This window comes from Dickeya sp. MK7 (assembly GCF_000406305.1).
In the GTDB taxonomy this organism is placed as follows: domain Bacteria; phylum Pseudomonadota; class Gammaproteobacteria; order Enterobacterales; family Enterobacteriaceae; genus Dickeya; species Dickeya fangzhongdai.
In genome coordinates this window covers 2,401,033-2,516,375 of the sequence record NZ_CM001984.1, presented here as the reverse complement: position 1 = coordinate 2,516,375, position 115,343 = coordinate 2,401,033, and the positions used below count along the sequence as shown (strand labels likewise).

Genomic DNA, 115,343 nt, shown 5'->3' with positions numbered 1-115,343 from the left:
ATGAATCGGTAACCGATAAGTCTGTGCTGGTGAAGATCGGCTGGTGACGCCGGCGTACCGAACGCTTTAAGATATGCCGCTGAAGCGTACAGCCCTTCCCGAAAAGGCTTCATCAGCTGGCGCGCAACAACGCCGCCCTCAAGAATGTCGCCAAACCGAATCCCCAGATCGAATCTTTCATCAATGATATTGATGGTCCCGTCGTAAACGGAAATCTCAAGTTGGATCCCCGGATAACGCTGGCAAAACTCCGCCATCGCGGGTTTGAGTATAAGCAGGTAAGCGAAGCGGGAGAGGGTAATCCTGATCAGACCTGATGGTTCCTGATTTTGATCTTTTATGCTTTCCAGTGCTTTTTCCAACGAGTCCACGGCGACAGCGGTCTGCTCTAACAACTGCTGTCCGGCATCCGTCAGTTCAATACGCCGCGTTGTGCGGACAAACAGGGGATGACCAATGTGCTGTTCAAGGAGTTTGAGCGCCTTACTGACCGAGGGAGGGGTGATCTCCAGTTTTCTTGCGGCAGCCGAGATACTGCCCTCGCGCGCAATGCTCTGGAAGATGCGTATTTGGTTGTATATCACGTTATTCATCACGTCATCCTGATGCAATGGGCTACTGATTATTAACCACAGGCTAAATATCCTTGAATCAATGATGGCCTAATCTTATCAAAATCGCGAGCTTATACTTCTCCTCGGTTACTCCCCTGTTTGTTAAGTTCAGGAGCCTGAAATGAGAATGTTGTGTCTGGATATACCTGCCACCGGAGCCACTCTGGAAAATTATGCCCCTCATCTGACTTCGGAGGCTTTACATGCCTGGGGTTTGTATAAATCCGGCGTTATCAGGGATATCTATTTCCGTCAGGATCGCCCTGGCGTAGCAATTTTTCTGGAGTGCGATTCGGTAGACGAAGCCAGAACGGTCATGGCGGATTTCCCGCTTGCAAAAGCCGGTCTGCTTGCCTTTGAGTGCATCCCTCTTGGCTCATTTACTAACTGGGAAACGCTTTTTTCCAGCGAGTACAAAAATCAGTCAGAGGAAGCGATGAAATGAAATCAGACCTGAAGCCCGTATTGTGCGTCGTCACCAGCCATCCGATAAAAGGTGCGTCCGGTGTTGCTACCGGATTCTACATGGCCGAACTCACGCACCCCATGAAAGTTCTGGAAGACGCAGGGATCAAAACGATTATTGCCAGCATACGCGGAGGCCAGCCGCCGGTGGACGGCTTCGAGCTTAGCGATCCCGCGAACGCCTGGTTCTGGAACGAAACCGATTTTCAGCATCGATTGGCCAACACACCGCCCTTATCTGAACTGAATGGCGCAGACTATTCCGCCGTCTTCTTTGCCGGTGGGCACGGAACCATGTGGGACTACCGCGATAGTCAAGATGCGCAGCGGATTATCCGGGAAGTTTACGAAAGCGGTGGGATCGTCTCTGCCGTATGTCACGGCCCGGCTGCGCTTGTCGATGCAAAACTCAGTAACGGTGAATCCCTTGTGAAAGGTAAGAATGTTGCGGCCTTCACCAATAAAGAAGAGCACGAAGTACAGGGAACGGCAATCGTGCCTTTTCTGTTAGAAACCGCCCTCAGGGAGCATGGCGCACTTCACCATGAGGCGCCTAATTGGTCAGTAAATATTATTACTGATGGGCGCTTAATTACCGGTCAAAACCCGGCCTCAGCGCACGGCGTTGGCGTGGCTCTGGTGGACGCGCTGCTATAGCGATTGGCTGATTTCTCCACTTATCAGGACACTGATACCGGATTGCCGCGGTTCTCACTGCTTCAATTTTGCCTTACGTTCAACAACCCTCAATCTTTGTGGCCGGATGCAGCAGCATGCCGCCGGCCGTTTTTTCCGGAGAAAGAAATGAAACATTTACCGAAAATAGCGCTGGGAACCTGGTCCTGGGGGGCGGGATTCGCAGGTGGAGACACCGTATTCGGTAACAGTCTCTCTGATAAACAGATGGAAGACGTGTTCAGTACCGCTATGGATAAGGGGCTTAACCTTTGGGACACCGCCGCCGTTTATGGGATGGGCAGCTCCGAAACGGCTCTGGGGACGCTGGTTCGCCGGTATCCGCGTAACGACATCATTTTATCCACTAAATTTACGCCGCAAATTGCTGATGAGAAAGCCGCCCAGCCCGTGACCGCCATGCTTGAGGAAAGCCTTGAGCGTCTTGGCGTTCAGGCGATTGATATCTACTGGATCCATAATCCTTCTGATGTAGAGAAATGGGTGCCGGGTCTTATTCCACTTTTACAAAGTGGCAGGGTTAAGCACGTTGGGGTGTCCAATCACAGTCTGGAGCAGATCAAGCGGGCAAATGAAATCCTTAAGCCGGCAGGTTTTTCAGTAAGCGCGGTTCAGAATCACTACAGTCTGTTGTATCGGTCATCAGAAGATGCCGGGATCCTCGACTATTGCCATAAGAATAACATCATATTTTTTGCCTACATGGTGCTGGAACAAGGGGCGCTGAGCGGTCGTTACAGCCCGGAAAACCCTATGCCTCCCGGCAGCGGGCGAGCTGAAACCTATAACAACGTTTTACCGCAGTTGGAAAATCTAACCGAGGCGATGAAGGCTATTGGTGCAGCCAGAAACGCCAGCGTCGCGCAGGTCGCCATCGCATGGGCAGTGGCGAAAGGCACGCTGCCTATTATCGGAGCCACAAAAGTACATCATGTGCTGGACGCTGCCGGCGCAGCGGAAATCCAACTCAGCGCCGACGAAACTGAAATGCTGGAACGCCTGGCTGAAGAAACGGGCGTTGATACCCGCGGCGCATGGGAAAAACCGATGATTTAGCACGTTTATCATGGAATAAGCGGCTGAGATTAAGCCATTGATTCGTGGCTTAGCGCTGACAACACGGACAGTTAAAGGGAAGAACCGTTATGACATCAGGATTTTCCGTCGGGCGTCGCAACGTGCTACGGGCTGGATTCAACGTTCTGGCGGGTATAGCCATGTCCAGCCTGTTCTCTCGTTTTACTACGGCTGCGGTCATCCACCTCCACGAGCGGAGAGCGAAAACGATGAAAGTCATTTGCCTTGAAGAACATACTCTGGATAAACCGCTGGGCATGGCATCCTTGCCCGTAGCGCTTGCTCAGGCACCGTTTCTTTCTGACTGGGGACGGACCGTGTCTGATGGCAATAATCCGGATCGACGCCGTCCGCAAATCGAAAAAAACGGCCTGATTAATGTTAAGGGCGCAGACATTGGCGACGGGCGTTTAAACGATATGGACAATGCCGGTATTACCATGCAGGTTTTGTCGATCGGAGGATTTCCTCATCTTGCCCCGGCCGCTGACGTCATCAATCTGAGCCGCGCGGCTAACGACCGCCTCGCCGAGGCGGTGAGCCGTAATCCCGGCCGGTTCGCAGCTTTCGCGACGCTTCCCTGGGCGCAGCCCGATGCGGCCGAAGAGGAGCTTGGGAGGGCGGTCAATCAGTTGGGGTTCAAAGGCGCGCTGTTAAACGGCAGGCCATCAGAAAATTTTCTCGACCATCCGGACTTCGAAAGCCTTTTGTCCCGTTTTAACGAGCTCAAAGTGCCGCTCTATCTGCATCCGGGGCTGCCGGTTCACACCGTGCAGCAGGCTTATTACAGTGGCTTCAGCGATGAGGTTTCCGCCAGGCTGTCAATGTTTGGCTGGGGATGGCATCACGAAGCGGGGATTCATTTGCTGCGATTAATCCTGTCCGGCGCATTCGACCGATACCCTGATTTGCAGGTGATCAGCGGTCACTGGGGAGAGATGTTGCCGTTCTGGTTACAACGTCTTGACGATAGTATTCCGCAGGCTGCTTCAGGTTTGCATCGCTCCATGACGCAGACCTTTCAGGAGCAGGTTTACGTTACGCCCAGCGGTATGCTGACTTTGCCCCATTTCCGGTTTATTTATGAATTTATGGGGGCTAAGCGAATTCTTTTCTCTGTCGATTATCCCTACCAGACTCTGGATGGCGTGATGGAGTTTATCCAACGCTTGCCCATCGCTGAAGAAGAAAAAGAAGCGATAGCCTTCCGCAATGCGGAGCAGTTACTCGGCTTAATATCTTAACGAGAGACTAACTCCGGCATCACAAGGGAAGGTCAATCTGGCTTTTGCTTATTATTAGTTTTTAGCTAAAAGTCCTTAAGCTATTAGTACCCTAAAAAACAGAATCTGACCTGCCTATACTGTACATCTGTGATACAACGCACTGTTAACGAGCTAAAAATGCAAAACATATTGATTATTTCAGGACATCCTAATCTTAAGGAGTCCGTAGGTAATGTGGTAATTCTGGACGAGGTGGCTCAGGCTCTGCCTGACGTTGAAATCCGTTGTCTGGATACGCTGTATCCGGATTACAACATCGACGTTGCAGCGGAGCAGGAAGCGCTGCTGAAAGCCGACGTAATTGTCTGGCAGTTTCCTTTTTCCTGGTATTCGCTGCCAGGAATTATGAAATTATGGCTCGATCGGGTTTTTGTTCACGGATTTGCTCATGGGTCAACGGCAAAACTCGGTGGTAAAAAACTCATTCTCTCTTTCACTACCGGGGCACCTCAAGCGCTTTATTCCTCTGAAGGATTCTTTGGTCATACCATTGAAGATTATCTGACTCAGTTTGAGACTACCGCGGTGCTGTGTAATCTGGATATGCAGGAACCGGTTTATACCTGCGGCATTAGTTATGCGGATCGCGACGAAGCCAAAATAGCGCAACAGCAAACGATGGCAAAAGAACACGCCTCACGTCTGATTGCTATCTTGAAAGCGTTATCACCCGAATAGATGAAGGAGCAACGGATGAAATGGATTCAATTCTGTAGAGCAGCAAAAATTGCCATTATTTTTATGTTTCTGTTTCCGGTCAGTAAAGCCACCAGCAACGATAAGACTAATATTAAAACACTCGTTATCGTTTCCCATCCTTATCCGGAACGCTCTGTTATGACCAAGGGTTTGCAGGCGGCAGCGGAGCGCGTTGAAGGCGTGACGGTTCGTAATCTCGAAACGATCTATGGTTTTGACACGCGCAAAATTAATGCTGAAGAAGAGCGGCGGATAATGCGGGAACATGCACGCATTGTTTTTATATTTCCGACCCACTGGTTCAATATTACCCCCATGATGAAAGCCTGGATGAATGACACATGGGGCAATGTTGGGCCGGGATTATGGCAAGGTAAAGAGATGCTCATCGTCAGCACGGCGGCTGGCGGAGACTCTACTTATGGCGAAGCCGGCAGAATCGGCGTCACGCTTGCTGATGTATTTTTGCCAATGAAAGCAAGCGCTTTACACGCCGGTATGACTTATCTTGCACCGCTTGTCTTTCTGCACGCCAGCAGCAGCCGGCTTGCAGAATATCAGCGACAACTTATTGAACGTCTTAAAATGTAGATTGATAGATTCTCATCCGATAACCCGTTATTAAACAAAGGCAAACTGTGAAAAATATCATAGCCATTGCACTATTCCTGCTGAGCAGTAGCCCTGTTTTTGCTCAGAGTGCAGCATCTGTGGATAAACCCATTATGAATATCTTCGAACTCGACATCAAAACGGGGAAAAACCATCTATATAACGAAATTGCCAGAAGCAATATTACCGCTTCCATAGAAAATGAACGCGGCACATTAGCGATGTACGCTTTACGGCGTAAAGATAATCCTCATCATGCGTATATGATTGAAATTTATTCGGGCCATGATGCTTACAACAAACATTTAGATTCAAATCAGTATAAGGATTTTATTAAACGAGCGCCCGAACTGATTGATCAGAAGCGCAAAACGGAAGTCACGCCACAGTTTCTAAGCGATAAGAAAATCGTACAGAACGAAAAGACGATAAATAACCTGGTTATTGTCGATGTGAAACCTGAGTATCAGCAAGCGTTCAGAAATATTGTGCTACCTGAAATGGCCGAATCTTTGAGGGTTGAGGAGGGCGTACTGGCTATGTACGCCGCGACCGATGCTAATAAGGAAAGCCGCTGGTACTTCTATGAAATTTACGCCAGTGAAACTGAATATCAACGGCACCGAGAAACGCCGCACTTCAGGGCTTATATAACGCAAACGACAGAAATGACGACCAGGAAAGCGTCTATTCCGGTTGTGCCGGACTTTCTCAGGAATAAGGGTGATATGAAGGCGAGTGATGAACAACATTAAATATCATCTCTGAAACATCATCTACTTAATTGATAAATGAGGTTTTGCTATGAAAAAGGCTATTGCCGCCGCCGCGATGTCACTCGTTCTGGCAGAGTTTGCATCTGCTGAAGAAAAACAAGGTGAAGCTATGTTGAAAGTTAATCCATCAATCCTGTCAGTTGCCGATATTCAGTCGGTTTCCCCCGCACTGGCCCGCTTCGGGAGTGAAGTGATAACGAATGACCTCTGGAAACGAGGCGAGCTATCCCAGCGCGACCGTAGCATTGTAACGGTGGCTATTCTTATTGCCAGAAACCAGCCCGCAGAGCTCAAACATTATGTCGGGGTCGCCCTCGATAGCGGGGTTACGACGGTTGAAATATCAGAAATAGTTACCCACCTGGCTTTTTATTCCGGCTGGCCAAATGCGATGTCCGCCATTGCGGTCATCAAAGGCGTTTTTCACGATCGCGGAATTGGGGCAGAACAGTTAGCCGAAGCCTCTCCGGTGCTTTTGCCGCTTAATCAGGAGGCGGAGAAACAGCGTTCAGAAACGGTAGAAAAAAACGTCGGGCCTATTTCTCCCGGGCTGGTGAAATTTACGGCCGACCCTCTCTTTCTTGACTTGTGGCAGAGGCCCGCGCTGAAGCCCCGCGATCGAAGCCTCGTGACGGTCAGCGCGCTGATTGCATCGGGACAGAGTGCGCAAATTAGTTACCACCTTAACCGGGCGATGGACAATGGGCTGACCGCTGAAGAGGCTGGTGAGCTTGTGACTCATGCCGCGTTCTATGCCGGCTGGCCAAATGCTTTTTCAGCAGCCCCGGTTGTAGGCGAGGTTTTGCGCGCCCGCGTAACGAAAGCAGGGTAAGAAGGGCGGTAGATAAGAATACAACGTTCAATAATATAAAAACGATTTTATCATGGCCGGTGCTGTGTAATACCAGTGAGCATAATGTCCTTATACCGTTATGGTACTCACCTATGTGTTCAGTTTGGGCTGGGCTTCCATAAGATCATCTGAGCATTCTGAAAAGAAAAACCCACGCAATTACGTGGGTTTTATCAGGTATGTTGTTTCTTATGAGATTCGGCGAAATCTCATTAGACAACAGAAATTATTTTAGACGTTGAACAAGAAGTTCATAATATCGCCATCCTTAACGATATATTCTTTCCCTTCTGAACGCATTTTGCCGGCCTCTTTGGCGCCTTGTTCACCTTTGTACGTGATGAAATCGTCAAAGGCGATGGTCTGGGCGCGGATAAAACCTTTCTCGAAGTCGGTGTGGATTTTACCGGCCGCCTGCGGGGCAGTGGCGCCGACCGGGATGGTCCAGGCGCGGACTTCTTTCACCCCGGCGGTGAAGTAAGTTTGCAGGTTAAGCAACTCATAACCGGCGCGGATCACGCGGTTCAGCCCCGGCTCTTCCAGACCTAACTCGGCCATGAATTCGTCGCGCTCGGCGTCGTCCAGCTCGGCGATGTCCGATTCCACGGCAGCACAGACGGGAACAACCACAGAACCTTCTTTGGCGGCGATTTCACGCACCTGATCCAGATACGGGTTGTTCTCGAAGCCGTCTTCGTTGACGTTGGCGATGTACATGGTTGGCTTCAACGTCAGGAAGCTCAGGTAACGAATGGCTGCTTTCTCTTCCGTACTCAGGTCCAATGCGCGCAGCATGCCGGCTTTTTCCAGCTGCGGCAGGCATTTTTCCAGCGCCGCTTGTTCAATTTTGGCGTCTTTATCGCCGCCTTTAGCTTTCTTTTGTACACGGTGCAGCGCACGCTCACAGGTGTCCAGATCCGACAGCGCCAGCTCGGTGTTGATGGTATCGATATCGTCAGCCGGATTGACCTTGCCCGAAACGTGGATGATGTTGTCGTTTTCAAAACAGCGCACCACGTGGCCGATGGCTTCGGTTTCGCGGATGTTGGTCAGGAACTGGTTGCCCAAACCTTCGCCTTTGGACGCGCCTTTTACCAGACCGGCGATATCCACAAATTCCATGGTGGTGGGGACGGTACGCTGTGGTTTGACAATCTCGGCCAACTGGTCGAGGCGCAGGTCCGGCATCGGCACTACGCCGGTGTTAGGCTCGATAGTACAAAACGGAAAGTTGGCCGCTTCGATGCCGGCTTTGGTCAGCGCGTTGAACAGAGTGGATTTACCCACGTTAGGCAGCCCAACGATACCGCATTTGAATCCCATGTTTATGTCACCTTAAAAATCACTAATCATCAGACTTTCGTTGCAAAAAGCCTGTCAGAATGGAAAAAGTCAGTCTTGACGCCAATTATACACATAATGCGGCATGAACTCGATCCGCCCGATCGCCCATTACGACGCTTTGAACGCGTGCAGACGGTTCATGGCTTTGATCATGTCTTCCTTCATCAGGATATCGGTGCAGCGCAATGATTCGTCAATCGCCTGATCGATCAGCGCCTGTTCGCTGGTGGGCGGCTTACCCAGCACAAATCCCACCACCTTATTTTTATCGCCCGGATGGCCGATGCCGATGCGCAACCGATGAAAATTGGGGTTGTTGCCGAGTTTGCTGACGATATCCTTCAGCCCATTGTGGCCGCCGTGACCGCCGCCGAGCTTCAGTTTGGCGACGCCGGGCGGCAGATCCAGTTCATCATGCGCCACCAGAATTTCATCCGGCGCGATACGGTAAAAGGTCGCCATCGCCGCCACCGCTTTGCCGCTCAGGTTCATGAACGTGGTGGGCACCAGCAGGCGCACATCCTTGCCTGCCAGCGTCAGGCGCGCGGTATAGCCGAAAAACTTGCTCTCTTCTTTCAGCGACTGCCGGTAGGCTTCCGCCAGACGGTCAACGTACCAGGCACCGGCGTTATGGCGGGTGGCGGCGTATTCGGCGCCGGGGTTGGCCAGACCTACAATCAATTTGATGCCACTCACAGTTTAATACCACTCATAATTCGATACGACTCACGCGATACGTTTCCGGATTGGGTGCCGCCGGAGGCAACGCAACTCACCGGGATAATTGGCAAAGTCGTTAGTTTAACTCAGGGGAAGTTGATCACCAACATGTGATCCTTCACGCAACCCCATTGTGAAGTGCTGTTTATACTGTGAACAGATCAGAAAGACACGCAGCAATATTCTGATTATTTCCACTGGATATTTCTGGAGGTGAAATATGAAACGTAGAAATGCTGTGATGGTAGGCAACGCATTTATGGGATTAGGTATGTTGCTTATGATTGCCGGAATAGCCTATTCGATTGCCAATCAGCTGCCTGAATTGAATTTGCCGGGTTCGCTCTATTATATAGAACTGCTGGCTATTTTTGCCGGTGCTATTCTGTGGCTGGCCGGCGCGCGTATTGGCGGGCGGGAAAACGTGACGGATCGTTATTGGTGGCTGAAGCACTTTGATAAGCGCTGCCGCCGCGAACGGCATCTATAAATAGTTCTGCATATTAATGGGTTATCCTTTTCCATTCTGACGCATAACGTTGACCGGATAAAGCGGAACGGCAGATAAGAGCAAGGATAATATTATGTGCTCACATGGCTATTTAGGCGCGATAGACAACTTCCTTATTTAGCAAAAAGTTGATTTTAACCTGATAGTGGCTGAATGCGGTGGCGGACATCCGCAACGTTAATGCTTAAAAATCAGCATATAACCCCATGATGTTAATGGGACGAATTATATTTACTCAAATATTCATTGTACGTGAGCATATATCGATAAAGGCACGCAGCTTGGGTTGATTTCTGCCCGCTTTGGAAAAGTAGAGAAAAAGACCATCATTGCCTGGAGAACTGTCAAGCAGCGCAGGCTCCAGCGTTCCCATTGCCAGTTCGCGCGAAGTATGAAACGTAGAAGAATAAATGAGTCCAACCCCTTTAACGGCAAGGCTACGCATAAGCTCGCCATCGTTGACAGTAATAGGGCCAGCCGGATCAATTCGTACTGTTTCATTGTTCTCAATAAACTCCCAACGGTAAATATCGCCTTTTTCCGGGCGACGAAACCGGATGCATTCATGATGAACAAGATCGCTGGTAACGTTGGGCTTTCCCTTTGCTTTGAAATAGGCGGGTGATCCAAAAACGGCCCATTGGAAAGGTTTGGAAAGCCTAATCGCAATCATATCCTGCTCAATGTATGAACCGATCAAAATACCGGCATCATAACCTTCAGAAATAAAATTGTTGTGACGATTACTGACGGTAATGTCCAGGTTTACATTTGGCCACGCCTGACGAAATGCGGGCAGTAGAGGCTCGATGACATGCGGTAAGGCCAGGCGTTCCACAATCAACCGCAATGTGCCGGCAGGCGCTCTGGACGACTGAATGGTATCTTCAAGGCTGGTTGCAATTGCACGCGCGGCAGGTTCAATCTTCAAAAGCAGGTTTTTTCCTGCTTCTGTCAATGCCATTTTGCGGGTTGTTCTATGAAAGAGCAGTACGCCGAGACGGTGTTCCAGTTTCTGTAGCGCCAGACTGATGGCCCCCGGTGTTTTGCCAAGATCAAGAGCCGCCTTCCGGATACTGAGCCTTTTCGAGATGGCTAGAAATTCCTGCAATCCATCAAAGTTATTGTCCTGGCTCATCTTGCATTCTCATCTGTTTTAGCTCGTCCGCATATTGACATTCTGCGGTAATAATCCTCATCAACACAAGATTATTAGCCTGTTTTTTTAAACAATCTGTCCCGTTTTAGCTGTCTACTTCTGGTTATTGAACTTGGATACAGTGAGGACAACTCCAACAACCTGAAGGAAATCATATGTCACTTGCAAAGTATTTCGTTCGTCTCATCGTCGCAATTACCGCATTCACGGCTTCTACCGTTGCGGAGGCAGCTCAGGACACTCAAAAGCAAGAAAAAATACTCATCGTCGTTTCCAGTCTGGATAAGAAAACCGAGAATCTCGTCGGCGGGTTTTGGTTTCCAGAACTGACTCATCCGGTTAAGGTGTTTGATAAAGCGGGCCTTGATTTTGATATCGCCAGTCCCAGAGGCGGTTTGGCGCCTTTCGATGGTTTTGATTTGAAAGATCAGGCCAGTCTGGATTTCTGGACCAATCCTCGTCACCGAAACAAGCTGGGTCAAACGATTAAACTATCGGATATCGACCCATCAAAATATTCTGCGATTCTGCTTGTCGGCGGTCATGGCCCGATGTGGGATTTTGTAAATAACGCCGAACTTAGTCGCATTGTGCGGGCTATGTATGAAAATAACGACATTATTAGTGCCGTTTGTCATGGCCCCGCAGGGCTCATAAACGTGAAACTCAGCAACGGTGAAAACTTAATTAAAGGCCGTCGTCTCACGGGGTTCACCGCTGAGGAAGAGGTTTCGCGTCAGTACGACAAGATCGTTCCATTTGAACTGGAAAGCGCTTTGGAAAAGGGCGGCGCCAGGTTTGAACAGGCCCCCATATTTGAGAACAAAGTCGTGGTGGATGGCCGCCTGATCACCGGACAAAATCCAGCTTCGGCAACGGCGCTGGGAGAAGTAGTGGTCAAAGCGTTACAAGCCAGGACACGGTAAAAAACGACCGCATAGCCGATAGTTCCACGCGGCTAAGAATCGGCTGCTGGTTCGGTGTCTCGGTCAAAACCCGGAAATATTTTTCGCTGCCAGTAAAAACGCCATCGGATAATGATTATCCGATGGCGTAGTTATTTGCAGCGAAAATATCGATTAGTGCTCAAACATCGCAGAAATGGATTCTTCGTTGCTGATACGGCGGATGGCTTCCGCCAGCATGCCTGACAAGGTCAGCGTGCGTACGTTAGGCAGCGATTTGATATTTTCTGACAGCGGAATGGTATCGCAGACAATCACTTCATCAATAACAGAGTTCTTGATGTTCTCGTAAGCGTTGCCAGAGAAAATCGGATGGGTGGCGTAAGCGAAGACGCGTTTGGCGCCACGCTCTTTCAGGGCTTCCGCCGCTTTGCACAAGGTGCCGCCGGTGTCGATCATGTCGTCGACCAGCACGCAGTCGCGGCCGGCTACGTCACCGATGATGTGCATCACCTGAGAGACGTTGGCGCGCGGGCGGCGCTTGTCGATGATCGCCATATCGGTGTCGTTCAGCAGTTTGGCGATAGCGCGGGCGCGAACCACGCCGCCGATATCCGGAGAAACGACGATCGGGTTGTCCAGATTCTGTTGCAACATGTCTTCCAACAGGATCGGGCTGCCGAACACGTTGTCCACCGGCACGTCGAAGAACCCCTGAATCTGCTCGGCGTGGAGATCCACCGTCAGGACACGGTCAACGCCGACGCTGGAGAGGAAGTCAGCCACAACTTTGGCGGTAATCGGCACACGGGCGGAACGCACACGGCGATCCTGACGGGCATAGCCGAAGTAGGGGATAACAGCGGTAATACGTCCTGCGGAAGCGCGGCGCAGGGCATCAACCATAACGACCAGCTCCATCAGATTGTCATTGGTGGGAGCACAGGTCGACTGGATGATGAAAATATCACCACCGCGTACATTTTCGTTGATTTGTACGCTGACTTCGCCGTCGCTAAAACGACCAACAGCAGCGTCGCCCAGACTGGTGTACAAACGGTTGGCAATACGTTGTGCTAGTTCCGGTGTGGCGTTACCAGCAAAAAGCTTCATATCAGGCACGAGAAGAACCTCAAGCTTGCGTCCAGAGAAATATCCGCCTGCGGAAGGCCGTGTGTCGTACCGCAAGCAGGATATACATACGGGTGTATGGAAAAGATCGCTAGAACATCACGGTCGGCGGTGGTGTTTTAGCAATCCTTAGATTGCCCGGAAAGCCGCCGTTGCAGCGGGGAAACGTTAACACCACGCGCAACAAAGCCATGCAATAATCCTTCCGGGGCCCGGTTTAGCACCTGACGAGCGGCGGACTCGGTGTCGAATTCGGCAAACACGCAAGCGCCGGTGCCGGTCAGGCGCGACGGTGCGTATTCTAACAGCCATAAAAGTCGCTCTTCAACCTCACGAAAACGTTTTCTTGCGACGGCTTCACAATCGTTGCTGAAAGTTTGTGTCAGTAATTGTGACAGCGGGCGTACCGGCGTATCTCGCGTCAAATCCGGATCGGCAAAGATGAGCGGGGTCGGAATGCTGACGCCGGGATGAACCACCAGATACCATTTTTCCGGCGGCGACACGGGGGTCAGCTGTTCTCCCACGCCTTCGGCGAACGCGGCGTGCCCATGCACGAACACCGGCACATCCGCTCCCAGCTTCAGGCCCAGTGCGGCCAGCGTGTCGACCGGTATCTGGCAGCGCCACAACTGGTTCAGCGCCACTAATACGGTAGCGGCGTTTGACGAACCGCCGCCCAGACCGCCGCCCATCGGCAGACGTTTGTCGACGGCGATGTCGGCGCCGGCAAACGGTAACCCCGCCTGTTGACAATAGGTCTGCAACTGGCGAGCGGCGCGAACCACCAGATTTTGTTCATCGGGGACGCCGGGCAACGGCGTCGACAACACAATGTGCTGATCCTGACGCGGGGTGATGGTCAGGGTGTCGCCGTAATCCAGAAACTGAAACAGCGTCTGCAGATTATGGTATCCGTCCGGGCGGCGGCCGGTGATGTACAAAAACAGATTCAGCTTGGCCGGGGAAGGCCAGCGATTGCATGCGGTCGCCATGATTTATTGCGTCGTCCAGTTGTCCATTTTCAGTTTGATGCGCTGCTCGCCCTGCGTCAGTTCCAGGCTTTGCGGCAACGGCAGCGGACTATCGGTATAGGACTGATAGGACACGCTCCAGTGCTGGTCGCCCTGCTGATAGTTTACGCTGCGCAGCAGGGCGCGCTCATCCAGTGCGAAATCCTGCGCGTCGCCCGGCAGGCCGAGCATCCACTGGCGCAAATTATCGAGCGGAATAGCCATGCCGGTTAGCTGCTGAACCATGTATTGCGCGTCTTTACCCACATAGCGCTTGCCCTGACCGTCGGTAATTTGAACGCTGTTCGCGCCGGCCTGCAGTTCCAGTTCGGTACTGCCCAGCGGGCTGGTCAGCAGCAGACGGTAACGCTGCGGCGAAAATTGCTGCCAGAAGAAACGGGCATACAGCTTTTTCCTATCGGAAATATAGGCGAATGAGCCGCGGGTCTGATAGTTGGTCAGATTTTGCACTTTTTGCTCATGCTCGCGCCACTCGGGAGAGGTCGGTTTTTTACCCGGCAAGGTGGGCTGCGTCAGGGTACAGGCAGTCAGTAACACACTCGCCAAAGGCAGTAACCGTAAGGCGCGAACGGGATTATTGGGCATGTCGAAAAGGTCCTGTTACAAGCATCATGGGTTCACAACAAGGCGTCACGCTAGCGGGGTTGGCTGGCAGCGTCAATGCCTGTGATGCTGCCCGGCGCGCTGGCGACAACGTGAACGCGGTTGCCCTGGGTCACTTTTCTTGCCCGCAGGCTTCAAGTAGAATGCCCCTCAGATGAAACCCATACTAACACCGGGATTACTCTGTAAACCATGACCCTGCTTGCGCTTGGCATCAATCATAAAACAGCACCAGTCTCTCTGCGGGAGCGCGTAGCGTTCTCTCCGGACAGACAGGGGCAGGCGCTGCACAGTCTGTTACAGCAACCGTTAGTTCAGGGCGGCGTGTTGCTTTCCACCTGCAACCGTACCGAACTCTATCTCAGCGTGGACGAGCAGGAAAACCGGCACGAGCAACTGATTGCCTGGCTGTGTGATTATCACCGGCTCAATCCTGAGGAAATCCGCAAAAATCTCTACTGGCATGAAGGCAACGCTGCTGTCAGTCATCTGATGCGCGTCGCCAGCGGGCTGGATTCGCTGGTGCTGGGTGAACCCCAGATTCTGGGGCAGGTCAAGAAAGCGTTTGCCGATTCTCAGCGCGAACGTTCGCTGTCCGGCGATCTGGAGCGCATGTTCCAGAAATCGTTTACCGTCGCCAAACGGGTGCGTACCGAAACCGATATCGGCGCCAGCGCGGTGTCGGTAGCGTTTGCCGCCTGTACGCTGGCGCGGCAGATCTTCGAATCTTTGGCCGACGTCAATGTGCTGCTGGTGGGCGCAGGCGAAACCATCGAGCTGGTGTCCCGCCATCTGCGCGAACACCGCGTGAAGCGGATGGTGATTGCCAACCGGACGCGCGAGCGCGCTCAGGCGCTGGCGGAAGAAGTGGGCGCCGACGTGATTACGCTGGCGGAACTGGATGCGTATTTGCCGCAGGCGGACATTGTCATCAGTTCCACCGCCAGTACGCTGCCCATCATCGGCAAAGGGATGATGGAGCGTACGATGAAAACCCGCCGTAATCAGCCGATGCTGATGGTGGATATCGCCGTTCCGCGCGACATCGAACCTGAAGTAGGGCGGCTGCCGAACATTTATCTGTATAGCGTCGACGACCTGCAGGCCATCATTCAGCACAATCTGGCGCAGCGCAAAGCGGCGGCCATTCAGGCTGAGTCCATCGTGCAGCAGGAGTGCTCGGAGTTCATGGCCTGGCTGCGCGCGCAGGCGGCGGTGGACACCATCCGCGATTATCGCTCTCAGGCGGATCGCCTGCGCGAGGACATGACCGCCAAAGCGCTGGCGGCGATACAGAATGGCGGCGATGTAGATGCCATCGTACAGGAACTGGCGCACCGGCTGACCAACCGCCTGATTCATGCTCCCACCCGGTCATTGCAACAGGCCGCCCGCGACGGCGATCTGGAGCGTTTGCAGATTTTGCGTGACAGCCTCGGTCTGAACTAGCATTCTTCTTCCCCCATAATGATTCAACACAGGATTGAACCGCCCGCATGAAGTCTTCTATTGTTGCCAAACTGGAAGCGTTACAAGAGCGCCATGAAGAAGTGCAGGCGTTGCTGGGAGAACCCAGCGTGATTGCCGATATGGACCGTTTCCGGGCGTTGTCCCGCGAGTACGCGCAACTTACCGACATTACCCGTTGCTTTCAGCGCTGGCAGCAGACGCAGGACGATCTTGCCACGGCCGAACTGATGCTGGATGACCCCGAAATGCGCGATTTGGCGCAAGACGAACTGAAAGCGGCCAAAGCGGCCAGCGAAGAACTGGAACAGCAACTGCAGGTGTTGCTGCTGCCGAAGGATCCGGATGATGAACGCGGTTGTTTCCTCGAAATCCGCGCCGGCACCGGTGGCGATGAAGCCGCGCTGTTTGCCGGCGATCTGTTCCGTATGTACAGCCGTTATGCCGAATCCCGTCGCTGGAAGATTGAAATCATGAGCGCAAACGACGGCGAACACGGCGGCTATAAAGAGATGATTGCCAAGGTGGTGGGCGACGGCGCCTACGGCCAGTTGAAATTCGAGTCCGGCGGTCACCGGGTGCAACGCGTGCCGGCCACCGAGTCGCAGGGGCGTATCCATACCTCCGCCTGTACCGTCGCGGTCATGCCGGAAGTGCCGGAAGCGGAACTGCCGGATATCAACCCTTCCGATCTAAAAATCGATACCTTCCGCTCCTCCGGCGCGGGTGGGCAGCACGTCAACACTACCGATTCCGCTATCCGTATCACCCATTTGCCGACCGGCATTGTGGTGGAGTGTCAGGATGAGCGTTCACAGCACAAGAACAAAGCCAAAGCGTTGTCGGTGCTGGCGGCCCGCATTCGCGCCGCGGAAATGAAAAAACGTCAGCAGGAAGAAGCCTCAACCCGGCGTAACTTGTTGGGCAGCGGCGACCGTTCCGATCGTATCCGCACCTATAACTTTCCGCAGGGAAGGGTGACCGATCACCGCATCAACCTGACGCTCTACCGGCTGGACGAAGCGATGGAAGGCAAACTGGATATGTTGATTCAGCCTATCGTGCAGGAATATCAGGCGGATCAACTGGCGGCGCTGGCCGAGCAGGATCAATGAATTATCAGCACTGGCTGAAACAGGCGGCGGCCCGGCTGCAGGGCAGTGACAGCCCGAAACGAGACGCCGAGATCCTACTGGAACATGTGACCGGTAAACGCCGTACGTTTCTGCTGGCTTTTGGTGAAACCGCTTTAACCGACGAAGAGATCCCGGTGCTTGAAGCCTTGCTGGCGCGTCGCGCCACCGGCGAGCCGATTGCCTATCTGGTCGGGCAGCGGGAGTTTTGGTCGCTGCCGCTGGCCGTATCGCCCGCGACGCTGATCCCGCGGCCGGATACCGAGTGTCTGGTCGAGCAGGCGCTGGCGCATTTACCCACCGGCGCCTCATCGGTGCTGGATTTGGGCACCGGCACCGGGGCGATTGCGCTGGCGATTGCGCATGAGCGACCGGATTGTCAGGTGGTGGGGATTGATCGCCAGCCCGACGCGGTAGCGTTGGCCAGTCATAATGCCAGCCAGTTGGGGATCGCCAACGCCCGGTTTTTGCCGGGAGACTGGTTTTCGCCGCTGGATGGACAACGTTTCGCTCTGATTGTCAGCAATCCACCGTACATCGACGAGCATGACCCGCACTTGTCGCGCGGCGATGTGCGCTTCGAGCCTGCCAGCGCGCTGGTGGCGGGAGAGGCGGGGCTGGCCGATTTACGGCAGATTATCCGGCAGGCGGGGGCATTTTTGCTGGATAACGGCTGGTTGCTGCTGGAACATGGCTGGCAGCAGGGCGATGCGGTACGGGCATTACTGACGCAGTACGGTTTTGTGCAGGTGAAAACCTGCCGCGATTATGGCGATAATGAGCGGGTGACGCTGGGGCAATGGCCCGCTGGGGCGACCTGCGTGTGTTGAGTGCGACCTCAGCCTGTGTCATCGGGGCTTGAGCAGGATCACATTGGTAATGATTAGCCATGATTATCGCTTGTCGTTCCGGACAGACCTGCTGACGAGCGCCAGGTTTGGCATTATTATCTGATCCGCTGGCTTCCGCACCCGCAAGGCATGCATGGGCCGATAGAGAAGTTTGCTTTTTCAGACGTGCAGCTGACGTTATCTTTGCTTGATGGAATAACTATGAGTTCTATTGCTGATTTTGAATTTAACCAGTCACCCTTAAGTGAAGGCGTGATTCTGGTTTCCCAGTCAATACGCCGTGATTTTTCCGCGCAGGAAGTGAGACAAAATCTGCAGCAACTCGTTGAAGAAGCGCGGGCGGCCATCTCCGCCGATCTGGATCAGGATCAACAGCTGGAGCAGCTCATTGAGCTCTTCTTCCATACCTGGGGCTTTGGCGGCGCCAGCGGCGTTTACCATTTGTCCGACGTCCTGTGGCTGGACAACGTGCTGGCGACCCGACAGGGGATGCCGGTGTCGTTGGGAATCATCTTCCTGCATATTGCCAATCAGCTGGGGCTGCCGCTGATGCCGGTAATTTTCCCTACCCAACTGATTCTACGCGCCGACTGGCTCGACGATGAAATGTGGCTGATTAATCCGCTGAACGGCGACACGCTGAGCGAACACGTGCTGGAAGTGTGGCTAAAAGGCAACATTGGTCTTTCCGCCAGGCTGATGGATAGCGATCTGGATGAGGCGGAAAACGTGATGATTGTCCGCAAGCTGCTGGATACGCTCAAGGTCGCGTTGATGGAAGAGAAACAGATGGAGCTGGCGTTGCGCGCCAGTGAAGCCGTGTTGCAGTTCGATCCGGAAGATCCGTATGAAATCCGTGACCGCGGCCTGATTTACGCACAGCTGGAGTGCGACCATATCGCCTTGTCAGACCTGAGCTATTTCGTGGAACAATGCCCGGAAGATCCGGTTAGCGAAATGATCAAGGTGCAGATCCACTCCATCGAGCAGAAGCAGATTGTGCTGCACTAGTTCGGGAAAGCGCCTGAACCCCGATCATCTGATTTATCCGACAATAAGGTAAGTTTATGAACAATAAAGTGGTTAACATCGGAGATATCCCGGTTGCCAACTCTCTGCCGTTTGTACTGTTTGGTGGCATGAATGTGCTCGAATCCCGCGATCTGGCGATGCGGATTTGCGAACACTATGTCGCGGTAACGCAGAAACTGGGCATCCCCTATGTCTTCAAGGCGTCTTTTGATAAGGCGAACCGCTCCTCCATCCACTCTTACCGTGGTCCGGGTCTGGAAGAAGGGATGAAGATTTTCCAGGAACTGAAGCAAACTTTTGGCGTGAAAATCATTACCGACGTGCATGAACCGCAGCAGGCACAACCGGTATCCGAGGTGGTGGATGTGATTCAGTTGCCGGCGTTCCTCGCTCGCCAGACCGATCTGGTGGAAGCGATGGCGAAAACCGGCGCGGTCATCAACATCAAAAAACCGCAGTTCATCAGCCCGGGGCAGGTAGGCAATATCGTGGATAAATTCCGCGAGGGCGGCAACGAGCAGGTAATTCTGTGCGATCGCGGCAGCAACTTTGGTTACGATAACCTGGTGGTGGATATGCTGGGCTTTAATGTTATGAAGCAGGTTTCCCACGGCGCGCCGGTGATTTTCGATGTGACCCACGCGCTGCAATGTCGCGATCCGTTCGGCGCCGCGTCTGGCGGACGCCGTGCCCAGGTGGCTGAACTGGCGCGTGCCGGTATGGCGGTCGGGATTGCGGGGCTGTTTATTGAAGCCCATCCGGAGCCGAATAGCGCCATGTGTGACGGTCCTTCCGCTTTGCCGCTGGATAAATTGGAACCGTTCCTGCAGCAGATGAAAGCGATCGATGATCTGGTCAAAAGCTTCCCGGAACTGGATACCAGCAACTGAGCCGTCTGCAAGATACAAAAAAACCGCCAACTGGCGGTTTTTTTATGCATCGCGTAATAGCTATGTGCACAAATGGTTATTTGTACAAATCGGCGCCGATGGTGTAGTGGTCGCCTTTTTCCTGCCACTCTTTGGTGATGTGGTAGAACTTGGCGCCTTTTTTCGCTGCCTGTTTGGCAACCTCTTCGGAGATATCGGTCGGGCTATTGAAACTACCGCGCAGAGTAATGGAATCAAACGGCGCCATCTGTGCTGCAGTCGCGTTGTTCAGTTCCTGAATTTTTGTGCCATCGGGCATGGTGACGGTATAACGTGAGCCACCTGATGACGACTGGGTCTGGAAGAAATTGCCGACCTTGTTACTCAGGCTGGAAGACGTCGCCACGCCGGGGATTTCCACTTTGGAAGCCGCTACGCCGCCAGCGGCAATCGCGGCTTTACCGGCTTCAGAGTCTGCCGGAATGGCATCCGGGCTTTGCACCTGACGTTTCGGCGCATCTTTCTTGTAGACGAAAGCGGTGATGGACTGGGTTGCGCCGCTGGAGTTGATATCGACCTGACGCACGATATAGAAGGAATAAGCGTTTTTCTGTTTGGCTGCTTTGCCGATGGATTCATTGACTTCCGGCTGGTTGCCGAAATAGCCGGTGACCGTGACGGTGTCATAGGGTTCCAGACGTACCGCTTCATCTTTCGGCAGTTCTTTCACGCCGCTGAATTCACGGTAACTCGTGTCTTTGGTCGCTTCCGGCGCGTCCTTGTGGTACAGATCCACAGTGACAGCCCAACGTCCGCCGTTCACTTCCGAGGTGCTTTGAATATAAAAAGCCGCCGCGCCGCGCTCATCCGCCTTTTTAGAGGCATCGGCCGCCGCTTCGTAAATGGCATCGTAACGACCTAGAAAGGTAATACGCTCAAAGGGTTTTAGTGATTCTGCTTTCTCTGGCGTAAGTTCCTGCGCAGCCTGCGCCGAAAACGCTACTATTGATAAAAGAGTGGATGCAACAACGCTAGTTTTCAGCTTCATAAAAAATCCTTTCGCCTGACGCATACGGTAAATACGTACCAAGCCATCTTCTGTGGTAGCCGCTGATTATGGCACGGAACCTGACGTTATGCCTCTGCATTTTAAGCCAAATCCCGCAAAACCACCGAGTGATAATGGAAGAAGAGAAAAATGGAAATAATCACTATTAATAACCGAATTCCTTTTATAAACGATATTTATCGGAATTAATGCGCTTAACAAAGCGTTAACAGGGTCTTTTTGTGAGATGGCTCGAAACATTGACGTGGTAATAATGGTAGAAAAATCTGTTTTAGCTGTGATTTTTGACCACAAATAAGCATCGTAACCTGCCAAAATTCTGCTTTTAGAACCAAATGGTTTTAGCGGTGGATCATTAATTCCATTTTAAGTAGGTTATAAAGGGACTTATCGCTATCGCCGAGGGTGCTGGCAACGGCGACAAGTTAGTTTTTAGGTGATTGACACAACCATATAAAACCTTCGTGACAACGAAAAGGGATTCACAATGCGTATTGGTGTACCAAAAGAGAGGTTGGCCAATGAAGCCCGTGTCGCAGCCACGCCAAAAACGGTGGAGCAACTGCTGAAACTGGGCTTTGAGGTCGCCATTGAGCGTGGGGCTGGAAAACTCGCCAGTTTTGAGGATGAGGCTTACGAGCAAGCCGGCGCGACGATTCTGGATACAGCGGCTGTCTGGCAGAGCGATATCCTGCTCAAGGTTAATGCCCCGCTGGATGAGGAAGTGGAATTGACCCGTGCCGGCAGCACGATTATCAGCTTCATCTGGCCGGCACAGAACCCGGCATTGCTGGAAACGCTGGCGGCGCGCCAGGTGACGGTGCTGGCGATGGATTCCGTGCCCCGTATTTCGCGCGCCCAGTCCATGGATGCGCTGAGTTCGATGGCGAATATTGCCGGCTATCGCGCTATTGTTGAAGCCGCGCATGAGTTCGGCCGTTTCTTCACCGGTCAGATCACGGCCGCAGGTAAAGTGCCGCCGGCTAAGGTGCTGATTATCGGCGCCGGTGTGGCTGGCCTGGCTGCAATTGGCGCGGCAGGCAGCCTGGGCGCCATTGTGCGTGCGTTCGATACCCGCCCCGAAGTGAAAGAGCAGGTTAAAAGTATGGGCGCCGAGTTCCTGGAACTGGAATTCGAAGAAGAAGCCGGCAGCGGCGACGGCTACGCCAAGGTGATGTCCGAAGCCTTTATCAAAGCTGAAATGGCGTTGTTCGCGGCGCAGGCGCAAGAGGTGGATATTATTGTCACCACCGCGCTGATCCCAGGCAAACCGGCCCCACGCCTGATCACCAAAGAAATGGTGCAGGGTATGAAGCCCGGCAGCGTGATTGTCGACCTGGCGGCCCAGACCGGCGGCAACTGCGAACTGACCGTCGCGGATCGGGTCACGGTAACGGAAAATGGTGTGAAAATCATCGGTTATACCGATTTGCCGAGCCGTTTGTCGACGCAATCTTCACAGCTGTACGGCACCAATCTGGTGAATCTGCTGAAGCTTCTGTGCAAAGAGAAAAACGGCGAGATCGATATCGATTTCGACGACAACGTCATCCGTGGCGTGACGGTCATCAAGTCTGGCGAAATCACCTGGCCGGCACCGCCGATTCAGGTTTCCGCTCAGCCGCAGCAGGCCAAACCGGCCGCCGCCGCCGTCGCGCAGCAGGACGCTAAGCCCGCGTCGCCCTGGAAAAAATTCATTTTCATCGCAATCGCTATTGTGCTGTTTGGCTGGCTGGCGAATGTGGCGCCGAAAGAGTTCCTGTCGCACTTCACCGTATTTGCGCTGTCCTGCGTGGTGGGGTACTACGTGGTCTGGAACGTCAGCCACGCGCTGCATACGCCGTTGATGTCGGTCACCAATGCCATTTCCGGCATCATTGTGGTGGGCGCGTTGTTGCAGATCGGGCATGGTGGATGGGTGTCCTTTTTCTCCTTCATCGCCGTGCTGATCGCCAGCATCAATATTTTCGGCGGGTTTACCGTCACTCAGCGCATGCTGAAAATGTTCCGCAAGAATTAAGGGGTAACGGATGTCTGGAGGACTAGTGACGGCAGCGTATATCGTTGCTGCAATTTTGTTTATTTTCAGCCTGGCTGGCTTATCCAAACACGAGACGTCCCGTCAGGGGAACATTTTCGGCATCAGCGGGATGACCATTGCGCTGCTGGCGACCATTCTGGGGCCGAACGCCGGCAACGTGGGATGGATTATCGCGGCGATGGTGATTGGTGGCGCTATCGGCGTGCATCTGGCCCGCAAGGTGGAAATGACCGAAATGCCGGAACTGGTGGCGATTCTGCACAGTTTTGTCGGTTTTGCGGCGGTGCTGGTCGGTTTTAACAGCTTTATCGGCGAAGGCGATATTGCTGACCCGATCATGGAAAATATCCACCTGACCGAAGTGTTTCTGGGGATTTTCATCGGTGCGGTGACCTTTACCGGCTCGATCGTCGCGTTTGGCAAACTGCGCGGTCTGATCTCATCCAAACCGCTGATGCTGCCTAATCGTCATAAGCTGAATCTGCTGGCGCTGGTATTGTCATTCCTACTGTTGCTGGTGTTTGTTAAAACCGGAAGCGTAGCCATGCAGGTGTTTGCGCTGTTGCTGATGACGCTGATTGCGCTGGCGTTTGGCTGGCATCTGGTGGCGTCTATCGGCGGCGCGGACATGCCGGTGGTGGTTTCCATGCTGAACTCCTATTCCGGTTGGGCCGCGGCGGCGGCGGGCTTCATGCTGAGCAACGATCTGCTGATCGTTACCGGCGCGCTGGTGGGTTCTTCCGGCGCCATCCTGTCCTACATCATGTGCAAGGCGATGAACCGATCGTTCATTAGCGTGATTGCCGGCGGTTTCGGTACCGACGGTTCTTCTACTGGCAGTGATGAAGCGGTTGGCGAGCATCGTGAAACCACGGCGGAAGAGGTGGCGGAACTGCTGAAAAACTCCACTTCGGTGATCATTACGCCGGGATACGGCATGGCGGTGGCGCAGGCGCAGTATCCGGTGCATGACATTACCGCCAAACTGCGGGCACGCGGCGTTAATGTGCGCTTCGGTATTCACCCGGTCGCCGGGCGTTTGCCGGGACATATGAACGTTCTGCTGGCGGAAGCCAAGGTGCCTTACGACATCGTGCTGGAAATGGATGAAATCAATGATGATTTCGCCGAGACCGACACCGTGCTGGTGATTGGCGCCAACGACACCGTCAATCCGGCGGCGCAGGAAGATCCGCATAGCCCGATTGCCGGTATGCCGGTGCTGGAAGTGTGGAAGGCGCAAAACGTGATTGTGTTCAAGCGTTCGATGAATACCGGCTATGCCGGTGTGCAGAACCCGCTGTTCTTTAAAGAAAATACCCAGATGCTGTTTGGCGATGCCAAGGAAAGCGTCGAGGCGATTCTGAAAGCGCTGTAAGCCCGATCCCGCCAGAAGGCGGTCGGTTGCAGGAACACAACGGGGGCCGTCTGGCCCCCGTTGTCATTTGGTGGTATACGCGACGGACGTCAGGCGTTTTCATCTGGATTGTCGGCTTCTCCCTGCTGGGTTACCGGCGAGACGAAATCGTCCGGTTTGATAGCCAGCAGGTCGCACTTCAGGTGGTCAATGACATGTTCCACCGTGTTGCCGATAAACGCAGCGGACAAACCGGTGCGCCCCAGCGAGCCCAGTACCACCACGCCAGCCTGCAAATGCTCTGCCAGATCGGGAATGACCTCTTCCGGCAGTCCCTTCTCCACATGGGTTACACGTTCGTCCAGGTTGAATTTCTGTCGCAGCGATTTCATCGCCAGCAGGTGCTGACCACGAATGGCGCCGTTGTAAACACCGGGGTCGAAATCCGGCAATTCGATGGCGATATTGATGGGCGTGACCGGGTAGGCGCCCACCAGATGAACTTCGGTCTGATTGACCTGACGAGCCAGATCCAACGCTTCCGACACCAGTTTGATATTGAGCGGATCGTGATACGGGTCTTCGCTGGCCAGATTGACCGCCACCAGCGCACGGCCGTCTTCCGGCCACGGCTGATCTTTCACCATCCACACCGGGCAGGGGCATTTACGCAACAGCTGCCAGTCGGTTGGGGTGAAAATCACCGCTTCCAGCCGGTCGTGCTGATGAGCCATTTTGAGCAATAAGTCGTGTTTCCCGGCAATCACCTCCTGAATAATGGCTTCATAAGGTTTGTTATGCCAGACCACCTTGATATCAATAGCGATTCCCGCATCAAGATAGTATTTACACTGTTCCGCAATCCATTCGGTTCGTTGGGCGATAACCCCTTGTCTCATCTCGGTTCTTTCATCCGGAGAGAGCAGGGTGGTCATTTCGTAGGAAAAGTCGTAGATAGGCAAAAACGCCTTGATACGGCCACCAAGTCGCTGGACCAGATAAACGGCCCGTCGCAACGCGGGCTGGTCATCCTGATTGGGGTCAATAGCTACCAGTAAGTTCTGATACTTCGCCATAGCTCCTCCTGTTGGCTGTCACTCTGCAGCCTGCCCGTTAAGAGTAACGCAAGGAAATCGCTTTGAACAACTGGTGATGAAGACCGGATCGACAATTCAGAGCAATCATTGATCCGGTCAGGGGAAGGCGGTGTTACGCTTTGCTACGTGAAGTACCGGCCAGCTCGGCCAGCGTCTCGATATTTTCGATAGTGATGTATTTGCCTTTTACCGCCAGCATGCCGCTTTTCTGGAAACGGCCGAGCAGGCGACTGATGGTTTCCACCGTCAGGCCAAGATAGTTGCCGATATCGCCACGGGTCATGGTCAGGCGAAATTCGCGGGGCGAGAAGCCGCGCTGAGCGAAACGGCGGGACAGGTTGTAGATGAACGCCGCCAGACGCTCTTCGGCGTTTTTCTTTGACAACAGCAGGATCATGTCCTGATCGCCACGGATTTCGCCGCTCATCAGCCGCATCATCTGCTGACGCAGATTGGGCATCTTACCGGACAGATCGTCCAGCGTTTCAAACGGGATCTCGCACACCATGGAGGTTTCCAGCGCCTGAGCGAAGCTGGGATGCTGGGCGTTGCCGATGGCGTCAAACCCGACCAGATCGCCCGCCAGATGGAAACCGGTGATCTGTTCATCACCCTGCTCGGTGATGGTGTAGCTTTTGATGGTGCCTGAGCGGATGGCGTACAGCGATTTCAGTTCATCACCGGCCTTGAACAACGCTTGCCCTTTCTGGATGGGTTTCTTCCTTTCGATGATGTTGTCGAGCTGGTCAAGTTCATGCTCGTTCAGCGTGAAAGGAATACACAGTTGGCTGATGCTGCAGTCCTGACAATGGATTGCACAACCGCCAGACTGAATGCGTCGGATTATTCGCTTTTCAGGAATCATAGACTTTACTCAGGCGATAATTGATATCGGTCAATTTTAACAGCTTTTATTGGGTCTGATAAGATCCGCTATCTCTGGAACTGACCAATAAATAGTGAGCTTATTAATATTTTTACCATCACATTCGGATTTTTTACCCTGGCGACACGCCATCCACGGTAAGTTAATGGTCGGTATTGAATAAATTTTGCTGCGGCAAATACCCTTCGTGAGTTAATAACCATTGTTTGCGATGAATGCCGCCGGCATAACCGGTGAGCGCGCCTTGCGCACCGATAACCCGATGGCAGGGAACCACGATGCTGATCGGGTTGGCGCCATTAGCCAGACCGACGGCGCGGGCGGCGCCCGGTTGGCCGAGTCTGGCGGCCAGCTCGCCGTAAGTGGTTGTACTACCGCAGGATATAGTGCGAAGCGCCTGCCATACCTGGCGCTGAAAATCCGTCCCGGCGGCGGCTACCGGCAGCGTTTCTATGCTATGCAGGTCGCCGGCGAAATAGGCGCGCAGAGTATCGGTTAATCCACCAGGATTATTACAGGCTTTTAACACGAACGGATCGTGGCGATAACGCTTATTCAGAGATTGATATAATTTTTCTTCATATTCACGCCATTCCACTGCCCTAAGGTGATAATTTTCATCGGCAATCAATAATAATTCCCCGATGGGCGTAGATAGCGTGTCAAATAAAAATGTCTGCATGGATATCGTGTTGTGAAACGTCGGTCAATTAAGATGACGCTATAACCTGATTTAAGCGTGGTCAGCATTGTCGCTTTAATAGCGCCGTCTGTCACATAAAAACTGCATGATTTTTTCAGGAAAACGCGGCGGCGGCGGGGGGGAAAAGGCTGCCGCCTCCGGCTGTCGGCTGGTTTAGGAAGAGGCGAGTTTTTGCAGAGTAGTCAACTGGTTGACGGCATCCTGCATGGCATCCATGCCCCTGGCGAGATCCTTCAGATTGCTCAGGTTGGCGGTCATATTGGCCCGGTCCCTGTCTGTTTCAGCGCTCATGTCGGCGATTTGATTCGCCGCCGAGATGCTTTTATCCGCCATCTGTGCTGTCGTCGTTACCGTCTGTTGTGCAATGGCGCGGATATGCGCGATGGTTTCGACGGCTTCGTTGATGCTGTGAGTGGTGGCGTCCACCTGCTCTTTGGATGAGCTGGCCAGTTTGCGCACTTCGTCGGCGACCACGGCGAATCCCCGGCCCGCCTCGCCGGCGCGCGCGGCTTCCACCGCCGCATTCAGCGCCAGCAGATTGGTTTTATCCGCAATGGCGTTAATGCCGCTGGTGATATGACTGATGCCTTTTGAAATACGCTCCAGATCGTTGAGGCCGGTTTCAAGCCGGGACTGTGCTTCCTGTGTCTTCGAAGCGGAGTCGCTAATCGCGCGAATACTGGTTTGGGCCACATCCAGCGTCTCGCTTTGCCGTAACGTCGCCTGCTCCAGTTGCGGCATGGCCGTTAACAATGGCGCCAGCGCCTGCTCGTAATCGACTACTTGCTTGACCACGGTAGACTGAATGTCGTGCAGGGCTTCCCAGCGTCGCAACGCGCGCTGGGCGTAGTGGCCGGCGTACGCGGCGTATTCGACCGGGAAATGCGTCATCGCTTTAACGTCACGACTGAAAAATGCCAGCGCCGATAGCGTCTGGTTAATCGGCACGCCCAGAATTTCACCAAAACTGGAAAAACCCGCCGCGGGGATCTGATCAAAAAAATGGGCCTGTTCCAGATTGGTGTTGCCGGCCCGGCGTAATACGCAGTCGTTGAGCAGGACAAGATCCGGCTTGCCGTATTGCGACATGAACTGTTGCCAGTCCCGCTCTGTCGTGGCGATAAAATCCGTTGACTGCATAAGATACAGACGGTCGCCAAACTCCAGATCGCAGAAAAACGCAATGCGGTCTTCTTTAATCGATGCGACAGAGCGGACGAAGTATTCGTCATTAACTTTAACCGCAAAGGTTTTTCCTGTCAGATGCTGGCCGACCTGGTCGGGCGGACAACGTAAACATGAGGCGATCGCCTCAATGATTGGCTGCTCATGACCGTTGGCGTCAAAGACGGATTTAACCGTGCGGGCGACGGGGTCGGCCTCCGCCACCAGCCAGCTTTGTTTCGTCGGGGTAAAGTTCTGGCTCTTGAACGGCGCAAAGGACTTACCGGGCGCCATCTGGCAGAACACGATCACCGCTTTTCCCTGCAACACCGCGTTATCCGCACCGATGTAGGTTCCGCTGAAATCCAGCCGCCCGCCCGCCGCGCCGCCAATAGTCAGGCAGGGGAAACGGCGACAGGCATACCAGGCTTGCATCAGAAACCCTTCCGACGCGGCCAGGCCATCGCAATAAATCAGCGCAAACGTGTTATCCGAGGAGAGCGGCATACTGACGTCCAGGCGCTCCAGTTCCCGCCTGATGGCATCGTTCCTGACGCGGGCATTGGGTTTGTCATGCATGTGCAGATCCACCAGATGCACCTCATGTTTGGCGATCAGCGACTGGGGCATCCACAGCCAACTGCCATACGGACCATCCATGTCACAGTAAGTGGAGTGATGTCGCTGACTGCATAATGCGCCGGTGGACGAGAGGGTGATGACGGTGCGATGAGGGGCGGAAAAACGTTGCCAGGCGCGATTAACCTCCGAGAAATTGGCTTCAGGCGGCACAAATACCAGCAGTAACCCCGGTTTTGACGGTAACCCGAGGGTCGACAGCGAAGTGGGCAAAGCATCACAGCGATAGGCCCCGCGTGCAGGGCGGTTCCTTTTTAAACCCGGAATTGTGATATGGCTCAGGAAAGATGACATGATATTCCCACTCCCTATATTTAAATTAATTTAATGGGAAACCCAAATCATCCTACGAAATGCCGTCAGGTCAGTGGGTGATCCCGATCACCCACTACCACCAGAACAAGCAAGAAACTCATTTCCGTGTACGGGATCACATCGACCAGTAGTGGCTTGTTATCGGCCGATATATCGGCGGCAGAACATTCATAACTTATCGGAACAGTTTATATATTCTAATGATTTTCGTGTTCTCCACGCTTCAGTGCAAACATCAGGCGTCAGGAAATGGTGTGGAAGTCAGCGATGCAGCCGTCTGTCTTCGGCCGCATCAACTGACAAAATGTTAGTGGATAACGCCGCAGGCGATACGCATACCGCCGCCGCCCAGCTCTTTCGGCGTATCCGCGTAGTTATCGCCGCCGGTGTGAATCATCAGCGCGTGTTCTTTCACCTCCGACAGCGACTTCAACCGCGGCGCCAGTAATTCATAACTGGCGGTGCCGTCGGCATTAACCACCAGCCCTGGCAGGTCGCCAATATGTCCTTTGTCGTTGTAAGGGCCAAGGTGTCGACCGGTTTTTTGTGGATCCAGATGGCCGCCGGCCGCCAATGCCGGCACCTTGTTGCCGTTCTGCTCGCCCGGCGCACAGCTGGCGTTGGCATGCACGTGGAAGCCGTGGATGCCAGGCGGCAATCCTTTCAGATTGGGGCTGAACAGCAGACCGTATTCTGTTTCGGTGATGGTGATATCGCCAAGCGTGTTGCCGTCTCCGGTTGGCAACGCTTCTTTTAGCGTTACCGTGGTGCTGGCGGCGCCGGCTATCGCGCTGACGAACAGGCTGGACAGAATCAATGCTTTCAGTTTCATGATGTTCCCTTCTTTGCCATTGTCATGGGTTTTCAGCGTGTTGGTTCACTGCGCCGCGCAACCGGCGGCCATGCAGAGGACTGAGTGGTGTCGGGTCACCCAACAAAACTATAGTTGCCGTGGTACGGCGCGCCAGTCTTTATGGTGACGTTGTCACTTTTTGCTTCGCGATTTGCCCGCAGCGGCGCGGCAAAAGGCGTGTATAGACGGCTCTGGGTTTCGGTTTCGTCGCTGACGTGCATGTCGGGTTGAACAGGGTAAGAAAGGGGAAGCGTCGGGAAAAAGCCGAACGGCGGATTACCGATCGTCGCGCCGAATCGGCGATAGCGTTTCGGAACAACCGAATTGCGGTAAAAATTGACGCTATCACACTGATAAAAAAACAATTCGATATATAGTGTTATCAGGGGATGGTTCATATCAAAAAATCAGGCGTATAAGGAGAGAAGAAAATGAGTAAGGGCGTGATAACGAAAGGACTGTGCGGTTTGTTACTGGCTATGCCGCTCTATGGTTTTGCCGACAACAGCAATCCGGATCTGATCGCCGGCTATACCTCGCAACAACTGGCCGATGCACTACCGACGGTTGTCGATGGTTTGAAACGGCAGAGGGTGGAGGTGGATGCGAAAGAGCATTCGGTACAGGCGGAATATGTGGATACCGCAACCAAGCGTAAGGCGCTGGTCACCATTTATACGCCGCCGTTGGCAAACGGGCAGGCGGTGGCTGGCGACAGTGAACTGGATGCCGTGGTCGCCAGTTCCGAAAAAGAGATGCTGCGCCAACGCATCCGGCCGGAAAAAAAGGATCTGGTTGCTGATGGCTCACCCAAATTCCGTTGCCTGTTGACCATTCTGAATGACCAGGTGGTGCATTCGCTGTGCTCTGCCGTGGTTAAAGGCCGTATCGTTGAAATCCAGCCGGTGACGCTGGTGGACAACAAATTGTTTGAGCCGGCGCAGCAGCGTCAGGCCAGCGTGGCGCTGGCGATTGGGAAAAATCTACTGGCGGCAAAATAACCACATTTTTGCCCGACTGCTCAGCCCTTGCCTTCCGGCAGGGGCTTGTTTTGTTGAGAATCACGGTGCTGATGATGACAACCAATCATTTTTGATTGAAATAAAGCATTGTTTTGCACGAAATGTGATTTCTGTCACCCAATTTTGCTAAAAAAACACCATTTTATTCCGATAAGTAAAAATATCTGTCGCCTTTATCACGGCGCCTTCCACCCAGTCGGAGAAGCAAGGATGAGTGTGTTTGGGAATTATGTGCGAAATCTAAAGATCTCTCACAAGATGTATGGCGGATTTGGCCTTGTGCTGCTGCTGGTTATTTTGGCGTCGGCCTTCAGCTCGGTCCGTTTTTTCATGATTCAGGATTTGTATGTCAAAAGTTCGATCATGAATGAAATGGGAAACTTTATTGATCTTACCCGAATTGCTCGTATTAAATTCACGTATACGCTCAATAATGACAACCTCAACAACCTGAATAAATACCTTGAACAGGCTCGTCAGCTAAATGAAAAAGCCAACGCGCTGCGTTGGGATGCGACTTATCAGAGCGATTTTAGCAATGTGGCGCAGGACTTTACGGAATACGCCAAAAATATCGATCGTGTCAAAAACAGTGTTGACGGCATGAACGATGTCACCAAAGAGATCGCCGCGCTTGACCAGAAAGAAGCCCTGAGCGATGCGCTTTACACCAGTTTAAGCGATACCACTCTGTTGCGTCAGTACCATCAAACCACCGTGCTCTACGCACAGCTGGTGGATAAAGTGCATCTGTTGCAAAAGGAAGGCAGCGAAGCGGCGTTTAAATCGATGCAGGGGGGGTATGATCAGGCGAAAAAATCCTTCGACACCCTGAATGGATTGCTCCCTGCGGAGGCTAAAAATAGCGTCGGCGAACTCGGTAACCGAATTGAACGCTATAACCAGAGTGGAGTGAAATACAACGACAAGGTTAATCAGTTGAGAACGACTGATTCCGCGCTCAGGGCGACCGGCGATAAACTGATTAGCGATATCGATGGCATTCTCAAAAAAATCGGCGTTCGTAACAACGATATTATCAATAACTCGGTGTTCCAGACGGTCATTTCCGGCATCGCCGCTGTAGTGCTGGGGCTATTCATTGCCTGGTCGGTTACCCGCCAGATTACCCGACCGGTGATCGCCAACCTGAAACTGGCGGAGAAGATCGCCGGCGGCGATCTGTCGGCCAGTGTGGTGGTGGAACGTCATGATGAGCTGGGGCAACTGACGCTGGCGATGATGTCGATGACTGAAAAATTGCGTCAGCTGATCGCCGATATCCGGCACAGCGTCTACAGCGTGGCGAAAGCCTCTTCGGATATCGCCGCCGGCAACAATGACCTGTCGTCGCGTACTGAACAGCAGTCGTCGGCGATCGTTGAAACCGCCGCCAGCATGGAGCAGTTGACCGCCACGGTGAAAAACAACGCCGACAATGCCCGGCATGCCAGCCAGATTTCCGAGCAGGCTTCCGGTAACGCCAATCGGGGCGGCGAGATCATCCACAAGGTGATCCAGACCATGGATGATATTTCCGGTAGTTCGAAAAAGATTTCCGATATTACCACCGTCATCAACAGCATTGCGTTCCAGACCAATATCCTGGCGCTGAACGCCGCGGTGGAAGCGGCGCGCGCAGGGGAACAGGGGCGCGGTTTTGCGGTGGTGGCCGGCGAGGTACGTAATCTGGCGCAGCGCAGTTCCCAGGCGGCCAAAGAGATTGAAGGGCTGATTTCAGAATCGGTGACCCGGGTGAATACCGGGACGGTGCTGGTGTCGGACGCAGGGAGCGCGATGGATGACATTATGGCATCCGTCAAACGGGTACATGACATCATGGGCGAAATCGCTTCGGCGTCGGATGAACAGAGCCGCGGCATCGCGCAAATAGGCGCGGCGGTATCGGAAATGGATACCACCATTCAGCAGAACGCCTCAATGGTGCATGAATCGTCTGCGGCGTCGAATTCGTTGGAAGATGAGGCGGCGAAGTTGTCGCGGCTGGTGTCGGTATTCCGCCTGTCGCCACAGGATGAGCCGGCGCTCGCCGCTCGCCCGCGCATGGCGGACAGCAGAGCGCAGATAGCGGATCGCAGCGCTCGTCCCGCCGCGTTGCCCGCCGGTCGTTCAGACAGTTCGTCAGCGGATAACTGGACGACTTTCTGAGCCGACGTATTCGGTATGACAGAGAAAAACGGCAGGCCCTGGTGGCCTGCCGTTGTGTTTTGGGATGGGCTGAACAATACGTCAGTTAAACCAGCGCAGCAGACGATCCAGAATCAGCGCCGGCAGCGTGAAATCCGGGTCGGCGAACGTGACGCCCTGCGCGCCAAGATGCGAAAACAACGGCAATGTCAGCGCCGGCAGCACGCACAGCAGCAGACCATTCAGGCTGCTGGCGATCACCGCGCCGCGCACGCCGCCGGTGGCGTTGCCGAAAATGGCGGCGGCGCCGCCGGTGATAAAACTGGCCATGATGCCGGGCACGATAATCGGCAGCCCAATCAGCGGGAACAGCAGAATGCACACCAGCTCCACCGAGAAACTGATCAGAAAGCCGATCAGTGTGGCGTTGGGCGCTTTGGTAAACAGCACCATCACATCGACCGCCGGAATGGCGCCGGGAGCGAACACATTGGCGAAGCCCTTGAACGCCGGCACGATTTCAGCCGTGAACAGGTTCACGCCGGCCTTGGCCAGATAAAGACCGCAGGCGAAGGTGGCGGACTGTTCCAGAATGAAAATCACCACGTTTTTATCCGCAGCGCCCGCGCCGTACACCATCACCATCGCGTCCCTGATTTGCGGCCGGGTGGCGAACAGGCAGGAAAGCAGCAACAGCACCAGCATGGTCAACAGCGTGGCCACATTCGGTTCGCGGAGAAAGTCGAAGCGTTGACTGAGCGTCAGATGTTCGGTGTCGCTGTTTTTGTTGCCGAACCATTTTCCCATATACGACCCCAACACATAGGACGAGATGGCGGCATGGGAAATGGCGTATTCGTTGGAGCCGATGATGGTGCGGCTGAATCGGCTGAGAATATAGGGCGACGCGGCCATGTAAACGCCGATCAACAGCGAGGACACCACAATGATGGTGGTATTGCTGTAATTGAGCTGAATCAGTACCGCGGTAAAGGCAAAGGCCATGAACAGCACCAGATGTAGCGACAGGTAGATGTATTTCAACCGGGTAAATCGGGCCAACAGAATATTCAGCACCATGGCGAACAACAGGATCAGCGCGGCGGTCGCGCCAATTTTGTCAATGGTCGCCGCCATGATGGCCTCATTGCTGGGCACCACGCCGACAATATCGAAGGCGTGAGAAAACAGCGAACTGAAGGCGGTCAGCACTTTCATCAGAATGCTGCCGCCAATTTTTATCATGGTAAAACCGATAAAAGACAGAAAGGTGCCGGTAATCAGGCGGGAAAGCGGGGCGCGCTGAAACAGCAACCCGAGAAACGCCACGATGGCGATAATCACCGCCGGGGTTTTGACCAGACTAAGCAAAATATCCATATTTCTTCATCCATAAAGTTAACGGTTATTCTGTAAAGCGTGAAAACGGGCCGTATTCACGCGGAACGGGTGATTTTTGCATTTTTCAAAACGGCGTTCCACTTCAATTTGATGATGTCTGATTTTGCCCGGCGCAGGCGTATAGCGGTGGTATGAATGCGGTACGGCTGGGGAAAAGAGACGGCGAACCGGGCGGCCCGCCGCAGGGTGACTTAACGCAGATTCTGCGGGAAATTGTCCGGCAGGTCGCTGGCCGGGCAATTGATAACGTTGTTATCGTCTTCGCCGCAGTCGCGCACAAAGGTAATGGTGGCGAATTCGTCAATCACTTCAGTCGGGTAGGCCGGTCCTGCCGCACGATAAGACTCCATCAGCGGAATGTGATCGTTCTGGAAGCAGACGGTTTTTTCCGGGTTATTGATGACCCAACGGGGGAAGAAAATGGTGCCGTGGAAAATCCGATCGCCCAGATTGATGATCAGGCTCACGTCGGTGCCGGTCGGTTCCGTCCAGGACACTTTGTAAACGTCGCGGGCGACGCGGGCGATAAACACCAGTTGGTCCTTCACCCAGCGATTGCCCACGATGCCGCTGTGAATGCGGTAATCCAGCGTGTGATCGTTTTTCACGTAGATCTCGTAATTCCAGCCGTTGTCGTAGGTGTAGACCAGATGTTTTCCCACAAAACCGCTGAGATCCTGTTTGTCGAAGCTACTCATACTGTTTTCCTTCTGTTGACTTAGAGCCTGTCCCAATAGGCTATTTTACTTGCCATTTTGGCCCTGGGCAGTGCTCGAACTCCTCACGTACTCCGTGTACGCTCCGGGTTCTCCGCGGCTTCCCGTGTCCAAACTGGCTACGCCAATTGCGCCTATTGGGATAGGCTGTTAACGGAAGTATAAAAGCAGATTAAATTGATGAATAACGCTGTTTTTAGCGCAAATTAATTCGATAATTAGATGAATTGAGGCGATGGCTGAACGATACACTCGGTACACAAAGGCGGGCTGAAGCATGATGTTGACGAAAACCACACTGGAACAATGGACGCTGTTGCAGGCGGTGGTGGAGCTGGGCGGTTTTGCCCCGGCGGCGCAGGCGTTCAACCGCAGTCAATCTTCGGTCAGTTACCAATTGTCGTTGATGCAGGAGCGGCTGGGGGTGTCGCTGCTGGCGCCATCCGGGCGCAGAACGGTGCTGACGGCGCAGGGGCAACAATTGCTGGCGCAGGTGATTCCGTTGCTAAACGCCTTTCAGGCGCTGGAGTCGCGGGCGGAAGTGCTACGGCGTGGCGGACGCGCAAGAATCGATCTGGTGGTGGACAGTATTTTTCCTAAATCCATGCTGTTTAGCGCGCTGCGCACCTTTCAGTCTCGCCACCCGCATACGCAGGTGCATCTGATGGAGGTGCTGCGTAGTGAAAGCCGGGCGCAACTGGCGGATTATCAGGCGGATATCTGGCTGATTTCCCGACCGTGGGAGGGCATCAACCGGGGGCGGCTACTGATGGAAATGGCGTTTGTGGCCGTCGCCCGGGCTGAACATCCGTTGCACCGGCTAGCCGCGCCGTTATCGTTTCAGGATCTCGCAGCGTATCCGCTGATTGAAATCATCGACCGGCAACAGCAAAAAGACAGTTTGCGTAAGCCGGCCAGCGCCGAAAACTGGACGTTCACCACGGTCGAAGCCGCGATAGAAGCCGTCATGCATGGCGTCGGTTATGGCTGGATGCCGGAGGCGCGCATCGCGCCCTGGCTGGCTTCCGGCGAACTGAAACCGTTGTCGCTGCCGCAGGGCGGGCGGCGTTTCACACCGTTGTATCTGGTGGTGGAGGAAGAAAAACAGCCCTGCGACGCAGAGGTCGCCACTCTGGTAACGTTGCTGACGGCCGCGGCAGCGCCAGTCTGAAAAGTGACGTTGTCACTCTGACTTACCGGCGGTTTACACCAAGTGGCCGTCAGGCGAAATAACGTGCTTTGAACGGCATCAACGCCGCGCCAATCACCGACGGGTCGTGCTGGATCCGGCTTAGCAACAGCTGGGGATAGTGGGCGGCGAGGCCGTAACGCGGCGGCTGTTGGATCGGCGGTACGTCGAGCAGCATCTCGCCCAGCGCCGTCGGCAATTCGCCGCCAAACACGATAGCGGCCGGGTCAATCACCGCCCGCAACGCGTCAATCGCCCGGTTCAGGTACGGCCTGACTTCCGCCACCCACTCGTCCACGCCCGGCCATTGCGGGTCGAACTGCTGGCGCAGGGCGCTGACCCGCTGGATATCGATCCCGCGCGCATTGAGCCGCTTGAGCAGTTCGCCCAGCGCCGGGCGGGAGGTAAATTCCTGTTCGGTATAAATACGGCTGATCTCCCCGGCATTGCCGAACGCGCCGGAAAAAGGCTGCCCATTGAGGATGAGGCCGGCGCCAAACCCGTAATTGAACGACAGGTAGCCAAAGGTGGGGTATTGCAGCCCCGCGCCTAGCACGGATTCGCCGATGGCGCCGGTGGTGGCGTTGTTCTCCGTCCAGACATCCAGATCGAAAAGGGTTTCCAGCTCGCTTTTAAGATCCACCAGTGACCAGTCGCGTAGCGGTTCCGGTGCATTGAACAGCCGTTTCTCTTCCATCAGATAACCGGCGATGGCGAACCCGATGCCGACGACGGCCGACGCCGGAATGGCATAGCGTTGCAGCGCCTTGCGCACCCGGTCTTTCAGCGCAAACATCGCCCGCGTGCGGTCATCCAGCGCGATATCCAGCGTTTCTTCATGCACGACCTGGCAACTGAAATCGCACAGGCAGAACGCCAGCATATCGGTATTTACCGAAATGCCGATGCTGTAGCGCGCGGCGGGCGTCAGCTCCAGCGACGGGCTGGGTTTGCCGCGTCCGTGCACGACGCTTTCGCCCAGCCTCAGCAGTCCGCGTTCCAGCAGGCTGTCGATGATGCGGTGTACCGACGGTTGGGTGAGGTTGGTCTGTGGGGACACCGCCGAACGCATGATGTGCCGATGGCGGCGGACAATGTCCAGCACCATACGTTCGTTCACGGTAATGCTTTCGTCAGCGTGAAGTATTGACCGCATCAGATGCTGGTTCCAGGGCGAGTATTCATGGTGTGCCGATCCTTTTTATATCGCTAAATCGTGCGGTTAAATCAGCGCCAACGAGGCGTCGCCGCTAATGCATATCGTGTGAATTATTAAACATAACGAATGATAATTTCACCATGCATGATATACAACCCCAAAATAAGCGTATCGAAAACGAATCTGCAGGATGTTTTTATATATTTATCTTGATATCAATAAATTAAGTCTTCTTCTTTTGACTACATCTTTGCAACATATCTGTCATTATTATTATGCATACTGCATTATAAGTTGAATTAACGACGTTTTCACCTTGCTGAACATGATGCCTTGCGACTCACGGGAGACTATGTAATGAGTAGACTGGAAGTGGAGCGCGCCAGTGTGGCCTACGGTGATGTTGCTGTCCTCAAAGGGGTGTCGTTTGACGTTAACGAAGGAGAGTTCGTCACGCTGCTGGGGCCGTCCGGATGCGGCAAAACCACGCTGCTGCGCGCCATTGCCGGTTTTGTCCCGCTGGACGGCGGGCATATCCGCATTGGCGGCCGGGAAATGAACGGCCTGGAGCCGGAAAAACGCAATACGGCGATGTGCTTTCAGTCTTATGCGCTGTTTCCCCACCTGACGGTATCGGAAAACATCGCCTTTGGATTACAGCAGCGCAAAATACCGCGGGAAGCGTTGAGCCACCGGGTCGTTGAAACTGCGCTGACCGTGGCGATGGCCGGGCATCTGGATAAATTGCCCACCCAGCTATCAGGCGGTCAGCAGCAGCGAGTGGCGCTGGCGCGTTCAATGGCGGTGCGCCCGGATGTGATGCTGTTCGACGAGCCTTTGTCCAATCTGGATGCCCGGCTGCGCGAGCAACTGCGGTTGCAGATCCGCGCCTTGCAGCGTAAGCACGGTTTTACCGCGGTTTATGTGACTCACGACCAGGCGGAGGCGCTGGCGATGTCCGATAGGGTAATCGTGATGCACGGCGGCAGCGTGATTCAGTCTGGAACCCCGCAGGAGATTTATCACCGGCCGGTCAACCGCTTTGTGGCCGATTTTATCGGCACCGCCAACATTATGGTGGGGACGGTCACCGCGCGGGACGGGGACGCCGGGCAGTATCGGGTCGCCACCGCGCTGGGCGAATTCACGGTGGCGTCGGACGAGCCGCCGGCTCAGCAGCGGGTCTATCTCTGCTGGCGGCCGGAAAACGCCTGCCTGCTGTCGTTGCCCGCGCTGGGGCAGAATATCTTTTCGCTGCGGGTTAAACGCCAGACCTTTCTCGGCAATCTGACGGATGTTGAAGGCTATCATCAGGATACCGACAACGTTCATTACCGTATCCAACTGTTGGGTTATCAGCCGCTGCTGGAGGGCGAAACCTACTATTTTTCGCTGGCGCCCGGCGCGTTGCGGTTTTTACGCGAGGCGGTGGCGGCATGAGATCGTCGTTGATGGCTTACCTGATGCTGCTGCCGGGGCTGGGGATCATCATGCTGGCGATGGGCGCGGTGCTGGGGATGGCGTTTTCCCAGTCGCTGGGGTTCTTCAATTTTGCCGGTGACAGCGGGTTATCGCTGCGTTTCTGGCAAACCATGCTGATCGACGAACAACTGTGGCGCTCTTTTTTCTACTCGGCGCGCATTGCGCTGCTCAGCGCGCTGCTGTCGGTGGCGCTGGCCTACCCGCTGGCGATTTGGCTGCGCAAGCCGTTTCCGGGGGCCGTCACCCTGCGTGCGTTGCTGAAAGCGCCGCTGCTGGTGCCGGGGCTGACCGCGGCGTTTCTGTTCGTCAATTTCATCTCTTATCAGGGGTTTCTCAATGTCGCCATGCTACGGCTGGGGCTGACGGAGCGGCCGATTCGGATGCAAAACGACGCCAGCGGCATCGGTGTGGTTCTGTTGCAGGTCTGGAAACAGATGCCGTTTGCGTTGCTGCTGCTGAGCGGTTCGGTACAGGCCATCGGCGACGCGGTGCTGGACGCCGCCCGTAATCTCGGCGCCGGCGCCTGGGTCCGTTTTCGCCGCATTGTGCTGCCGCTGACGCTGCGGGCGTTGCAGACGGCGATGATGCTGATCTTTATCGGCGCCGCCGGCGATTTTTCCTTTCAGTCGGTGGCGGGGCCGGTCAATCTCAATTCCATATCGCAACTGATGCTGCGCGTGCAGCAGTCGGGCGCTGAGGGTTGGAATCAGGCGGCGGTGGTGGCGGTGATGCTGATGCTGTTGTCGCTGGCGGGCGCCGGGTTGTTGGCGGTGGCGGCGCGCGTGGTTGTGAACGGGATGAGGAGATAGCCGATGCAACAGGCTGTGATTGACCGACTCAACCGCCTGCTGGTAGCGGTGATCCTGCTGCTGGGGACCGTCTGGCTGATTCTGCCGTTTGCTATGGCGGTGCTGTGGTCATTGGTGGATCCGTCGCACCCGTGGGCGTACCCGGATGTCTTCCCGCCGGTATTGTCGCTGCTGCGCTGGCGTGAATTATGGCACAACACATCGCTGCCCGACGCGCTGTTGCACAGCTATCTGCTGGCGCCGATGGTGACGCTGACCTGCCTGCTGCTGGCGATGCCGACCGCCTACGCGTTTGGTCGGCTGTCGTTCCCCGGCAAAGGGCTGGCGCAGGCGCTGACGCTGCTGCCGATTGTGTTGCCGGGGTTCGTGGTGGCGATCTTCTTCTCCTCATTGCTGACGCGGCTGGGCGTGTACTCGCGCTTCATGGGGATCTTTCTCGGTCACACGGTGCTGTTTCTGCCGTACGCCATCCGCATTCTGAGCGTCTCTTTCAGTCAGGTCCGGCAGGATCTGGTGGATGCGGCGCGCAACCTGGGGGCCTCCCGACGGGAAATCTTCCGGGTGGCTTACTGGCCGGCGCTTCAGTCCGGGACGATGGCGGCGATGATCATGGTGTTCATTCTGTCCATCGAAGAGTTTTCCGTTTCCTACATTGTGGGCGCGCCCGACTTTATCACCGTGCCGACCATTCTGTATTCGTACCTGGGTTATAACTTCATTCGGCCCAACGCGGCGGTGGTGTCGCTGATTCTGGTGGTACCCAACGTGGTGTTGATGCTGCTGATGGAGCGCTGTCTCAAAAATGTTCCGGCGTCTGCGTTCGTCAACAAAGGATAGCGACGATGCCGCTTAACCATTCAGGGGAATCTTGCATGCTTACTCGACTCAAGCTGTCAAACCTACGAAAGCTGATGGCGCTGCCGGCACTGCTGTTGCCGTTGTATCCGGCGCAGGCGGCGGAGCTGAACGCGATGTCCTGGCAGGATGTGGAGGCGCAGGCGCGTCAGGAAGGTCAGCTTACCTGGTTCAACTGGTACTATCAGGACCGGTTGCGCGAAGAGGTGAAAGCGTTCGAGAAACAGTATGGCATTCGGGTCACCATTCCGGATGGCGAGGCGATGGCCAGCATCAATAAACTGCTGGCGGAACAGCACCGTGAGCAAGGCGATATCGACGTAATCTCGGTGGGCGGCAGCCAGTTCGGGTTGTTAAACGGACCCAAACTGTTCTGGGGGCCGCTCAGATCCCGGTTGCCGGCCGGCGACAAGCTGACCTACCAGATCGAAGGGGTCGATACCCAGGGCTACGCGGTGGCGTTCTGGGGCAATCAGACCGCGATCGCCTACAATTCGGCCCGCATCGACGCGGCCGCGCTGCCGCACTCACTGCCTCAGTTCGAACAGTTTCTGGTGAAAAACCCCGGTGAGTTCGCCTTTAACGTGGAAAATGGCGGCTCCGGTCCGGCGTTTATCGAATCCGTCACCCGGGCGTTGGTCACCGACGTGAACTACCGCGACGGCAATGCCGCGCCGGAGGTGTTGCAACGGCTTGCGCCGTCCTGGCGCTGGTTCAACCGTTACAAGAGCAGCATGGTGATCAGCGCGTCCAATGCCGACAGCATTACCCGACTGAATGCCGGCGAATTTAAACTCGCCGCGTCATGGGAGGATTTGGTGCTTTCGCTACAGCGCAAAGGCGAAGTGTCGCCGGACATCAAGTTCTACCTGCCTGATTTTGGCATGCCGGGCGGCGGCAATGTGGTGGGGATTCCGGCCAACGCCAAACACAAGGCGGCGGCGTTACTGTTTATCCACTGGCTGACGCAGCCGGACACGCAACAGCGCTTTCATACGCAGTTCGGCACTGCGTTGTTGACGCCGACAGGCGACGGCGCGCAGGCGGCGGATGCGCTGGATCGGTCGCGCAGTTTTGCCTGGGCGGCCAAGCCGTTGGGCGACGAAATCAAAAAGCAGTTTATCCAAAACGTGATGCTGAAATGACATCGCGCGGCCTTGTTATGACGTTTGAACCGTTGACGTTTAGCCAACTGATGTTTAACCAACTGATGTTTAACCAACTGAGGCTTGAACAACGATGTTTGGACAACTGACGTTTGAAAACCGTTTTCTGTATCCGACGCGGGCAAGGCCGAACGTATTTTTAATTCAACATATTTGCTTACTCAACACCGATGCATTGAAACACCAGGGAAACCATTATGTCTGATGCGATAACTGATCACCTCCGTCGTCACCGCGTGGTGAATGACGCGCTAATCGCCCACCGCGGCGCCTCGGCGCTGGCGCCGGAGAATACGCTGGCAGCCATGCGTAAGGCGGCGCAGCTGGGAGCGACGTGGCTGGAGGTGGATGTCAAACTGACGCGGGATAACCAGCCGGTGATCATCCATGATGATCGGGTGGATCGTACCACCAACGGGCGCGGTTGGGTCGCTGGCCTGACGCTGGAGGAAATCCGCCGGCTGGATGCGCGAGCGCAATTCGGCGAAGCGTTCGCCGGGGTGACCATCCCGACGCTGCAGGAGCTGATCGCGTGCGTGCTGGAGCTGGATATGGGATTACAGCTGGAGCTGAAACCGACGGCGGGTGACGACGTTGAAACGGCGGAGGTGGCGCTGGGCGTGCTGAAATCGATGTGGCCCGCCAACCGTGACCGCCTGTTTCTGTCGAGTTTTTCCGTTCGTTCCATCCAGGCGGCGGCGCGACTGATGCCGGATGTGCCGCGAGCGTTTGCCGTGGTGGTGCCGCCCAAACGGCCGGTGGCGTTGTTGCAGGAAACCCACTGCCAGATTTTGCACTGCCTGTCGGCACTGCTGGATGACGAAGCCCAGCACATTCTGGCGGACAGCGGCATCGAATACGCGGTGGCGATCGTCAATGACGCCGCACAGGCCCGGCGCTTCCTCGCTAATGGCGCGCAGACGATCCTGTCTGATATTCCTGATTTGCTGGGTTGATAACTGGAGTGGGTTGATAACCGGAGGATGCCATGTCTGATCTGCAGTTACGCTTTGAGACCGCCAACACGGTCATGGAGGAAGCCGCGTTGCTGGCGAGGCAGTTGTTTGCCCGGCGTGACAGCGTGGTGGTGGAACAGAAATCCGCCAATGATTTTGTGTCGGATGCGGACCGGCAGGTCGAGCAGTTAATCCGCGACCGCCTGCGGGAGGCGTTCCCACAGGACGCTATTTTGGGCGAGGAAATGGGCGGCGAGGCCGGCGATAGCTTTTGGGCCGTCGACCCGATAGACGGCACCACCAACTTTTTGCGCGGTTTGCCGTTGTGGGGCATTTCCATCGGATACGTCGAAAACGGGCTGGCGATGGTCGGCACCATTGCGTTGCCGATGCTGAACCTGACGCTGTCGGCGGCGATCGGCTGCGGCGTATGGCGTAACGGGATGCCGTATCGCCGTCAGGTGCCGTTCAGCGAAGTCCGTCTGGTGGCGCTGGGGGAAAGCAATAAATGGGCGGCGGCGGAAGTGGCGATGCTGGACGGCTACCTGCGCGACGAAGGCTGGGCGGTGGCACGCTATCGCTGCGCTACCGTCGGGCTGGGGTTCGCCGCATTGGGGTTTACTGACGGTTATGTGGAGAAAAACACCAGTATCTGGGATATCGCCGCCGGGGTGGTGATCTGTACGGAAGCCGGGCTGGTGGTGAAATATCGGGGAAACTATGAGGTGGGCGGTATGCATGTGGCGACGGCCACCCCCGATGTGCAACAGATTGTGGAGCCGTTTTTCAGCCTGTGACGCGCCCAAAAAAAAGCACCGCCAGACAGGCGGTGCGGGAAAGGGAAGAATTAAAGCGCGTTACTCATTCCGGGCGTACGACTCATTCCGGACGCATTACTTGTTGATGAACGAGCGCGGTTTCGGCGGCGTAGCGGCCAGCGCAGCCTGAATACGCATTGGGTTGAAGTAGTTGCGCATCAGGCGGATACGGTGGTCGTCGGTGAATTCATACCGTATCGCCCAGTCGTAGCTGTAAGGCACGCGGGTCGATTTGGTGATCCCCTGCTGGCTGCCGTAAGCCATCGCCTGATTGTCGCTGAAGAAGACTTTTTCCACTACTTCGCTACTGAATTCTACCGTCTGGCTCATCAGCGACCAGAAACGGGAGAAGCCTTCGTGACCGTAGAACACGCCGGTATAAGGCACATCCACCGGGCCGGTCATGTCCCATACCAACTGTTCGCTCAGGCAGGTCAGCGCCATCGGCAGATCGCCAGCGGCATAGGCCTGACCGAGTTTCTCCAGCGTCGCCTGATTGTTGGAGAACGTCACCGCCTGACTCTTGGCCTGGAAACGCGGCGGCGGCGGCGGGGTATATTCGAACGTCGGCGCCGCGCGGTAGGCGTTGTCGCCGGGGAATGGATGGGAGACGATCGCCCGGAAATCCTCACGCAGCGCGCCCATCGCCATCACCGCCGGGGTGAGTTTTAACGGGCGGCCGGACAGCGCCAGTTGCAGGTTTTCCAGCAGTTCGCAGTAGCGACGGTTGAAACGCATAATCGCCTTGTGCAACTCGCCTTCCGGATAGTCGCTGACTTTGGCTGCGCTGTGGGTTCTGACCGCTTTGTCCCATTCGATCGTCAACGGGTCACCGGTCGGGCCGCTGGCGATGGTGTCGCCGCGCGCATACAGACGCTCGCAGTAGATTTCGTTGAAGCGATAGTAGTGCGGGACGTCATTGTCTTCGCCCTGCCAGATATTGTGCGGCGAACCCTCGCCCTGATCGCAAATCTGACGCAGGCTGGTGATCGCACTGTCCAGATCGGTCACCGGAACGACAGTGCCGTAGGAGCCGTGGCAGAACTGCTCCGGCTCAATCTGGCGCGTAGGGTCGCCGCAGAACACGGCTTTTTCGCCGAAAGACTCTACCGCCGCTCGCAGGCGCGACTCGATATAGACGTAGTATTCACCGATCGACATGTCGCTGCAGACATGGCTGGCTACCACTTCCGGGCGCACATATTTCGGGTGTTCGATTTGCATCGCCTGATGTATGGCGTGCTGAGAAAACGGGTGCAGCTGAATTTCCAGGTCTTCGATGCCGAACGGCAGCGTGGCCGGGTAATCGGGTAAAAAGTCGGGGCCGCTGATATTCGGCGTGCCGCCCACGGCATTCAGCAGGTTGCCAACCATGACGAAATGCAGCATTTCTTCAATCACGACGGAATGGATCACCTCAGGGACACGCGGATCGATGTCGTCATCCATCGTATAGAGCATGGTCAGATAGGGGGGGATCACCGCGTGTTCCAGCACCATCGCTTTTTGCAACAAGTCCCGAATATCGTCTAATTCGTGAGCCAGATCCTTATGGCTGGTTAGTTTGACATAACCTTTTTCCCTGAACATAGTGTCCAAATCTTGGGGTGCGGCGTGTTCGTTTAAGTTCATGATGTTATTCCGTCTTAGTCAGTTGCGGCAGTGACGAAGTGTGTAGTTAGTCTTATCTATTTATTCGTAGCATGAAACCCGAATATCATCATCTTTTGTAGCGCTTTTTTCGCGTTTAACGTGTGCTGGCACACATTCTGTCCAGTTCGGAAAGAATTGTGTGCGCAGCCCATAGCGTCAGCGCCGCCAGCGTCAGGGTGGGCGGCGCCGTTCCCATGCTGACCATGTTTCCAGCCCCCACCAGATAGAGATTCTTATGAATCCAACTGCGCTGTTGACGATCAACCACCGAATGATGGGGCGAGCTGCCCATACAGTGAGTACCGGCGATATGCCCGGCGCCGACGAACGCCAGCGGCTGTCCCTGACAGGTAAAGTAGCCGGGGTCGGCGGGCGAATAATGGCTGTGATCGCGAATGCCGGCGTGGCGGAAAATCTGCCGCATGACGGTGCCGGCGCGCGCGACGCCGGTGCGGGTGTACAGCGACAGGTCATAGTGGATTACCGGACGGTAATTGCCCAGCGCATCGCGGTAGTCAGGATGAATGGTCACCCGGTTGTTGTATTCCGGCAACTGTTCCACCAGGCAGCGCGCGCTGAATTGCCGTGACAGCCGTTCGCGCATTTGACTGCGTAAGCGGGGACCGCACAACGGCTCCGCCAGCAACTGTTCGACATCGTGATATAAGGCGTTGACCGGCCAGCGCCAGCCGTCGTTGCTCAGCTCGATGCGATAGGCCGCCCGATGGGCGCGGGCCGCGCCGCCCCGCATGGCTTCGATCCCCGAGGTGGTAAGCGGACCGCGCATCGGCCACAACGGCGCATCGGCCCGACCCCAGACCGGCAGCACCGGGTGATCCATCAGATGTCGTCCCACCAGATCATTACCTTTGCAGGCGTCGGACGCCAGCAACAGCACCGCATTGGCAATGGCGTTGCCGGCCAGCACATAACGTCTGGCGCTGACGGTATGCAGGTGATGCAACGCCGTTTCCTGATGCACATAATGGCGAAACTGAACGCCGGTGACGGCATCGGTCGACGGGTCGATTAGCAACTTGTGCGCCACGCTACAGGTGACGACGTCCAGCAAGGCCGGATCGGCGTCTTCCAGCGTTTTCAGTGCGTTGTAGCGAGCCTGCGTCGGGCAGAGCGGCGTGCAGTAGCTATTGCCGGAGCAGCGCAGGCCAAGGTGCGGGCTGCCTGCCGCACCGCGAGGATGATAGCCGCGGCCGTGGTCATAACCGGGGTGCGGCACGCCGTTGCGCGCGGACGGCGTGCCGCGCAGGGTCAGCGGCGTAGCCTGTCCGTCTTCCATGACCGTCATGCCGTTGAGGCGGCGCGCCAGTTGTCGATCGCCCCAGGCGGGGGAAGACCTTGCATCGGATAAACATAATCCGGCGGAAACCGGATCCCCAGATAAGCCTGCTCCTCCACATTGGCCGAGACGCCCAGTTCGTACTCCGCCGCCCGATACCAGGGTTCAAGGTCGTTATAGCGCAACGGCCAGTCCAGCCCGATGCCGTAGCGGCTTTGCAGCTCAAAATCTTCCGGCAGCATGCGCATGGCGCTGCCGAGCCATTGTAGCGAGGTGCCGCCGAGCTGGCGGCAATAGGTGGAACTGAATGGCAACGGGCCGCGTTGTACCAGATAGCCGCGGTCGTCATAACCGTCGGGCATCAGGGGCTGGAGGGCGGTATCGTGCGGCGCCGGCGCGTTGACGTTACGCGGCCCGGATACCTGATGGCTTTTACCCGGGTGTTGCCGATAACGCTGCAGCGTCTGCCGGTATCCGGCGTAATGCAGGTTCTCGCCGTCGCCCGCCTCCAGTATCAGGCAGCGTTTTCCCCCGCGTGTCAGGGTTTTGGCCATCAGCGCACCGGCAATGCCGCCGCCGACGATCACCACGTCGTAATCGGTATGCTCAGCCTGATGAGGGGTAATGACATTCATCCGCGCGTTCTCCACTCAGCAATGGGCGGCTCGGCCCAGGCGCCGAACTCCTGCTGGCGGATCGCCTGTGGGTGGGCGTGGATGGCCTGCCAGATCAGCGCTTCGCGCCAGGCGGCGTCGCTGAGAAAATAGGCGGCGGCGTCCGGCTCTGGACTGATGGGGACCCACTGACCGGTGTACCACAGACGCAGCAGACTGCGGGCGATTGGGCCGAGCGTCAGCGATGTCAGCACCGTGGCTTCCAGCCAGTTGAGCCGTAATGCGTCATCATTCGGTTGCGCCGCAAAGTCGTGCAGCAGTTGTTTGAACGGACCGGCGGCGTTGTGCTGCAGCCAGGTGAAATAGTCGTGGGCCAGCCCGGTTCCGGTCAGTTCAAACTGACTGAAACCGGTAAGCAGGGCGGATAAGGTCATGAAATCGTCAAAGGCGGTGTCGGGTTCACTACTGTTACTCATGATGCGTTACCTGTGCCATGTCGTGAACAGCTGAGAGAAAACCGCGCGTCTGAGTCGGGCGTCAGGCGTCGTGGAGCGGGGATATCAATCGTTTTCCGGCGACGTTGCCGATCAGGCGACATCACCGCAGTCTGGTATGTCAATACGGGTGTTAGTGCGTTTTAGAACACACCCAATGGATAGCTGTAACCCGATATCCCTGGAAGGAAGGGCCAATCCGTTTTCCTTTACAGGAATAACCGAGTGGTCGTCATGATGGTGGAAAAAAGAGCGGGGTAGCCTGCGTTCCTTTTTTTAGCGTCACAGTGTTGTTTTAAACCGGGCGAATCAAAGAAAAAAACATGGCAATAAAAGTATTCGTTACACATTCGGTACCACAGTGCATACCCCGTGTAAAACTATGACGTGAGAGCCGCGTTTTTGCAAGACCAGCCTGATTTCTAACGTGATTTTATCGAAATAGGAGATAAGGAAAGCAGCATAATTATTTGATTGTGTAAACTTTTATGCTGAAAGGGCGGAGCATAACGCTCCGCCGCAGGGGTTAGCTTTCGGCCGGTTTGATTAGACCCAGAATCGCTCCCAGACGTTCGCGCTGTTTGGGTTTGATATCACGCCCGGCCGCATAGCCGGCGTTCTGGATAATCATCTCGTTCAGGCCGATCAGCCAGTCATAAATGTAATAGGCGGTATTGTTGACCGGCGTCGCCGACAGTCTGGTCAACCGGCGGGAGGTGCCGAAGTTGGCGGTCTGCTTTTCCGGTTTGGCAAAGATCTTGTTGCCTTTGTTGACGCGGCTGTCCGGTCGACTGGCTTCGGGCACCTGCTGGAAACCCAACCAGGCGACGAAATCGCCGAGGACGTTGAGCGCGCGCGATACCTGGCGATCCGCCTTGCTTTCCCGGTTAATGCCCAGTTGCCCGGAATCCACCAGCATGGTTTGCAACTCATCTTCAATCTTCAGCCGCACGCTGGCCGTAATCAGTTCCTCCACCAGCATTTCGATGGTAGGGCGGTTAATCCCCAGCAATTCAATGATGGCGATGTTTTCCGGCAGGTTACGCAGGTGGTTGATCCAATACCGGTACAGATTACGGGCGAACTCCGCTTCATAGCTGTGGTTTTCGGTTTGTTCTTCCTCGGTCGGCGCCGGGGCGATGACCGTTTCGTCTTCTTCGCTCGGGTCGGCGTCGTCGCTGAACAGGTCGATATCCATCCCGACGCCAAACGGTTCGTAGCTGGCCAGTGGCACCGCCGTATCCTGCGTTTCCTGATAGGACGCGAAGTTGCGTTGCGTCTGTTCCTGCTGTTGCAGATACAGTCGACGCAGTTCATCGCGGGAGGGCAATAACCGCTCCAGCAGCTCGCCGTGCACGCCGGTTCGGGTTTGCAACGCCTTGAGCATCGACTCGGCGATATGCTGTTTGTGCGCCGGATCATCAGCGCCGGCCGGCTGATACCAACTGCCGAGCAGGTTATCGGACAGCTCGCGCTGCAATTCGCTCAGCTGTTCGTTGATTCGCCCCAGCTTGACTTCACGGCGGACTTCCGCGTCCAGCCAGGCCGCCATCCGGTTGATACCGCGTTTGTCCATCGCCAGCATGGTGCCCCAGGCATCGCCGGGGTTACCCACGTAACGCTGCACCGCTTCATCGTTGTTGTAACCGTGGGTGAAACGCCGGTCATGACGGGTCACCGCCCAGATCAGGCCGGGTTTACGGCGGCTGCGGACCTGCGGGTTTTCGCCCTGGGTATGACGCACCCAAAAATCCAGCGTCCGGCCGACGTGGCGCACGTCCGCTTTGCAGGCGGCGGCGGTACAGACCATCAGCAGATTCATTTCCTGATCGTCGGTATAACGCTCCAGCAGATAGGCGCGTTTGGCGCGCAGCAACGCGCGGGACAACGGGTGAGGCTTAAGGCGCAACAGTCGCTCCGGGTTGTCCTCGTCCGGCTCGAATTCCGGCTCGTCCTGCAGGCTGAATCCCGGAAAATCGAGCAGGTCCACCTGTTCGAACAACGTTTCCTTTGGCGGCGACAGCAGCGGAATTTGCACTTCGGCCGCCAGCATAAGCAGTTCCGCCAGCGACAGCTCCACATTTCTGGCCGCGCGGCCGTTGACGATGGGGCGCACCTGTGCGCTGAGATCGGAAGGGCTATTGAGCCGGTCGAACAGGCTGGCGTTGAAAATACCGCTGTCGGGTTGCAGCGATTCATCCACCAGCAGGCTGATCGGCGCCAGTACCTTCCGGGCGCCGGACAATTGCTCCAGCGTGTGGGCGAAATGACGGTAAAGCGAGGTGTATTCCGACTGTTCGCCCCACAGAATCGAGAACAGACTGGCGCGGTCGTCGATGCTGAGATGCGGCGCCAGTTCCACCGCCAGCGGCCAGAATTTGCGTTCCAGCGGCTTTTGACGCCGGGCGTCGTGGCGCACCAGATAATCCCACAGCGCGACCACGTCATCGCCGTCCAGCCCGGGCACCGCTTCCTGCTGACGGTGCAACGTCAGGGTTTTCAGGTGCTCGGCGATATGTTGCTCGTCGAGCTCCGGCGCCGGGTTTTGGCTCTCTTCCAGTACGAAGGCATAGGCCATAATGCGGGCGATATCGGCCTCGTTGAGCAACTGGACCTGCACCGGGTTCGGGGTGTTCTTGCCTTCAGCCTGCCGGGTAAAGCGAGTGACAAAGGCCGGCTGCTGGTTGTCCGGATTGATGTTCTTCTGGTAATCCAGCGTGACGCCGCCGACGGAGGTTTCAATGCGTCCGTTTTCGCCGCCGGCCAGCGAGGTCAGCAGATAGGTTTTGCCGCCCTGAGCCAACCCGAACATGCCCATGGCGATCTCTTTTAGCGACGAATCGGACAGCCCGCGGGCCTTGTTGCGGCAACGCCGCAGCTTAACGATGAGCCGGTCGGCTTCCATATCCAGGCGCGGAACGTTGCGCCGGGTTTCATCCACCCAGGCGATCGCCTGATCTACGCCTTGCGAAACGGACTGTAACTGACGGCTGAGACGGCTCGACAGCTGTTTGGGCGTTAATGGTTTCATTTCTTGAAGACGCTCCCGCTATCGATCCAGTAATGTGCCATGCCGGAAACCGTGCTGGACAAGGTATTGAGTTTCAGCCTTAGCTGATGCGGCGAAATAGCGAGCCCGGAGCCCAGCACCGCGTCGGCGATCTCGACGCGTTCCGGCGTGAGATTATCGTCGCCCGGCACCACTTTCAGGCGAACGTGCAGTACGCTGTCGCCGGCCACCTTGCGGGCCAGTTCCGGATCGACGATCGACAGCGAATAGAGCGGCGACGCTGGCCAGCGTTCGTTGTCCAACTGGCGGAAGCCGAGGCACAGCGAGCCGCGCACTTCGAAACCGGACTGATCGTCCAGCGTGAAATCGGCGTCATCCAGATCGATATCGTTATAGTAGACGTTATCGGCGGTGAGGGTGTGGCTGCTGTCCAGCATCCCGAGATAGCGCACGGTAGAATAGGGTTCGAAATCGCCGGCCTTGAAGTAGAAACCGGGCAGGCGCAGATCCAACGCCAGCAGGCACAGCATCGCCCCCACCGCGGCGGTGGATTTCGGGTTTTCGATACGTCCGCGCTTGTTAAACGGATACCAGTCGCTGGTGTGATAGCCATCCAGCGACATCATGCGGTTAATCGGCAGCGGCTGCAGGTGGCGGAATAGCGCCTGAATGCCCGGAAAACGGGATGGCCGACCGGTCAGCAATAGCACGTCGCAGGCATACAGCGACACCACTTCCGACATCAGCCGCAGATGCTGGGTAATGCTCATGCGGTTGGCCAGAAATTCGCTGTGCAGCTTGGCAAGACGCAGGATCAACGGCACCTGCAGGATGTCGAACGGGGTTTCCTCGTCCGGCAGTTCACGCTGGATCTCGTTGTTGACGTATTCCAGCACTTTGCGCGTCGGCGTCTGCGGCAGCATTTCACCAAACGTGGTGTCGATTTCCGCGTTCAGATCGAGCGGATCGAACTGTTCATAGGCTTCCAGAATCGCCTGGCCGATAGGAATGAACATCTGCAACGTGACCTGCTGGCGCAGCGTCAGCTGGCCGTCCATGCGGCCTTCGCTGCCGAACAGGCGGGTCATCAGGCTGTCCGGGCTGGTGACGCCGGCTTTTTTCAGCGCGACCTGCAACGCGGGCAGGACATACAGTTGGATCACGTCCAGCAGGATGTCGTCGCCGGCGACTTTAAACCCTTCACGAAACAGCAGGCGGGGGATGATTTTGACGTTGCTGCCGACGCCGTCGTCCAGCCAGTATTGGGTAATCGCCAGATCGGTAGTACCGCCGCCGATATCGATAGACGCGATACGCAGGGTTTTCCCCGGCTGCTCGTCGTCCGCCAGTTCTTTGTCCGGGCGCGCCATGCTGGCGAAGAACGCTTCCGCCCGGCCGCCGAAATTCACCTGCGCTTCGTTGTAGAGGTACACCATCTGTCCGCAGGTGGCTTCATCCCACTCCATCTGAACGTCCGGCACCGGCACGTTGCTGCGGCGCTTGTCATCCGCCGTCAGGAAATCCTCATCGGCCGGGTGCCAGCCCATCGCTTTCCACACCAGCCCGATCGCTTCGATCATGCGGCGGCGGAAGATCTCGCGTTCCGGCTTAGGCATGGCCGAGGGCAGGGTCAGAATAATGTTGCGCAGCTGGCGCGGCGCGTTGGCGTGAATCATCTTCAGGCGTTGGGCGGCGCTGTTCATTTGCATCAGCGCCTGCGCCAGCAGCTCGGAAAGCATGAACGTCATTACCGAACTGCGGCTGTAGTGCGGGTCGAACACCGGCAGGCGCTCGTCCAGCGGCAGGCTGAACAGCGGCTGGCCTTCATCGTTGACCAGCATGGTCAGCGGCATGGCGGTCGCCAGCGGCTCCTGCTGACGCGGGCTGTTGGTCTGGCTGAAACGCCAGCCCGGCACATACGGCTCTTCGTCCCACAGATAGCGGCGCGGGCTGGAAATACCGCTGGAGCCTTCGGTTCCCTGACGCTGCAGTGCCAGACGGCTGGCTTCGCGGCCGACACGGGTAATGGACGGCCAGACAAACGCATCGTCGCGGCCGCTTTCGAAGGAAAAATTCTGCTTGCCGAAACGCGCCTGGGCGAATTCCACCCGGCTGTCGAACAGCTCGTTGTACAAATAATGGGGCTGGCCCAAATCGCGGATCTGTAGCTCGTAGGTCTGCTTGAGGCCGTTGCTCTCGTCGGCGTGATCCTCCACCAGAATCCCGGCGGTGTGGGAATTGCCGACATCCAGAATCAGATCCACATTGATGGCCGGCTCTTTCAGCGTACTGCTGGTGATGCGGATTTCCGGCACATCCAGCAGCGTCGCCATAATATCCAGCAGATTCAGGTAATGCGCCTGATATTCGAATTCACGCAGATTCTGGCGGATATCGCGGGGTTTGCGGCTTTCCACCTGCAGCGCCTGCTGGGAAAACGCTTCGCGCAGCCAGCCGTCCACCCAGGTCTGGTCGAGAAAATCGTCCAGTTCTTCACTGCGATAGGCCAGCGTGAATAACCGCCCGGCGTTGATGTCGTTTTCGCTGGGCGCCAGCGCTTCCAGATCGTGGCTTTCCGGATAAACGCGGGTATCGAAGGCCAGACAGAGGCGGTGGGTGTTGCCGTCATCGTCCGGTTCGCCCAGTTCCAGCACCTGCACCCGCGCCCAGTTGTTCGGGCCGCCCATGAAGGTACGCGGCGGGTTAAAGCGGAAGAACGGCAGCGGCAGCCATACGTTGCTCAGCAGACGCAACGACTGTTCCAGCGTATAACTGGATTCCGGGTTGACCGCCTCCGGCAGCACCTGCATATCGCTCGGCAATGCGTATTTGCCGCTGTGCTCGTTGTACGTCAGCCGCAACAGCGGCCCGTTGGCGCTCTTGCGAACAAAGCGATTGGCGAAGCTTGACCGGGCTGGCGGGAGCTTTAACGCAAAATCGAGAAACTGAATACCGCTATTCTGAATCAGCGTAATGTGTTGTTTGTAATCTGTCAGTGTTGCCAGCATGGTTATTTGCTCTCACGCTTAATCGTCATCGGTAGCACAGTGTCGGCATCGTAGCGGCCTTTACATTCTGCGGCCTCGCTCGATTCCTGTCGGGTACAGACGATTTCCGGCATCGGATAACGGGAACCATCGCTGCAGCGCGCCCGATAGCGGCTGTTGATCACCAGATTGCCGGACTGGTGCAACCCGGCTTCCACCTCGGCCTGACAGGTGACTTTTTCGCCGTAGGTAAAGCGTACCCGGCCTTTGCCGTCTTTGATCTGGTAGCGGAGAACCGGCGGTTTGCCGGTCAGCGGATTTTTCGCCATGAGCGTCGCCTGCCAGTTGCCGTCCAGAAAACGGATGGAGCCGATTTTTACGGCGTCGGCAGGCATCACCAGCGCGCCTTTCGGGGCGGCGCTTACCTCGACATGCGCGGGAGCTTCCGGCGCTTTTTCTTCGGTTTTTTTCTGCTCAACCACTGCCGGCGGCGGCAACAGCGTAGCCACCTCCAGCGGCAGATTCGGCTGTGGAAGCGTATCCGCCGGCGTGGCGCTCAGCGCGCGTTTTTCCGGTTTGATGGTGGTCACCGCCGGCGGGGTGTTGCTTTCGGGGTGAGAAACGCAGCCGCGGATCTGGAACGCCAGCGTCGCCAACAGCGCGGCGCCCGGCGCCAGCAACCAGATACTGGTCCAGACCCGGCGCGGCGACGGGGCGGTTTGCGGCGGCGCGGCCGGTTCGGCAATCACCACGGGTTCCGGTTCGACCGGCAGCGCCGGTTGTTCCGGTTCGGGGTCGTCGACCTGCGTGGTCACTTCCGGCAGCGGTTCAGGAACCGGCTCGGGAATCTCGACCGGTTCAACCGGGCGCAGGCACTCCAGCACGTCAACGCGGGATTTTTTGCCCAGGCTGACAAATCCCCAGAAGGTGATGACCGGTTTATCGTCCACCAGATAGACATGATTGGAACCCGGAAACTGAAAAGCTTTCGCCAACAATACGCCGAAGAGTTTCTGGGCCGGTTTGTTGGATTGACGCGCCCGCTCGCTAATGGCGTCAACGGTGCCGAGATACTGTTCGAGCAAGAGCAACGCCTGCTCGCGCTGCTCGTCGCTGGCTGCCATCCAGGAGGTGATTTTACCGGCGAAGGGCGCATACCAGTCGATGCGATCGCCATCCTCGTTAGGTTGGGGGATGGCCAGACAGTCAGCGATGTGCTGTTGTTTGCGAAGACGCAGTGTCTCCCGTAATTGCAGCGCTGAAGCATAAACGGGCTGGCCGTTCTCTCCCAACGCAAGAAAATCGTCTAAATTTCCACTGCGTAAAAATAATTTTGCCACGCCAAAGAGACCCTTTGTGATAAACCGTCAAGGCAGAAAATCGTGTTCAATATCTGCGATTATAATTCTGATGATCACGAATCAAATACGTAAAGAAGTGACAAATATGACAAATATTTGCGTCATCAGCTCTCTGAAAAAGCAATATCGCATAAGTGCGATGTGACTGAAACTAAAAAACCGGCAGGTCGATTATCTTACAGGTTACCCGGCAGCATACCAGCGGGAAGCCGATGGCGAGCATTCTGTGATGATGTCGGCATTTTTATTTCACACTAACATTTCTGTAAGTACTTACTAAAAGTGAGTTTGAGTCATATGCTGCTGGCACGAGCTTCAACCTGTCTGGCGTTGAGCGTATTCGGGTTGAAGCATGGCACAGGGTTTTCTCATTAACAGGAGTTCGTTATGTTTGCGATTACAGGAGCAACCGGCCAACTGGGCCGTCTGGTGATTGATTCGCTGGTGAAATCGGTACCGGCAGAACAGATCGTTGCGGTAGTACGCGACCCGGCCAAGGCCAGCGCTCTGGCCGCACAGGGGATTCATGTACGACATGGCGATTATGACCGGCCGGATACGCTGGTCAGCGCGCTGAGCGGAGTAGACAAGTTGCTGTTGATTTCATCAAGTGAAGTCGGCAAGCGCGAAACCCAGCACAAAGCGGTGATCGACGCGGCAAAAAAAGCCGGTGTCGGGCTGATTGTCTACACCAGTCTGCTGCACGCGGATACCTCGTCGCTGGGCTTGGCGGTCGAGCATCTGGCGACCGAAGGCGCGCTGCGCGATTCAGGCATTCCTCATGTTATTTTGCGTAACGGCTGGTATACCGAAAACTATGCCGCCAGCATCGCGCCGGCTTTGGCGCACGGCGCGTTTATCGGCGCCGCCGGCGAAGGCCGCATTGCTTCGGCGGCGCGCAGCGACTATGCGCAAGCGGCTGCAATCGTGCTGCAATTGAATGGTCAGGAAGGGAAAGTTTATGAGCTGGCCGGCGATAACAGTTACACGCTGGCGGAATTTACCGCGGAAATTGCGAAGCAGAGCAGCAAACCGGTGCAATATGTCAACCTGTCCCAGGCGGATTTCGCCAACGCGCTGAAAGGCGCGGGATTGCCGGATTTCCTGGCTGATATGTTGGCGGATTCCGACGCCGGCGCGGAAAAAGGCGGGCTGTTTGATGACAAGAACGCGCTGGCGGCATTGCTGGGTCGCCCGACGACGCCTTATGCCGAGGTCATCCGCGGTACGCTGGCGTCGCTGTAATTTGTTTTCACGTTATTAAACGCGATGGCGCGTCTGGCGACAGATGCGCCACTTTTTATTCTGCCAATTTTCCCTTCCGCAATGTTCTATGTGGTTTTTTTTCGTAGCCTGAACGCATGGTAATGAAACGTCGATTTTCCTGACAGAATCTTGTCATTTTATTTCTGTTTTACTAACCTGTCTGTGTTGTCAGCCTATGCTGCATTTCAATCTGATTGACGCGCCACAGGGAGCATTCACTTTCAATAGGACAAAAAGTGAAGAAGTTGGTGTTTAACTGCGGCTTTATAAACAAGCGGTTCTATAAACAAGCGGTTCTATAAACAGATGTCATACTCGCAAGGGATGGTATACCCAGTGCAACTTGCAGTATGTCGGGTATAAAGGCGAATTTCATGGAGGAAATGTTATGGCTTTATATGGAAAGAAAACCGATCTTTCTTCCGCATCGTCCGGCGGCTATACCGGCGTGGCGGATGTCTATCAATTATGGAATTACCACGCCCGTGGAAATGGCAACATCGGCGATAAACCATCCTATTCGCTGGAGCAGGCCCGCGATCAAATAACCCGTGGCAATATTACCTGGAATGGTGAAAAGGTTTTCGGTAAATCCGTTGCGCTGACTTACTCTTTTCTTCAGTCGGTTTCTGATGCCGACATGCCTGATAATTTCAAAGGCTTTGTCAAATTTAATGCCGCGCAGATTCAGCAGGCCAAACTGGCATTGCAATCCTGGGCTGATGTGGCGAACGTCACTTTTAGCGAAATTAAAGACGATCAACACGCCACCATCCGGTTTGGCAACTATACATTGAGCCCGGATGGTAATACCGATAACAACAGTCAGGCGTTCGGTTTCTATCCCGGCAGCTGGAAGTGGGCCGGTTCAGCCTGGTTTAATTATAATCAGGCTGACAATCAACGGCCGGATATCAATGAATTTGGCCGTAATACATTAGCGCATGAAATCGGCCATACGCTGGGGTTATATCATCCGGGCGATTATGACGCTTCCGACGGCAACCCGGGTTATAAAGACGTGACCTACGCGGAGGATACCCGCCAGTTCAGCATTATGAGCTACTGGAATGAAGGGTACACCGGCGGCGATTTTCATGGCTATCATGCCGCCGCGCCGCTAATGGATGATATTGCGGCCATTCAAAAATTGTATGGCGCCAATATGTCGACCCGCACGGGCGATACCGTATACGGGTTTCACTCCAATAGCGGTCGTGATTTTTATACGGCGACAGACAGCAAAACACCGCTGATATTCTCCGTTTGGGATGCCGGCGGCAACGATACGTTTGATTTTTCCGGTTATAGCGCGAATCAGCGCATCAGCCTGATTAGCGGCACTTTCTCGGATGTCGGCGGATTGAAAGGCAACGTTTCCATTGCCGCGGACGCGGTGATTGAAAATGCGATTGGCGGTTCAGGCCATGATGTGATTGTGGGGAATCTGTCTGATAATCGTATTGACGGCGGCGCGGGTAATGATGTGCTTTATGGCGACGGCGGCGCTGATATTTTAACCGGCGGCGCCGGGAAAGACATTTTTGTTTATGCCTGGGAAAAGGATTCGCTATTGTCGTCGCCGGATACCATTACCGATTTCCAGCGTGGAGAAGACAGGATCGATTTATCCGCGTTTAATAAAAATCATGATCTCCGCTTTGTTGATAATTTCTCGGGAAAAGGAAACGAAGTGTTGTTGAATTGGGATAGTCAGTCTCATCAAACCAATATGTGGTTGCAGTTAAGCGGGCACGACACGGCTGATTTTCTGGTCAACATTGTCGGTGCGGCATTACAGCCGTCGGATTTTATTGTTTAACGATAATGGGCGCGTTCCCGTTATTTTTTGATTGATTGAATAACGGCAGGTATTTTCTCGCGTTGGAGACATGCCTGCCGTTATCCACGTATTTAACACGATGGTTTCAATTATTAAACGCGTTCACTGATGACCGAATGATGGGAATATCATGAAACAGCTGATTATTGCGACATTATTGAGTGCACTGAGTGGAGGATGTATGGCGAGCAGTCTGAGATTGCCGTCCGCGGCGGAACTAAGCGGACAGTGGGTATTGAGCGGAGCGGAGCAACACTGTGATATCCGCTTGAACACGGATGTGCTTGACGGCACGACCTGGCGGCTGGCTGGCGACAGCGCGTGCCTGCAAAAATTGCTGCCGGAAGCGCCGGTCGGCTGGCGGCCTACGCCAGACGGTCTGACGCTGACGCAGCAAGACGGCTCGGCAGTGGCGTTTTTCAGCCGCAACCGCGATCACTACGAACATAAGCTGGCTGACGGCAGCGTTCGCACCCTGAAAAAGAAAGCCTGAGGGAGAGTGCCCAGCCGTGAATGCTTCCTCTGAGCGAGATCGTTCGTTGTTCGGCGTGCTGCGCCAGTTCCGCCGCAGTTTCTGGAGCGTCGGGATTTTCAGCGCCGTCATCAATATACTGATGCTGGCGCCTTCGGTATATATGCTGCAGGTATATGACCGGGTGCTGGCGTCCGGCAACGGTATAACCCTGCTGATGCTGACGTTGCTGATGGCGGGACTGTGTGCCTTTATGGGCGCGCTGGAGTGGGTTCGTAGTCTGTTGGTGGTGAGGCTGGGCACCCGTATCGATCTGGCGCTCAATCAGGATGTCTTCAATGCGGCGTTTGCCCGTAATCTGGAGGCTGGCGACGGCCGCGCCGGGCTGGCGCTGACCGATTTGACGCTGCTGCGCCAGTTCATCACCGGCAATGCGCTGTTTGCCTTCTTCGACGTGCCCTGGTTTCCGCTGTTTTTGCTGGTGTTGTTTTTGCTGCATCCCTGGTTGGGGATGCTGGCGCTGGGCGGCACCGTGGTGCTGGTGGCGCTGGCCTGGCTGAACCAGCGTCTGACCAATCAACCGCTGGCGGAAGCCAATCAGCAATCGCAACAGGCGACCCATCTGGCTGACGCCCAGTTGCGCAATGCCGACGTTATTGAAGCGATGGGAATGCTGGGCAACCTGCGTCGGCGCTGGCTGACGCGCCACTACCGGTTTATTTCCCTGCAGAATCTGGCCAGCGAGCGTGCCGCCGCGGTAGGCGGCGCGTCCAAGTACAGCCGCATTGCATTGCAGTCGCTGATGCTGGGGCTGGGGGCGTTGCTGGCGATCGACGGCAAGATCACGCCGGGGATGATGATCGCCGGTTCGATTCTGGTTGGTCGGGTGCTGAGCCCGATCGATCAGTTAATCGCGGTATGGAAACAATGGAGCAGCGCGCGCATTGCCTGGCAGCGCCTGACCCGGCTGATTGTCGCCTATCCGCCGCGCCCGGCGGCAATGGCGCTGCCTGCGCCGGAAGGGCATCTCAGCGTGGAACAGGTTTCGCTGCGTCCGGCACAGGGCAACGCCCGGCTACAGAACATTCATTTCTCGTTGCAGGCTGGCGAAACGCTGGTAATTCTGGGCGCATCCGGATCCGGCAAATCCTCGCTGGCGCGTTTGCTGGTCGGCGCGCAGGCGCCGACGCAAGGCAAAGTGCGTTTGGATGGCGCTGATCTGAATCAGGTGGACAAAAACACGTTTGGGCCGACCATCGGTTATTTGCCGCAGGATGTACAGCTGTTCAAGGGCACGCTGGCGGAGAACATCGCCCGTTTTGGCGAGGCCGATCCGGAAAAAGTCGTGGCGGCCGCAAAGCTGGCCGGGGTGCATGAACTGATTTTGTCGTTGCCCAATGGCTATGACACCGAATTGGGCGATGGCGGCAGCGGTTTGTCCGGCGGTCAGCGGCAGCGTATCGGCCTGGCGCGCGCCATGTACGGCGACCCTTGTCTGCTGATTCTGGATGAACCGAACGCCAGCCTCGACAGTGAAGGCGATCAGGCCTTGATGCAGGCGATTGTCGCGTTGCAGAAACGGGGCGCGACCGTGGTGTTGATTACCCATCGCCCGGCGTTGACGACGCTGGCGCAAAAAATTCTGATCCTCCATGAGGGCCAGCAGCAGCGTATGGGACTGGCGCGGGATGTGTTGACGGAACTGCAACAGCGCAGCGCCGCCAATCAGGCCCGGATGAACCCCACGGCCGCAATGCCGCAATGACAGGGATCTCGTGATGACAGGCATGGATATAACCACTCAGGATGAATTGAACGAAGCGGCAATGCGCGATCGCGCCAGCCGGGATGAAGAGCGGGCGTTACGGCTGGGCTGGTGGCTGGTGCTGGCCGGTTTTGGCGGTTTTCTGCTGTGGGCGTTGCTGGCGCCGCTGGATAAAGGGGTGGCGGTGCAAGGCAATGTCGTGGTGTCCGGCAATCGCAAGGTGATCCAGCACATGCAGGGCGGCATTGTCGACCGGATCCAGGTGAAAGAGGGGGACCGCGTTGCCGCCGGTCAGGTGCTGCTGACGCTGAATGCGGTAGACGCCCGTACCACCAGCGAAGGGCTTGGCTCCCAATATGATCAACTGATCGCCCGCGAAGCCCGCCTGCTGGCGGAACAGCGTAATCAGTCGTCGCTGGTGGCGACGCCCCGGCTGACGCAGGCGCGCCAGCGGCCGGAAATGGCCGTCATCATCGCGTTGCAGGAAGACCTGCTGCATAGCCGTCAGCAGGCGCTAAAGCTGGAAACCGACGGCGTGCGCGCCAGTATTGATGGACTGGAAACGTCGCTCGGCGCGTTGCAAAAGGTGATGAGCAGCAAGCAGTCCGAGCAGGCGGCGTTGAACCAGCAGTTGCAGGGGCTGCGGCCGTTGGCGGCGGATAACTATGTCCCGCGCAATAAAATGCTGGAAACGGAACGGTTGTTTGCGCAGGTCAGCGGTGAAATTGCCCAGACCAGCGGCGAAGTGGGGCGAACCCGGCGTGATATTCAGCAACAGAAATTGCGCATCGCCCAACGCCAGCAGGAATACGACAAAGAGGTCAACAGCGAATTGTCCGACGTGCAGGCCAAACTGAATGAAGTGATCAGCCAGCGCGAGAAGGCGGATTTCAATCTGGCCAATGTGCAGGTGCGCGCGCCGGTTGCCGGCACCGTAGTGGACATGAAGATCTTCACCGAAGGCGGGGTGATCGCTCCCGGGCAGGTCATGATGGAAATCGTTCCCGAAGATCAGCCGCTGCTGGTGGATGGCCGTATTCCGGTAGAAATGGTGGACAAGGTGTGGTCCGGGCTACCGGTGGAGTTGCAGTTCACTGCATTTAGCCAAAGCACCACACCGCGAGTGCCGGGAACGGTGACCTTGCTGTCCGCTGACCGGCTGGTGGACGAAAAAGACGGCACGCCGTACTACAGCCTGCGCATTCAGGTGAGCGAAGAAGGCAAGCGTTCGTTGCATGGGCTGGAAATTAAACCCGGTATGCCGGTGCAGGGGTTTGTCCGCACCGGGGAGCGTTCGTTTATCAATTATCTGTTTAAACCCCTGATGGATCGCATGCATCTGGCGTTGACGGAAGAGTAACGGAAGGAAGCAATGCGAAGGAAAGCGGTATTACTGACGGTGGTGTTATCCCTGTCGGGCGGCAGCGCCCAGGCGATGGGGCTGCTGGATGCGTGGGAACTGGCGCTGCGCAATGACGCGCAACTGCGGGCGGCCGGCTTCGAACGGGACGCCGGGCAGGAGGAAGTGGCGATCGGCCGCGCCGGATTGCTGCCCTCGCTGCAATATAGCTATGGCGCCAATTACAGTCATTCCAAAGTGACGCAACGGGACCGGACGGTGAATAACACGACGAAACGTGATTACGATAACTACGTCTCGACGTTGACGCTGCGCCAGCCGCTGCTGGACTATGCCGCCTGGGCGCGTTACCAGCAGGGCGTCACCCGCAAACTGATGGCCGATCAGCGATTTCGCGATCGCAGTCAGGACCTGATGGTGCGTCTGTATCAGTCCTGGAGCGAAGCATTGCTGGCACAGGAAAAGCTGATGCTGCTGGATGCGCAGCGCCGTGCCTATCAGGAACAACTGGCGCTGAACCGTCGCTTATTGGCGGCGGGGGAAGGAACGCAAACCGACCTGCGGGAAACGGAGGCACGTTACACCGTCACTGAAGCGCAGCGTATCGAGCAGGAAGATACGCTGGATGCCGCCATGACCGACCTGGAAAACATGATTGGTTCGCCGCTGCAAATTCAGGACCTGTCGCCGCTGGCGCTGGACGCGTTGCCGGATAACGTCACCGAAAATCGTTCGCTGTCGCAATGGCGTGAGCTGGCGGTGCGACACAACGCCAAGCTGGCGGTGCAGCGTGAAAACGTTGATTACAGCCGCTATGAAATTGAGCGTAACCGCGCCGGTCATCTGCCGACATTGGATCTGGTGGCATCCACCCGCAACAGCCTGTCGGAGTCCGAATACAACTACAACCAGAAATACGACACCCAGACCGTTGGTCTGCAGGTGCGTGTGCCGCTGTATTCCGGCGGCGCCGTTTCGGCATCGATGCGTCAGGCCGCGGCGGAATACCAGCAAAGTCAGGCGGAACTGGATAACCAGACCCGGCAGACCTTTGCGGAATTGCGTCGTCAGTTCAACCTGTGCACCAACGGAGCCGCCAAAATCCGGGCCTGGCAGATGAGCGTGGCTGCCGCCGCGGAAGCGATCCGCGCTACGCGGCAAAGCGTCGCCGGCGGCGAACGTATCAATCTGGACGTGCTGATGGCGGAACAGGAGTGGTACAACGCCCGCCGCGAGCTGACGGAAGTCAAATATCGCTGGTTACAGGCATGGCTGAATTTGCGCTATACCGCCGGTACGCTAAATGAGCAGGATATGATGCAACTGGCGGCCTGGTTTCAGGCTGCGCATCCAATAAATAAAAACGGAATGAATACGGCTACCGGCAATAAAGCGAATTAACGGTAACCTTTTGCGTTAATTGATTAATGTTTCTACGAAAATTGATGGTTGTTTCCACAAAAAATTGATCGTCGTTTCCACGAAATTTCTTTCGCAGCCTGCTGCGAGGGATTGGTATGTCATTAAATTAGCCGTCGTGATAATGGTCGGCGACGTAATGGCGAAAAAAGGCATTCTGACAGTAATACGTCAGACTTTATGGAAGAAGTTATATGCAACAAAACGAAAAAGCTTCGTTAAATACCTCTGCCGCCGCTGCCAAGGCAGGCAGTTATACCGGCTATGCCGATGTGTATGATTTTTGGTTTTACCATCAGCGTGGCGACGGTCTGACTGTCAATGGCAAACCGTCTTATACCACCGACAAGGCGGTGAGTGAGGGATTAACGCGGCCGCATACCACCTGGAACGGTGATAACGTATTCGGCAAAGCGGCAAATCTGACTTATTCATTCCTTAACTCGTTTAGCTCGACGCCTAACGGTCATACCGGCCCGGTAAAATTTACGCCGGTGCAGATGCAGCAGGCGAAACTGTCATTGCAGTCCTGGGCGGATGCGGCAAACCTGACGTTTACCGAAGTCAGCCCCAATCAAAAGGCCAACATCACATTCGCTAACTATACGCGCAATGCCGACGGCAGCCTGAATACGGATACGCAGGCTTATGCCGCTTATCCGGGCACGCATCCGGTGTCCGGCAGCGCCTGGTTCAACTACAACCAATCGAGTATTCGCAACCCGGATACCGATGAGTATGGACGGCATTCGTTCACGCATGAAATCGGCCATGCGCTGGGGCTGAGCCACCCGGCGGAATACAACGCCGGCGAAGGGGATATCAGTTACAAAAACAGCGCTGCCTATGCGGAAGATTCCCGTCAGTTCAGCATCATGAGCTACTGGGAGGTGGAAAACACCGGCGGCGACTTCAAAGGGCACTACTCGGCGGGTCCGCTGATGGATGATATCGCCGCGATCCAGAAACTGTACGGCGCCAACATGACCACCCGTACCGGCGATACCGTTTATGGCTTTAACTCCAACACCGATCGTGATTTCTATACCGCGACCAGCAGCAGCAAGGCGCTGGTTTTCTCGGTATGGGATGCGGGCGGCAACGATACTTTCGACTTCTCCGGCTACAGCAACAACCAACGCATCAACCTGAATGAAGGGTCGTTCTCGGATGTCGGCGGGCTGAAAGGCAACGTGTCGATCGCGCACGGCGTGACCATTGAGAACGCGATTAGCGGTTCCGGCAACGATATTCTGGTGGGCAACAGCGCCGACAACGTGCTGCAGGGCGGCGCCGGCGACGACGTGCTGTACGGCAGCCTCGGCGCGGATACGCTGACCGGCGGCGCCGGGCGCGACATCTTCGTATACGGCAGCGGTCAGGATTCCACCGTGTCGGCATACGACTGGATTACCGATTTCCAGACCGGTGTGGACAAGATCGATCTGTCGGCGTTCCGCAATCAGGGTCAGTTGAACTTTGTGCAGGATCAGTTCACCGGCAAAGGGCAGGAAGTGATGCTGCAGTGGGATGCGGCCAACAGCATCACCAACCTGTGGCTGCATGAAGCGGGTCACAGCTCGGTGGATTTTCTGGTGCGTATCGTCGGCCAGACTGCACAATCCGATATTATTGTGTAATCAACCACTGAAAATATTAAACAGGGTGGTTTAACTACCCTGTTTAATAAGATTTCCAAGGGAATCTTATTATCATGTCATTCCGGCAGGGCGTTGTTCGCCCTGAATAAAGAGTGACAGTATTTCTTTATGCTATTTCCAGAGGATTTTATGGGAAAAAATCTGTCTTTACGTCAAGATGACGCTCAACACGCATTATCGGCCAATACCAGCAGTGCGTATAATTCTGTTTATGATTTCCTGCATTACCACGACAGGGGTAATGGCCTGACCGTCAATGGCAAAACATCCTATTCCGTTGACCAGGCTGCGGCGCAAATTACCCGGGAGAATGTCAGCTGGAATGGAACCAATGTATTTGGCAAATCAGCCAATCTGACGTTTAAGTTTCTGCAATCAGTCAGTTCCATTCCATCCGGCGATACCGGGTTTGTGAAATTTAATGCCGAACAGATTGAGCAGGCGAAATTGTCGCTGCAATCCTGGTCGGACGTGGCAAATCTGACGTTCACCGAAGTGACGGGAAATAAGTCTGCCAATATCACCTTTGGTAACTATACGCGTGATGCGAATGGCAACCTGGATTATGGCACTCAGGCTTATGCCTATTATCCGGGAAATTATCAGGGCGCAGGCAGCAGCTGGTACAACTATAACCAGTCTAATATCCGTAATCCGGGGTCGGAAGAGTACGGCCGTCAGACATTTACCCACGAGATTGGCCACGCGCTCGGCCTGGCGCATCCGGGTGAATACAACGCCGGCGAAGGGGATCCGTCTTATCACGATGCCGTGTATGCCGAGGATAGCTACCAGTTCAGTATTATGAGTTACTGGGGCGAGAATGAAACCGGCGCTGACTATAACGGTCACTATGGCGGCGCGCCGATGATTGATGATATCGCGGCGATTCAGCGGCTGTATGGCGCCAACATGACCACCCGCACCGGTGACAGCGTGTATGGCTTCAACTCTAATACCGATCGTGATTTCTACACCGCGACCAGCAGCAGTAAGGCGCTGATTTTCTCGGTATGGGATGCGGGCGGCAACGATACTTTCGACTTCTCCGGCTACAGCAACAACCAGCGTATCAACCTGAATGAAGGTTCGTTCTCGGATGTCGGCGGCCTGAAAGGCAACGTGTCGATCGCGCACGGCGTGACCATTGAGAACGCGATTGGCGGCTCCGGCAACGATATTCTGGTGGGCAACAGCGCCGACAACGTGCTGCAGGGCGGCGCGGGCAACGACGTGCTGTACGGCGGTGCCGGTGCGGATACGCTGTACGGCGGCGCCGGGCGTGATACGTTCGTTTACGGCAGCGGTCAGGACTCTACCGTAGCGGCGTATGACTGGATTGCCGATTTCCAGAAAGGTATTGATAAAATCGACCTGTCGGCGTTCCGCAGCGAAGGCCAACTGAGCTTTGTACAGGATCAGTTCACCGGCAAAGGACAGGAAGTGATGCTGCAGTGGGATGCGGCCAACAGCATCACCAACCTGTGGCTGCATGAAGCTGGGCACAGCTCGGTAGACTTCCTGGTACGAATCGTCGGTCAGGCGACACAGTCCGATATTATTGTGTAATGATATTCTGAAAATATTGCTCAGGGCAGTTTATCTGCCCTGTTTCATTAATAATATATTGCGAATTGCCAAAGGTTTATTTGTGAAATGATTTCGCCTTGCGTTTAATTTCAGCTTTAAAAAAGCAATCGTTTCCTTTTCTTTCTATTTCCCGCCATTCAAATAACTTATTTCATTTTAATCAATTAGCACCATATTGAAGCTGTGGGCTAAATCGCCAATAAATAGAAAATTAACCAATGAACCTTTACAAAAACATTACAGTGGCTTATATAAATATTAGCGCCAGTGATGGCGCTGTTTGTTTTCGTTAAATATCATCAAGATTATATGCCGAAAATATGCCATTAAATTGGCAGAGATGTTCTTTATCTAAAATTTAATGGCTATGGAATTTTCTGATTATTTATACCAATGAGGGTTTTATGGAAAAAAATCTGTCTTCACGTGATGATGACGCGTTGCATTCATTATCTGCCAGCAGCAGCTATGACTCTGTTTATGATCTGTTGCATTATCACGGGCGAGGAAATGGATTGACGATTAACGGCAAACCATCCTATTCGATTGAGGATGCGGGCGAACAAATTACCCGTGACAACGTCAGTTGGAATGGTTCGAATGTATTTGGTAAATCCGCCAACCTGACCTTCAAGTTTCTTCAGTCCGCGCGCTCCACACCGGATGGCGATACCGGGTTTGTCAAATTCAATGCCGCACAGGTTGCTCAGGCCAAACTGGCATTACAGTCCTGGTCTGATCTGGCCAACATCACCTTCACGGAAGTGACAGGGAATCAGTCGGCCAACGTCACTTTTGGCAACTATACCCGTGACTCCAGCGGCCGTCTGGATTACGGCACGCAGGCGTATGCCTATCTGCCGGGCAGCGGCAGCGCATCCGGCACCACCTGGTACAACTACAATGTGGACAACATTCGCAGCCCGGACAAAATGGAGTACGGCCGTCAGACGCTGACGCATGAAATCGGCCACGCGCTGGGGCTGAATCATCCGGGCGACTATAACGCCGGCGAAGGGAACCCCAGCTACAGCGATGTGACCTATGCCGAAGATACCCGTCAGTTCAGCATCATGAGCTACTGGAGTGAGAAGAATACCGGTGGGGATTTCAAAGGCCATTATGCCGCCGGCCCGATGCTGGATGATATCGCAGCCATTCAGCGCCTGTACGGCGCCAACATGACCACCCGCACCGGCGATACCGTCTATGGCTTCAACTCCAACACCGATCGTGATTTCTACACCGCGACCAGCAGCAGCAAAGCGCTGATTTTCTCGGTATGGGATGCGGGCGGCAACGATACCTTTGATTTCTCTGGTTACAGCAACAACCAGCGTATCAACCTGAACGAAGGGTCACTGTCTGATGTCGGCGGGCTGAAAGGCAACGTGTCGATCGCGCACGGCGTGACCATTGAGAATGCCATCGGCGGCTCCGGCAACGATGTGCTGATCGGCAACAGCGCTGACAACATTCTGAAGGGCGGCGCCGGCGACGATATCCTGTACGGCGGGGGTGGGGCAGACCGTCTGTATGGCGGCAGCGGTCGTGATACCTTTGTGTATACCGCGGTATCCGACTCCAAAGTGGCGGCGCCGGACTGGATTCTCGATTTCCAGACCGGTGTCGATAAAATCGACCTTTCTGCACTGAACACCGGTAATAACCTGCATTTTGTTAATCAGTTCAGCGGCGGCGGTGGTGAGATCCTGCTCAACTGGGATTCATCAGCCAATGTCAGCAACCTTTATCTGAACCTTGATAACAATACCTCGCCGGAATTCCTGGTGAAAATTGTAGGTCAGGTATCACAGACAGCCGATTTCGTTGTGTAACCGACTGATAACCAAAGGGCGGGTTCTCCGCCCTTTATTTCTCGCTGAGCCTTTCCCCATGTTGTTTTACCTTTTTTATACCAATTTAGTTACAACATACTTATATCTTCAATACTCCCCACTCAACCTGAAATAGTGGTGTGCTTATCGCCAAGCAGGAGAGGAAAGGCGGATTCTACCCATGATGCGAACGTCTTACAGTCTTCTCTTTATCAAACAGGAAGACGTCGGGCGAAACGCGGGGGACAGGCTGGGAATATGCCTGCCCCGCATTGTAAATGACTAGATGGCGATGCGTCGACCGATCTCGATCACCTGATTACCCGGCAGTTGGTAGTATTCCGTGACATGCAGGCAGTTTCGCATCATCCAGGCGAACAGGTAGGATTGCCAGCGCGGCAGGGCGTCCGCACTGTCTTTGGCGACGATCGATTCATGGCCGATATAATAGGTCACGGATTCGTGATCGGCACACGCTTTCAGCGGCGGCGTTTGCTTGAGCAGCTCGGGAATATTGGGCTTCTCCATAAATCCGTAGTAGGCCACGCCTTGCCAGAAACCGGGAAGTTTTTCGGTCAGTACCAGTTTGTCTTCCTCCCTGACGCGCGGCACATCCAGCACCTGAATGGTCAGGGCGATGATCTTGTCATGCAAAGCCTGGTTACGTTTGACATGCCAGCGCATCACCGGCGGCGCGACATTCTGCACTCGGGTTAAAAATACGGCGACGCCCGGTACGCGTGAAATGCCATCAGCCTGCAGCGATGAAAGAAACTCGTCTACCGGCAGCGTTTTTTCCGCCACGGTTTGCGATACGCGCGTCACACCCTGACGCCAGATAAACATCACGCAGAAAATCAGCATCGCCAGCAGCAGCGGAACATAGCCGCCGTCGAACACTTTCAGCATGTTGGCGACGCAGAATCCCACGTCGATCAGGATAAAAATGGCGGTGATGCCGAGACTCAGCATCTTGTTCCAGTGCCAAATCTTACGCATTGCCATATACAGCAACAACGTCGTCATCAGCATCGTAATGGAAACGGCAATGCCATAAGCGGCGGCCAGCCGCTCCGAAGACTGGAAGAAAATTACCAGACTGAGCGTGACCACCATTAATAGCCAGTTGACGGTGCCCAGATAGATTTGCCCATAGCTTTGCTCCGCCGTCTGGGTGATTTTCATTCTGGGCAGCCAGCCAAGCTGAATCGCCTGTCGCGTCATGGAGAACGCGCCGGAGATAATCGCCTGACTGGCAATAATGGTGGCCAGCGTGGCGAGAATAACCATTGGTATTTGCAGCGCGGGGGGACACAGGCGGTAAAGAATATTATTGTTAACATCGGTGCCGGATAAGATAAATGCCGCCTGACCGGCATAATTGAGCAGCAGGCAGGGGAGCGCTATCGCATACCAGGCAATCCAGATGGGCTTACGGCCAAAATGCCCCATATCGGCATACAGCGCTTCCGCCCCGGTGACGCACAGAAACACGCCGCCCAAAATCAGCAGGCCGATATGCCCGTGGGTGGCGAAAAATGTCAGCGCGTGGACGGGGTTCAGCGCCCAGAGTACGGCCGGATAATCAATGATGCTCTTGATGCCCAATAGAGCCAGCGTAGCAAACCACAGCAACATCACCGGTGCGAAAAACCGACTGATTTTGTCCGTGCCCAGCGGCTGAATGGCGAAGATGAGAACCAGCAGGACCATCGTCAGCGGCAGGATGTAATTGGCGGTTTCCGGAAACACCAGTTCCAGCCCTTCCAACGCCGACAACACCGAGATTGCCGGCGTGATCGCGCCGTCGCCATAGATAAAGGCCGCGCCCAGTAGCCCGGCGGCAATAATCCATTTCTGACGTTTGGCCTGGTTATTCTGCAACAGCGACATCAACGCCAGCACGCCGCCTTCGCCTTTGTTGTCGATCCGCATGGCGAACAATGCGTACTTGATGGAAGTAACAATGATCAACGTCCAGAACAATGTGGAAAGCAGGCCCAGTATGGTTTCCGGTCGGGCGGCGTCGCCGGCCAGTTGTATCACGGTATTGAAGGTATAAAGCGGGCTGGTACCGATATCGCCAAATACAATGCCCAGTGCGGAAATAGCCAGCAAACCTGGTGCTTTTTCTTGCTGCGTATGTGTCATATGCACATCCCGGTGAATGGTTAGAATCAGGAAAAATGCCGTGTAATCATAGTGTAGACTGTTATGTTCATCCGGACGTGACGGCGCCGAAATTCTGGATAACATCAGAAAACATAAAGTGACATGAGTGACGCGAGGCGTGATGAAGCCTGGCTTAGGGGCGGGAATGGGTTTTCAGCAACGATAAAAAAGGGATTCCGAGACACATCGGAATCCCTGGCAAATGAGCGGTATGTCATACGCTCACGTGTTACGTGGCGGATAACTTAATGCGGCAACGCCTGTTCCGGGTGAAGGCCGAGCCAGCCCGGCGACGGTTCGCCTTTGACTTCGCCCAGATACAGACCGATCTGCGCTCTGAAGCGTTCGACTGCCGCCCGGTCGCTCATGAAACGCTCAAACGCTTCCGGACTGGCATTCTTGTATTCCCAAATGTGCTTATAACCGGCCGGCGGCGCTATATCGGTGCGAACCGACCACATATACCAGACGTCGGTCTGCGTTTTCGGGTCCAGCAGCCAGCTCAAATACAGCCTGGCGGATTCCGGGTGTTTGGCCTGTTTGAAGATCGCCGCGCGCTGTGCCCAGGCGACAAACGGATCTTGCGCCGGCAGCACAAAGCGGGAATTGGCTTTGGCGTCAGGAACCAGCGCGCCGTCAGTGGAGAAGGTTACCGCGGACTTGCCGCTTTCCACATCGTCCGCCGGTGCCTGGGTGCCACGCACGTAAACCGGCTCTTGCTCGCTGAACTTCGCCACATAATCCCAGCCGTATTTATCCACCACCTGTTTGAACCAGAACAGCACGGCATCGTCGTCGTTCGGGTAGGTGACGACGATTTTCCCTCTCAGGTCCGGGCGCAGGTAATCATTGGCTTCACGCGGCCAGGCTTTCTGATCGACCAGTTTGGTGTTGACCACATTACTGAACGCATCGACGAAAACGCCGGTCCAGGCACCGTCCTGATCCCGGAATGCCGGCCAGATCTTGTCCCAACCCGCGGGTTTATAGTTCAGCAACGCGCCTTCTTTTTTCCAGCGCGGATAATCCTGCAGCGTCTGTAACTGTACAACGTCCGGAATCAGGCTGTCGGTAGCCAGTTGGTTGTCGATGCGGGCGTCATGAAACTTGCTGTAATCCACGATGACATTCAGCGTCATGCCTGGAAAGCGTTTCTCGAACGCCTGCTTGATGCCATCCTGCTGACCCGCGGTATCACCGCCGGCATAGACCGTAACCACGCCGCCTTCTCTCAGCGCGCTCTGGTAAATCTGGTCCAGCGAGCGCTGCTCCGGCGTGGTGGCGGCATACCCTGAAAAGGCGGCCGTGCCTCCCGCGAGAGCCAGCATCAGCCCGGCTGCCTTCATCGCGTTATTCACATTCTTCATACGATAGTCCTTGGTTACGTGTAGGTACTTTTCCCATGCAGGTACTTTGCCCGTGTAGGTACTGCTCCAGTTTCGCCGGTTGGTTATTACCGGCAAAGCCATGCCTGCCGGGGCAGTTGGCCGCCCCGGAGGAACATGTTTCGTTTCAATAGTGGCGGGTGACCGTGACCCGCACAGGTGTACCTTAAGGGCCGATGGCGGACCTGTTGGTGACGATGGCGTGAAAAGCCGCCCGAATCACCGCCGCATCCGGCAAATCATCGATGCCGCTCAGAATACCGCGCATCAACCAGGCATCGGTGAACGATACCGCCGCCTGTGACACCGGGCGGCTGAAACCGAAATGCTCGCCCAATATCGTTTCGTGAGCTTGTAGCCACTCGGCAGCGTGTGGACGCAGAAGAGGGCGGGAAACCGCAGCGACGAACAGTTCATATTCACGAGTCAGCCTTGAGCGCTCGCCGATAGTCCAGAAGACGAAATCGGTCAGGATCCCGGCGGGATCGTCGGCTCCGTGCAGAGAAAGCCAATGCCGGGTGCTGACCGCAAAGTCTTCAATCGCCTGATGCATCACCGCGGCCAGCAGGTCATCCAGCGTTTTAAAGTGGTAGGTGGTGGCGCCTAGCGACATCTGTGCTTCTTCAGCGACTGCCCGGTGTGTACAGGCGTGCAGGCCATCACGCCGAATGATGGTCGCTGCGCTGCGTATCAGCTGTTCTGCTGTGATTTCGCTTTTCGATCTCATGGTTCCTCTCCGGGCGTCAGCGGGAACGCCAGCCCACGATGAAAGCGGGCAATATCGGCGTTCCGTAATCTGGCCTGCATCGTATCCTTGCCGGCAGTAAGAAGAGAATAGCGTGGATTTGACAGTCTTGCTCAAAAAAACAGAATGAACTTTTGGATCAAAAAACCATTTGTTATCTTCTATAAAGAATTTAATTCTGATTTATTTTTATAAAATTTAACTTTACGAACTTAAATATCTATTTTAATACAAATGTACAATTTTAAGTGCTGAATGCGCTGCTATCGACATTCGTCTTGCGAATAAGGGGGGATGGCCGACGCCGTGCGGTTTCTTGAACTGCTGAAATATGGCATACTGCGACATAATTAAACTGTACTGTCCGGTTACCTAAAAATAACGCTGACTGAACCATCCGGACAGGTGCCAGAGGAGGAGTAATGCGAACACTGACCGAGGAAAAACGGCAGGCGATTATTGATGCCGCCACTCAGCTTTTTCAGGAAACCGGATACGAGCGGGCATCCATGAATGAAGTGGCTAAGCGTGTGGGGGGATCGAAAGCAACGCTCTATAACTACTTCACCTCAAAGGAAGAGTTATTTGAGACGATCGTACGCACCTACAGTACGCGCTTTTTGACGGAGGCGGCGGCAGAGCTCAGTACGCCGGAAGCGGAGCTGCTTTCCCTGGAGAATAAGCTGACGCGGTTTGGTGAGAAAATGATGCATGTGCTGACCGGCGGGAATCCGGCGCTGCAAATCTATCGTATTGTGGTTGGCGAGGCCGGCCATTCTGACATTGGCGAGTTATTTCAGGGCTCGGGGACGAAAGAGAGTATGGCCAGGCTGGCTGATCTCATGGCCGATGCCATGCAAAAAGGTGAGCTGACTCAGGCAGATCCCGCGTTAAGGGCCAAACAGTTTACGGCGTTGGTCAAAGCGGAAGCGGATGCGATGCTACTGCAGCGTGAACCGCCCGACTGTTCGCCGGCGCGGATCGGGGAAATGGTGAGAAACGGCGTCGAGCTTTTCCTGCATGGCGCTTCTTTCCGGAAAGACTAATAAGCCACTCGCAGGCCGGCGACTTATTTAGAAAATGAATCCCCGCCGGCTACTGATGTTCCCATCGACCATCGTCGGTTCTCCGACACCTCCGGTGCCACACCATGACGCGCTGAGCGCGCTTTTATCCGCTTCTTTTCAGACAATCAGCGGTTTGACAGTGTTTTTTCTTTATATAAACTAAACCGTACAGTTTAATTATTGAGGAATAGAGCATGAGAATTCTGGCTTTGGCAGGATTTACTGCGGCTGTCTGTATGCTGACCGGCTGTGTCTCCCTGTTCTAGGGAGATGCCATCTTATTCGGTTATGAGTGAGGGAAGAACATGAGAATTGTTGGTCTGGTTTGCATCATCATGGCTGCTATGATCCTGAACGGTTGCCTGTCCATCGGCAGTCATATTTAACGCGACGCCTCTGTGTATGAAACAGGAACCAGACCGGGTAACCGAACTGGCTCCTGTTTCAGGAAACGCCTGCCATCACTGCACTGACGCCTCACTCGGTTGGTTCCTTCTGTTTATTTACATACCGCTTTTCTGTTTCACGATTGGCAGGCTATGTTGCCCTCATGTTGTTGCCACCGCCGGGCGGTTTCCGTCATCTGCGTCGCAACCTGTGCAATAATCTTTTGCCAGGCAGAAAACAGGTGCGCGTTATCGCCGACGGCGCTTTCCGTTAACTGGCTGCGGCAAGACAGTTTCAGGCGTTTATCTCCGTTTTTGACGCTAAGACTCCAGTCGGCGTCTAGCGAGACGAACTGACCGGGCCAGCTGTCAAAGCGTCGAATCTGCATTCGGATCCGCAGCACCGGGATATCGCGCGGCAGGGGCTGCTCCGATGCATTTTGGGCGCCCGACCGCTGGACCAGCAGTGATGACAGTGCCGTGTGAATCTCATCGCTCAGCGGGCTCAACCAGCGATCGTCGTCAAGAATCATGGCGCCATCCTGACCATCGCGAATTACCACCTGCTGCCTGTCCACCTGCGCCGGTACCTCGATCGGTAATAAATCAATCTCGAATAACGCCGGGTGCGGGTATACCACACCGGCGGCAGGGGGAACCAACGTATGGTAGCGAACCTGTGGGGAACGGCAGGCTGGTAGCGTCAGAACCGTGATGACAGCGAGCAGCGGCAGCATCAATCTCATGGATGTTTTCCTTTGGGCGAAGTAGCGCGGTCATCCGCTGCGTCAGGGGTCGGAGCCGGTGTACGCCCACGCAGCAGCGACTCCGGGTTGCGCTCCAGCTGTTCGGTAAATTCCCTCAGGGTGCGTAGCGTCCGGCTCGCTTCCTGCAACGTCTGGGTAAAATGAATCAGCAATGGCGAGTCTTCCGCTATCAGCTCCTGGGCGTTTTCCGTCGTCAGCTGCGTTTGTTTCATCAGGCTGTTCGCCGTCGGTAATGTCTGGCTATTGACCAGCCGCAGCGTTTTGTTCAGTTCAACCAGGGTGTTGTTCAGGTTGTTGCCGATGGACTCCAGCGGCATTTTGTTAACTTTGGCGACGATGCTGCCCAATTGCGCCTGCAATTTATCCAGCCCGCCGCTGACGGTCGGTAATTCGATAGGGCGAGCGTTTGAATTAAAGGGAACGTTGGGGGCATCAGGCACAAAATCGAATGAAATATACAGCTGCCCGGTTAACAGGTTACCGGGAACCGCTTGGGCCCGCAGCCCGTGGGCGACCAGGTCGCGGGTGAATTGGGCGGCTCTGTTGACGGTTTCTGCCGGCGAAGAGGGTGCCGATGACGATGAACCAGACAGTTTATTCAGCAAACTCCCCAGACGTGCGGGGTACACCTCAACATCCACTACCGTCGGGAAACGATAGCCGGTGGGATTATAATCCAGCGTGACGGCCACGACCCGGCCGATGGTAACACTGGAAAATTCTACCGGCGCGCCGACATCCAGACCATGCAAAGCACGTTCAAACCGAAGCCGGAATGGAATTGCCGGTCCGTCCGGCGCCGACAGGGCGGATTCCTGATCCTGCGCCAGTCGATAGCTAACAGGGGGGGTAATCGCCGGCGTTTTATTGCCATCCGGTGTGGCAAACGCGATGCCGCCGGCCAGCACCGCCGCCACGGTCTGTGTTTTCAGGCGAAAGCCGTTGGTGCCGACGGATAAGTCGACGCCGCTGACATTCCAGAAACGGGTGTCAGGCTGCACCAGTCGGTCATAAGGCGCGTCAATGAAAACCTGCAAACTGACGCCACGGCCGTCTTCTTTCAGATGGTAAGAGGCAAGGCGCCCAACCTGTACCCGGCGGTAATAAACCGGTGAGCCGATATCCAGCGATCCCAAATCGTCGGCGTCAATGGCAAAGTGGCTGCCGGGCATGTCATTAATAATGGCAGGAGGGGTTTCCAGACCGGTAAATTCGCGCCGGGCCTCCGAGGAATAGCCTTTGTCCACACCGATATAGGCGCCGGACAACAGGGTATCAATACCGCTGACGCCGCTCATCCCCACGCGTGGCCTGACTACCCAAAACCGTGAGCCGGTACGCGCCAGATTCTCTGCGTTTTTGTTTAGTTGAACCCTGACCAGTACACGGGAACCGTCATCGTTAAGAACGATATCTTTTACTATTCCGACCGTAACGTCTTTGTATTTGACCGTGGTTTTACCAGCTTCAAGCCCTGTCGCACCGCGAAAGGAAAGGGTGATGTCAGGACCGGCGGCCAGCCGAGACTGAACCAGCATGGCGAGGCTGATCGCCAGCGCGATAACCGGGACGAACCAGATCGCGGCATGACGCCAGTTGCGACGAATGGCGGTGATCTCGCCTGGTAACATCTGATTCATTGCTCATCCTCCCAGATCGAACGCGGGTCGAAACTCATGGCGGAGAGCATGGTCAGGATAACCACCAGTCCAAAAAACAGAATGCCGGGGCGGGGTTCCGCTTCCCCCAGCGTATGAAAACGAACCAGGCTGCACACCACCGCAACGACAATCACATCCAGCATGGACCAACGGCCTATCCATTCCGTTATGCGATAGAGCCGGGTGCGCTCGCGTCTTGCCCATACGCTTTTTCGACGCGCGGTGACCAGCAGGATCATCAGGGACAGGAATTTCATGCAAGGAATCACGACGCTGGCAATGAATATTATCAGGGCGATGCCATACGAGCCGTGCTGCCAGAAGTCGATAACGCCAGTCATAATCGTACTTTCGCCGGCGCTGGCGAGCAGACTGGTGTACATCACCGGCAAGGTATTGGCCGGAATATAAAGAATCAGGGCGGCAAGCAGCAAAGCCCACGACAAGGCGGTACTTCCCGGGGAATGTGCATCAAGCCGGGTGTGACAACGTGGGCAACGGGCTGCGCTGTCATTCGGCGCCGGCGCGTCGCAAACCAGACCGCAAACCGGGCAATCGCAGACATTCATCTGACGAGCTGAAGGCGCTTTATGCATGATGCGTCCTTCCGCGATGAACGGCTGAGTCAAGCGACCAAAGCCAATGATTATCCTGACGGGTAATCATCAGAACCAGCATCAATGAGGCAACCAGAAACCACCCTCCGGGCTCGACAGCAACATCCAGCAGGCCGGACAGTTTCACCGCTGCGATCAGAAAACCGGGCAGGCCCACTTCCATCATGTTCCAGGGGCGTAGCCACCGCAGCGTTTTCATGAGAGCAATAAAGCCCGGCGCTCGTCGACCGGCGCTTGCGAACAACAAAATCCAGGTTAACAGCATGATTTGTAATGAAGGGGCAAGAATAAGGAACAACACCGCACACCACGCCAGCAGGAAGGTATCGCCCTGAGCAAGCGACCACATGGATTGCCAGAGCGTCACGTCATGCGTTAGCCCATGAAAACTCACCGTCATGACCGGCCAGGCATTGGCCATCAAAAAGGTGACGGCGCAAGCAAAGGCCAGAGGGAGTAAACGTGCCGGATCCATCGGGGGTGAGCGATAAAGAATGGTCAGACAACGCCCACATTGCGCCACATCTTTGCCGACCAGAGGGCGGAGGCGATACACGCAGCCGCAGTGTGGGCAGGCGATCAAATACGGGTAGCTTTTCATCGCGGCGGACAGACTCAGCAAGATTTAAGAGGTGAAACAGATAACCGGCTTTCGGTTATCTGTGGTCTTTAACATTCACCGGTATAACCGCGAGGAGCCCACGGGAACGCGTCGCGGGCGATTCTGCCGGTCAACGGGAATCGCTTATTTCAGGATGCCGGCCAGCTCTTCCGCGCCTTTATCGAGCCCGACTTCTGCCGCACTCAACGAGCCAATGCTGGCAGAGACATTCATAGCGTTCGGGTATTGTTTGGCGACATAGGCATGGAGCAAGCGATTGGAAGTAGAGTCGTAGATCTCGACAGCGTAACTCACCGATCCGCTGAACATGCCTTCTTTCCCACGGATAGATTGCACGATGTTGTAAGGCCCGCCGGCCAAGTCGAATTTGGTGAATGTCCCGACAACCTGCGTGGTGGTTTCCGCGCCGGTAAGCGTCAATTTCAAACGTAAAACATCTGGCGCAGATGCTGTCGCTGCTCTGAAACGCGGGCGCAGCGCCTCTTCGAACTTTGTTTGCATATAGGCAGCAAGTTGTTGCCTGTCAGCGGTGGACAGGTCGCCAAACTGATTGTCGCTGCCTGAATAAACCACGACAGGCTCAATGATAATGCGGTTGTACTTTTTCCAGTCCACCGGCGCGGCGTACCTGAAGGGGATTCGGTCGGATGCATCACCACTGTTAGGGGTCAGCTGGGCTGATGACCCAATACCGGTGTAGCGTAAGGGTTGCTGGCTACCAGAACAACCGGCCAAAAAGATGGCGAGAGTCACGATGGCTGGCTGGGCGGCCCGGGCGAATGCTTTCATTTGACATATCCTGTAATAAAGAACTTGTTGTTGATGACGTAACACTTCCCTGATGAAGGCGGAAACCTTCTCTACACGGTGTTAGCTCCCCGGTTAGCGATAAGATCGTGCCGAGTTTTTAACTGAACTGTACGGTATAGTTTTGCATTGGCATTCTTGAACTGTCAAGGGAATGTTGCGGGCATGCCGCATGGTATTGGTTGTCAGATCGGCAGGTGAGGGTGTCGGTGGGCAGCACGCTGTGCGGTTAGAAACACACGGCGTGGATAGCCGGCTTGCGGACAAAAACACGAATGTCGCGATTGCGATTTAATGAAAAAAGCGAAGGGGACTAAAAAGAGAGTTACCGGTATAACCGGCAACTCTCATTACTCAAGGGCATCTTGTCATCATGGAGATTAGGGCAGTTGGACTTTTCCGGTGATCAAATAGGCGGATGACGTGCTGTCTGACATCGGCGGAAGCGTATCGCTTAATATATTGCCTTTGATATCGGTAAATTCGATCGGAATATCATTTTTGCCAACGAATTCCAGAATAAAGTGATTGTAATCTGTTTTTGGCGCACTAACCCACTGACTGCCTCGCAGATACTTCATTCCAATAATTGGATATTTGACGTTTCTGAATTGTACTGCCGCCCAATAAGGATTAGAACCTTCTTTAACTCTGTACACCACATTGCCGCTTACCGGCGCTTTTACCAGCTCCCACTGGATATTAATTTTCCCATCCTGCAAGTTACCAATTTTCTCGAACGCATTGAATGACAAGTCCAGTGCGCAATCGCCACCTTCAGGATATAAATCAGTAACATATACAATAGTACTTCCCTTTGGTCCGGTGACTTTGAGATAAGCGCCGGCGAGTGCGGCTTTAACACCTTTATAGTCCAGTTGCGTCCGGTTTAACGCGGTTATCTCCATATTGGCAGGGATCGGATCCAACAATAAAGCGCCGCCGGAATAACCCGAACCCGTGGCGGTCGCATAGCCATAGCAGATATCGCCAAGTTCCCAGGCAGCCTGAGAACTGTGGGACAGAGGTAATAACACTGAAGATATTAATAAAGCCGTTTTGAATTTCATCATATTCACGTCCATATATTATTTGATGTAAGATAGAAGCACGTCCTGCTTCATATTAACATTGTTAAATATTTATATTTCAGTGAATGAGATAAGTCTCAAAATTAATTAATAGAGTAACCATTCATCATGAAAAAATTATTTGTCATGGCGTTGATTAAATATAGCGTCAGGAGGAATAAGTAGGGAAATCACATGATGTAATGCAATGATACTCATCATCTTCAATCAAGAACTGATTGGAAATTAGTGACAGCGGTCGGGAGTGTTCATGCCAGCCTGGCCGGTGAGCCTTAGCATCAGGGCATCATCACCAGTAATGCCCGTACTCATCGTTGCGCATGCACCCGGCACTGCTCTGAACCCGTGTTTTCTCATGAGTCTTCCCCTGTTGTGATGAGTGGTACATAATTGATTGCTTTTCAAACACCAGACACTGCCTTCATATCATCTGTTTTAAACCTGAGAGGGAATTCTTGATGGGTGTCCCACAAACAAAGTCTGAGCTGCTCTCCGCTATTGATAAAAATTTCAATAAATTAATCGGTTACCTTAACGCGATTCCGCCTGAACTCACTTCGGATAAATCGATGGATGGCCATGCAAAAGGCACGGAGATGAGCGTGTGTGATCTTGTTGCGTATTTGCTGGGATGGAACACGCTGGTGGTAAAGTGGATTACCGATGATGCAAGAGGTCAGCCTGTCGACTTCCCGGAAACCGGTTATAAGTGGAATCAACTTGGGCTACTGGCACAGAAATTTTACATGGATTACAAAGAATTAAATTACCCGTCATTAATAAACGATCTCCAGTCGGCAAAAGATGAAATAGTGAAGCTTATTGATGAGCGCACTAATGAAGAACTGTATGGAAAGTCATGGTATGGCAAATGGACAATGGGACGCATGATCTCATTTAACACGTCGTCGCCTTATGCCAATGCTAATGGCAGATTAAGGCAGTGGGCGAAAAATAATCACATTCGCTTAAAGTAAGACCGTGCTGACATGTCGTCAGCCGGAAGGTGGTGTGGAACGATGACACCACGCTCACAAACCAATTAGGAAAAAATTCCTTTTATAATGCCAGTAAGCGTGTTTTATGCGTGGAATGCTATTTTTACTGTGATATGATTGAGCCATTATCCCATTAGGATCATTTTAATTGCCATTTTTTAATCTGGGTAGCCTCGATATCTTTACGTATTTCGGGGTGTTCGTTACGCCTGGCTATTGATCCGGACGATTCCCCTGTCCGTTAAAAATGCGCTATCCGGGGATACGTTCCGGTCACACCAATCAACAGTTATTGGTTAGGGTAAGTTCTAATTATTATCTATAAAATATAATGCATTATTGATTATTTATCATAAGTATAACAAAGAGAACATAATAAAATGGAATGGCTTTATATAGCGAGGATTGTGTCAACTTTTGCTGTTATTGTTTTGCATATCTCTGCTTATACGGTAACCCAGGCCGAGCTTGGGACTTTTTCCTGGTGGGCGGGTAATTTATATGATTCATCAGTTCGTTGGTGTGTTCCTGTTTTTATTATGATTAGCGGGGCGCTATTGCTTTCTCCTAGAAGGATCGAAAACCTATCTGATTTTTACAAAAAAAGGATAGGTAAGATATTGGTTCCATTATTATTTTGGTCTTTTTTCTTTATTTCATGGAGTTTATTTAAAGCCAAATTAAATGGTGAGGGGGAGGGCGACATACTAAAAAGCGTCATGAATGGAAGGCCTTATTATCATATGTGGTTTTTGTACATGATAATAGGGCTCTATATGTTCACTCCGCTGATTAGGGTGTTAGTGGCTAATATGAGTGAAGAACGGCTGTTGTTTTTCGTTTTCCTGATGTTTGTTTTTTGCTCTCTAAGTGACATGTATAACTTTTTAATCGGGAATAGTGACTTCTTGTTTGTTGGTGAATTCATTTATTATGTTCCATATTACATCTGTGGTCATCTGATCGCAAAAAAACATACCAGCAAACATCTTTCATTTTATATCTTTCTGTTTTTAATTTCATTGTCTTTAACTTGTATTGGTTACTATTTACTATCGTCTTTTTCAGGAAAAGAAATAGGTCTTTATTTTTATAGCTATTTAAGTTTTAACGTTATAGCTATGTCTATTTCTGTTATGTGGATTTTGAAATTTACCCGCCTGCGTAAGTCTCATAGCAATAAATTGAGGTTTTTATCTGATGTTAGTCTGGGTATTTATCTAATTCATCCTGTTTTTATTGAGGTTTTTTATTATCTGGCCGCAAGACGATGGATCGATTATTCCATCGTCTCCATACCGTTGATGTCCATGATTGTTTTCGCATGTTGCGTGGTTTCGGTTTTTTTTATAAAAAAAGTCCCTTACTTAAGACGAATTGTGTGATTTTCGGCGCTTCACCGCGAACCGGATCGCAGCAGTGTCAGGGATGCAATCAGGCGGCGGCGAGGAGCCGATAAGGCAAAGTGTTACCTGCAAAGGACAACCACGTGCCGAAATGCATCATTTTGTGCCCCTAAGGTACATGCAACTGTAGAAGTGACAGTGGATAGTAATCTCCTCAGGACTGATGGGTGGCACCTGAGCGCTGAATCCGTGTGGCCACACAGAAATACTGGAACGGGATGACTCATCACAATCCGGAAAGAGATATTCTGTTGGAAGGGAGGATGACAGTAGTCAAAGTAGTGAACTAATGGTTCTTAAGCATCTATCCGATCGGGCTGGGTTAATGTCAACTGTGTGAGCCTTGACTTCGGCTACAACGCAACGGCGTGGAAAGGGTAAGTGTATGATTGATTGTGACTTGAATGAGCTAGTTTCCCGCCAAATTCAATTTAACATAATATACATTATGCGAACTATGGTGAGATCCGGCGGGTTCTGGCGTTCCGGCTGGTCAAATCCATTCAATATAATGTTTTTTCCAGTCTGAGGATCTCCGTCGATTCACTGACTGGCCTGAACCCATGACGCTGATAAAGGACTTTGGCCGGATTATCCCGAAAGACACAAATGCGAAGGCTTTTTAGCCCCTGTTGCTGTGCTTGCCCTTCGATTTGTTCTAATACCCATGTCCCAATGCCTTTCTTTTGCCATTGTGGGTAAAGCTGCAAATCGTTTATCAGGCAAAATGAATCCTGGCTATTAATCTGCTGGCTGACAAACCCGGCGCTCTGTTGGTGAGAACAGATAACCAATACATCGAGTGAATGCAGTAAGGTACTGTAACGTTCTCCATTCCAGATCAGGCCATAACGCCGATAGTAATCCATCATATTTGCTCTGCTTAACTCTTCTATCCATCGGTAATCGGCTTTACTGGCTGTGGACAGCCGCAGATCTTGCATCCTGGTCGTCATGAACATTCTCTTTCGATTGAGATCATCAATAGCTTTTACCTTATGCTCAGCCCTGATTTTTCGCCAGCAGTTTGCTTCAGCGGTCATTTTGGCGCTGAATTTGCGAAAACGGTGATCTGTGCATAGGCTTAATAGAGCACTCAAATCATTTTCATCAAAATAATCAGTCTAATAGCGTTTCCCGCCCGATCCGCATGTCAGTTTGTCTTGTGCCGTACTCTGGATAAATCAATACCTGTCGAGCGCCTATAGGAGACGAAATGCCTGAATTGACTAAAAACTGGGTTATTTTTACCGATCTTGATGGGTCGCTACTGGACCATGACACCTATCGTTGGGATGAGGCTCTCCCGTGGCTGAGGCAACTGCGGTCCCACCGTGTGCCGGTGGTTATCACGACCAGTAAAACCGCGGCAGAAATTATGTCGATTCAGCAGGAACTGGAATTGCACGACATGCCGGCCATCGCGGAAAACGGCGCGCATATCCTGCTGCCGGCATCCTGGCAAACACGGTTGCAGACATCACGACCGCCCACTTCACGTACTTATCCCGATATTTGCCGACAGTTACAGGCTTTACGCGCGCAGTATGGTTTTCTGTTCCGAGGTTTTAGCGACATGGACGATGCCACTGTGGCGGCTGTCACCGGCCTAACGCTGTCGCAAGCTGCTCTGGCTCGCCAACGCACCGCCTCAGAACCCGTGCTGTGGCAAGGGGATGAGGTATCACTGGAAATGTTTAGGGCGTGTCTGGCTCAAAAACACTTGTCGCTGACCGAAGGCGGCCGTTTTTTTCACGTGATGCATGAAGGCATCGGTAAAGGCGTAGCAGTGAACTGGCTGAGGCAACATATTGAATCGACAGCCCATTCGTCGTTGGTCACCCTCGGTTTAGGTGACGGACCGAATGATATTTCGCTGCTGGAGGCAACCGATTATGCCGTCATCATTAAAGGGCGCGTTAGCGAAAAGGTGACGTTGTCACCCAATTTTTGTGGTCAATCCTATCGCACACAGGCAGTCGGACCTGCTGGCTGGAGTGAAGGATTAACCTATTTTATCAGCCGTTATGGGGCTGAACTGCTTGATTGATTAGGGAGGAACACAACATGAGTGAGTTTTATCAGGATGGTATTATCACCAATTTTCATAACCTTACCCGACGCAGCGTAGAGGAACTGGAATACGAGCTGCAGGTGTTTTCTGGTCAAAGCAGCATGGGGCTGATCCTCCCTTCCCTGTTTTCAGAACTGGAAGGTCCGGCGCTGGACAAGATTGTCGATATGCTGGCTCAGGTACCCTATCTGTCTGAAATTGTTATCGGGCTTGATCGGGCGGACCGCGATCAGTTTCTGTTTGCCCGGCAATTCTTTTCCCGACTCCCACAGCGGCACCGCATTTTGTGGAATGACGGCCCCCGTCTGACCCGGCTCAGCCAGGAGCTGGCCGATAAGGAACTGGCGCCGATGGAACAGGGAAAAGGCCGTAATGTCTGGTTTTGCGTCGGTTATACCCTGGCGTCGCGTCGTACTGCGTGCATCGCGCTGCATGATTGTGACATTGTCACCTATGATCGCGCCATGCTGGCCCGCCTGCTCTATCCGATCGCCAATCCCTATTTTCACTACGACTTTTGTAAAGGCTACTACGCTCGGGTAGCCGAAGGAAAATTAAACGGGCGCGTCGGGCGGCTACTGGTATTCCCGCTATTAAAATCACTGCAAAGCGTTTACGGTAATTCTGATTACCTCGAATATATGCGCAGTTTCCGCTACCCGTTATCCGGTGAGTTCGCCATGCGCAGCCATGTACTGCGTAATCTACGCATCCCAAGCGACTGGGGGCTGGAGATCGGCATGTTGTCGGAAATCCATCGGGGAACGGCGACCAGCCGTATCTGCCAGGTGGATATTGCCGACAACTATGACCACAAACATCAGCCGATATCGGAAAACGACCCCAGCTCCGGGTTGCAGCGTATGGCAATGGACATCACTAAAGCGCTGTACCGCAAACTGGCGATTCAGGGCGTCAACATCACGACCGATTCATTCCGGGTGCTGCGCGCCACTTACTACCGCACCGCGCTGGATATGATCGATTCGTTTGAACACGATGCGCGCATGAACGGCCTGCATTTTGACCGGCATACCGAGGAGTCGGCAGTGGAGCTGTTTGCCGATGTCATTACCCTATCCGGCCAGGCATACAGCGAAAGTCCGGGGGATAAACCGTTTGTACCCAGCTGGAACCGGGTTCAGTCGGCATTCCCTGATATTCTGGAGCGGCTGTACGACGCCGTTGAAGCAGATAATCAGGAAATGCACGGCGCATGACTCGTCGTATCGCCCCCAACGGGGCGATACCCTTAGCCCTGGCTGACGACGATAAACGCAATATCGGTGGTGAAAGAGCCATCTTGTCGAATGTCGTAATGGCGTGTGACCTCGGCTGACATCTGTTGCTGCAGAGCACGAATGGCGGTGACAAAATGTTCAGGGGTTCGCATGCGCGTCACCCAGCTCTGGAATTCCAGATGCAGGCGTGAAGTTTGCAGCGAACGTACTGTCAGCCCGGCTTCACTCAGCATCGTCAGCCATTCACCCGGCGTGTAATCGCGCACGTGAGAGGTGTCGCGCAGCATTTCTACGGTTTGTAAATACACATCTAGCACCGGGTGTCCTGGTGAAACCACATCCATGAGGATGGCTTCGCCTCCCGGTTTCAGCACCCTTCTTACTTCCCGCAAGGCTTGACCGACATCCTGCCAGTGATGGGCCGAATAACGGCTGATCACCACGTCAAAGCTGCCGTCGGCAAACGGCAATGATTCCGCCACCGCCTGTTGAGTCCTGATATTGGTCAGGCCTTTTTCCTGTGCGGCGCTGGCTACGACATCCAGCATGCGCGGCGATAAATCGCATGCCACCACGTTGCCGACCAGGCTGGCAACGGTAAAACTGACATGACCGGCGCCGCAGCCCAAGTCCAGCACGCTGGAATGGTTTTTACCCTGCAGACGGCGAGCCAATTCGGCCAAATCTTCTCCCTGCGCATGAACGGCACTGTTCAGATAGGCGCTGGCCTGCTCGCCAAATTGTTGTTCGACGGACTGCTGGTGACTTTTACTGCTTTCCATGTGTGTTCCTACCCGTGTTATCAATACCCAAACCAATAATTGCCTCGACAAAGCAATATAGTGTGAAAAAACCGCGTGTGACAAACCTGTTTTAGCTAAGCTGGAATCCTGCCCGAGGTTATGTTTGCAACATACTGCAAGTGTGAATCCTGCCTGCGAGGCTTCCCGAAAAGATCAATACTGACATAGAGATAGCTTCAGGGTTAAGGTATGCTCATTGTTATGATGGTGTCACAGCGGACGATGAAGCTGGCTCTTTGCGACAACGCAGCACAGAGTCATCAGGTTAGTTCGGGATCACTGCAGTCAGGAATGAAAGAGGAAAAATGCATGATTATTTTTGTTACCGGTGCAACGGCGGGATTTGGTGAAGCGATTACCCGGCGGTTTATCAAGGAAGGTCATCAGGTTATCGCCACGGGCCGCCGTCAGGATCGTCTTGATGCGCTGAAAGCCGAGTTTGGCGCGGCGCTTCTCACGCTGCGTCTCGATGTTCGCGATCGACAGGCTATCGAGCAGGCTATCGCCTCTCTGCCTGCTGAATGGCGCAATATTGATGTGCTGGTCAACAATGCCGGTTTGGCATTAGGGCTGGAGCCGGCTCACAAAGCCAACGTCAGCGACTGGGAAACCATGATCGATACCAACAATAAGGGGCTGGTGTTCATGACCCATGCGTTGTTGCCGGAAATGGTGAAACGCAATGCCGGCCATGTCATTAATATCGGCTCTACTGCAGGCAACTGGCCTTATCTGGGCGGGAACGTCTACGGTGCCAGCAAGGCGTTCGTACGCCAGTTCAGCCTGGGGTTGCGCGCCGACCTGTCCGGCACCCGGGTGCGGGTAACCAATATTGAGCCGGGTCTGGTGGGCGGAACCGAGTTCTCTGCCGTGCGTTTCAAAGGGGATGAGGCCAAGGTCAGCCAGACTTATGATAAATCCAACCCGCTGACGCCGGAAGATGTGACGGAAGCGGTATTCTGGGTAGCGACACTGCCGGCGCACGTCAACATCAACACGCTGGAAATGATGCCGGTGAGCCAAACCTACGGCGGTCTTAAGGTTAATCGCGACGAGTAAATCCCCCGTTCTGGCTTTTCGGCGCGGTAGCGGTTACCGCTTGCCACGCGTACGCCAACAGCGCGGGGCGATTCAGGGATCTATCTTTGCTGTTGAGCACGTGTCAATGTTCAGGATTATGGCCTCGCTGCTACCCTGAGGGCGTTAAGGCGTTTTCCTGAATATTTCGGGTTGGTTATAGTTTGGCTATGGCGGCGGATGCTATAGTCGCCGTAATGATTCTTGGTTATGACAACGATCGTATTTACAGAAATTCCTGTCTGGGTGAAACATGCAGAAAAAAACACGTAATCTACTCCTTCTTCTTACTTCATCGCTGTTTAGTCTGAGTCTCTTGCAGTCTGCACAGGCAGCGCAACATATCATTATTGATAACGGCAACAGTGCGTTATCCAAAGAAGCGGCGCGTCAGAGCAGCGAGGATTGGAACGAAACACGCACCTTGCGTAATAAAGTCAACAAGCATCTCGAAAAACGGGTCGACAAGGCGGACAGAGATTTCGACAAGGCCGATATGGCCGAAGCGCTTGAAGAGAAATGCAAAGCCAGTTCCAACTTCAATGCTTACTGGGAGCCCAATTCATTACGTTGCCTTGATCGTCGCTCTGGCCGCCCGGTAACACCCTGATTTTTCACCTATACTGCCAGCGGATTTATCGGCTCATCGCTGGGCTTAGCAATCCATTGACTCGACAGGAGGATGTGATGAAGAAAGCAATGCTGGCCGGTACGTTGTTACTGCTGCTTACACCGCTAATGGCACAAGCGTCCTGCGAACGCGTTCGTGACGATATCGCCCGCAAGATTATCGCGAACGGTGTCCCTGAATCGGGTTTCGAACTGGATATTGTGCCTAATGATCAGGTCAGTCAGCACGGCGGACAGGTTGTTGGCCATTGCGAACAGGATACGCAAAAAATCGTCTATATTCGCCTGTCGGATGACACCGATGTTCTGACCCAACCTACGGCACCGACCGGCAAATCTCGCTGACCGGTTTCGGAAAACACGTCGTTACTGGCAGCACTGGCAGAAATAGTCAACCGATACAACACGTTGATGCTTAATGCTTAAACAGGCTAACCGATCTCCGGGGGACAACGTTCCCCCTTTTTTTGCCCTTCATTTAGACAAGTGAAAAGCGGGCGGATACGGATAATCAGGCACAGCTATAAAGAATGCCCTGCTCTTTGGGATAACGAACAGGGAATGTGTCTGCCAGATTAGTAAAACGACTGGTTAAATTAGAACGACTGGTTAATAGCAGAAAGGTCAATATAAGCGGACAGGTCCCGCTGTTCGGCACGAGGCAGATACGGTAATTCGCCTAGTTGAGGCGCGGGGATTTTTTCGCGCAGAGCGTGAATGATTTCGGCATAGTTGGCCAGACCTGGGTTGATGCGGTTCGCCACCCAGCCCACCAGCGGTAGCCCATCATTAATAACGGCTTGCGCCGTCAGCAGCGCATGGTTGATACAACCGAGCTTGATCCCAACCACCAGCACGACCGGCAGTTGCTCCTGAACCACCCACTCCGAATAGGTTCGCATGTCGTTCATCAATGTACGCCAGCCGCCGCTGCCTTCGACGACAACCATATCCGACAACTCGCTGAGCTGGTTCAAGCCCTCGGTCATCGCACAGTAATTGATCTCCAGCTCACTGGCGCTGATTTCATCTTCCTGCAACGACACCGGATTAACCTGCTGGTAAGTCAATGGGATCGACGACGCTTCCTGCAACACCAGCGCATCTTTGTTACGCAATCCCTCTTCCGTTTCCGTACAGCTCTTGGCGACAGGTTTATAACCCACTACGGTTTTGCCCGTTTTCGTCAGCGCCTGTAATAACGCCTTCGATACCACCGTTTTCCCCACGGCAGTATCCGTTCCTGTAACAAACATACGCTTTAACATGAAAACACCACTCCGGCAGGCCCCACCTGAAAAATAAACCTCAAAAAAACTTACTGATGAAGTCCAAAGTCTAGGGGATGGGCCGCCGGAGCGGCTTGCGTTAGCGCAATGTTTTGTCGGTCAACGGGAAACCGCGCCTTGATTGCGTCGTTGATTAGCCCTGCATCAGTTTAATCAGCAAAGAGCCGTTATAGAGCGCATCTTTGATTAGCGCCGCGCCGGGTACGGTCCCCTGATTGTAGAAATGGGTGGACGTCACCTGTAGGTGGTGACTATAGGCCGGCAGCGCCTGACGGCGAATGCAGTCGATGATGGCGGGATACAGGATATCGGCGGCCTGATTCAGCGGCGAACCGATCAGAATTTTTTCCGGATTGAACAGATTAACCATGATGGCGGTAATACGCCCCACGTTATTGCCGACATCAACAATGATATCTTTCGCCAGTTGATCGCCCTTCAGCGCGGCGTCGCATAAAGACTCTACCGTTAACGGCGAGCCGTGCAGCAGCGAACTCATTGACCCTTTCAGACGCTGTTGGGCCAGTTCCAGCATGCTTTCTATGCTGGCGACGGTTTCCAGACAACCGTGATTGCCGCAATAGCAACGTTTACCGTAAGGATCGACCTGGGTATGGCCGATTTCCACCAGCGTCCGGCTACCGGCATGCAGGATGCGGCCACCGGTAATGACGCCGGCGCCCACGTTATGGTCGATGACAATCTGAATGACGTTTTGGCAACCGCGTGACGCGCCAAACAGCGCCTCCGCCATAGTCCAGGCGCAGATATCGTGCTGTAAATAAACCGGCACGCCGGTGCGCTTTTCCAGCGCCGGGCCGATCGCCATCTCTTCCACATCGTAAAACGGCATACGATGAATGATGCCGGTGGACGAATCCACCATCCCCGGCGACGTGATGGCGATAGCCGTCAGGCGCTCCAGTTTGCGCTGATGGCGAATAAAAAACTGATCGATTTCAATCAGGATGCGATCAAGCAACGATTGCGGATGTTCTGTAGGTAAATCAACCAGTTCCTCCACGACCAAGTGCCCGCTGAGATCGCGCAGAGCCAGCGTCATGATCTGGTTGCTGATCCGTACCGACAGGTAGTGCCAGGCTTCGGTATCCAAAACCAGACCGATAGCCGGGCGCCCACGGTTGCCCATTTCCTGATACTCCGTTTCCCGTACCAGATGGGCTTCCATCAGTTCGCGCACAATCTTGGTAATGCTGGCAGGAGCAAGCTGGGCCTGTTTTGACAACTCGATGCGGGAGATGGGGCCATTTTCATCGATCAGCCGATAAACGCCACCTGCATTAATCTGTTTAATCTGATCGATGTGTCCCGGCTGACCACTGACAATCACTCTGAAACGGCTCCTGCGATTAGGCGTAATTGGTATTTTTTACGCTGTAAAATAAAAAACTGAGGCTATGGTGGAGCTTTTGTAAATAGCCGTCAAATATTTGATTCGATATGTGATTAACCGCACATATTTTTGACGGTGCTGCCCAGCATAAGTGTGATCAGCGTTTGAGCGGCGGTGTTCAGCGGCCGGTGTTGATGAGTGACCAACCACATTTCGCTAATAGCGTCTTTTTCCTGCAAAGACAGGTAATTGACGCCATCTACCCGGATACGACGGAATGACGCCGGCAGCAGGGACACCCCCAGACCGGAAGATACCAGCCCGATAATGGTCATCGCCTCGCCAACTTCCTGGGTAATGTAAGGGGTAATGCCGTATTTCTTGAGCAATGTCAGCACTTCGTCGTACAGCGCGGTTCCCACTTCCCGGGCGAAAAAAACAAACGGTTCGTTGGCCAACTGCTGAATACTGATGTGACCACCGGGGGCGGCGGCCAGCGGATGTTCTTCATGCACCACCGCGACCATCGGCTCGTGTAGCAACAGCTGATGGCGCAGTGTTTCCGGCAGCGGATTATTACGCATCACGCCTAGATCCAGCTTGCCGTCAAGCAGCGGCTCAATCTGCTGTTTGGTGTTGATCTCCAGCATCTGGATATGTACTTCGGGGTAACTCTGGCGAAACTGCAACAAACTGCGCGAAACCTGTTTGACGAAAGGCGCCGACGAGGTGAAACCGATATTGAGCTCCCCGATTTCCCCGCGCTGGATACGGGCGGCGCGCTCCGCCGCCTGATTAACCTGATTGATGATGGCCCAGGCTTCTTTCAGGAACAGCTCGCCCGCCTGGGTCAGGCGCACGTTGCGATTGTTACGTTCCAGCAGTTGGGCGCCGATTTGCTCTTCCAGCGCCTGTATCTGCTGACTGAGCGGTGGCTGGGAGATATGCAGCTTTTCAGCGGCGCGCCCGAAATGAAGTTCTTCCGCTACGGCAATAAAGTAGCGTAAATGTCTGAGTTCGATATTCATATTTATAAAGTATCATTATTAATGATTAATATATTATACAAAACAATCGAGCCAATTCTATGATGCGCTCACTGATGTTTCTGCCGTATTTTTTCCGGATAAGGATTGATTTTGAGTACCCCGCTGTCTGCACAAGGAATGTCCGTTTCTGTCACCGACGACATTCAACCTCAACGCAACACTCACGCGCCCGTTTATAAAAATCCGTTTATCACCCGAGGTACGCCGACGTTCATTCGCGTCACGTTGGCGCTGTTTTCCGCCGGCCTGGCGACGTTCGCTTTACTGTACTGCGTGCAACCGATACTGCCGGTGCTGTCGCAGGCGTTTGGCGTGTCGCCGGCAACCAGCAGCCTGTCGCTCTCTGTCTCCACCATTACCATGGCGGTCGGGTTATTGTTTACCGGCCCGCTGTCGGACACCATCGGTCGTAAAAATGTGATGGTGGTGTCCCTGTTGCTGGCCTCGGTCTGTACCCTGATTGGTTCGATGATGACGAACTGGACGGGACTACTGGCCATGCGGGCGCTGGTTGGCTTATCGCTCAGCGGTGTGGCGGCGGTGGCGATGACGTACCTGAGCGAAGAAATTCACCCCAGCGTGGTGGCGTTCTCAATGGGGTTATACATCAGCGGCAACTCTATTGGCGGCATGAGCGGGCGCCTGCTGACCGGGGTTATTACCGATTTTTTCAACTGGCGTGTCTCTATCGCCTGCATCGGCGTGGTCGCCCTGCTGGCCTCGCTGACGTTCTGGCGGATCTTGCCTGATTCCCGCCATTTTCGCGCGGGTTCGCTGCGGCCCAAAACACTGTGGATCAATGTCCGCCTGCACTGGCGTGACGCGGGTTTGCCGTTGTTGTTCGCCGAGGGTTTCCTGCTGATGGGGACCTTTGTCACCCTGTTCAACTACATTGGCTATCGGTTGCTGGGCGCCCCCTATAACCTGAGTCAGACTGTCGTAGGATTGTTGTCGGTGGTCTACCTGACCGGTAGCTACGCTTCCCCGCGCGCCGGGGCGATGATCGCCCGTTTTGGCCGGGGACCGGTGCTGGTCGGCAGTGTGGCCCTGATGCTGTCCGGCCTGCTGCTGACCCTGTTTAGCTCGCTGCTGATAATGTTCGCCGGGATGATGCTGTTCGCGGCGGGGTTCTTTGCCGCCCACTCGGTCGCCAGCAGTTGGATTGGCGTGCGGGCGCTGCGCGCCAGAGGCCAGGCATCATCCCAGTATCTGTTCTGCTATTATCTGGGGTCGAGCCTGGCTGGTACCTCCGGCGGTTTCTTCTGGTACCACTACGGCTGGACCGGTCTGGTACTGTTTCTGTCATGCCTGCTGGTACTGGCGCTGTGGATCGGGTTGAAACTGAAGTCCCTGAAAAACACGGTGTAATTCACCAGTAATGGTATCATTTGCGACTCACCGAGCCAGAACGCGCCGGCCGGTGAGTCTCCCCACCGTCTCTCTCCGCTTTTTTCGCTGCTAAAACGATAGTAATGCTGGTTGCTAAACTGAGCGTTTAGATTAGAATGCATAAGTATGTTGTAACTAAATGGATGTTGTATGGCCGCTTACGACCTGATCGAGCGTATGAATCATTGCTTCACTACCCTTGAAGCGCAATTGTCCGAAATGCATCAGTTGTTTCGGACCTTTCGCTTTGCCGGCGGGCACATTTTTACCCTTCCGCCGGTAGAGAAAGGCACCGAGCACGACCCGGTCACGCAGATTCACGTCACACCAGTAACAGGCGATGACGCATGCGACGCCGGCTTACAGCATTTTCGCCATCTATTTATTCACCACCACGCGGAAACCGTCAGCAGCAAAGCGGCGATTCGCCTGCCCGGCGTACTGTGTTTTCGGGTTGATCAGCAGGAATACCTGCAGGCGTATCAGTTAATTACCGATATCAACGCGCGGAAAAAAGAACTCGAACAGATCATTACGGTGGAATCCGGGCTGGAACCGGAGCAACGTTTCGATTTTGTTCATACCCACTTAAAAGGACTGATCACGCTCAGCGCCTACCGCACTATTACCCTGCTGGTCGACCCGACGTCGGTGCGATTTGGCTGGGCCAATAAGAACATCATCAAAAATATCACCCGCGATGAGTTGCTGGAAAAACTGGAGAAAAGCCTGCGCGCCGGGCGCAGCCAGGCACCGTACAGCAAGGAACAGTGGGCGTCCCTGCTGGAGCAGGAAATCCGTGATGTAAAACGCCTGCCGGAGCAGGCGTCGCTGAAAATAAAACGACCGGTGAAAGTGCAGCCTATCGCCAGAGTCTGGTATCAGGAACAGCAGAAGCAGGTGCAGTATCCCTGCCCTTCGCCGTTGCTGGTGTTATGCCGCCAGGACGCGGTACCCGTGATGGGCGAACTGAACGACTACGACGCAGACAACATTCAGCACCGGCACCGTCCCAAAGCCAAGCCATTACGGCTATTGATCCCCCGGCTGCATCTGTACACCGATGACGGCATGTGAGCGTTAAGACTTCATACTGCCAACCATGTCTTCCGGACGTACCCACTGGGTGAACTGCTCTTCGGTCAGGTAGCCCAGCTTCAACGCCGACGCTTTCAGCGTCAGCCCTTCTTTATGGGCTTTTTTGGCGATTTCCGCCGCTTTGTCATAACCGATGTGCGGATTGAGCGCCGTCACCAGCATCAGCGACTCATTCAACAGCTGGTTGATGCGCTCGCGATTAGGCTCAATCCCGACGGCGCAATGCTCGTTGAAACTTTTCATGCCGTCAGCCAGCAGCCGTACCGACTGCAGGAAGTTGTGGATCACCATCGGACGGAACACGTTCAATTCGAAATTACCGGACGCGCCGCCCATGTTTACCGCCACATCGTTTCCCATCACCTGGCAACACAGCATGGTCATGGCTTCACACTGCGTAGGATTGACCTTGCCCGGCATGATGGAACTGCCCGGTTCATTTTCCGGAATAGCGATTTCGCCGATACCGCAACGCGGCCCGGACGCCAGCCAGCGAACATCGTTGGCAATTTTCATCAACGATGCCGCCAGCCCTTTCAAGGCGCCGTGCCCGTGAACCAGTGCGTCGCAGGTGGCTAACGCTTCAAACTTGTTCGGCGCGGTGACAAACGGGTGACCGGTCAGCGACGCCAGTTCCGCCGCCACCCGCACCGCGTATTCCGGGTGCGTATTTAATCCGGTACCGACCGCGGTGCCGCCCAACGCCAGTTCGCACAGGTGCGGAATACTGTTTTCGATGTGACGCAAATTATGCGCCAGCATCGCCACCCAGCCGGAAATCTCCTGCCCCAGCGTCAGCGGCGTCGCGTCCTGCAAATGGGTTCGGCCGATTTTGACGATATCGACGAATTGCGCGGCTTTATCCGCCAGCGTTTGCTGCAACACATTCAGCTCAGGGATCAGGTGTTCCCGCACCACGGTGACCGCCGCCACATGCATCGCGGTGGGGAAAACATCGTTAGAACTCTGGCTTTTATTGACATCGTCATTCGGATGCACCAGTCGTTCGTTGCCCCGCACACCGCCCAACACTTCGCTGGCCCGATTCGCCAGCACTTCGTTCATATTCATATTGGTCTGGGTACCGGAGCCGGTCTGCCAGATAGCCAGCGGGAATTCGCCGGCGTGCAGCCCGTTCAGTACCTCGTCCGCGGCCTGAAGAATGGCGTCGCCCTTATCGGCAGGCAACAGCCCCAGATCCATATTAACGCGGGCGGCCGCCCGCTTGGTTTGCGCCAGCGCCACGATCAGCGCTCTCGGCATTTTCTCTTCCGAAATACGGAAATGCTCCAGCGAGCGCTGGGTCTGAGCTCCCCAAAGGTGCGCTGCCGGTACGGCAATCGGCCCCATGGAGTCTTTTTCGATTCGAGTGTCTGACATGGTTTTCTCCTTTGCAAAACAAGTCACTTTCAGATGAGTGCGAATTTTTACCCTTCTGGAATCATGGCATATAAAGCATTAACATGGCGTGCATTAAGACGGTGCAGTCCTTTCCAGCGGAGTTTCCACCGTCGCCGTTATGGAAATTAACAATCTGTTTAATGACAGGAAAATATTATGCAAAAAATGCGCAACAGTGTGCAGAATTACGCTTGGGGCAGTAAACACGCGTTAACTGAACTGTATGGGATTGAAAACCCGGGTAACCTTCCAATGGCGGAACTGTGGATGGGCGCACATCCGAAAAGCAGTTCTCTGCTGCTTGACGAGCAAGGGCAAACGCACAATCTGCGGGAGTTGATCAATAGCGATCAGACCGGTTTTCTGGGTGATGCGGTAGCCCAGCGCTTTGGCGAATTGCCGTTCCTGTTCAAGGTATTGTGCGCCGAACAGCCGCTGTCGATTCAGGTACACCCGAATAAATCCGCCGCCGAGGCGGGATTCGCCCGGGAAAATGCCGCCGGCATCGCGCTGGATTCTCCCCAACGCAATTACAAGGACGCCAACCACAAACCGGAACTGGTCTTCGCCCTTACCTCCTACCTGGCGATGAACGGCTTTCGCGAACTGACCGAGATTGCCGGTCTTTTGCAGCCGCTGGCCGGCGCCCATCCGGCGATCGCCGCGTTTTTACAGCGCCCGGACAGCCAGACGCTGACAACGCTGTTCTCCAGCCTGTTGAGCATGAACGGCGAACAGAAAGCGTCGGCTATCGCAGAACTGAAACACGTACTGGATAGTCAACACGGCGAACCCTGGGATACCATCCGATTTATTGCGCAGTTTTACCCTGATGACGGCGGTCTGTTCTCTCCGCTATTGCTGAATGTCGTCACGCTGAAACCCGGCGAAGCCATGTTCCTGTATGCCGAAACCCCGCATGCCTACCTGCAGGGCGTGGCGCTGGAAGTGATGGCCAATTCGGACAACGTCCTGCGCGCCGGCCTGACGCCCAAATATATTGATATTCCCGAGCTGCTCGCCAACGTCCGTTTCGAATCGAAACCTGCCGCTTCTCTGCTCACCTCGCCGATAAAAACGGCCAATGAACTGAGTTTCCCCATTCCGGTCGATGACTTTGCCTTTTCACTGCATTATCTTACGGATGCGCCGCAAACGCTCAGCCAACAGAGCGCGGCGATAATTTTTTGCGTCGAAGGCCAGGCGGTGCTGGAAAAAGGGGCTCAACAGGTCAAGCTGCTGCCAGGCGAATCCTGCTTTATCTCCGCCAGCGAATCACCGGTTCAGGTTCAGGGCCAGGGTCAGATTGCCCGCGTCTATAACCGGCCTTTAATGGTATAAAGCTATGTACTCCCGATGAGGGATACGACACCGTGAATCAACAAGGAAATATATAGCGTGGCCAAAAAAACAGTGGTAGCGGCGGGAATCGTTATTGCACTCGCAGCGGCCTGGGGGGGCGCCTCCTGGTTTACCGGTAAACAGATTGAGCAACACATCGGCGAAGTTACCGACAACCTGAACAACGGGCTGAAAAACGCCTACCCGCAGGCGGGCATCAAGGTGACATTCCGCGACTATCAGCGCGGCATATTCACAAGCCAGGTTGCCCTGGTGGTACAGTCAGACGGTTCCGACGCCCGTCAGCATCTGTTGGCCGCGAACGAAGAAGTGGTGTTTAACACCACCGTCTTCCACGGCCCTTTCCCGCTCACCGCCAGCCAGTTTAGCCTGAAGCCGGCGATGGCGTCCGTGCACGGCGAACTGGCCAATACCGACTCGGTAAAAGCGCTGTTTGAACTGACCAAAAACAAACCGTTCATCACTGCCGATAGCCGTATCGATTACAGCGGCGACACGCACTCCGCCGTCACGCTGGAAGCGCTGGACGTTCAGAGCCCGGAAATGAAGGCCAATTTCAGCGGCACCACGCTGCTGGTGGATCTGGCCGGCGATCTGCGGGCGGGCAAAGTGATGGGGAATGTCGCTAATCTAACGATGGAAAAACCCAATCTGCAGGGACAGAACGAAAAACTGACGCTGCAGGATCTGGCGCTTAACAGCGATACCCGCAAAGGCAAATTCGATCTCGAAGTCGGCGACGTCAAGCTAACGCTGAAAAAACTGGCGCTGGACGTTCAGGGCGGCGATAGCCTGGCGCTGAACGATTTCGCGCTGGTCAACCATACCACGGAAGATGACGCCAACCTGGCGGGACAGATGACGCTGACCCTGGGCTCGGCACTGTTCCGCGATCAAAATCTGGGATCGCTGAACATGAACGTCAACTTCTCCGGGCTGGATGGCAAAGGCACTCGCCAGTTCATGACCGAATACCAGAAAAACCTGCAGTCGCTGTTGCAGAATATCGACCAGGTCACGCCGGAAATCTACGACCAGCAACTGGCCGCGCTGGTTCTGCACAACCTGCCGCAGTTGCTGAAAGGCAATCCAAGCGTCAAGGTCGCGCCGTTCAGTTGGAAGAGCGCCAAAGGCGAAAGTACCTTCACGCTGGCGCTGGACCTGACCGATCCGTTGCAGAAAAGCGCAGCGCCGACCGCTAATCTGTCCGATGAAGAAGCGATTATTCGCCAGTCGGTGAAAAATCTGGATGCTCGTCTCAACGTGCCGCTGGATATGATCACTGAGCTGATGGTGCAAACCGCGCCGAAAGCCTCTTCTGACGACGAGAGAAAGCAACTGGAACAGATGGCGCGTCAGCAGACGCAACTGATGGCGAACATCGGCCAGATGAGCCAGGTCACCGTGACCAAAGACAACGCCATTACCAGTTCGCTGCAATACAGCGACGGTACCGTGACCTTCAACGGCCGCAAGATTCCGCTGGCGGAGTTCATCGCCCCGTTCATCACGCTGCCGTCGGAGAACGTGCCTGAAGAAGGCGATGATTCCCAGGCCGCGCCGGAAGAACAGCAGCCGGACGCGTCAGTCAGCCCGTAACCCTTCACAGGCGCCCGCAACAGGGCGCCTGTTTCTCACCCCGCCTGCCTTTTCTTGCACATCGCCGTTTAGACAAATTGAACGCCCATAACGGCACGCGTTCGCCCGCCATGCACAGGCGAGAAAAACTCGTTTATGCTAAACCTGTGTTATGCCTGTTGTGATATACAAATTTCTTTTTATCAATCAATAGCAAAGTGCGTGACTTTATTCTTATACTGCACAGCGAGTTATCAGACCGTGTCCCTCACGGCGCAGTGGCGATAAAACCAGCGTCATGAGGAATGCCGCCTGACTGATGGATTTTTTTAATAAAAAAAGAGTAGAACATGATTAATCCGCACATTCCGCTGACGGATATCCATCGCCATCTCGATGGTAATATCCGTCCTCAGACCATCCTTGAATTGGGCCGCCAGTTTACTATTGAGCTGCCGGGTAACGACCTGGCTTCACTGCGCCCTCATGTCCAGATCGTCGACAACGAACCTGACCTGCTCCGTTTTCTGCAAAAACTGGACTGGGGCGTGGCCGTGCTGGGGTCGCTGGATGCCTGTCGCCGGGTGGCTTACGAAAACGTTGAAGACGCCATACGTGCCGGACTGGATTATGCCGAACTGCGCTTTTCCCCCTACTACATGGCCCGCAGCCATCAACTGCCGCTGGAAGGCGTAGTGGAAGCGGTGATTGACGGCATTGCCGCAGGTTGCCGCGACCATAACCACGACGTCATGATACGTCTGATCGGTATCATGAGCCGCACCTTTGGTACTCAGGCCTGCGAACAGGAACTGGATGCGTTGCTGGCGCACAAGGACAATATCGTCGCTATCGACCTGGCGGGTGATGAACTCGGTTTCCCCGGCGAACTGTTCACCACCCACTTTACCCGCGCTCGTGATGCGGGCTGGCATCTTACCACCCATGCTGGCGAGGCCGCCGGCCCGGAAAGCATCTGGCAGGCGATTAAGCAACTGGGTGCCGAGCGCATCGGTCATGGCGTGACCGCCATCGTCGATCGCGCATTAATGGAGTACATGGCTGAACACCAGATTGGCATCGAGTCCTGTCTGACCTCCAATCTGCAAACCAGTACGGTAAAAGCGATGAATGAACACCCGCTGGTGCATTTTCTGCACCACGGTATTCCGGCCACCATCAACACCGATGATCCGGCGGTTCAGGGGATCGAAATCCGTCATGAGTATGAGATAGCGGCTCCGCAGGCCGGTCTGTCGCCGGATGACATTCGCCAGGCTCAGGAAAACGGGCTGCGTGTCGCGTTTATCTCCGAACAGGAAAAACAGCTGTTGCGCCAGCGAGCACAGCAACGGCAACCGTCCTGACGCAATACGCAAAAAGCGGATACCGAGGTATCCGCTTTTTGCATTTCGACCTGCTTACTGCATCGTCGTCATGGCGACAATATCAGATCAGTCTTGCGGCTGGACAGACGAGTGGTGACTGGTGATAAGCCACTGCCCGTTCTTGAAGGCATAAGTGTAGGTATAGCGCGCCTTGGCCTGCGACTTGTCGCCGAAGGTAAAGGTGTAGTTTCCGGTATCCAGCGCTTCATTACAGCCGATTTTGATGACTCGCTTATCGATGCTGCCAGACGGTTTTTTCGGTAAGAAATGTTCAAAATAATCAATACGTTCTGCGTCGTTCGTCCGCATTTTTGAAGACAGCGTCGGCAACAGTACGGCGTCAGACGCATAATTGGCGTTCACTTTCTTTGCATCGCCGGTCTGCAGCGACTGATTCCAGCGATCGAACAAACTGGCGATAGTTTTTTCGTCAGTCTTAACACAGGTTTCGGTGTTGGCGGCATAAGCCTGAGAAGTGATGGCAGCGCTAAGCAAACTCAACGATAACAGAACTTTTTTATACATTGTGTCCCTCACTATAGTGACTAATCAGATACTGCGTGTGTCTGTGAGCCCACAATATGGGGCAACACAGATAGTCACTATAATAAAAGATTAACGTTATGAACTGTAACCAATTGAAACTATATTAGTGATAGCCGCTGCCGATGAAAAACCGCATCTAACCACTTGTCTTAGCGATTATTTTTCTGTCGCCTCGCCGCCGGCAGACGCTGCCGCTCTCTTGGCATAACGCTGCGCCAGCGTCGCACACACCATCAGTTGGATCTGGTGGAAAATCATCAACGGCAGCACCATCGCCCCCACTGCCGCCGCGGGAAACAGCACATTCGCCATTGGAATACCGTTGGCCAGGCTCTTTTTCGAACCACAGAACACGATGGTGATTTCATCTTCCGTACTGAATCCCAGTTTGCGAGCCGCCAGCGTGGTGCATACCAGTACAATGCCCAGCAGCACCAGCGAACAGACGACGACCGCCAGCAGCGACCAGCCATTAATCTGATGCCAAATCCCCTGGACCACCGCCTCGCTGAACGCCACATACACCACCAGCAGAATGGATGAACGGTCAGTGATATTGATCAGTTTGCGATGACGATCAACCCAGTTGGCAATCAGCGGACGGGACAGGTGACCGATGACGAACGGCACCATCAGTTGCATGATAATCGCGCCAATCGCGTGCAGCGTATCCGTCTGTCCGCCCTGCGTATGCATCAGCAAGCCGACCAGTACCGGCGACAGAAAAACCCCGAGAATACTCGACGCCGAGGCGCTGCAGATCGCAGCCGCCACGTTGCCGCGCGCCATAGAAGTAAACGCGATGGCGGACTGCACGGTCGCCGGCAGCGCGCACAAATACAGGAAACCGAGATACAACCCCGGCGTTAATATCTGCGGCGACAGAAACGCCATGCCAATCCCCAACAGCGGGAAGAGGATGAAGGTGCTGGCAAACACCACCAGATGCAAACGCCAATGGCCCATACCGGCGGTGATGGCGTCACGGGACAGCTTGGCGCCATGCATGAAAAACAGCAGTGCGATTGCCGCATTGGTCAGGTTCTCAAAGAAAACCTTGGCCGCGCCTTCACACGGGAAAATAGACGCGGTAATCACCACCGCAATCAAAACCAGCAAAAATTTGTCAATTTTTAAGCGTTGTAACCATGCCATAACGTGTTTGCATCCTCAGACATAAAAAATACAGGCGATCCTAAGATCGCCTGCATTAAACAATGCCCTACTATCAGCAATAAACACCCATAATGCAAGGCTGAAGCCCGCCTCACAGTCAAGGTTTTCCGTCACAAATCGTGACGAATCCCGGTTAGCTGCTTTTCAGGGTCATCGCCTTTTTCTGTTCATGAGAAGTCAGCCCCAGCTCAATCAGCTCCATCACCTTGATGGCCTGCTCAACCGGCACCGGGTTGTCGCCACGTCCCAGCAGCGCATCGCGGATCTCGGCGTAATAGGATTGATAATGTCCGGGGATGGTGGGCACCGTCTGCTCCGCCAGCACACCGTCACGATGCAGCGTCAGAATGCCGTCGCGGCTGTCCTGCCCCCAATCGCTATGGGCTTGCGGCTTCTCGCCGTCTTTCAGCCGAGCTTCCTGCGGGTCGAGGCCAAATTTCACATAACTGCCCTGGGTGCCGTGGATGATATAACGGGCGCTTTCCGCCGCCGCCAGCAGGCTACCTTGCACCACCACCCGACGCTGGGGATAGATCAATGTCGCGTGGAAGTAATCCGTGGACTTACTGCCCGGCCGTAGCTGCGCCAGATCGGCCTGAATCGCCACCGGCAGACCGAATAACTGCAACACCTGATCAATCAGATGCGGGGCCAAATCGAACCAGATGCCGCTGCCTTCGCCGCCGTCTTCACGCCAGCGCTGGCGCACTTCCGGGCGATAGCGGTCAAAATGCGACTCCATGTACACCACATCGCCCAGCACGCCGGTTTTCAGCAATTGCTTCAGCGTCAGAAAGTCGCTGTCCCAGCGCCGGTTATGAAAGACGGAAAGCAACTTACCCACATGCTCCGCTTGCTGATGCAGTTCCCGTGCTTGTGACAACGTCACGGTGAACGGTTTGTCGACGACCACATGCTTGCCGGCGATCAGCGCCTGACGGGCCAGCGGGAAATGGGTGTCATTCGGGGTGGGTATCACGATCAGATCGATATCCGGATCGTTGAACAGTTCCTGCGGCTCGCGCACGACTCGCATTGAGGGCCAGTCAGCCTGAACCTTCCCAGCATCACTGCTGGATATCGCCGCCAGTTTCATTCCTGACGTAGCGGCAATCAACGGCGCATGAAACGTCTTACTGGCATAACCATAGCCCAGCAGACCAACACGGATGGTATCCGTCATATATTTCCCCTCATTGGCGGATCTGAGGTTCAGACCCGTTGTCCTCATGAAATACGGCCGTGCATCGCAATCACGTTTTATGCTGTATCGCAATGCACAGCCTAGTATAGCACCGGGGAAACAGATGGTTATCGGACGGTTCCGTTATCCAAACCGGCCTGACCGCCATCGGCGGCCAGGCCTGATTACACAATAGCGTCAGACAGTTACGGCGTGACCACCCACGGATGCGGGGCGGTTGATTCCCCTCGCCAGATGGCCGTTTCCGCGGGTCTTTCCAACGCCGGGTGATGGATTTCGCTGTTGCGGCGGCGAAAATCGCTGGGGCTGACCCCCACCCGTTTGCGGAAGACACGGGAAAAATAGAGCTGGTCGTCATAGCCGACCACCCGCCCGACGGCGGCGATTGATTCCTGCGTGGTTTGCAGCAGCAACTTGGCACGAATCACCCGTTGGTCTTCCCGCCAGCGCAGAATATTCACCCCCACCTGCTCGCGGAACAGGTGCGCCAGCCGCGACGGCGACAGGCAAACGTGGCGCGCCACCTCATCGATACGCAGTTCTCCGGCCAGATTGCCGGTAATGAACTGGCACGCTTCGATCACCCGTGGATCCATAATGCGCTGCGGGCTCTGCGGATCTTCTTCCATCGCGCGCAGCAGCAGGCGCTCCAGCAGATTCATCGCCAGCTCTTCGGCAAAACGCCGGCCGGAACGGTGGGTCTGCTCAATATTGGCGAACAGCTTATCGAACTCCTGCAGCAAACCGGTGCTGGACAGCGTCAGCCGCCCGACGTCGCACCCTTTGCTGTGCCATTCCAGCCAATCGGCCCAGTAAGCGCGCGGCCGGAAATAGACCCAGCGGTGATACCAGTTGTCGCTGCCGGGCGCGCGGCCGTAATAGTGGCGCGACCGGGGCGGAAACAGCAGCAGGTCGCCGGGATTGCAAAAAAAGGTGTCATCGCCATCCAGTACCTTGCCCTGTCCTTTGATGGTCAGGTTAATGATGTAACCCTTCATACCATCCGGCCTGTCGATAAAGAAATCCAGCGGCCCGCCCGCCAGAATCGGCGTCAGCCCGGCCACCAGATAGGCGTTAAACGCATAACCGGGCAGCAACGGGTTGGGCTGTGACTCATGCGCCATGCGGTGATACATGCGGCCTCCTGAAAAAAGAGTCTTGTCTGTTATGGATAGCGCCGGCTCATGCCGGCGCATCCGTCCATCAAACCGTTTTCTTCGCCAGCTGTTTGTAGCGGTCAAAAATCACCGCCGCCAGCAGAATCAACCCGCGCACCACATACTGAGCAAAAGGCGAGATATTCAGCAGGTTCATGGCGTTTTCCACCGTCCCCAAAATCAGCACCCCGGCCACCACATAGGATATCTTGCCGATGCCGCCTTTCAGTGACACGCCGCCCAGTACGCAGGCTGAAATCACGATCAGCTCATAACCAATCGACGTCATCGGCTGGCCGCTGGTCATACGCGACGCCAGGATGATGCCCGCCGCGGCGGAAACCAGCCCGGACAGGCCGAAAATAATGATTTTGGTCCGCACCACCGGCACCCCGGCCAGCCGCGCGGCTTCCTCGTTGCCGCCGATCGCCAGCGTGTTGCGGCCAAAGGTGGTCTTGTTCAACAGCAAACCGAACAGCACCATGCAGAAAACCGTCAGCCAGATCGGCGCCGGCAATCCCAGCCAGTTAGCGTATCCCAGGGTGAAAAAGCGCTCGTCTTCAATACCGACCGCCTTACCGTCAGAGATGATGTACGCTAGCCCGCGCACAATCTGCATGGTGGCCAGCGTGGTGATCAGGGCGTTGATTTTTAGCTGGGCGATAACAAACCCGTTGAGCAGGCCGAACGCTACCCCCAGCAACAGCCCGGCGCCAACGCCCAGCCACAGGCTTTCGCTGACGTTGATCACCACCGCGGTGGTCACGCCGGCGCAGGCGATCACCGAGGCGACCGACAGGTCGAAATCGCCGGAAGCCAGACAAAACAGCATGCCGCAGGCCACCATGCCCGACATGGAAATCGCCAGCCCAAGTCCCTTCATGTTGACGAAGGTGGCGAAATTCGGCACGAATAACATACAAGCCAGAAACAGCGCAGCAAACACCACCAACATGCCGTAGTTATCCCAGATGCGGGACAGACTGAGGCCTTGAGATTTGCTGGCGTGGGAAGGAGAACTCACCGTAGACATTTATCGACTCCTTGGCGGTCAGGCAACCGCGGGTTCAGTGGCGGTCGTTTTTAACATCGCCAGACTCAGGACCTTCTGTTCGCTGGCCTCATCGTGCGACACTTCGCCGGAGATGGCGCCCTCGCGCATCACCACGATGCGGTCCGCCAGCCCCAGCACTTCGGGCAGGTCGCTGGACGCAAACAGCACGGCAATCCCCTGACGGGCCAGTTCATAAATCACGTGGTAAATCTCGTGCTTGGCGCCGACGTCAATGCCGCGGGTCGGTTCATCCAGCATGATCACTTTCATCTCCTCCGACAGCCAGCGGCCGAGAATCGCCTTCTGCTGGTTGCCGCCGGACAGGTTCATGATCAACTGCGTCGGCGACGGCGTTTTGATATTCAGCGCCTGAATATGGTGGTCGGCGTTCTCCTCCTCCCAGGCTTCATTGATGATGAAACCGTTTTTGATATGTTTACGGCGGGCGCTGATATTGATGTTATCCCGCACCGAGTGCACCGGAATAATGCCGTCGGCTTTACGGTCTTCCGGGCACAGCATCAGCCCGCGGCGGATCGCATCGCCGGGCGAACGGGCGTGCATCGGCTGCCCATCCAGCCGCACCTCGCCGCTGGTAATGCCGGTGGCGCCGAACAATGCCTTCATCAGTTCGCTGCGTCCGGCGCCCACCAGCCCGAACAGGCCGACAATTTCGCCGCTGCGCACCGACAACGAAATCGGCGACTTCACCCCGACCGCTTTCACCTCATGCAGTTCCAGCCGCGGCTCGCCATGCGGGCGCGGCTGATAACCATAGATATCCCCCAGATTGCGGCCCACCATCGCCTGCACCAGTTGTTCATGGTCAACCTGCTGCATGTCGGCGAAGGTTTTGACATAGCGCCCATCTTTGAACACGGTGATGGCATCGCTGAGAGCAAAGATTTCCTCCATACGATGCGACACATACAGAATCACCCGTCCTTCGCTGCGCAACTCGCGGATCACCCGGAACAGTTGTTCGATTTCCCGCGCCGACAGCGAGCTGGTTGGCTCGTCAAACGCGATAATCTTGGCGTTGCGCGCCAGCGCTTTGGCGATTTCCACCATCTGCCACTGGCCGATGGACAGGTATTTCAGCGGCGTATCCGGGTCGATATCCAACCCCAGATGTTCCAGTTGCAGACGCGATTCATAACGCAGCAACGTACGGTTCACCACCCCGCCCTTGTGCGGCAGTTGCCCCAGATAGATGTTCTCCGCCACCGTCATTTCAGGCACCAGATGCAGTTCCTGATAGATGATCGCCACGCCGGCGTTCAGCGCGTCCATCGTATTGGCGAAGCGCACCGGCTGCCCTTTAATATGAATTTCTCCCTGTGACGGCGTGTAATTGCCGCTCAAAATTTTCAGCAATGTGGATTTTCCCGCGCCGTTTTCCCCCATCAGTGCATGGATTTGCCCGGCATGGCAGTCGAAACTGATGTCATCCAGCGCCTTGACGCCGGGAAACACTTTGCCAATCCCACGAAAGGATAAATAAGGTGACTGTACGGTCATTTCAGCATCCTCAATGGTCTGCGCCGTCATTTATGAGGTATGACGGCGCGGCCAGTGTCCGCTCACGCCGGCTAAGGCGGGAGCGGACAAGGGTCATTACATCAGGCCTTTCTTCTGCAGTTCAGTTTTGAAGTTATCGCGGGTGATCAGCACCACATCGGTCACTTCGGTGAATTTCTGCGGCTCGACGCCTTTGGTCACCCAGTCATGCAGCATCTGGATGCTCTTGTAGCCGTGCACGTCCGGGCTTGGCAGCAACGAACCGTAGAAACCGGTCGGCTGCGATTTGGACAGTTCGCTGACCGCGTCCACCCCGTTGATGCCGATACCGATCACGTTGCCCGCCTTGAATCCCTGTCCTTCAGTCGCACGCACGCCGCCCAGCACGGTGTTGTCGTTCATGCCGACCACCAGCCAGTTTTTCACGTTCGGATGCTGCACCAGCAGCGAGTTGGCGGCGTCAAACGCGCCGGGGATATCGTTGGATTTGGTGGGGACCTGATAAATCTGTTTTTCCGGGAATCCGGCCGCCTTCAGCGCATCCATCGACCCGGATGTACGGCGACGGGCGGTATCCAGCTCGTTGGCGGTGATCGCCATAACGGCCGTTTCCTGCAGTTTCCAGCCGCGTTTCTGCATCTCTTTCCACAACTCCTGCCCCTGGCGTTCGCCAATCTTGGTGGCGGCCATCATTACCAGCGGTACCGTGTCCATCGGCTGCCCTTTGGCGTTGACGAACTGGTCGTCGACGGCGATCACTTTCAGGTTATAGCTGCGCGCTTTGGCGACGATGGCCGCGCCCAGTTTCGGGTCAGGGGTACAGATGACAAACCCTTTGGCGCCGCTGGCCGCCAGGCTGTCGATAGCATTGAGGGTTTTTTCGCCATCCGGTACGGCGATCTTGATAACGTCAAATCCCAGGTCTTTACCGGCCTTGTCAGCAAACCGCCATTCGGTCTGGAACCAGGGTTCTTCCGGCTGTTTGACCAGAAAGCCCAGTTTCATGTTTTCCGCGATAGCCGATTGTGACATAACCGCGGCCAGGCCAATTGCTGCCAGAACCTTAGTGAATTTATGCATGGTCTTCTCCGCTCGTTGTTATCTTTAACACGCTGGCAACCGGGGATGCCCTCACGGGTGTAAACGCTCCCGGCAAGATGTTCCTTTTTGGAGCGATGAAAAAACAAAGAGTTATTGTGATTTCATCCTCCGGTTTCCTTCAGACGCGTAAGTTGTAGCTGTTATTTTCATCACGAAGAGAGAGCATTATCACATTCAGAAACTACAGCTGATTCGTACATAGATTCAGCAAATTTAACCTGCCATTAACTTATGACCGCCATCACAAAACCCCTGTCCGTGACAGAAAAATGCATACTTCCAGCCAACCGCTCCTCACGGCGCCAGAACGGCCTGTCTATCGTAAACAGCGTGATCCCTACGATTAACAGGAGCAGCAACGATGAGTGCGGGCGCCATTACTCTTGGTCTTGATTTTGGCAGCGATTCTGTCCGTGCGCTGGCGGTGGATTGCCGCAGCGGGCAGGAGCTGGAAACAGAAGTGGTCTACTATCCGCGCTGGCGCCAGGGACAATATTGTCATCCCGCCAGCAATCAGTTCCGCCACCATCCGCTGGATTACATCGAATCGCTGGAGTTGGCGATCCGCGCGGTAGTGGCGCGGCTCACTCCTGAACAGCGTCGGCAGATAATCGGCATTGGCGTCGACTCCACCGGCTCCACCCCGGCGCCGATTGACGAACAGGGCGACGTGCTGGCATTGCGTGCGGAATTCGCGGACAACCCCAACGCCATGTTTGTGCTGTGGAAAGACCACACCGCGATTGACGAAGCGGAAGCCATCAACCAGCTGTGCCGCAGCGGCCAGTTCCCGGATTACACCCGCTACATCGGCGGGGTGTACTCATCGGAATGGTTCTGGGCCAAAATTCTCCATATCACCCGTGAAGATCCGTCGGTACGTCAGGCAGCGGTGTCCTGGATCGAATTGTGCGACTGGGTGCCCGCCCTGCTCTCCGGCACCACGGCGCCTGACGCCATCCGCCGCGGTCGTTGCAGCGCCGGACACAAATCGCTGTGGCATCCCGACTGGGGCGGCCTGCCGCCAAAAGACTTTTTGCAGGCGCTGGATCCCTGCCTGACGGAAAAACTGCAGTATCCGTTGTTCACCGATACCTGGACTGCCGATCGTCCGGTCGGCGCATTGACGCCGGAATGGGCTCGCCGGTTGGGGTTGTCAGAAAACGTCGTGATATCCGGCGGCGCTTTCGATTGTCATATGGGCGCCGTCGGCGCCGGGGCGCAACCCTATACGCTGGTCAAGGTGATCGGCACTTCAACCTGCGACATCCTGATCGCCGATGCAGATCGGGTGGGCAGCAATACGATCGCCGGGATCTGCGGTCAGGTGGACGGCAGCGTGGTGCCCGGTTTCATCGGGCTGGAAGCCGGTCAATCCGCCTTTGGCGACATGTACGCCTGGTTTGGCCGCGTGCTGGGCTGGCCGCTGCAACTGGCCGCCCGCGAACATCCAGACTGGCAACCGCAACTGGAACAGCTGCAATCCAGCCTGCTGGCGCAGCTGACGCAAGCCTGGGCCGATTCCCCATCGCTCGATCACCTGCCGGTCGTGCTCGACTGGTTTAATGGCCGCCGCACGCCGTTCGCCAACCAACGGCTCAAAGGGGTGATCACCGACCTGAATCTCGGCACCGACGCGCCGGCACTGTTCGGCGGGCTGATCGCCGCCACCGCGTTTGGCGCCCGCGCTATCATGGCCTGCTTCGAGTCTCAGCAGATCCCGGTGGAAAACCTGCTGGCGCTGGGCGGCATCGCCCGGAAATCCACCACCATCATGCAAGTCTGTACCGACGTCATGAACCGCCCGATGCAGATCGTCGCCTCGGATCAATGCTGCGCGCTGGGCGCCGCTATTTTCGCCGCCGTGGCTGCCGGCGTTCACCCGGATATCCCCATCGCCCAGCAGCATATGGCCTGCGGCATCGAACGCACCCTGACGCCTGACCCGAACCGGGTCGCCCGTTATCAACAGCTTTATGAACGCTATCAGCAGTGGTGCCGGCTGGCGGAGCCCGCCTACAGCCCCCGGACCGGGGCAGACCATTGAGAGTTTGCCGAACATCACTTTTACATCCCTTTGGGAACCCAAACAGGAGTCATCATGGAACAATTTAAGCCGCTCGAAGTCTGGTTTGTGATTGGCAGTCAGCATCTGTATGGCCCGGAAGCGCTGCGTCAGGTGAAAGAGAACGCCGAAAAAGTGGTGAATGGCCTTAACCGCGACGCCAACCTGCCGGTGCGGCTGGTACTCAAACCGCTGGTCAAAACCCCGGATGAAATCACCGCGCTGTGCCGCGACGCCAATTATCAGGATAACTGCATCGGGCTGCTGGCCTGGCTGCATACCTTCTCGCCCGCCAAAATGTGGATTGGCGGTCTGAGCATCCTCAACAAACCGCTGCTGCAGTTCCATACCCAGTTCAACGCCGATATCCCCTGGGACACCATGGACATGGATTTCATGAACCTGAACCAGACCGCTCACGGCGGGCGCGAATTCGGTTTTATCGGCGCGCGCATGCGCCAGCCTCATCAGGTGGTGGTCGGCCACTGGCAGGATCGTCACGCCCATGAACGTATCGCCAAATGGATGCGGGTCGCGGCGGCGCTGCAGGAAAGCCGTCAGCTCAAGGTAGCCCGTTTTGGCGATAACATGCGGGAAGTGGCGGTCACCGAAGGCGATAAAGTCGGGGCGCAAATCCAGTTTGGCTACGCGGTCAGCGCCTGGGGGCTGGGAGACCTGGTCGGCGTGGTGGACGATGTCAGCCAGGGCGATGTGAATACGCTGATTGAAGAGTATGAAGCCAGCTACACCCTCAGCGAAGCGCTCAGGCTGCATGGTCCGAAACGGCAAAATCTGCTGGATGCGGCCCGTATCGAGCTCGGCCTGAAACGCTTTCTCGATCAGGGCGGCTTTAAGGCTTTCACCACCAATTTCGAAAACCTCTACGGCCTCAAGCAGCTTCCCGGCGTGGCGGTACAACGTCTGATGCAGCAGGGATACGGTTTCGGCGCCGAAGGCGACTGGAAAACCGCCGCGCTGTTGCGCGTGATGAAGGTCATGGCGCAGGGATTACCCGGCGGCACCTCCTTCATGGAGGATTACACCTACCACTTCGCTCCCGGCAACAATCTGGTGCTCGGCGCCCATATGCTGGAAGTGTGCCCCAGCATCGCCAGCGAGGAAAAACCGCTGCTGGATGCGCAATACCTCGGGATCGGCGGCAAAGCGGATCCGGTGCGGTTGATCTTCTCCGCGCCGGCCGGATCGGCGCTGAACGTCAGCGTGATCGATCTGGGCGATCGTTTCCGCCTGCTGGTTAATCAGGTGGATACCGTCGCCCAGCCGCATCCCTTGCCGAAACTGCCGGTCGCTCGCGCACTCTGGCAGGCGCAGCCATCGCTGGAAACGGCGGCCGAAGCCTGGATTCTGGCGGGCGGCGCACACCATACCGTGTTTACCCAATCGCTCGATCTCGATTATCTGCGGCTGTACGCCGACCTGCACAACATCGAGTTGACGGTGATTGATCAGGACACCACCCTGCCGGCCCTCAGGGACGGGCTGCGCTGGAACGAGTTGTACTACAAACTGTGCAGACACCGGGCGTAATACCGGCTATCCGTTAACTTGCCTATCGTGACAACGCCTGCCGGCACCCTGATGCCGGCAGGCGGCGATTTCGGTTATTGCATTCATGTCTGTTCAGCATCCGTCGCTGTACAATCTGTCGCTGTACAATCCGTCTCTGTACATCCAACCTGACAATACGTGATATTCCGAATAATAAAATAAAAATTGTCATTATTACGCGTGAATATCACCGTATTTAAATGAAACAAAAGGTTTCCATAAACACGGAAAATAATAATAACGAAGCCCAAAAATGTGACATAGATCGAGTGGGTTGCGCAAAAAACATCATAAGATGAATAAAATGTTAACCGCCATATTCCAGCCTTTTCCGCTGCTGTATTTTTCAGCGCCCTGTAATTAGTAGGATACGTTAATTAAATCAATGATAAAGCCACGATGTTCGGCATCGGTAAGAAATGAAGTAGATTTATGCTTTTTTATTACGACTGCCTATCATAAGCTGCGTTTTTGAATTCAGTACTGGACAGAATCCCCGAGGCGAATATACTGAATTCCCTTTAAACTCTATTTGATTATTTTACGCAAATGAGTGTTTACGAATATTTATTGAAATTCAGAAAAGTGAGTACATTGGAAAGTCTTGAGAAGTTGTTTGATCATTTGAATTATTCTCTGACTGACAATCACGACATTATCAATATGTATCGGGCTGCCGATCATCGCCGGGCCGAATTAGCCGCTGGCGGAAAACTGTTTGACATCGGGCAAGTGCCGAAATCCGTCTGGCACTTTGTGATTTGATGGGGCAGGTGATTTGATGAGGCAGGTGATTGATGGCATAGGTGGTCTGAGGGGTTAGCATGGATGCGCGTGCCGCCGCCGCACGCTATTCCCACCCGCATTTTCCCGCACGTATTTTCTTACCTTTTTTCTTACCTTTATCGCGCCCGATGAGTGCGATTGCCTAATATCCCCACAGAGGGTAAGTTGCCGAATGCCGGACAATGCCCGATAATACGCCGGTTTTATTTTGTAGGCACTGTAATGAGCGAATATGTCTTGCTGTTTGTTGGCACGCTTCTGGTCAACAATTTCGTACTGGTGAAATTCCTGGGCTTATGCCCGTTCATGGGCGTGTCCAAAAAGCTGGAAGCCGCCATCGGCATGGGGTTTGCCACGACATTTGTGATGACGATAGGGTCGGTGTTCTCCTGGCTGGTCAACACCTATGTGCTGCTGCCGTTAAACCTGCTCTACCTGCGCACGCTGGCCTTTATCCTGGTTTTTGCCGTTGTGGTGCAATTCACCGAACTGGCGGTGCGGAAAACCAGCCCGGCGCTCTACCGTTTACTGGGCATCTTTCTGCCGCTGATCACCACCAACTGCGCCGTTCTCGGCGTCGCGTTGCTTAGCGTGAATCAATCGCACAACTTTCTGCAATCAACCATCTATGGTTTCAGCGCCGCCGCCGGCTTTTCGCTGGTATTAGTGCTGTTTGCCGCGCTGCGCGAACGCCTTGCCGTAGCCGATGTGCCCGCGCCGTTCCGCGGATCGTCTATCGCCCTGGTAACGGCCGGCCTGATGTCGCTGGCCTTTATGGGCTTTACCGGGCTGGTGAAACTTTGATGATCACAATCTGGATAGCCATAGCAGCGCTCAGCGCGCTGGCGCTGGTGTTCGGGTTAGTCCTGGGCTTTGCCTCGCGCCGCTTTCAGGTGGAAGAAGACCCGGTGGTTGAGCAACTGGACGCCATGCTGCCGCAAAGCCAGTGCGGCCAGTGCGGTTATCCCGGCTGCCGCCCCTACGCCGAGGCGATCGCCCTCAACAACGAACAAATCAACAAATGCGTGCCGGGCGGCGAACCGCTGATGCTGAAGCTGGCGGAGCGGCTGAATGTCGATCCGCAGCCGCTTGACGCCGAGGCGCCGCAAAAACCGGAACCGCTGGTCGCCTGGGTCGACGAAAACAACTGTATCGGCTGCACCAAATGCATCCAGGCCTGCCCGGTGGACGCCATTGTCGGCACAACCCGCGCCGTCCATACCGTCATCCGCGATCTGTGTACCGGCTGCAACCTGTGCGTGCCGCCCTGCCCAACGGATTGTATCGAATTAAGACCTTTAGCCCCGACAACCGCCAGTTGGAAATGGAATCTCGACGCCATTCCGGTGCGCGTTATCCAGGCGGAAAACCGTGTGATCGAAAATCATGTTTAAGCTGTTCGCCGCCTTCAGAAAAGACAGAATCTGGGATTTTTCAGGCGGAATTCATCCCCCGGAAATGAAAACCCAATCCAGTCAGGTACCGCTGCGGCAGGTTCCTATGCCTGACTATTTGATTATCCCGCTCAAGCAGCACCTCGGGCCGGAAGGCGACCTGTGCGTCAAAGCCGGCGATCCGGTGCTGCGGGGACAGCCGCTGACACGCGGTACCGGCCGGATGCTGCCGGTGCACGCGCCGACCTCCGGGACGGTGCACGCCATCCGCCAGCATATGAGCAATCACCCTTCCGGGCTGACCGAGCTCAGCATCATTATCATTCCCGACGGTCAGGACCGCTGGTGCGAACGCCGCTCCTTCGCCGATTACCGTCAGGCAACGCCGTCCGAACTGGTTGAGCATCTCCATCAGGCCGGTATCGCCGGGCTGGGCGGCGCCGGCTTTCCCACCGCCGCTAAACTGCAGGGCGGTCTGCGCGGCATTGGCACCCTGATTATCAACGCCGCCGAATGCGAACCCTATATTACCGCCGACGATCGTCTGATGCAGGAGTGTGCGCAGGAGATCGCGCAAGGGATCGACATCCTCGACCATCTGCTGCAACCGCAACGTATCCTGCTGGGCATTGAAGACAACAAGCCGGAAGCCATCGCGGCGCTGCGTTACGCGTTGGTGGATTACCCTCGTATCCAGATGCGGGTCATCCCCACGAAATACCCATCCGGCGGCGCCAAGCAGTTAACCAAGATCCTGACCGGCAAAGAAGTGCCCTTCGGCAAGCATTCGGCGTCTATCGGCGTATTGATGCAAAACGTCGGCACCGCGTACGCCATCAAACGTTCGGTCATTAACGGCGAGCCGCTGACCGAGCGGGTCGTCACCCTGACCGGCGATGCCTTGCGCCAGCCGGGCAACGTCTGGGCGCGGTTGGGCACGCCAGTGCGTCATCTGCTGCGCCACGCCGGCTACCATGTCACCACCACTCAGCCGATGGTGGTCATGGGCGGGCCGCTGATGGGGTTCACCCTGCCTGCGCTGGACGTACCGATCATCAAGACCAGTAACTGCATTCTGGCCCCCGCCCGCGATGAGATTCAGGCGCAGGAAGAGGAACAGGCCTGCATCCGTTGCGGCAAATGCGCCGATGCCTGCCCGGCCGGGCTGCTACCGCAGCAGCTTTACTGGTTTAGCCGGGGACAAGAGCACGAGAAGGCGCGCCAGCACCATCTGTTTGACTGTATCGAATGCGGCGCCTGCGCGTACGTTTGTCCGAGCAATATCCCGCTGGTGCAGTATTACCGTCAGGAAAAAGCCGAGATTCAGGCGCTGGATCAAGAATCCCGCAAGGCGGTAGAAGCCAAAGCGCGCTTTGATGCGCGTCATGTCCGTCTGGAGCGGGAAAAACAGGCGCGCGAGCTACGCCATAAACAGGCCGCCGCCAGCGTGGCCGCCGCCGACAAAGATGCGGTGATGGCGGCGCTGGAAAGAGTGCGTACCAAACAGGCGACAGCCGTTCAGGCCGAAATCCGCATTGAACCGGGCCAGCAGCCGGATAACAGCGCCGTGATTGCCGCCCGCGAAGCCCGCAAGGCGCAGGCGCGCGAACATCAGGCGGAAAAAGCGCTGAACACGGCGGAAGACGACGCGCCGAAAGCCGCCATCGCGGCGGCGATCGCCCGCGTCAAAGCCAGACAGGCCGAGGCGCACGCGCCATCGTCTGTTACCGAAGTCGATTCGGTTGCCGGAACCGAAGAGCTCGCGGCGTTAGACCCACGCAAAGCGGCGGTTGAAGCGGCGATTGCCCGGGTTAAAGCCCGTAAGGCCGCGCAGTCTGGTACCGCAGAAGAGGTGACATTGTCACCTCATGCATCGGTATCAACCACAGTGGAAGCGCTGGAAAGCGCGCTCCCGACCACACCGGCTGATGCCGCCCCAACCGAGATCACCGACCCGCGCAAAGCCGCCGTTGCCGCTGCCATCGCCCGGGTTAAAGCCCG

At 55.0% G+C, this 115,343-nt stretch carries 100 protein-coding genes (1 of these 100 running past the window's edge); 54 read left to right on the top strand and 46 right to left on the bottom strand.

Annotated features, from left to right (window positions below; translation table 11 throughout):
• Nucleotides 1-593, bottom strand: partial view of a LysR family transcriptional regulator gene (locus DXXMK7_RS10955; protein WP_038919125.1) — the 5' portion only. Its footprint begins 307 nt before the window's first position; the window shows 593 of its 900 coding nt (coding positions 1-593); the start codon lies at nucleotides 591-593; its stop codon lies beyond the left edge, outside the window.
• A gap of 142 nt (nucleotides 594-735) precedes the next feature.
• On the opposite strand from DXXMK7_RS10955, the gene DXXMK7_RS10950 reads away from it, so the two are divergent.
• From DXXMK7_RS10950 to DXXMK7_RS10915, 8 genes are all read left to right on the top strand, one after another.
• Nucleotides 736-1,059, top strand: coding sequence for a hypothetical protein (locus DXXMK7_RS10950; RefSeq protein WP_038919124.1), 324 nt, complete (start codon nucleotides 736-738; stop codon nucleotides 1,057-1,059).
• Nucleotides 1,056-1,736: a type 1 glutamine amidotransferase domain-containing protein gene (locus tag DXXMK7_RS10945; RefSeq protein WP_038919123.1), complete on the top strand. Its 681-nt coding sequence runs from the start codon at nucleotides 1,056-1,058 to the stop codon at nucleotides 1,734-1,736. Before DXXMK7_RS10950 ends, DXXMK7_RS10945 begins: the two co-directional genes overlap by 4 nt.
• 147 nt (nucleotides 1,737-1,883) lie before the next feature.
• The gene (locus tag DXXMK7_RS10940) at nucleotides 1,884-2,831 is read left to right on the top strand and encodes an aldo/keto reductase (protein WP_038919122.1); all 948 of its coding nucleotides are present in this window, start codon (nucleotides 1,884-1,886) and stop codon (nucleotides 2,829-2,831) included.
• Nucleotides 2,832-3,061: 230 nt separating this feature from the next.
• On the top strand, nucleotides 3,062-4,096 hold the full coding sequence (locus DXXMK7_RS10935) for an amidohydrolase family protein (protein WP_038920973.1): 1,035 nt from the start codon (nucleotides 3,062-3,064) through the stop codon (nucleotides 4,094-4,096).
• Between the two features lie 159 nt (nucleotides 4,097-4,255).
• Nucleotides 4,256-4,816, top strand: coding sequence for an NAD(P)H-dependent oxidoreductase (locus DXXMK7_RS10930; protein ID WP_038919121.1), 561 nt, complete (start codon nucleotides 4,256-4,258; stop codon nucleotides 4,814-4,816).
• A gap of 63 nt (nucleotides 4,817-4,879) precedes the next feature.
• The gene (locus DXXMK7_RS10925) at nucleotides 4,880-5,428 is read left to right on the top strand and encodes an NAD(P)H-dependent oxidoreductase (protein WP_049842565.1); all 549 of its coding nucleotides are present in this window, start codon (nucleotides 4,880-4,882) and stop codon (nucleotides 5,426-5,428) included.
• A 47-nt stretch (nucleotides 5,429-5,475) separates the two neighbouring features.
• A complete protein-coding gene (locus DXXMK7_RS10920; RefSeq protein WP_038919119.1) occupies nucleotides 5,476-6,204 on the top strand; it encodes a putative quinol monooxygenase in 729 nt (242 codons plus the stop codon).
• Between the two features lie 49 nt (nucleotides 6,205-6,253).
• Nucleotides 6,254-7,057, top strand: a complete 804-nt coding sequence (locus tag DXXMK7_RS10915) for a carboxymuconolactone decarboxylase family protein (protein ID WP_038919118.1) — start codon at nucleotides 6,254-6,256, stop codon at nucleotides 7,055-7,057.
• Between the two features lie 252 nt (nucleotides 7,058-7,309).
• Here DXXMK7_RS10915 and ychF read toward each other — a convergent pair whose 3' ends face one another.
• Both ychF and pth read right to left on the bottom strand, forming a co-directional pair.
• The gene (gene ychF, locus DXXMK7_RS10910) at nucleotides 7,310-8,401 is read right to left on the bottom strand and encodes a redox-regulated ATPase YchF (RefSeq protein ID WP_038919117.1); all 1,092 of its coding nucleotides are present in this window, start codon (nucleotides 8,399-8,401) and stop codon (nucleotides 7,310-7,312) included.
• A 129-nt stretch (nucleotides 8,402-8,530) separates the two neighbouring features.
• Complete coding sequence (pth, locus tag DXXMK7_RS10905; RefSeq protein WP_038658503.1) at nucleotides 8,531-9,118, bottom strand: aminoacyl-tRNA hydrolase; 588 nt, start codon at nucleotides 9,116-9,118, stop codon at nucleotides 8,531-8,533.
• Between the two features lie 244 nt (nucleotides 9,119-9,362).
• Here pth and ychH point away from each other — a divergent pair, with 244 nt between their 5' ends.
• Nucleotides 9,363-9,632 (top strand): stress-induced protein YchH, encoded by a 270-nt coding sequence (gene ychH, locus DXXMK7_RS10900; RefSeq protein WP_038919116.1) that lies wholly within the window; start codon nucleotides 9,363-9,365, stop codon nucleotides 9,630-9,632.
• A gap of 256 nt (nucleotides 9,633-9,888) precedes the next feature.
• Here ychH and DXXMK7_RS10895 read toward each other — a convergent pair whose 3' ends face one another.
• The gene (locus DXXMK7_RS10895; protein ID WP_038919115.1) at nucleotides 9,889-10,791 is read right to left on the bottom strand and encodes a LysR family transcriptional regulator; all 903 of its coding nucleotides are present in this window, start codon (nucleotides 10,789-10,791) and stop codon (nucleotides 9,889-9,891) included.
• A gap of 176 nt (nucleotides 10,792-10,967) precedes the next feature.
• Between DXXMK7_RS10895 and DXXMK7_RS10890 the strand changes: the two genes are divergently transcribed.
• The gene (locus DXXMK7_RS10890; RefSeq protein WP_038919113.1) at nucleotides 10,968-11,738 is read left to right on the top strand and encodes a type 1 glutamine amidotransferase domain-containing protein; all 771 of its coding nucleotides are present in this window, start codon (nucleotides 10,968-10,970) and stop codon (nucleotides 11,736-11,738) included.
• 153 nt (nucleotides 11,739-11,891) lie between these two features.
• Here DXXMK7_RS10890 and prs read toward each other — a convergent pair whose 3' ends face one another.
• The 3 genes from prs to lolB all read right to left on the bottom strand — a co-directional run bounded on the left by prs (nucleotide 11,892) and on the right by lolB (nucleotide 14,467).
• Nucleotides 11,892-12,839: a ribose-phosphate diphosphokinase gene (prs, locus tag DXXMK7_RS10885; RefSeq protein WP_012769780.1), complete on the bottom strand. Its 948-nt coding sequence runs from the start codon at nucleotides 12,837-12,839 to the stop codon at nucleotides 11,892-11,894.
• Nucleotides 12,840-12,967: 128 nt separating this feature from the next.
• Nucleotides 12,968-13,843, bottom strand: coding sequence for a 4-(cytidine 5'-diphospho)-2-C-methyl-D-erythritol kinase (gene ispE / locus DXXMK7_RS10880; protein WP_038919112.1), 876 nt, complete (start codon nucleotides 13,841-13,843; stop codon nucleotides 12,968-12,970).
• 3 nt (nucleotides 13,844-13,846) lie between these two features.
• Nucleotides 13,847-14,467, bottom strand: coding sequence for a lipoprotein insertase outer membrane protein LolB (gene lolB, locus DXXMK7_RS10875; protein WP_038658525.1), 621 nt, complete (start codon nucleotides 14,465-14,467; stop codon nucleotides 13,847-13,849).
• 210 nt (nucleotides 14,468-14,677) lie between these two features.
• Between lolB and hemA the strand changes: the two genes are divergently transcribed.
• The 5 genes from hemA (at nucleotide 14,678) to kdsA (ending at nucleotide 19,858) form a co-directional block, all read left to right on the top strand.
• A complete protein-coding gene (gene hemA / locus DXXMK7_RS10870) occupies nucleotides 14,678-15,934 on the top strand; it encodes a glutamyl-tRNA reductase (RefSeq protein ID WP_038919111.1) in 1,257 nt (418 codons plus the stop codon).
• A gap of 47 nt (nucleotides 15,935-15,981) precedes the next feature.
• A complete protein-coding gene (prfA, locus tag DXXMK7_RS10865) occupies nucleotides 15,982-17,067 on the top strand; it encodes a peptide chain release factor 1 (RefSeq protein WP_038919110.1) in 1,086 nt (361 codons plus the stop codon).
• Nucleotides 17,064-17,915, top strand: a complete 852-nt coding sequence (gene prmC / locus DXXMK7_RS10860; RefSeq protein WP_038919109.1) for a peptide chain release factor N(5)-glutamine methyltransferase — start codon at nucleotides 17,064-17,066, stop codon at nucleotides 17,913-17,915. Before prfA ends, prmC begins: the two co-directional genes overlap by 4 nt.
• Nucleotides 17,916-18,137: 222 nt before the next feature.
• A complete protein-coding gene (sirB1, locus tag DXXMK7_RS10855; RefSeq protein ID WP_038919108.1) occupies nucleotides 18,138-18,947 on the top strand; it encodes an invasion regulator SirB1 in 810 nt (269 codons plus the stop codon).
• Nucleotides 18,948-19,003: 56 nt separating this feature from the next.
• Nucleotides 19,004-19,858, top strand: coding sequence for a 3-deoxy-8-phosphooctulonate synthase (gene kdsA, locus DXXMK7_RS10850; RefSeq protein WP_038919107.1), 855 nt, complete (start codon nucleotides 19,004-19,006; stop codon nucleotides 19,856-19,858).
• Between the two features lie 76 nt (nucleotides 19,859-19,934).
• On the opposite strand, the gene ydgH is transcribed toward kdsA, so the two are convergent.
• Complete coding sequence (gene ydgH, locus DXXMK7_RS10845) at nucleotides 19,935-20,885, bottom strand: DUF1471 family protein YdgH (protein WP_038920972.1); 951 nt, start codon at nucleotides 20,883-20,885, stop codon at nucleotides 19,935-19,937.
• A 508-nt stretch (nucleotides 20,886-21,393) separates the two neighbouring features.
• On the opposite strand from ydgH, the gene pntA reads away from it, so the two are divergent.
• Entirely contained in the window at nucleotides 21,394-22,926 is a 1,533-nt protein-coding gene (pntA, locus tag DXXMK7_RS10840) for a Re/Si-specific NAD(P)(+) transhydrogenase subunit alpha (protein WP_038919105.1), read from the top strand.
• A 10-nt stretch (nucleotides 22,927-22,936) separates the two neighbouring features.
• Nucleotides 22,937-24,325 (top strand): Re/Si-specific NAD(P)(+) transhydrogenase subunit beta, encoded by a 1,389-nt coding sequence (pntB, locus tag DXXMK7_RS10835; RefSeq protein ID WP_038919104.1) that lies wholly within the window; start codon nucleotides 22,937-22,939, stop codon nucleotides 24,323-24,325.
• A gap of 89 nt (nucleotides 24,326-24,414) precedes the next feature.
• On the opposite strand, the gene uspE is transcribed toward pntB, so the two are convergent.
• The 6 genes from uspE to DXXMK7_RS10805 form a co-directional block, all read right to left on the bottom strand.
• Nucleotides 24,415-25,380 carry a universal stress protein UspE gene (gene uspE / locus DXXMK7_RS10830; protein WP_038919103.1) on the bottom strand — a complete coding sequence of 322 codons (966 nt, stop codon included), beginning with the start codon at nucleotides 25,378-25,380 and terminating at the stop codon, nucleotides 24,415-24,417.
• Between the two features lie 133 nt (nucleotides 25,381-25,513).
• Nucleotides 25,514-26,266, bottom strand: coding sequence for a fumarate/nitrate reduction transcriptional regulator Fnr (fnr, locus tag DXXMK7_RS10825; protein ID WP_022633602.1), 753 nt, complete (start codon nucleotides 26,264-26,266; stop codon nucleotides 25,514-25,516).
• Nucleotides 26,267-26,429: 163 nt separating this feature from the next.
• Complete coding sequence (ogt, locus tag DXXMK7_RS10820; RefSeq protein WP_038919102.1) at nucleotides 26,430-26,969, bottom strand: methylated-DNA--[protein]-cysteine S-methyltransferase; 540 nt, start codon at nucleotides 26,967-26,969, stop codon at nucleotides 26,430-26,432.
• A gap of 174 nt (nucleotides 26,970-27,143) precedes the next feature.
• The gene (locus DXXMK7_RS10815) at nucleotides 27,144-29,087 is read right to left on the bottom strand and encodes a methyl-accepting chemotaxis protein (protein WP_038919101.1); all 1,944 of its coding nucleotides are present in this window, start codon (nucleotides 29,085-29,087) and stop codon (nucleotides 27,144-27,146) included.
• A 328-nt stretch (nucleotides 29,088-29,415) separates the two neighbouring features.
• Nucleotides 29,416-29,940: a superoxide dismutase family protein gene (gene sodC / locus DXXMK7_RS10810; RefSeq protein WP_038919100.1), complete on the bottom strand. Its 525-nt coding sequence runs from the start codon at nucleotides 29,938-29,940 to the stop codon at nucleotides 29,416-29,418.
• 95 nt (nucleotides 29,941-30,035) lie between these two features.
• Complete coding sequence (locus DXXMK7_RS10805) at nucleotides 30,036-30,359, bottom strand: hypothetical protein (protein ID WP_038919098.1); 324 nt, start codon at nucleotides 30,357-30,359, stop codon at nucleotides 30,036-30,038.
• Nucleotides 30,360-30,392: 33 nt separating this feature from the next.
• On the opposite strand from DXXMK7_RS10805, the gene DXXMK7_RS10800 reads away from it, so the two are divergent.
• Both DXXMK7_RS10800 and DXXMK7_RS10795 read left to right on the top strand, forming a co-directional pair.
• Nucleotides 30,393-30,962, top strand: a complete 570-nt coding sequence (locus DXXMK7_RS10800) for a hypothetical protein (RefSeq protein WP_038919097.1) — start codon at nucleotides 30,393-30,395, stop codon at nucleotides 30,960-30,962.
• Between the two features lie 231 nt (nucleotides 30,963-31,193).
• Complete coding sequence (locus tag DXXMK7_RS10795; protein ID WP_038919096.1) at nucleotides 31,194-33,152, top strand: methyl-accepting chemotaxis protein; 1,959 nt, start codon at nucleotides 31,194-31,196, stop codon at nucleotides 33,150-33,152.
• Nucleotides 33,153-33,233: 81 nt separating this feature from the next.
• On the opposite strand, the gene DXXMK7_RS10790 is transcribed toward DXXMK7_RS10795, so the two are convergent.
• Together DXXMK7_RS10790 and DXXMK7_RS10785 are read right to left on the bottom strand one after the other, a co-directional pair.
• Nucleotides 33,234-34,511, bottom strand: a complete 1,278-nt coding sequence (locus DXXMK7_RS10790) for a PTS ascorbate transporter subunit IIC (RefSeq protein WP_038919095.1) — start codon at nucleotides 34,509-34,511, stop codon at nucleotides 33,234-33,236.
• A 212-nt stretch (nucleotides 34,512-34,723) separates the two neighbouring features.
• A complete protein-coding gene (locus DXXMK7_RS10785) occupies nucleotides 34,724-35,230 on the bottom strand; it encodes a phenolic acid decarboxylase (protein ID WP_038919094.1) in 507 nt (168 codons plus the stop codon).
• 298 nt (nucleotides 35,231-35,528) lie between these two features.
• On the opposite strand from DXXMK7_RS10785, the gene DXXMK7_RS10780 reads away from it, so the two are divergent.
• Nucleotides 35,529-36,419: a LysR family transcriptional regulator gene (locus DXXMK7_RS10780; RefSeq protein ID WP_038920971.1), complete on the top strand. Its 891-nt coding sequence runs from the start codon at nucleotides 35,529-35,531 to the stop codon at nucleotides 36,417-36,419.
• 49 nt (nucleotides 36,420-36,468) lie between these two features.
• On the opposite strand, the gene DXXMK7_RS10775 is transcribed toward DXXMK7_RS10780, so the two are convergent.
• Nucleotides 36,469-37,593 carry an ROK family protein gene (locus DXXMK7_RS10775; RefSeq protein ID WP_038919093.1) on the bottom strand — a complete coding sequence of 375 codons (1,125 nt, stop codon included), beginning with the start codon at nucleotides 37,591-37,593 and terminating at the stop codon, nucleotides 36,469-36,471.
• A 360-nt stretch (nucleotides 37,594-37,953) separates the two neighbouring features.
• On the opposite strand from DXXMK7_RS10775, the gene DXXMK7_RS10770 reads away from it, so the two are divergent.
• The 6 genes from DXXMK7_RS10770 to DXXMK7_RS10745 all read left to right on the top strand — a co-directional run bounded on the left by DXXMK7_RS10770 (nucleotide 37,954) and on the right by DXXMK7_RS10745 (nucleotide 43,661).
• Nucleotides 37,954-39,036, top strand: coding sequence for an ABC transporter ATP-binding protein (locus tag DXXMK7_RS10770; RefSeq protein WP_038919092.1), 1,083 nt, complete (start codon nucleotides 37,954-37,956; stop codon nucleotides 39,034-39,036).
• Complete coding sequence (locus tag DXXMK7_RS10765) at nucleotides 39,033-39,887, top strand: ABC transporter permease (RefSeq protein WP_038919091.1); 855 nt, start codon at nucleotides 39,033-39,035, stop codon at nucleotides 39,885-39,887. Before DXXMK7_RS10770 ends, DXXMK7_RS10765 begins: the two co-directional genes overlap by 4 nt.
• 3 nt (nucleotides 39,888-39,890) lie before the next feature.
• Nucleotides 39,891-40,724 (top strand): ABC transporter permease, encoded by an 834-nt coding sequence (locus DXXMK7_RS10760; RefSeq protein ID WP_038919090.1) that lies wholly within the window; start codon nucleotides 39,891-39,893, stop codon nucleotides 40,722-40,724.
• A 35-nt stretch (nucleotides 40,725-40,759) separates the two neighbouring features.
• Nucleotides 40,760-41,887: an extracellular solute-binding protein gene (locus DXXMK7_RS10755; protein WP_082202651.1), complete on the top strand. Its 1,128-nt coding sequence runs from the start codon at nucleotides 40,760-40,762 to the stop codon at nucleotides 41,885-41,887.
• Between the two features lie 218 nt (nucleotides 41,888-42,105).
• Entirely contained in the window at nucleotides 42,106-42,864 is a 759-nt protein-coding gene (locus DXXMK7_RS10750) for a glycerophosphodiester phosphodiesterase family protein (protein WP_038919089.1), read from the top strand.
• Between the two features lie 32 nt (nucleotides 42,865-42,896).
• Complete coding sequence (locus tag DXXMK7_RS10745; RefSeq protein WP_038919088.1) at nucleotides 42,897-43,661, top strand: inositol monophosphatase family protein; 765 nt, start codon at nucleotides 42,897-42,899, stop codon at nucleotides 43,659-43,661.
• Between the two features lie 96 nt (nucleotides 43,662-43,757).
• Here DXXMK7_RS10745 and DXXMK7_RS10740 read toward each other — a convergent pair whose 3' ends face one another.
• From DXXMK7_RS10740 to DXXMK7_RS10715, 7 genes are all read right to left on the bottom strand, one after another.
• On the bottom strand, nucleotides 43,758-45,314 hold the full coding sequence (locus DXXMK7_RS10740; protein ID WP_038919086.1) for a ferritin-like domain-containing protein: 1,557 nt from the start codon (nucleotides 45,312-45,314) through the stop codon (nucleotides 43,758-43,760).
• Between the two features lie 115 nt (nucleotides 45,315-45,429).
• Nucleotides 45,430-46,632 carry a GMC oxidoreductase gene (locus DXXMK7_RS10735; RefSeq protein WP_238555965.1) on the bottom strand — a complete coding sequence of 401 codons (1,203 nt, stop codon included), beginning with the start codon at nucleotides 46,630-46,632 and terminating at the stop codon, nucleotides 45,430-45,432.
• Nucleotides 46,633-46,637: 5 nt separating this feature from the next.
• Nucleotides 46,638-47,267 (bottom strand): NAD(P)-binding protein, encoded by a 630-nt coding sequence (locus DXXMK7_RS23070; protein ID WP_238555964.1) that lies wholly within the window; start codon nucleotides 47,265-47,267, stop codon nucleotides 46,638-46,640.
• Nucleotides 47,264-47,722 carry a hypothetical protein gene (locus tag DXXMK7_RS10730; RefSeq protein WP_038919085.1) on the bottom strand — a complete coding sequence of 153 codons (459 nt, stop codon included), beginning with the start codon at nucleotides 47,720-47,722 and terminating at the stop codon, nucleotides 47,264-47,266. The genes DXXMK7_RS23070 and DXXMK7_RS10730 overlap by 4 nt, the downstream gene beginning before the upstream one ends.
• A 544-nt stretch (nucleotides 47,723-48,266) precedes the next feature.
• Nucleotides 48,267-50,771, bottom strand: a complete 2,505-nt coding sequence (locus DXXMK7_RS10725; RefSeq protein ID WP_038919084.1) for a putative virulence factor — start codon at nucleotides 50,769-50,771, stop codon at nucleotides 48,267-48,269.
• Nucleotides 50,768-53,758, bottom strand: a complete 2,991-nt coding sequence (locus tag DXXMK7_RS10720; RefSeq protein ID WP_038919083.1) for a virulence factor SrfB — start codon at nucleotides 53,756-53,758, stop codon at nucleotides 50,768-50,770. The genes DXXMK7_RS10725 and DXXMK7_RS10720 overlap by 4 nt, the downstream gene beginning before the upstream one ends.
• Before the next feature lie 2 nt (nucleotides 53,759-53,760).
• Nucleotides 53,761-55,077 (bottom strand): SrfA family protein, encoded by a 1,317-nt coding sequence (locus DXXMK7_RS10715; RefSeq protein ID WP_038919082.1) that lies wholly within the window; start codon nucleotides 55,075-55,077, stop codon nucleotides 53,761-53,763.
• 408 nt (nucleotides 55,078-55,485) lie between these two features.
• Here DXXMK7_RS10715 and DXXMK7_RS10710 point away from each other — a divergent pair, with 408 nt between their 5' ends.
• From DXXMK7_RS10710 to DXXMK7_RS10670, 9 genes are all read left to right on the top strand, one after another.
• A complete protein-coding gene (locus tag DXXMK7_RS10710) occupies nucleotides 55,486-56,343 on the top strand; it encodes an SDR family oxidoreductase (RefSeq protein WP_038919081.1) in 858 nt (285 codons plus the stop codon).
• 409 nt (nucleotides 56,344-56,752) lie between these two features.
• The gene (locus tag DXXMK7_RS10705; protein ID WP_038919080.1) at nucleotides 56,753-58,186 is read left to right on the top strand and encodes a serralysin family metalloprotease; all 1,434 of its coding nucleotides are present in this window, start codon (nucleotides 56,753-56,755) and stop codon (nucleotides 58,184-58,186) included.
• 151 nt (nucleotides 58,187-58,337) lie between these two features.
• Nucleotides 58,338-58,700 (top strand): protease inhibitor Inh/omp19 family protein, encoded by a 363-nt coding sequence (locus DXXMK7_RS10700; protein WP_082170938.1) that lies wholly within the window; start codon nucleotides 58,338-58,340, stop codon nucleotides 58,698-58,700.
• A 16-nt stretch (nucleotides 58,701-58,716) separates the two neighbouring features.
• On the top strand, nucleotides 58,717-60,444 hold the full coding sequence (locus tag DXXMK7_RS10695; protein WP_038919078.1) for a type I secretion system permease/ATPase: 1,728 nt from the start codon (nucleotides 58,717-58,719) through the stop codon (nucleotides 60,442-60,444).
• A 13-nt stretch (nucleotides 60,445-60,457) separates the two neighbouring features.
• Nucleotides 60,458-61,804, top strand: a complete 1,347-nt coding sequence (locus tag DXXMK7_RS10690) for an HlyD family type I secretion periplasmic adaptor subunit (RefSeq protein ID WP_038919077.1) — start codon at nucleotides 60,458-60,460, stop codon at nucleotides 61,802-61,804.
• 12 nt (nucleotides 61,805-61,816) lie between these two features.
• Entirely contained in the window at nucleotides 61,817-63,205 is a 1,389-nt protein-coding gene (locus tag DXXMK7_RS10685; RefSeq protein ID WP_038919076.1) for a TolC family outer membrane protein, read from the top strand.
• A gap of 212 nt (nucleotides 63,206-63,417) precedes the next feature.
• The gene (locus tag DXXMK7_RS10680) at nucleotides 63,418-64,863 is read left to right on the top strand and encodes a serralysin family metalloprotease (protein ID WP_038919075.1); all 1,446 of its coding nucleotides are present in this window, start codon (nucleotides 63,418-63,420) and stop codon (nucleotides 64,861-64,863) included.
• 150 nt (nucleotides 64,864-65,013) lie between these two features.
• Nucleotides 65,014-66,453: a serralysin family metalloprotease gene (locus DXXMK7_RS10675; protein ID WP_038919074.1), complete on the top strand. Its 1,440-nt coding sequence runs from the start codon at nucleotides 65,014-65,016 to the stop codon at nucleotides 66,451-66,453.
• A 425-nt stretch (nucleotides 66,454-66,878) separates the two neighbouring features.
• Complete coding sequence (locus DXXMK7_RS10670) at nucleotides 66,879-68,312, top strand: serralysin family metalloprotease (RefSeq protein WP_082170937.1); 1,434 nt, start codon at nucleotides 66,879-66,881, stop codon at nucleotides 68,310-68,312.
• A 282-nt stretch (nucleotides 68,313-68,594) separates the two neighbouring features.
• Here the strand turns inward: DXXMK7_RS10670 and DXXMK7_RS10665 are convergent, their stop codons facing one another.
• The 3 genes from DXXMK7_RS10665 to DXXMK7_RS10655 all read right to left on the bottom strand — a co-directional run bounded on the left by DXXMK7_RS10665 (nucleotide 68,595) and on the right by DXXMK7_RS10655 (nucleotide 72,596).
• Nucleotides 68,595-70,463: a potassium transporter Kup gene (locus tag DXXMK7_RS10665; protein WP_038919073.1), complete on the bottom strand. Its 1,869-nt coding sequence runs from the start codon at nucleotides 70,461-70,463 to the stop codon at nucleotides 68,595-68,597.
• A 266-nt stretch (nucleotides 70,464-70,729) separates the two neighbouring features.
• A complete protein-coding gene (locus tag DXXMK7_RS10660; RefSeq protein ID WP_100850455.1) occupies nucleotides 70,730-71,830 on the bottom strand; it encodes an ABC transporter substrate-binding protein in 1,101 nt (366 codons plus the stop codon).
• 205 nt (nucleotides 71,831-72,035) lie between these two features.
• The gene (locus tag DXXMK7_RS10655; protein ID WP_038919071.1) at nucleotides 72,036-72,596 is read right to left on the bottom strand and encodes a TetR/AcrR family transcriptional regulator; all 561 of its coding nucleotides are present in this window, start codon (nucleotides 72,594-72,596) and stop codon (nucleotides 72,036-72,038) included.
• 440 nt (nucleotides 72,597-73,036) lie between these two features.
• Between DXXMK7_RS10655 and DXXMK7_RS10650 the strand changes: the two genes are divergently transcribed.
• Nucleotides 73,037-73,660, top strand: coding sequence for a TetR/AcrR family transcriptional regulator (locus DXXMK7_RS10650; RefSeq protein ID WP_038919070.1), 624 nt, complete (start codon nucleotides 73,037-73,039; stop codon nucleotides 73,658-73,660).
• A gap of 544 nt (nucleotides 73,661-74,204) precedes the next feature.
• On the opposite strand, the gene DXXMK7_RS10645 is transcribed toward DXXMK7_RS10650, so the two are convergent.
• The 6 genes from DXXMK7_RS10645 to DXXMK7_RS10620 form a co-directional block, all read right to left on the bottom strand.
• Nucleotides 74,205-74,813 (bottom strand): membrane integrity-associated transporter subunit PqiC, encoded by a 609-nt coding sequence (locus tag DXXMK7_RS10645; protein ID WP_038919068.1) that lies wholly within the window; start codon nucleotides 74,811-74,813, stop codon nucleotides 74,205-74,207.
• Nucleotides 74,810-76,474 carry an intermembrane transport protein PqiB gene (locus tag DXXMK7_RS10640; protein ID WP_038919067.1) on the bottom strand — a complete coding sequence of 555 codons (1,665 nt, stop codon included), beginning with the start codon at nucleotides 76,472-76,474 and terminating at the stop codon, nucleotides 74,810-74,812. Before DXXMK7_RS10640 ends, DXXMK7_RS10645 begins: the two co-directional genes overlap by 4 nt.
• On the bottom strand, nucleotides 76,471-77,091 hold the full coding sequence (locus DXXMK7_RS10635; RefSeq protein WP_038919065.1) for a paraquat-inducible protein A: 621 nt from the start codon (nucleotides 77,089-77,091) through the stop codon (nucleotides 76,471-76,473). Before DXXMK7_RS10635 ends, DXXMK7_RS10640 begins: the two co-directional genes overlap by 4 nt.
• Nucleotides 77,084-77,713: a paraquat-inducible protein A gene (locus DXXMK7_RS10630; protein ID WP_038920968.1), complete on the bottom strand. Its 630-nt coding sequence runs from the start codon at nucleotides 77,711-77,713 to the stop codon at nucleotides 77,084-77,086. The genes DXXMK7_RS10635 and DXXMK7_RS10630 overlap by 8 nt, the downstream gene beginning before the upstream one ends.
• A 144-nt stretch (nucleotides 77,714-77,857) precedes the next feature.
• A complete protein-coding gene (locus tag DXXMK7_RS10625) occupies nucleotides 77,858-78,523 on the bottom strand; it encodes a DUF3313 domain-containing protein (RefSeq protein ID WP_038919064.1) in 666 nt (221 codons plus the stop codon).
• A gap of 398 nt (nucleotides 78,524-78,921) precedes the next feature.
• The gene (locus tag DXXMK7_RS10620; protein ID WP_038668498.1) at nucleotides 78,922-79,614 is read right to left on the bottom strand and encodes an expansin EXLX1 family cellulose-binding protein; all 693 of its coding nucleotides are present in this window, start codon (nucleotides 79,612-79,614) and stop codon (nucleotides 78,922-78,924) included.
• Nucleotides 79,615-80,090: 476 nt separating this feature from the next.
• On the opposite strand from DXXMK7_RS10620, the gene DXXMK7_RS10615 reads away from it, so the two are divergent.
• Nucleotides 80,091-80,609 (top strand): ClbS/DfsB family four-helix bundle protein, encoded by a 519-nt coding sequence (locus tag DXXMK7_RS10615; protein ID WP_038919063.1) that lies wholly within the window; start codon nucleotides 80,091-80,093, stop codon nucleotides 80,607-80,609.
• 401 nt (nucleotides 80,610-81,010) lie between these two features.
• Nucleotides 81,011-82,015: an acyltransferase gene (locus tag DXXMK7_RS10610; RefSeq protein ID WP_038919062.1), complete on the top strand. Its 1,005-nt coding sequence runs from the start codon at nucleotides 81,011-81,013 to the stop codon at nucleotides 82,013-82,015.
• A gap of 524 nt (nucleotides 82,016-82,539) precedes the next feature.
• Here the strand turns inward: DXXMK7_RS10610 and DXXMK7_RS10605 are convergent.
• On the bottom strand, nucleotides 82,540-83,136 hold the full coding sequence (locus tag DXXMK7_RS10605; protein ID WP_082202650.1) for an N-acetyltransferase: 597 nt from the start codon (nucleotides 83,134-83,136) through the stop codon (nucleotides 82,540-82,542).
• Between the two features lie 116 nt (nucleotides 83,137-83,252).
• On the opposite strand from DXXMK7_RS10605, the gene DXXMK7_RS10600 reads away from it, so the two are divergent.
• Together DXXMK7_RS10600 and DXXMK7_RS10595 are read left to right on the top strand one after the other, a co-directional pair.
• Nucleotides 83,253-84,086: a mannosyl-3-phosphoglycerate phosphatase-related protein gene (locus DXXMK7_RS10600; RefSeq protein WP_038919059.1), complete on the top strand. Its 834-nt coding sequence runs from the start codon at nucleotides 83,253-83,255 to the stop codon at nucleotides 84,084-84,086.
• A gap of 17 nt (nucleotides 84,087-84,103) precedes the next feature.
• Nucleotides 84,104-85,330, top strand: coding sequence for a glycosyl transferase (locus tag DXXMK7_RS10595; protein WP_038919058.1), 1,227 nt, complete (start codon nucleotides 84,104-84,106; stop codon nucleotides 85,328-85,330).
• Between the two features lie 32 nt (nucleotides 85,331-85,362).
• Here DXXMK7_RS10595 and DXXMK7_RS10590 read toward each other — a convergent pair whose 3' ends face one another.
• Nucleotides 85,363-86,133, bottom strand: coding sequence for a class I SAM-dependent methyltransferase (locus DXXMK7_RS10590; protein ID WP_038919057.1), 771 nt, complete (start codon nucleotides 86,131-86,133; stop codon nucleotides 85,363-85,365).
• A gap of 330 nt (nucleotides 86,134-86,463) precedes the next feature.
• Between DXXMK7_RS10590 and ydfG the strand changes: the two genes are divergently transcribed.
• From ydfG to DXXMK7_RS10575, 3 genes are all read left to right on the top strand, one after another.
• Complete coding sequence (ydfG, locus tag DXXMK7_RS10585) at nucleotides 86,464-87,213, top strand: bifunctional NADP-dependent 3-hydroxy acid dehydrogenase/3-hydroxypropionate dehydrogenase YdfG (RefSeq protein WP_038919056.1); 750 nt, start codon at nucleotides 86,464-86,466, stop codon at nucleotides 87,211-87,213.
• Between the two features lie 271 nt (nucleotides 87,214-87,484).
• On the top strand, nucleotides 87,485-87,841 hold the full coding sequence (locus tag DXXMK7_RS10580) for a DUF1283 family protein (RefSeq protein WP_038919055.1): 357 nt from the start codon (nucleotides 87,485-87,487) through the stop codon (nucleotides 87,839-87,841).
• A 77-nt stretch (nucleotides 87,842-87,918) separates the two neighbouring features.
• The gene (locus DXXMK7_RS10575) at nucleotides 87,919-88,206 is read left to right on the top strand and encodes a DUF1161 domain-containing protein (protein ID WP_038919053.1); all 288 of its coding nucleotides are present in this window, start codon (nucleotides 87,919-87,921) and stop codon (nucleotides 88,204-88,206) included.
• Nucleotides 88,207-88,457: 251 nt separating this feature from the next.
• Here DXXMK7_RS10575 and bioD read toward each other — a convergent pair whose 3' ends face one another.
• From bioD to DXXMK7_RS10560, 3 genes are all read right to left on the bottom strand, one after another.
• Nucleotides 88,458-89,129, bottom strand: coding sequence for a dethiobiotin synthase (gene bioD, locus DXXMK7_RS10570; RefSeq protein ID WP_038658704.1), 672 nt, complete (start codon nucleotides 89,127-89,129; stop codon nucleotides 88,458-88,460).
• A 154-nt stretch (nucleotides 89,130-89,283) separates the two neighbouring features.
• Nucleotides 89,284-90,501, bottom strand: coding sequence for an ROK family transcriptional regulator (locus DXXMK7_RS10565; protein ID WP_038919052.1), 1,218 nt, complete (start codon nucleotides 90,499-90,501; stop codon nucleotides 89,284-89,286).
• A 116-nt stretch (nucleotides 90,502-90,617) separates the two neighbouring features.
• Entirely contained in the window at nucleotides 90,618-91,532 is a 915-nt protein-coding gene (locus tag DXXMK7_RS10560; protein ID WP_038919051.1) for a LysR family transcriptional regulator, read from the bottom strand.
• A 138-nt stretch (nucleotides 91,533-91,670) separates the two neighbouring features.
• Between DXXMK7_RS10560 and DXXMK7_RS10555 the strand changes: the two genes are divergently transcribed.
• Together DXXMK7_RS10555 and tus are read left to right on the top strand one after the other, a co-directional pair.
• Nucleotides 91,671-92,921: an MFS transporter gene (locus DXXMK7_RS10555; RefSeq protein ID WP_049842558.1), complete on the top strand. Its 1,251-nt coding sequence runs from the start codon at nucleotides 91,671-91,673 to the stop codon at nucleotides 92,919-92,921.
• 171 nt (nucleotides 92,922-93,092) lie between these two features.
• Nucleotides 93,093-94,019 (top strand): DNA replication terminus site-binding protein, encoded by a 927-nt coding sequence (tus, locus tag DXXMK7_RS10550; protein WP_038919050.1) that lies wholly within the window; start codon nucleotides 93,093-93,095, stop codon nucleotides 94,017-94,019.
• 3 nt (nucleotides 94,020-94,022) lie between these two features.
• Here tus and fumC read toward each other — a convergent pair whose 3' ends face one another.
• The gene (gene fumC / locus DXXMK7_RS10545) at nucleotides 94,023-95,420 is read right to left on the bottom strand and encodes a class II fumarate hydratase (RefSeq protein WP_038919049.1); all 1,398 of its coding nucleotides are present in this window, start codon (nucleotides 95,418-95,420) and stop codon (nucleotides 94,023-94,025) included.
• Between the two features lie 177 nt (nucleotides 95,421-95,597).
• On the opposite strand from fumC, the gene manA reads away from it, so the two are divergent.
• The 3 genes from manA to add all read left to right on the top strand — a co-directional run bounded on the left by manA (nucleotide 95,598) and on the right by add (nucleotide 99,748).
• On the top strand, nucleotides 95,598-96,782 hold the full coding sequence (gene manA, locus DXXMK7_RS10540) for a mannose-6-phosphate isomerase (RefSeq protein WP_038919047.1): 1,185 nt from the start codon (nucleotides 95,598-95,600) through the stop codon (nucleotides 96,780-96,782).
• Nucleotides 96,783-96,839: 57 nt separating this feature from the next.
• A complete protein-coding gene (locus DXXMK7_RS10535) occupies nucleotides 96,840-98,402 on the top strand; it encodes a YdgA family protein (RefSeq protein WP_038919046.1) in 1,563 nt (520 codons plus the stop codon).
• 329 nt (nucleotides 98,403-98,731) lie between these two features.
• Nucleotides 98,732-99,748 (top strand): adenosine deaminase, encoded by a 1,017-nt coding sequence (gene add, locus DXXMK7_RS10530; protein ID WP_038919044.1) that lies wholly within the window; start codon nucleotides 98,732-98,734, stop codon nucleotides 99,746-99,748.
• Nucleotides 99,749-99,835: 87 nt separating this feature from the next.
• On the opposite strand, the gene DXXMK7_RS10525 is transcribed toward add, so the two are convergent.
• From DXXMK7_RS10525 to DXXMK7_RS10495, 7 genes are all read right to left on the bottom strand, one after another.
• Nucleotides 99,836-100,294: an SgcJ/EcaC family oxidoreductase gene (locus DXXMK7_RS10525; protein ID WP_038658728.1), complete on the bottom strand. Its 459-nt coding sequence runs from the start codon at nucleotides 100,292-100,294 to the stop codon at nucleotides 99,836-99,838.
• A gap of 177 nt (nucleotides 100,295-100,471) precedes the next feature.
• A complete protein-coding gene (locus DXXMK7_RS10520; protein WP_038919043.1) occupies nucleotides 100,472-101,470 on the bottom strand; it encodes a bile acid:sodium symporter family protein in 999 nt (332 codons plus the stop codon).
• Between the two features lie 154 nt (nucleotides 101,471-101,624).
• Nucleotides 101,625-102,674 (bottom strand): oxidoreductase, encoded by a 1,050-nt coding sequence (locus DXXMK7_RS10515; RefSeq protein WP_038919042.1) that lies wholly within the window; start codon nucleotides 102,672-102,674, stop codon nucleotides 101,625-101,627.
• Nucleotides 102,675-102,880: 206 nt separating this feature from the next.
• A complete protein-coding gene (araC, locus tag DXXMK7_RS10510) occupies nucleotides 102,881-103,831 on the bottom strand; it encodes an arabinose operon transcriptional regulator AraC (RefSeq protein WP_038919040.1) in 951 nt (316 codons plus the stop codon).
• Between the two features lie 67 nt (nucleotides 103,832-103,898).
• Nucleotides 103,899-104,885 (bottom strand): L-arabinose ABC transporter permease AraH, encoded by a 987-nt coding sequence (gene araH, locus DXXMK7_RS10505; RefSeq protein ID WP_038919039.1) that lies wholly within the window; start codon nucleotides 104,883-104,885, stop codon nucleotides 103,899-103,901.
• A gap of 18 nt (nucleotides 104,886-104,903) precedes the next feature.
• On the bottom strand, nucleotides 104,904-106,427 hold the full coding sequence (araG, locus tag DXXMK7_RS10500; protein ID WP_038919038.1) for an L-arabinose ABC transporter ATP-binding protein AraG: 1,524 nt from the start codon (nucleotides 106,425-106,427) through the stop codon (nucleotides 104,904-104,906).
• Between the two features lie 96 nt (nucleotides 106,428-106,523).
• Nucleotides 106,524-107,507, bottom strand: a complete 984-nt coding sequence (locus DXXMK7_RS10495) for an arabinose ABC transporter substrate-binding protein (RefSeq protein ID WP_038919036.1) — start codon at nucleotides 107,505-107,507, stop codon at nucleotides 106,524-106,526.
• Nucleotides 107,508-107,889: 382 nt separating this feature from the next.
• Here DXXMK7_RS10495 and DXXMK7_RS10490 point away from each other — a divergent pair, with 382 nt between their 5' ends.
• The 6 genes from DXXMK7_RS10490 to rsxC form a co-directional block, all read left to right on the top strand.
• A complete protein-coding gene (locus tag DXXMK7_RS10490) occupies nucleotides 107,890-109,575 on the top strand; it encodes a ribulokinase (protein ID WP_038919035.1) in 1,686 nt (561 codons plus the stop codon).
• Nucleotides 109,576-109,629: 54 nt separating this feature from the next.
• Nucleotides 109,630-111,141, top strand: coding sequence for an L-arabinose isomerase (gene araA, locus DXXMK7_RS10485; protein WP_038919034.1), 1,512 nt, complete (start codon nucleotides 109,630-109,632; stop codon nucleotides 111,139-111,141).
• Nucleotides 111,142-111,711: 570 nt separating this feature from the next.
• Nucleotides 111,712-111,927 carry a transcription modulator YdgT gene (gene ydgT / locus DXXMK7_RS10480; protein WP_038658750.1) on the top strand — a complete coding sequence of 72 codons (216 nt, stop codon included), beginning with the start codon at nucleotides 111,712-111,714 and terminating at the stop codon, nucleotides 111,925-111,927.
• A 243-nt stretch (nucleotides 111,928-112,170) separates the two neighbouring features.
• Nucleotides 112,171-112,752, top strand: coding sequence for an electron transport complex subunit RsxA (gene rsxA / locus DXXMK7_RS10475; RefSeq protein WP_038919033.1), 582 nt, complete (start codon nucleotides 112,171-112,173; stop codon nucleotides 112,750-112,752).
• The gene (gene rsxB, locus DXXMK7_RS10470) at nucleotides 112,752-113,342 is read left to right on the top strand and encodes an electron transport complex subunit RsxB (RefSeq protein ID WP_038919032.1); all 591 of its coding nucleotides are present in this window, start codon (nucleotides 112,752-112,754) and stop codon (nucleotides 113,340-113,342) included. Before rsxA ends, rsxB begins: the two co-directional genes overlap by 1 nt.
• On the top strand, nucleotides 113,335-115,343 hold a 2,009-nt coding region (gene rsxC, locus DXXMK7_RS10465), incomplete at its 3' end, for an electron transport complex subunit RsxC (protein WP_038919031.1). The genes rsxB and rsxC, both read left to right, overlap by 8 nt.

Coding starts and splice junctions, on each gene's coding strand:
- DXXMK7_RS10930 (WP_038919121.1), top strand. CDS start 4,256: ATGCAAAACATATTGATTATTTCAGGACATCCTAATCTTAAGGAGTCC.
- DXXMK7_RS10525 (WP_038658728.1), bottom strand. CDS start 100,294: ATGTATAAAAAAGTTCTGTTATCGTTGAGTTTGCTTAGCGCTGCCATC.
- DXXMK7_RS10705 (WP_038919080.1), top strand. CDS start 56,753: ATGGCTTTATATGGAAAGAAAACCGATCTTTCTTCCGCATCGTCCGGC.
- DXXMK7_RS10675 (WP_038919074.1), top strand. CDS start 65,014: ATGGGAAAAAATCTGTCTTTACGTCAAGATGACGCTCAACACGCATTA.
- DXXMK7_RS10660 (WP_100850455.1), bottom strand. CDS start 71,830: ATGAAGGCAGCCGGGCTGATGCTGGCTCTCGCGGGAGGCACGGCCGCC.
- DXXMK7_RS10520 (WP_038919043.1), bottom strand. CDS start 101,470: ATGGCATGGTTACAACGCTTAAAAATTGACAAATTTTTGCTGGTTTTG.
- DXXMK7_RS10925 (WP_049842565.1), top strand. CDS start 4,880: ATGTTTCTGTTTCCGGTCAGTAAAGCCACCAGCAACGATAAGACTAAT.
- ispE (WP_038919112.1), bottom strand. CDS start 13,843: ATGGCGACCGCATGCAATCGCTGGCCTTCCCCGGCCAAGCTGAATCTG.
- DXXMK7_RS10940 (WP_038919122.1), top strand. CDS start 1,884: ATGAAACATTTACCGAAAATAGCGCTGGGAACCTGGTCCTGGGGGGCG.
- DXXMK7_RS10625 (WP_038919064.1), bottom strand. CDS start 78,523: ATGAAAGCATTCGCCCGGGCCGCCCAGCCAGCCATCGTGACTCTCGCC.
- kdsA (WP_038919107.1), top strand. CDS start 19,004: ATGAACAATAAAGTGGTTAACATCGGAGATATCCCGGTTGCCAACTCT.
- DXXMK7_RS10615 (WP_038919063.1), top strand. CDS start 80,091: ATGGGTGTCCCACAAACAAAGTCTGAGCTGCTCTCCGCTATTGATAAA.
- DXXMK7_RS10490 (WP_038919035.1), top strand. CDS start 107,890: ATGAGTGCGGGCGCCATTACTCTTGGTCTTGATTTTGGCAGCGATTCT.
- DXXMK7_RS10700 (WP_082170938.1), top strand. CDS start 58,338: ATGAAACAGCTGATTATTGCGACATTATTGAGTGCACTGAGTGGAGGA.
- DXXMK7_RS10780 (WP_038920971.1), top strand. CDS start 35,529: ATGTTGACGAAAACCACACTGGAACAATGGACGCTGTTGCAGGCGGTG.
- DXXMK7_RS10720 (WP_038919083.1), bottom strand. CDS start 53,758: ATGCTGGCAACACTGACAGATTACAAACAACACATTACGCTGATTCAG.
- prfA (WP_038919110.1), top strand. CDS start 15,982: ATGAAGTCTTCTATTGTTGCCAAACTGGAAGCGTTACAAGAGCGCCAT.
- DXXMK7_RS10805 (WP_038919098.1), bottom strand. CDS start 30,359: ATGAACCATCCCCTGATAACACTATATATCGAATTGTTTTTTTATCAG.
- ychH (WP_038919116.1), top strand. CDS start 9,363: ATGAAACGTAGAAATGCTGTGATGGTAGGCAACGCATTTATGGGATTA.
- DXXMK7_RS10815 (WP_038919101.1), bottom strand. CDS start 29,087: ATGTCATCTTTCCTGAGCCATATCACAATTCCGGGTTTAAAAAGGAAC.
- DXXMK7_RS10680 (WP_038919075.1), top strand. CDS start 63,418: ATGCAACAAAACGAAAAAGCTTCGTTAAATACCTCTGCCGCCGCTGCC.
- DXXMK7_RS10635 (WP_038919065.1), bottom strand. CDS start 77,091: ATGCATAAAGCGCCTTCAGCTCGTCAGATGAATGTCTGCGATTGCCCG.
- DXXMK7_RS23070 (WP_238555964.1), bottom strand. CDS start 47,267: ATGAATGTCATTACCCCTCATCAGGCTGAGCATACCGATTACGACGTG.
- DXXMK7_RS10765 (WP_038919091.1), top strand. CDS start 39,033: ATGAGATCGTCGTTGATGGCTTACCTGATGCTGCTGCCGGGGCTGGGG.
- DXXMK7_RS10760 (WP_038919090.1), top strand. CDS start 39,891: ATGCAACAGGCTGTGATTGACCGACTCAACCGCCTGCTGGTAGCGGTG.
- DXXMK7_RS10795 (WP_038919096.1), top strand. CDS start 31,194: ATGAGTGTGTTTGGGAATTATGTGCGAAATCTAAAGATCTCTCACAAG.
- DXXMK7_RS10935 (WP_038920973.1), top strand. CDS start 3,062: ATGAAAGTCATTTGCCTTGAAGAACATACTCTGGATAAACCGCTGGGC.
- DXXMK7_RS10650 (WP_038919070.1), top strand. CDS start 73,037: ATGCGAACACTGACCGAGGAAAAACGGCAGGCGATTATTGATGCCGCC.
- DXXMK7_RS10630 (WP_038920968.1), bottom strand. CDS start 77,713: ATGAAAAGCTACCCGTATTTGATCGCCTGCCCACACTGCGGCTGCGTG.
- ydgH (WP_038920972.1), bottom strand. CDS start 20,885: ATGAAGCTGAAAACTAGCGTTGTTGCATCCACTCTTTTATCAATAGTA.
- fumC (WP_038919049.1), bottom strand. CDS start 95,420: ATGTCAGACACTCGAATCGAAAAAGACTCCATGGGGCCGATTGCCGTA.
- DXXMK7_RS10685 (WP_038919076.1), top strand. CDS start 61,817: ATGCGAAGGAAAGCGGTATTACTGACGGTGGTGTTATCCCTGTCGGGC.
- DXXMK7_RS10610 (WP_038919062.1), top strand. CDS start 81,011: ATGGAATGGCTTTATATAGCGAGGATTGTGTCAACTTTTGCTGTTATT.
- araG (WP_038919038.1), bottom strand. CDS start 106,427: ATGACCGTACAGTCACCTTATTTATCCTTTCGTGGGATTGGCAAAGTG.
- DXXMK7_RS10800 (WP_038919097.1), top strand. CDS start 30,393: ATGAGTAAGGGCGTGATAACGAAAGGACTGTGCGGTTTGTTACTGGCT.
- add (WP_038919044.1), top strand. CDS start 98,732: ATGATTAATCCGCACATTCCGCTGACGGATATCCATCGCCATCTCGAT.
- DXXMK7_RS10790 (WP_038919095.1), bottom strand. CDS start 34,511: ATGGATATTTTGCTTAGTCTGGTCAAAACCCCGGCGGTGATTATCGCC.
- DXXMK7_RS10945 (WP_038919123.1), top strand. CDS start 1,056: ATGAAATCAGACCTGAAGCCCGTATTGTGCGTCGTCACCAGCCATCCG.
- DXXMK7_RS10785 (WP_038919094.1), bottom strand. CDS start 35,230: ATGAGTAGCTTCGACAAACAGGATCTCAGCGGTTTTGTGGGAAAACAT.
- DXXMK7_RS10555 (WP_049842558.1), top strand. CDS start 91,671: ATGTCCGTTTCTGTCACCGACGACATTCAACCTCAACGCAACACTCAC.
- DXXMK7_RS10595 (WP_038919058.1), top strand. CDS start 84,104: ATGAGTGAGTTTTATCAGGATGGTATTATCACCAATTTTCATAACCTT.
- DXXMK7_RS10735 (WP_238555965.1), bottom strand. CDS start 46,632: ATGGAAGACGGACAGGCTACGCCGCTGACCCTGCGCGGCACGCCGTCC.
- DXXMK7_RS10640 (WP_038919067.1), bottom strand. CDS start 76,474: ATGAATCAGATGTTACCAGGCGAGATCACCGCCATTCGTCGCAACTGG.
- DXXMK7_RS10495 (WP_038919036.1), bottom strand. CDS start 107,507: ATGCATAAATTCACTAAGGTTCTGGCAGCAATTGGCCTGGCCGCGGTT.
- DXXMK7_RS10575 (WP_038919053.1), top strand. CDS start 87,919: ATGAAGAAAGCAATGCTGGCCGGTACGTTGTTACTGCTGCTTACACCG.
- DXXMK7_RS10655 (WP_038919071.1), bottom strand. CDS start 72,596: ATGAGATCGAAAAGCGAAATCACAGCAGAACAGCTGATACGCAGCGCA.
- lolB (WP_038658525.1), bottom strand. CDS start 14,467: ATGCCCAATAATCCCGTTCGCGCCTTACGGTTACTGCCTTTGGCGAGT.
- uspE (WP_038919103.1), bottom strand. CDS start 25,380: ATGGCGAAGTATCAGAACTTACTGGTAGCTATTGACCCCAATCAGGAT.
- pntB (WP_038919104.1), top strand. CDS start 22,937: ATGTCTGGAGGACTAGTGACGGCAGCGTATATCGTTGCTGCAATTTTG.
- DXXMK7_RS10755 (WP_082202651.1), top strand. CDS start 40,760: ATGCTTACTCGACTCAAGCTGTCAAACCTACGAAAGCTGATGGCGCTG.
- rsxB (WP_038919032.1), top strand. CDS start 112,752: ATGATCACAATCTGGATAGCCATAGCAGCGCTCAGCGCGCTGGCGCTG.
- DXXMK7_RS10775 (WP_038919093.1), bottom strand. CDS start 37,593: ATGCGGTCAATACTTCACGCTGACGAAAGCATTACCGTGAACGAACGT.
- ogt (WP_038919102.1), bottom strand. CDS start 26,969: ATGCAGACATTTTTATTTGACACGCTATCTACGCCCATCGGGGAATTA.
- DXXMK7_RS10670 (WP_082170937.1), top strand. CDS start 66,879: ATGGAAAAAAATCTGTCTTCACGTGATGATGACGCGTTGCATTCATTA.
- DXXMK7_RS10950 (WP_038919124.1), top strand. CDS start 736: ATGAGAATGTTGTGTCTGGATATACCTGCCACCGGAGCCACTCTGGAA.
- araC (WP_038919040.1), bottom strand. CDS start 103,831: ATGTATCACCGCATGGCGCATGAGTCACAGCCCAACCCGTTGCTGCCC.
- rsxA (WP_038919033.1), top strand. CDS start 112,171: ATGAGCGAATATGTCTTGCTGTTTGTTGGCACGCTTCTGGTCAACAAT.
- prmC (WP_038919109.1), top strand. CDS start 17,064: ATGAATTATCAGCACTGGCTGAAACAGGCGGCGGCCCGGCTGCAGGGC.
- pntA (WP_038919105.1), top strand. CDS start 21,394: ATGCGTATTGGTGTACCAAAAGAGAGGTTGGCCAATGAAGCCCGTGTC.
- DXXMK7_RS10730 (WP_038919085.1), bottom strand. CDS start 47,722: ATGAGTAACAGTAGTGAACCCGACACCGCCTTTGACGATTTCATGACC.
- araA (WP_038919034.1), top strand. CDS start 109,630: ATGGAACAATTTAAGCCGCTCGAAGTCTGGTTTGTGATTGGCAGTCAG.
- fnr (WP_022633602.1), bottom strand. CDS start 26,266: ATGATTCCTGAAAAGCGAATAATCCGACGCATTCAGTCTGGCGGTTGT.
- DXXMK7_RS10710 (WP_038919081.1), top strand. CDS start 55,486: ATGTTTGCGATTACAGGAGCAACCGGCCAACTGGGCCGTCTGGTGATT.
- DXXMK7_RS10725 (WP_038919084.1), bottom strand. CDS start 50,771: ATGAAACCATTAACGCCCAAACAGCTGTCGAGCCGTCTCAGCCGTCAG.
- DXXMK7_RS10590 (WP_038919057.1), bottom strand. CDS start 86,133: ATGGAAAGCAGTAAAAGTCACCAGCAGTCCGTCGAACAACAATTTGGC.
- ydfG (WP_038919056.1), top strand. CDS start 86,464: ATGATTATTTTTGTTACCGGTGCAACGGCGGGATTTGGTGAAGCGATT.
- tus (WP_038919050.1), top strand. CDS start 93,093: ATGGCCGCTTACGACCTGATCGAGCGTATGAATCATTGCTTCACTACC.
- sirB1 (WP_038919108.1), top strand. CDS start 18,138: ATGAGTTCTATTGCTGATTTTGAATTTAACCAGTCACCCTTAAGTGAA.
- DXXMK7_RS10515 (WP_038919042.1), bottom strand. CDS start 102,674: ATGACGGATACCATCCGTGTTGGTCTGCTGGGCTATGGTTATGCCAGT.
- ydgT (WP_038658750.1), top strand. CDS start 111,712: ATGAGTGTTTACGAATATTTATTGAAATTCAGAAAAGTGAGTACATTG.
- DXXMK7_RS10600 (WP_038919059.1), top strand. CDS start 83,253: ATGCCTGAATTGACTAAAAACTGGGTTATTTTTACCGATCTTGATGGG.
- DXXMK7_RS10740 (WP_038919086.1), bottom strand. CDS start 45,314: ATGAACTTAAACGAACACGCCGCACCCCAAGATTTGGACACTATGTTC.
- sodC (WP_038919100.1), bottom strand. CDS start 29,940: ATGAAACTGAAAGCATTGATTCTGTCCAGCCTGTTCGTCAGCGCGATA.
- DXXMK7_RS10645 (WP_038919068.1), bottom strand. CDS start 74,813: ATGAGATTGATGCTGCCGCTGCTCGCTGTCATCACGGTTCTGACGCTA.
- hemA (WP_038919111.1), top strand. CDS start 14,678: ATGACCCTGCTTGCGCTTGGCATCAATCATAAAACAGCACCAGTCTCT.
- DXXMK7_RS10915 (WP_038919118.1), top strand. CDS start 6,254: ATGAAAAAGGCTATTGCCGCCGCCGCGATGTCACTCGTTCTGGCAGAG.
- DXXMK7_RS10890 (WP_038919113.1), top strand. CDS start 10,968: ATGTCACTTGCAAAGTATTTCGTTCGTCTCATCGTCGCAATTACCGCA.
- DXXMK7_RS10770 (WP_038919092.1), top strand. CDS start 37,954: ATGAGTAGACTGGAAGTGGAGCGCGCCAGTGTGGCCTACGGTGATGTT.
- DXXMK7_RS10895 (WP_038919115.1), bottom strand. CDS start 10,791: ATGAGCCAGGACAATAACTTTGATGGATTGCAGGAATTTCTAGCCATC.
- araH (WP_038919039.1), bottom strand. CDS start 104,885: ATGTCTACGGTGAGTTCTCCTTCCCACGCCAGCAAATCTCAAGGCCTC.
- manA (WP_038919047.1), top strand. CDS start 95,598: ATGCAAAAAATGCGCAACAGTGTGCAGAATTACGCTTGGGGCAGTAAA.
- DXXMK7_RS10745 (WP_038919088.1), top strand. CDS start 42,897: ATGTCTGATCTGCAGTTACGCTTTGAGACCGCCAACACGGTCATGGAG.
- DXXMK7_RS10580 (WP_038919055.1), top strand. CDS start 87,485: ATGCAGAAAAAAACACGTAATCTACTCCTTCTTCTTACTTCATCGCTG.
- DXXMK7_RS10750 (WP_038919089.1), top strand. CDS start 42,106: ATGTCTGATGCGATAACTGATCACCTCCGTCGTCACCGCGTGGTGAAT.
- DXXMK7_RS10690 (WP_038919077.1), top strand. CDS start 60,458: ATGACAGGCATGGATATAACCACTCAGGATGAATTGAACGAAGCGGCA.
- DXXMK7_RS10665 (WP_038919073.1), bottom strand. CDS start 70,463: ATGACACATACGCAGCAAGAAAAAGCACCAGGTTTGCTGGCTATTTCC.
- ychF (WP_038919117.1), bottom strand. CDS start 8,401: ATGGGATTCAAATGCGGTATCGTTGGGCTGCCTAACGTGGGTAAATCC.
- DXXMK7_RS10620 (WP_038668498.1), bottom strand. CDS start 79,614: ATGATGAAATTCAAAACGGCTTTATTAATATCTTCAGTGTTATTACCT.
- DXXMK7_RS10560 (WP_038919051.1), bottom strand. CDS start 91,532: ATGAATATCGAACTCAGACATTTACGCTACTTTATTGCCGTAGCGGAA.
- bioD (WP_038658704.1), bottom strand. CDS start 89,129: ATGTTAAAGCGTATGTTTGTTACAGGAACGGATACTGCCGTGGGGAAA.